This window comes from Streptomyces sp. SX-6 (assembly GCF_059089585.1).
On sequence record NZ_JBTHHU010000008.1, the window covers coordinates 219,865 to 306,516 of the forward strand.

Here is an 86,652-nt window from a genome sequence, read left to right on the forward strand (position 1 = left end):
GCCCGCACGGCTCTCGGTGACCTCCTCGACGCGGCGCGCCAACTGCTCGGCGCGGCTGGGCCCGAGCCGGTACATCGCGGCCTGGACGTCCGCCCGGGCGAGGACCTTGGTGAGCCAGGCGGCCAGGCAAAGGCCGCACAGCCCGATGACGGTGACATACGTGCCCTGTACGGCATAGCGGGCGAACTTCAGCCGGTCCTCCGGCGGCACCATCCACATCCAGATGTAGACGGTGGCCGCCACCACCGACAGCACCCACAGCATCAGCACCAGCGCCCCGCCCAGCGTGATCAGCGGCCCGAGCACCAGGTTGTACATCACCTGCCGCCAAGAGGACGGCGCGCGCAGCCAGTTCCGCGCCCGTTCCCCGCGCGAGGAGCCCTCCACCCTCACCGGCTCCGGTATCTCCACCCCGAGCCGGACACGGAAACGCGCCCGCTGCATCGCCGTGAACGCGGGCGTCATCGCGATCAGCGCCACCACCGGGGCGATCAGCGCCACCAGAACCGCGAGCGTCTCCGACGGCTCACCCGGCACCGGCAGCCACGGCAGGGCCAGGACGACCATCGCCACGAAGTGCACCAGGGCGCCGGTGAGGTGGAAGGCGAACGACCGGCCGACGTTCTTGAAGGGGCGCAGCACCAGGGGCCGCACAAAGCTGGGGATGTGCATGGCCACACCGTAAATGCGCAGCTCACGCCGGACCATGCCACTGTCGCCCGGCTTGGGGGTGCAACCAGCACCACCCCAGGTCGGACAGCAGCGCTACTGATTACGGCGCGCCGTGACGGGACCCTGGAAGTGCCGAGATCACCCCGCAAGGAGCCCCCCGATGACCGTCCTCGAACTCCCGCGCCGCACCGAGCCGGTGGGCCACGCCGAGGACACGGACGCCCTGGCCGAGGTGATCGCCCTGCGGGACGAGGCACCCGCGCCGTACCCCCGTCGCCGTCACCGGCTGCTGGGCCACGGCCTGGCCGCGTGCGGACTCGCGCTGCTCCCCTGGCTGTTCGTGCTCGCGACGAGCCTCCCGGCCGAGACGACCGCCTCGAAGTGGTCCACGGCCTGGGTCGGCCTGGACGCCCTGGAGGCGCTCGCCCTCATCACCACGGGCATCCTGGCCGCCCGCCACGACGCCCGCCACACCCTGACCGCCGCCGTGACGGCGACGCTGCTGGTGCTGGACGCCTGGTTCGACGTGATGACCGCGGCCCCGGGAGCGGACCGGGTCTCGGCCATCGTGATGGCCGCGGCCGTGGAACTGCCGCTCGCCGCGCTGTGCGCGGTGGTGGCGGCACGGGGCGGGCGGACGCGGGGGTGCCGTCGCTGAAACGCCCGAGGGCCCCGGCCCCGCCGAAGCGGGAAACCGGGGCCCTCGGCCACGCGATTCAGGGTCAGCAGCCCAGCAGGCGCGCACCCAGGTAGGCCTCGATCTGGTCGAGCGAGACCCGCTCCTGCTTCATGGTGTCGCGCTCGCGCACGGTCACCGCGTTGTCGTCGAGGGTGTCGAAGTCGACGGTGACGCAGAACGGGGTGCCGATCTCGTCCTGGCGGCGGTAGCGGCGGCCGATGGCGCCCGCGTCGTCGAAGTCGATGTTCCAGTTCTTGCGCAGGTCCGCCGCGAGGCCCTTGGCCTTCGGGGAGAGCTGCGGGTTGCGGGACAGCGGCAGCACCGCGACCTTGACCGGCGCGAGGCGCGGGTCGAGGCGCATGACGGTGCGCTTCTCCATGACGCCCTTGGCGTTGGGGGCCTCGTCCTCGTTGTACGCGTCGAGCATGAAGGCGAGCATGGCGCGGTTGAGGCCGGCCGCCGGCTCGATGACGTACGGGAACCAGCGCTCGCCAGCTTCCTGGTCGAAGAACGACAGGTCCTGGCCGGACGCCTTGGAGTGCGCCTTGAGGTCGTAGTCGGTGCGGTTGGCCACGCCCTCCAGCTCCGAGTACTCGGTGCCGCCGAAGTTGAAGCGGTACTCGATGTCGACGGTGCGCTTGGAGTAGTGGGAGAGCTTCTCAGCGGCGTGCTCGTACCACCGCATGTTCTCCTCGCGCATGCCGAGGCCGGTGTACCAGTTCCAGCGCTGCTCCATCCAGTACTCGTGCCACTGCTCGTCCTCGCCCGGCTTGACGAAGAACTCCATCTCCATCTGCTCGAACTCACGCGTGCGGAAGATGAAGTTGCCCGGCGTGATCTCGTTGCGGAAGGACTTGCCGGTCTGGGCGATGCCGAACGGCGGCTTGCGGCGCGAGGTCTGCTGGACCTGGGCGAAGTTGGTGAAGATGCCCTGCGCGGTCTCGGGGCGCAGGTAGGACACCGAGCCGGTGTCCTGGGTCGGGCCGAGGTGGGTGGAGAGCAGGCCGGAGAACTGCTTGGGCTCGGTGAAGCCGCCCTTGTTGCCGCAGTGCGGGCAGTTGAGGTCGGTGAGGCCGTTCTCGGGGAGCTTGCCGTGCTTGGCCTCGTACGCCTCCTCCAGGTGGTCCGCGCGGAAGCGCTTGTGGCAGGAGGTGCACTCGGTCAGCGGGTCGGTGAAGGTGGCGACGTGGCCGGACGCCTCCCAGACCTCACGGGCCAGGATCACCGACGAGTCGAGGCCGACCACGTCGTCGCGCGAGGTGACCATGGAGCGCCACCACTGGCGCTTGATGTTCTCCTTGAGCTCCACACCGAGCGGTCCGTAGTCCCAGGCGGCACGCTGTCCGCCGTAGATCTCGGAGCAGGGGTAGACGAAGCCACGGCGCTTGCTCAGGCTGACGATGGTGTCGATCTTGTCGGCGGCCACGATGCTCTCTTCATTGCGACGATGAACAGCGAATGCTTCAGGTTACCGGCGCGGACACCCCCACCTCCAAATCGGTTCCGGCCGGAACATGACCATCCCCTTGACCCGATCGCTGTTGACAATCATTTCCATTTTTGTTGAAAATGGGATTCATGAACGACAGCCGCTCCCGCGTCCCCCGAATATCCGCGCGAATCACCGCCCCCGCCGTTGCCGCGACCGCCGCCCTCGCCCTGGTCACGCTCTCCGCGTGCTCCTCCGACAAGCAGGACGCGTTCGGCAAGGACGGCAAGCTGCACGTGACGGCGTCGTTCTATCCGATGGAGTTCCTGGCGCAGCAGATCGGCGGCGACCACGTCTCCGTCAAGGGCCTGACCAAGCCCGGCCAGGAGCCGCACGACCTGGAGCTCAAGCCCCGGCAGATCACCGAGCTGGGCAAGTCCGGCGCGATCGTCTACCTCAAGGGCCTCCAGCCCGCCGTGGACGAGGCCGTCAAGCAGTCCGGCGTGGACCACATCGCCGACGCGGCCGCCCTCACCGGCCTGGAGGACCACGGCACCGAGGTCGACGGCAAGAACCACACCACCGGGGACAACCACTCCCACTCGGAGCACGACGCGGGCGCCGACCCGCACATCTGGCTTGATCCCGTCCGCTTCGCGCAGGTCGCCAAGGGTGTGGGCAAGACCCTCGCCGAGGCCGACCCCGAGCACAAGGCGGACTACGCGAAGAACACCGATACGCTGGTCAAGAAGCTCGACGAACTCAACAAGAAGTACGAGTCGGGTCTGAAGAACCGCGCGTCGGACACCTTCATCACCACCCACGCCGCCTTCGGCTACCTCGCCGAGCGCTACGGCCTCACCGAGGAGGCCATCAGCGGCGTCGACCCCGAGTCCGAGCCCAGCGCCGCCCGGATCAAGAACCTGCACCAGCTGGCCGAGGACCACCACGTGGGCACGGTCTTCTTCGAGACCATCGCCAGCCCCGCCGCGGCGAAGACCCTCGCGGGCGACCTGCACCTGAAGACCGACGTCCTCGACCCGCTCGAGGGCATCACGGACAAGTCCCGCGGCAACGACTACTTCCAGGTGATGGAGTCCAACCTCACCGCCCTGCAGAAGGCGCTCGGCACCAAGTGACCGCCACAGTGACCGCCACCCAGGAGGCACCCATGGAGCAGCCCGTCATAGCCATGCGGGGTGCCACGGCCTCGCTCGGCTCCCGGCCCGTGCTGCGCGGCATCGACCTGTCCGTACGGCGCGGCGAGGTCGTCGCGCTGCTCGGCGCAAACGGCTCGGGCAAGTCCACGGCCGTACGGGCCATCGTCGGCCAGGTCCCGCTGACCGCCGGCGAGCTGGAGCTGTTCGGCACCCCCCGGCGCCGGTTCCGCGACTGGTCGCGCGTGGGGTACGTACCGCAGCGCACCACCGCCGCGGGCGGGGTGCCGGCGACGGTGCGGGAGGTGGTCTCCGCCGGGCGGCTGGCGCGTACGCGGCTGGGCCCGGTGCGCAAGGCCGACAAGGAGGCCGTGGTCAAGGCCCTGGAGCTGGTCGGCATGGCCGACCGCCTCAAGGACTCCGTGGGCGCCCTCTCCGGCGGCCAGCACCAGCGCGTGCTCATCGCCCGCGCGCTGGCCGTGGAACCCGAACTGCTGATCATGGACGAGCCGATGGCCGGCGTGGACCTCGCCAGCCAGGAAGTGCTCGCGAACGCCCTGCGCGCCGAGGTCGCCCGGGGCGCCACCGTGCTGCTCGTCCTGCACGAACTGGGGCCGCTGGAGCCCCTCATCGACCGCGCGGTCGTCCTGCGCGACGGCTGCGTCGTCCACGACGGGCCGCCGCCCGAGGCCGTGGGGCAGCACGCCCTGCCCGGCCACGACCATGTACACCCGCACGCCGACCCGGCTGCGCAACCGACCCGGACAGGGCTGCTGAGCTGATGGACATCCTCGACGCCGCATTCATGCAGCGGGCACTGCTCGCCGCTTTCCTCGTCGGCATCACCGCCCCGGCGATCGGCATCTACCTGGTCCAGCGCCACCAGGCGCTGATGGGCGACGGCATCGGGCACGTCGCCCTCACCGGCGTGGGCCTGGGCTTCCTCCTCAACACCAGCCCGGTGTGGGTGGCCGCGGCGGTCTGCGTCGTCGGCGCGGTGGTGATGGAGCTGATCCGCTCGTACGGCAAGGCACGCGGGGACATCGCCCTCGCGATGCTCTTCTACGGCGGCATGGCCGGCGGCGTGATGCTGATCAACCTCTCGTCGAGCGGCTCCAACGCCAACCTGGTCACCTACCTCTTCGGCTCGCTGACCACGGTCTCGCAGCAGGACATCGTCGCGATCTGCGTGCTGGCCGCCTTCGTGATCGTGACCACGCTCGGCCTGCGCAGGCAGCTGTTCGCCATCTGCCAGGACGAGGAGTTCGCGCGCGTCACCGGGCTCCCGGTGCGGCTGCTGAACCTGCTGGTCGCGATCACCGCCGCGGTGACCGTCACCGTCGCCATGCGCGTGGTCGGCCTGCTGCTCGTCAGCGCCCTCATGGTGATCCCGGTCGCCGCCTCGCAGCAGATCTCCCGCAGCTTCGCCACCACCCTGGCGCTGTCGGTGACCATCGGTGTCCTGGTGACCCTGTCCGGCACCGCCACCTCCTACTACGTGGACGTCCCGCCGGGCGCGACCATCGTGCTGCTGGCGATCGGCCTCTTCGTCGTACTGACCGCGCTCGCCACTCCGCTCGCGAGAAAACGGGCCCGGAAGGCCGTCGACGAGGAGGTCTGCACGGTGGCCGACGACGTACGGGTGTGACCTGGCGCGGTACCGGGCCTGGCACAATTGGCCCGGTACCAGTGCGTTGGGTGTTCAGCCGAGCTTGAGGAGGCAACTGTGGCGACCGCCGGTCCCCCGGTACGCGGCCGATCCACCAAGCAGCGGGCCGCTGTGGCGGCCGCTCTCGACGAGGTGGACGAGTTCCGCAGCGCGCAGGAGCTCCACGACATGCTCAGGCACCGCGGCGACTCCGTCGGCCTGACCACCGTCTACCGCACCCTGCAGTCCCTCGCCGACGCCGGCGAGGTCGACGTGCTGCGCACCAGCGAGGGTGAGGCGGTCTACCGCCGCTGCTCCAGCGGGCACCACCACCACCTGGTGTGCCGGATGTGCGGCAAGGCGGTCGAGGTCGAGGGCCCGGCCGTGGAGACCTGGGCCGACGCGATCGCCCAGGAGCACGGCTTCGTGGACATCGCCCACACCGTCGAGATCTTCGGCACCTGCGGGGACTGCGCGGCCAAGAACTGACCCCCTTGACATACGAGAACTGCCCCGGGCCTGGCGCCCGGGGCAGTTCTCGTATCAGACGCGGGGCAGCGCCGTGCTCACGCCTGCGCCGCCGGCTCCTCGTTCGGGATCGCCCCGCCGAAGCGGCGGTCGCGCTGCGCGTACTCCAGGCAGGCCCGCCACAGGTCGCGGCGGTCGAAGTCCGGCCACAGCACGTCCTGGTAGACCATCTCGGCGTAAGCGCTCTGCCAGATCAGGTAGTTGGAGGTGCGCTGCTCGCCGGACGGGCGCAGGAACAGGTCCACGTCCGGCATGTCCGGGTAGTAGAGGTACTTCGCGAAGGTCTTCTCGTTGACCTTCGACGGGTCGAGCCGGCCTTCCGCGACATCGCGGGCGATGGCCGCCGCCGCGTCCGCGATCTCCGCACGGCCGCCGTAGTTGACGCAGAAGTACAGCGTCATGGCGTCGTTGTCCTTGGTCTGCTCCTGGGCGACCTGGAGCTCCTGGACGACGGACTTCCACATCTTGGGCATCCGGCCCACCCAGCGGATGCGGATGCCGAGCTCGTCCATCTCGTCCCGGCGGCGGCGGATGACGTCGCGGTTGAAGTTCATCAGGAAGCGCACCTCTTCCGGGGAGCGCCGCCAGTTCTCGGTCGAGAAGGCGTACAGGGAGAGGTTCTTCACCCCCATCTCCAGGCAGCCCTTGAGGACGTCCAGGACGACACCCTCGCCGACCTTGTGGCCCTCGGTGCGCGGCAGGCCGCGCTGCTTGGCCCAGCGGCCGTTGCCGTCCATGACGACCGCCACATGGTTCGGGACCAGCTCGCCGGGGATCTTCGGCGGCCGCGCTCCGGACGGGTGCGGGTCGGGGGTGCGGTACTCGCGTCGGGAACGGCCCAGAATCCCGCGTCGTGCCATGGGTGCCACTTCTCCTAGTGATCTCTCTAGTTCTCGACTAGTTCTCGACGTAGCGGAGGGAGCGCAGCCCCCGCTCCAGGTGCCAGTGCAGATACGCGGCGACCAGGCCGCTGCCCTCCCTGGCGTGCCGTGCCTCGCACGCGTCCGCCGTCGCCCAGTCCCCGGTCAGCAGCGCGCCGAGGAGCCCGATCGACTCCGAGGAGGGTACGACGCTTCCGGGCACCCGGCACTCCCCGCACACCACGCCGCCCGCGGCGGTCGAGAAGAACCGGTTCGGCCCGGGCATGCCGCAGCGTGCGCACGCGTCGAAGCTGGGCGCGTAGCCGTTGACGGCCAGCGAGCGCAGCAGGAACGCGTCCAGGATCAGGTGCGGGGCGTGCTCCCCCGCGGCGAGCGTCCGCAGGCCGCCGACGAGCAGCAGGTACTGCTGCACGGCCGGTTCGCCCTCGTGGTCGGTGAACCGCTCGGCGGTCTCGAGCATGGCGGTGCCCGCGGTGTAGCGGGCGTAGTCGGTGACGATGCCGCCGCCGTACGCGGCGATGGTCTCCGTCTGCGTGCACAGCGGCAGACCGCGGCCGACGAGCTCGCTGCCGCGCGCGAAGAACTGCACGTCGACGTGCGAGAACGGCTCGAGCCGCGCCCCGAACTTCGACTTGGTCCGCCGTACCCCGCGCGCCACGGCCCGCACCCGCCCGTGCCCACGGGTGAGCAGAGTGATGATGCGGTCCGCTTCACCCAGCTTCTGGGTACGCAGCACGATGCCGTCGTCGCGGAACAGACTCATGGGGGTCATTGTCCCGCACGGGACGGGGTCCCCTCCCCCGCCCTGCCCCTACGACGGCGTGCGCGCCGCCGCCAGCAACCGCTCCGTGTCCTCCGGGCAGATCAGCAGCGCCCGCCCCACCGTGGCCAGCACCTCCCGCTCCGCCGGCCGGTACGGCCCGTCCGCGAGCGCGATCCGCGCCCCCTGCAGCAGGATCGATTCACGTCCCGCCGCCACGAGATGCGGGGCCAGCGGTTCCAGTGCCTCGTGCAGCTCGATCGCCAGCGCCGTCCCGCAGGGGTCGAACCCGTCCCGCACCGGCCCTGTCGGTGAGGCGTACGCCCCGGGCAGCCGCCCCGTGTCCGCGGCGAGCGCCTCGATCAGCGTGACGAGCTGCTCCTCGCTGCAGTCCGCGAAGCCCGCCGCCCGCACCGCGCCGACCGCGGCCCTGCGCACCGTGCGCGCCTCGGTGCCGCCCGCGGCGAGCACCGCGAGCGCCACGGTGTGCACCGCGTCCCGCAGCATCGCGGAGAAACGGGTGGTGGTGGGGTGGTCGAGGGCGTCCATGGCGTACCGCGTACGGCAGGCCGTGCACTCGACGACCGGCCCGGCCTGCCCGCGCGGCAGCAGCGGCACTCCGAAGGCGACGAGACGGCGGCGGCCCGTACGGCGGTGGTAATTGCGGTCGCCGCCGCAGCCGGGGCAGAAGAACTCACCGTCGCCGACGGTACGCCATACGGTGCGTACGCCCAGCACACATCGGTCGGGGCGTTGTCGGCCTTGCGCGTGCATCACCGGGCACCTCCATAACGCCACGGCCTGGTCGCCGCGTTGACGTGATGTTAGCCACATCGTTGATGTGGCGTCAGTACCCCGCGCACGGAGTGGGGCGGGGCTCGGTCCGGACACGCCACCGGCCCCACCGGATACGGTGGTTTCGGCGGCGTGCCATTGACAGCAGACCCACAACTGCCCTGAAAAACAAGGGCGTCAGTCCCGATAGGCCCGATTCACCGCGGACACGACGGCCTTCAGCGAGGCGCGCGTCGTGTTGGGGTCGATACCGATGCCCCACAGCACCTTGCCGTCGATCACACACTCGATGTACGAGGCGGCCTGGGCGCTGGCGCCCTCGCTCATCGTGTGCTCGGTGTAGTCGAGCAGCCGGGCGTCGACGCCGACCGCGGCCAGCGCGTCGAAGAACGCGGAGATCGGACCGTTGCCGACACCCTGCAGGACGATCTCGGCACCGTCCATGACCGCCTCGACGGTGAGCGCGTCGGTACCCTGCCCGGCCGTCGTCGTCTGGGCCGAGCGGAGCGCGATCCGCCCCCAGGGACGGTCGTCGACGGGCAGGTACTCGTCGCGGAAGATCGCCCAGATCTCCTGCGGCGTGACCTCGCCGCCCTCCGCGTCCGTCCGGGTCTGGATGATGCGGGAGAACTCGATCTGCATGCGGCGCGGCAGCTCGAGCTTGTGGTCGTTCTTCAGGACGTACGCGATGCCGCCCTTGCCGGACTGGGAGTTGACGCGGATGACGGCCTCGTAGGACCGTCCGACGTCCTTCGGGTCGATCGGCAGGTACGGCACCGCCCACTCGATGTCGTCCACGCTCTTCCCGGCCGCGGCCGCGTCGGCCTCCATGACCTCGAAGCCCTTCTTGATGGCGTCCTGGTGGGAGCCGGAGAAGGCGGTGTAGACCAGGTCGCCCGCGTAGGGGTGGCGCGGGTGGACCTCCATCTGGTTGCAGTACTCGGCGGTACGCCGGACCTCGTCGATCTGCGAGAAGTCGATCTGCGGGTCGACGCCTTGCGAGAACAGGTTCATGCCCAGCGTCACCAGGTCGACATTGCCCGTGCGCTCGCCCTGCCCGAACAGACAGCCCTCGATCCGGTCCGCCCCGGCCATGATCGCCAGCTCGGCGGCAGCCACGGCCGTGCCGCGGTCGTTGTGCGGGTGGACGGACAGACAGATGTGCTCGCGCCGGGACAGGTGACGCGACATCCACTCGAACCGGTCGGCGTGCGTGGAAGGCGCCGACCGCTCGACGGTCGCGGGCAGGTTGAGGATGATCTCGCGGCCGGGTTCCGGCTGCCAGACGTCCATGACGCCCTCGCAGACCTCGAGGGCGAAGTCCAGCTCGGTGTCGGTGAAGATCTCCGGGCTGTACTGATAGCCGAACACCGTCTCGTTGCCGAGGATCTTGTCCGCGTACTCCATCACCAGCCGGGTGCCGTCCACCGCGATCTGCTTCACCTGCTCCCGCGAGCCGCGGAAGACCACCCGCCGGAAGACCGGCGCCGTCGCGTTGTACAGATGCACCGTCGCCCGGTGCGCCCCGCGCAGGGACTCCACCGTCCGCTCGATCAGTTCCTCGCGCGCCTGGGTCAGCACGGAGATCGTCACATCCTCGGGGACCGCCCCCTCTTCGATGATCGACCGCACGAAGTCGTAGTCCGTCGCACCCGACGACGGAAAACCGACCTCGATCTCCTTGTAGCCCATGCGCACCAGCAGATCGAACATCTCCCGCTTACGGGCCGGGGACATCGGATCGATCAGCGCCTGGTTACCGTCCCGCAGATCGGTCGACAGCCAACGCGGCGCGGCGGTGAGGCGCTGCTCCGGCCACGTACGGTCCGGCAGGTCCACGGCCTCGTACGGGCGGTACTTGTGCACCGGCATCCCGGACGAGCGCTGGGTGACGGTGGCGGCGGTGACCGGAGTGGGGCGGCCGACGGAATCGGAAATCTCGGGCATCTGCGCAGGGCTCCTCGGGGGTCCGCTGGGGAGGCCGACGAGGGTGCGCTCGGGGGGCAGCACCGGACTCCGCGGGGAGGGGGTCGGCCTACGACTACAGACCCTCGCCGCGGCAGCTAAGAAGAAGCAGCCCGAAACGCATGATGCGCAGCACCGTAACCGACACCCGTGCACTCGCGCCGCCCCGTATCAGCATGCGGGATGCGGAACCTTCGCCACCCAAATGGAGATCAACCACTCGATTTCATTAATCACCGCACAAAGGAGTGACAGTTTCGCTACCCAGTGCCACATTGCTGGCCATGAACGCATCGGCTGAACCGGTATTCCGCACGATCATCCCCCCGCACATCCTCGAAGCGCTCGCGCTGGCCGAGGACCCCGCGGTGTACGAACCCGCGCGCCGCACCCTCGAGCACGATGCCCTCCACCGCGCCCGGCGCCACATCACCACCCTCGCCGGGCAGGCTACGACCACCGCCGCCGCCTCCGACCATCCGAACCGCACCATCTACGACGCCGGGCACCAGCAGGACCTGCCCGGCCACGAGATCCACGCCGAGGGCGCCGGCCCCGGCAAGGACGCCACGGCCAACCGCGCCTACGCCGCCCTCGGTGCCACTTTCGACTTCTACCTCAAGGTCTACGGACGCCACTCCATCGACGGCGTCGGCCTGCCGCTCAACGCCAGCGTCCATTTCGGCCAGGACTATGACAACGCCTTCTGGAACGGCGAGCAGATGGTGTTCGGCGACGGGGACGGCAACATCTTCCTCGACTTCACCAACTGCATCGACGTCATCGGCCACGAACTGACCCACGGGGTCACCCAGTACACGGCCAACCTCGACTACTACGGCCAGTCCGGCGCCCTCAACGAGTCGATTTCGGATGTCTTCGGCTCACTGATCAAGCAGTACTCCCTCGGCCAGACCACCGAACAGGCCGACTGGCTGATCGGTGCGGGCCTGCTGGGCCCCACGATCCACGGCACGGCCCTGCGCTCCATGAAGGCCCCCGGCACGGCCTACGACGACCCCCAGCTGGGCAAGGACCCCCAGCCCGCCACCATGGACGACTACGTGAACACCCCCCGCGACAACGGCGGTGTCCACATCAACTCCGGCATCCCCAACCATGCCTTCTATCTCGTCGCCGCCGCCCTCGGCGGCCATGCGTGGGAACGCGCGGGCAAGATCTGGTACGCGACCCTGACCGGCGGCGAGCTGGCCTCCGACGCCGACTTCGCCACGTTCGCGCGGCTGACCGCAGCCACGGCCCGGAGCCTGTTCGGCGACGGCGACGAGACCCAGGCGGTGCTCAAGGCCTGGTCCCAGGTGGGGGTCCCCACCTCGTAACCCGGCCCGTACCGGGCAACAATGGCGGCATGCGGATCGTCATCACTCGTACCGGCGGCTTCGCCGGCATCGAGCGTCGGGCCGAGCTGGACACGTCCGGCCGGCCCGACGCCAAACACCTCGAGGCCCTGGCCCACCGTGCCCTGGCCCCGGGCCGCGACTCCCCCGTCCGGGGTGTCCCCGACGGCTTCCACTACGAGATCACGGTCGACAACCGCAAGGTCACCCTTGCGGACCCGCATCTCACCGAAGACCAGCGGGAGTTGATCCGGGCGGTGCTGCGCGAAGGGGCGTAGGACGCCATTGCGACTTAAAGTGCCCATATGGGTACAGAGCGCCAGAGCCGCTGGTCCAGGTTCCGGGCCTCGCCGTTTCTGCCCGCCACCGTCCTCGTCGTCATCATCGCCGCCGCGGCCGGGCTCTTCGCCGGTTCCTACACCTACGCGATGGCCAATCCGACCCCGCATCGCATCCCCACCGCCGTCGTCGGCGTCCCCGCGTCGCAGGTCAAGCGCGTGGAGTTCGTCCGGGGGATGGAAAAGGCCCTGGACACCTCGCTCGAACTGCGCCACTACGGCACTTACGGAGCGGCCCGGGAGGCGGTGGCGGAGCAGAAGGTCTTCGCCATCCTCAGACCGCTTCCCGATGGTGCCGCCCTGGACGTGTCGGGGGCCTCCGGCGCCACCGTCGCCCAGCTGCTGGCCGAGACCGCCCCGCGCGTGGGCCAGTCGGTCGGCGCGCCGGTCACCGTACGTGACATCAACCCCCTGCAGAAGGCCGACCCACGCGGTCTGGCGATCTTCTACATCTCTCTCGCCGCCGTGATCGTCGGCTTCGTCGGCGCCGTACAGCTGAACGTCAACGCCCGTGACCTCAACCCGGCGGAACGGATCGCTTTCACCGTTGCCTACGCGCTGCTGGGCGGCTTCGCCATCGTCGCCATCGTCGACTGGGGGCTGGGCGCACTGCGGCTGCCGTTCCCCGAGTCCTGGTTCATCCTGGCGCTGACGATGTTCACCACGGGCATGGTCTTCAGCATGTTCAGCACCCTCTTCGGCCGGTGGGCGATGCTGCCGACCTGGGGGCTGATGGTGCTGCTCGGCAACCCCTCCTCCGGCGGGGCCGTCTCCTGGCCCCTGCTGCCCTCGCCGCTGGGCGTGATCGGCAAGTGGCTGCCGCCGGGAGCCTCGGTCAACGCCCAGCACACCGCCGTGTACTTCCACGGATATCAGCACGTCTTCCCGTTCGCCGTGCTGGCGGTGTGGGCGGCGGTATCGACCACGGTCTTCTGGGTCTGGCGCCACCGCCACCCGGGCGGCCGTGAGGTCCTGCGCTGATCACCGACTTGAGGCCTCCTACTTACCGGCGGCCTCCGCGAGGGTGTGAGCGACAAGTGCGTTGGCGTGACCGTGCCCCACACCGTGTTCGGCCTTGAGCCAGCCGACCAGCTCCATGTGCTTGGTCAGGGACGAACCACGGATGAGGTCCTTCCACTCGGCTATCGGCCGACCGTACTTCTTCTCGATCGACGGGAAGTAACTGGCGGGGCCCTTCACGGTTTCAGTCATGCCCGCAGTCTGGCACCCACCACTGACAACGCGGCCGCTACGGGCAACGCCGGAAGGCCAGGACCGCGTTGTGCCCGCCGAAACCGAATGCGGTGCTCACCGCGAGGTCGACGCACTGCTCACGTGCGGCCTTGGACACCACGTCCAGGTCGATGTCCGGATCGAGCGCCTCGAGGTTGGCCGTCGGCGGAACCAGCTGCCGCTGGAGCGTCAGCACGGTGAGCCCCGCCTCAACGGCCCCGCTCGCTCCCAGGCAGTGGCCCAGCGCACCCTTGGCCGAGGTCACGCTGGGCCCGTGCGGAAAGACCCGGGCGAGCAGGAGCCCCTCGACGGCGTCGTTGACCCTCGTCGCGGTGCCGTGCGCGTTGACGTGATCCACCTCCGAGGCCGTCGCGCCGGCCTCACCGAGCGCCGCGCGCAACGCGGCCTCGCCGCCGAGGTGTTCGGGGTGCGGAGCAGTGGCGCGGTACGCGTCGTTGGTGGACCCGCAGCCGGCCAGGACCGCACGCGGTACGGCACCACGCCGCCGCGCGTCGTCCGCACGCTCCAGGACCAGTACGCCCGCACCCTCACCCAGCACGAAGCCGTCGCGGCCGGCGTCGAACGGCCGGGAGGCGGCGGCCGGGTCGTCACGGCGCACCGACAGCGTGCCGAGGTTGTGGAAGGCCGCGGCCAGCAGCGGAGTGACGGCCGCATCGGCACCACCGACGACCGCCACATCACAGGAACCGGACGCCAGCAGATCCCGGCCCAGCGCAACGGCGTTGGCCCCCGTGGCACAGGCCGCGGACAGCCCCAGGCTCACCCCTCGTGCCTGGAGGGCCATGGACACCTCGGCGGCGGGCATGTTGGGGAGCGTCTTCGTCACCAGTGCGGGGGCGACGGCCTCGGGGCCGTCCCGAAGCAGATTGCGGTGCTCGTCCTCGCACGCCTGCTGACCGCCGAAGGCGGTGCCGATGACGACGGCCACCCTGGCACCGTCCCAGGATCCGGGGTCGAGCCCCGCATCACGGACCCCCTCCTGCGCCGCGGCCACGGCCAACTGCGAGCAGCGGTCCGTGCGCCACAAGGCACGACGCCCGAGATACGGCTCGGGCCGGAAGTCAGGCACACGGCAGGAGAAGTCCACCGGCAGACCGGCAAGCCCCGGGTCGGTCGAGGCGGTCAACGCCCCCTCCGACACGCCCCGCCACGTGGCCTCCACGCCGACGCCGGCCGGCGTGACCATGCCGATCCCGGTCACCATGACCTCGGCACGGGTCACTGCAATGCCCCGGCGGACCACCGCTGCGCGAGCTTCGCCTCCACCACGGCCACCAGTTGCGCGAGCGTGTGCCGCTGGGTCACCTCGTCCTCTCCGATCCTGATCCCCAGCTCCCGGTCCAGGGTGTACAGCAGCTCGACCACGGCCAGCGAATCCAGGTCCAGGGACACCAGGGCCGCCTCGGGCTTCAACTCCCCCGGTTCCACCTGGAACTTGCCGGTCAAGACGGCTTCCACCGTCTCACGCGCAGAAGTCATACCGTCCCTCCAGTTGTGCTGTAGTCACCGGTCTTCGCCACGCCGTGGAGCACCTCCCGCACACGGTCGACGAAGCCGGCGACGGCGGCGCAGGCCACTCCGGTACCGGGATGGCGTGCGGTCAGCCACACGCCCTCCCGGGTGCGGTGGACCCAGAGGTTGACCTTGCTCCCGCGGGTCTTCATCCGGGCCAGGGTCAGGGCGTTCCACTCCGCCCACCGCTGTGTCCCCGGAATGACCCGCATGTCGATGTACGAGACGAACGGGAACACCTCCGGCATCCGCCGCTCGAACTCCTCCGTCTTCCCGAGCAGTTCCGCAATCCTCGCAATCGGCTCACGCCCGATGCGCATTGCCGCTCTCGCGGCACCGTGCGCAGTCCGTACCGCCTCCCGGAACGTTTCCGCCGTGCTGAGGTCAATCTCGACTGGGCCCACTCCGACGTACCACCCCATCGAGTGCAGCCACTCGGGCCGCGTGCGGGTCTGCGCGGGCATCACCGTCCGGTAGACCGGATCCCCCGTGATCTGGCGAGTGACCATCGCCAGGGCCACGAGCAGACCGGCGAGGAACCCGCCTCCCGCCTCGTGGCAGACGCCCTCGACCGCCTCCGCGCCGAACGCGTCCAGCAGTTGCACGTCCAGCTTGGCGTGCGGCAGCAGCTCACCGTCCGCAACACCGAGGTCAAGCGGAAACCGCAGCAGCCGCTCGCCGCCCGCCTCGATGAACCGCCCCCAGCACTCAACGGCCGGATGATCGACACCCATCCGCTCGGCGGCGGCGCGCTCCTCGGCGCCGAAGGTCACGTAGCTGCCGACGTGGTCGTGTGTGACCGGCCGCCCCGCGGCGACGGCCGCGTACAGCTCCTGCCACTCCCCGACGGCCGTCATGGCCGAGAAGCCGTCGGTGTGCGCGTGGTCCATCGCGACGACGACCGTGGTGGAATGCGGACGCTCCACGGTCTCCACCACGTAACTGGGCCAGCGGTACACACTCGTTGCGTCGTCGAGACGCCCCTCGAGGTAGCTGCTGAGGCCCTCGCCATCCACGAGGTCCCCGAGTACCGCGTCGTTCACGGACACCGCGTCGGGACCGATGGTGATGCGCTCCGATCCCGCGTCCGTCCCACGGAAGCCGCTGCGCAACGTCTCATGCCGTACGGCCCACACCCGCAGCGTCTCGCGGAACGCCTCGGCGTCCAAAGGCTCCGGGATATCGAACGCGAACCCCATCCACATCGGGATTCCGGCGCCCTGTGCAGCAGTCTTCGAGGCAAACCTCAGGTGCCATTCCTGGTTGTACGACACCTGTCCGCCGCTTCCGGCCGACTGCGCCGCCTCCCGGAAGGGCGCTGCGTCCAGCGTCCACTCCCTGAGCCTTCCGGGGCGGACGTGGTACTCGGATAGCGTTGTCAGCAGCATCGCCACCTACCTTGCCCGATCATGTCCCGGTTTGCGACGCCCTGTTCAATCTTGTACACGAACTGGTGATCCGGGCCCTGGAGCGATGACGCCGCCATCGTCACCGTCGGGAGATGCGGGGCCGGTCCCTGACCACGGCGCGGAGTGCTTCGACGCGGTGGTGGACGTAGGTGTCGATGAGTTCGGGGTCGGCGGGCTGCCGTTCGCCGCGGCAGGGGCGGCAGAGACCGCCGGGGAGGGCCTGGGCTGGGCCGGGGTCGCCGCAGTTGGTGCATTCCATGAGGCGGGATGTGGGCGCTTCCACCGCTTCGGGCGGCATTTTGTCGTTGAGGCGTCGGCGAATGAACGCGCCAGGGCAGTGGATGGACTCGGCGGGCAGCCCGGTGGTGAGGATGCGGGCGAACTCCTGCGGGGTGACGCCCCGTTGGAACCATTGCGCGGCGAGCGGCTCGAGAGCTTCACACTCGGCTGCGGAGAGCGCGACGCGGGGGCTGGTTCGGCCGAGCGCGGCGAGGGCGGTGTACGCGACCGAGCGGCCGGGCTGTGGCTGCTGCTCCTCCTGCTGCGGGACGTCTCCCGCGAGGACGGCCGCCCACCAGTCGTTGTCGCGGGCGGTCCGGCTGAAGTAGCTGCGGGTGACCCACTGGGTGCCGGTGGTCTCGCGGACGCGGCGGAGGTGCCCGGCCTCGGAGAGGTTGTTGAGGGCGGTGCGGATGGCCTGCTGCCCATAAGCGGCGATCTCCTTGGCGAGCGTCTTGGCGTCCATGGCGGCGCCGTCGGGGAGCCGGTCGATGTGCGCGGCGATGGCGGCCTCGCGGGCGGGCAGGTGTGCGAAGTCGCGCGCGGTACGCGGGGCTTGATCTGGTACGGAGCGCTTGCCGTAACCGGGCGCGGCCATAGGGGGAGCAGCGATAAGGTGAGCGACAGCCATGAGATCGTCCTTGGATCTTGATGGTCAGGCCCTCGGTTGGTGGTAGCACACCGGTCGGGGGCCGTTTGCTTGTGCCGCACGCTACATGGCGATGGCGGGCGCCGACGCCGCATTCGCGAAATGTCATCCGTCCGTGTGCACACGGGAGTTGGGCGGATGGGTGGGTTCAAACCCAACAAACCATTCCTTGGAAACAGGGCTCGAATCCCGACCCCCGAAACCCGAAGCACGGGCGCCGGGCGGCACGGGTCCACGAACGCCCAGGTGTGGCCGCCAGGAGGCGAGTTGACGCCCCGACCCGAGCTTCGGGCCAATGCCAACGCGTCTATGCGAGAACGTGACTGACAGCCCGGTCGCTCTTGCCGCGCAGCGTTGCTCTCCGTAGCGTTCTGACATCGCTACGGGAGGGGATCGCGTGAAGCTGACCATGATTGCCGGAGGCTCGGGCAACGGCGACTGCGACGCCGGAGACTGTCCTACCGTCTTCACCACCGATCGGGGCACCATCGCTGTCCAGGGCTACGACGTGGACCATGAGACGCCCACCGGCGAGTCAGTGGTGGAAATCCCGGAGAAAGTACTGAAGGAGGCCGTACGTGCTCTTGGATGGTGATGACTGGGCCGCCTGCTTCCGCGACTTCAAGCGGTCGGCTTGGCGGCTGGAGATGCAGCCGACGTACACCATGCCCGCAGAGGCCGAAAGCTTCGCCCGGTTCCTGCGCGGTGAACCGAAGCCCGTCGGCCACAACGCGAAGTGGCACGAGACCATCCGGGCGGCGCTCAAGGGCGGGAAGACGATCGGCCGGGTGCGAGTCGTGAGGCAGCCGCTCACGGACTACCAACGGTACGGGTTCGCATGGGGCGTTCCCGGCAATGTTGCAGCCGGGGAGAACATTCGCGTCTTGGACCTCACGGACCGAGACGTCGACCTCCCCATCCAGGACTTCTGGATGTTCGACGAAACCACCGTCGTTCACCTCAACTACCGGCCGGACGGGACACAGATCAACCGCGAACTGATCGATTCCCCGGACATCGGTAAGTACCTCACCTGGCGCGACCGGGCCATCGAGAATTCTGTTCCATTTAGTGGCTATCGAGCCTGAGAACCAAGCGCGAGAGCGCAAGGACTTGGCGGAGGCCCTACGGGACCTCCGCCGAGCCGCTGGATTGAGCGGTGAACGTTTGGCCGTTCGCTGCAACATGAGCCAAACGAAGATCAGTCGAATCGAAACCGGACGGGCTCTGCCGACGGTAATCGATGTCGAGCGCATTCTGGCAGCTCTGGAAGTTCCCGAGACGGCCGCCGCTGAGCTCCTTGCCCTGACCCGCAGGGCGAACGTTGATTACGCATCCTGGCGCACCTACGCCCGAGTTGGGCTCTACCGAAAACAAGCCGAGCTGCATGCACTGGAATCCTCATCGCGAGTGATGCGGTATTTTCTCCCTGCCATCCCAACCGGGCTCCTGCACGTCCGCCAGTACGCGGAACAGACGCTCTCCAAGACTGTGGGCAGCGACCCCTCCCGCGACGTCGGACGTGCTGTGCAAGCACGCATAGACCGCCAAGCGGTCCTCGACGACGAGGATCGCAGCTTCACCTTCCTGCTCACCGAACAGGCCGTCAGGTGGCGTCGGGCATCCACCGAGGCCATGGCGGCACAGTGCGCACACATGGCGGACGTGTCATTGAAACCAAACGTAGAGCTCGCGGTCATTCCCCAGGCTGACCCAATTCCTGCCTCACCACTGAACGTCTTCGTCATCTACGATGACCGACTGGTGACGGTCGAACTGTTTTCCGGCGAAGTGATCTTGCGTGATCCGCGGGACATCTCACACCACCTGAATCTTTTTGACCTGTTCCTGGAGCATTCTCTGCGAGGGGCTGAAGCAACAGCCTTCCTCCGGGGCATCGCCGGGGAATTTATGCGTCTGCGTGACTAACGATTCCCGAGAGTGCCTGGCCGTAGGACCATGGGCCCATGACACCGGACACCGAAACCGCCGCACAACAAGCCGATGCCTTCATGGCAGGCAAGCGGAAGTCTGACGACTCCGCATTCATGCTCGAGCGCGTGCTGGCAGACATGGGCATCAGGGTCGGCGACCGGGATTCCTGGCCTCAACTCACCGGCCGCGCCTCCCTCTCCGGCGAACCCTCCGTATTCCTGGGGACGGTCCCCCTGCCCACCGTGCGCAAGCTGATCGACACCCTGATCTACGCGCAGTCCGCAAAGCGCGAGCAGGAGCAGCGCGCCCTCGGCTACAGAGACTGATCGGCGTCCCGGGACGCAGTGGTCACACGGCGGGCCGGGACCCACCGCAGCAGAGAGCTGACACGCCCTGCCGACCCGGAACTCACCCGACGCGTTGAGCGCGGCCCTGCGCGGGGCTTCATCATCCCGTCCGACGAAGGCTGACACCTAAGATCGGCCCGCTCGTGCGCTGCACTCATGGCGTACTGGCAAGCTTTTCACCGGGAGACGACAGCTGGAGTACCAAGACATCGCGCAGGCGCACGCCAGGCCGTTCTCCGACTACGTGAAGAAGTTCGGCCTTTGAGGCTGTTCGGCACACCGACGGGCTCCGGCCAGACCGGTGTCCGTCGGTTCATCACAGGCCGCAGTACACCTTCTTCGCGAACTTGCCCTTGATGTCCCGGCATCGACTGACGGCCCACCCACCATCAGCGATCGACGGCATAGAGCTCGTCGAGGCCAATGAGCAGCACGCCGCCGTCAGCTGCGGCACCCGCGCGCAGAGCGTCGCTGAAGCCGGCAGCGCTGAAGCAGGCGAGCGCGCACCGGCTGGTATCCATGCCGCGCCCGGCGAGAACTTCACGGGCCCGAATGAGTCGATCCAGGTGGCTCTGGCCCATGACCGTGCCCCACTTGGCCTCGCCGAGCATGTATACCGCCGGCTTGCTGCCGCCCGATCCTGGCTCCACAACGGCGACGTCGATCTGGGTCTGCCGCCGTGCCACCGGGTCCGTCACCACGCCACTGCCGACCTGTCCCAAAGACGAGCCGAGCAGGGATCTACCGGGCCCGAGCACGTACTCACGGCACACCGTCTCAAAGTGCGACCCGGCCACCTGGGCCGCGAAGCGCTCCCCGGACTGGGCCCACACCTCGGCCGCCTGGCCGCTCTCCAGGCGCGCCCAGGCGGGGCGCATCACGGCTTCATAGAAGTTGATCAGCGGTTCGGTGATGCGGTACTGCGACTTCCCCGCCCGGAACACGTCCGCTTCCCGCACCAACAGGTGGCTGTCCTCAAGCACGTTGAGCGGATGCGAGATGTCCACGGACTTACGGCCGATATAGCCCGCGATGCCGCCCCGGGTGCTGTTGCCCTGAGCCACTGCGGCCAGCACCGAGTGATACAGCGCGGTGTCCCGGACGTCCGCCTCTTCCGCGAGCAGATACCGCGCCTCCCGAAAGAGCGGACTGAAGGGAGAGAGGACCGTACGGCAGATCCAGTCGTCGAACTCCCCCAAGTCGGCGGGGACATCGTCCGCCAGAAACTGACGCCGGTACGCGGGCGTACCGCCGACCACGGCGTGGAGCCGCGCCGCGAGGGCCGGGCTGTGAGCGACTCCCCAGAATTCGGCGGCCGGCCGGTAGCCGAAGGGCCGCAGGACCATTTCCAGCTGGGCTCGCCCCCGCAACGGTGCGGTACTCGCCAGCAGACCGCCCATGACGGACATCGCCGATCCGCACAGAAGCAGCCGCATCCGGCTCTCCTCGACCTGGAAGCGGTCGATCTCCCGCTGGATGAGCGACGGGAGTTCAGGTGCGGCCTTCGCCAGGTACGGGAACTCGTCGATGACGACGAGCAGAGGTTCTCCCCGGCCCCGGCCTTTGGAAGCGGCGAGCCCGAACACATACGAGATCGCGTCATCCCAGCCGGCAAAGGAAAACGGTGCCGGGGAGCCGGCGTGCTCGGCCACGGCCGCACCGAACTGACGCAACGACTCCGCCTCGGTCGCCGCGGTGGCTCCGAAGTAGAAGCCTCCTCGTTGTTCCACAAGTGCGCGCAGCAGATACGTCTTGCCCATGCGTCGCCTGCCGCTGACGATCCCGAGCATGGCATGCGGCAGAGGCCGGTCGACGAAGGCCATGAGGCCGTCCCACTCCGCACCACGATCGAAGACGTGGGACGGCTTGCCCGGATCCGCACTGTGCCGCACTTGCCACTCCTTAGGAGTACACTCCTTAGGAGTACACTCCTAAGGAGTGTACTCCTAACCAACGGGAAGTGCCGCCGGTTCATCACAGGCTGCCGATCCAGGTTTCGCGGGACGGTCACGCCTCGGCGGTGGCGAGGGAGGTGTTCCGGGTGAGGCACAGTGCGAGGGCGGCCAGCGCGGCCGAGAGTGTCATGCCCAGGAACATGGGGACGGCCGTGTGCTCGCCGCCGAGGCCGACCAGCGGGGCGGCCACGGCGCTCAGGACGCTCTGCGTGGTGCCCAGGACGGCGGAGCCTGTGCCCGCCGCGTGTGTCACGCGTTCCAGGGCCAGCGCGGTCGCGTTGATGGCCACCAGGCAGATGCCGACGAAGACCAGGTAGAGCAGGACCAGGCTCAGGAGCAGGGTCAGTAGTCCGGCCAGGGTGACGACGAGCAGCACCGCGGAGGCGGCGAACATGACGCCCAGACCCGTGTGCACCATCGCCCTGGGAGTGAAGCGGCCGACGAGCTTGGTGATGACCATGCTCGCCAGAGTGCTGACCACACCGACCGAGGCGAAGGCGGCGGACGTCTCCCCCACGCTCAGGTCCAGAACGTTCTGGAAGAGGAAAGACGCCCCGCCGAGGTAGCTGAAGAGCACGCCGAAGGACAAGCCGAAGCAGAGCGTGTAGCCCAAGTAGGTCCGGTTGCCCAGCACTTCGCTCATCCCGCGCGCCGTGGCGGCCAGGCCGCCGGTCTGACGCCGATCGCGGGGCAGGCTCTCCGGTACGGCGAAAACGGCACCCAGCAACGCCAGCAGCGAGGCAGCGGTCAGCACCCAGAACACGGCGCGCCAGTCGGCATTTTCGATCACGACACCGCCCGCGACGGGGGCGATCACCGGGGCGATACCCATGAGGGTCATCAGGATGCCGAACAGCCGCGCCGCCGCCTCCCCCTTGGCCACGTCGGATATGACGGCCCTGCCGATCACGACCCCGGCGGCACCACTGAAGCCCTGGAGGAACCGCAGGACGATCAACCACCCGAGCGAGGGCGCGAGCGCGCACAGCGCGGTGGTCACCACGCAGACGATCCCGCCGGCCAGCAAGGGCAGCCGTCGGCCGAACCGGTCGGAGAGCGGGCCCAGGATCAGCTGGCCCAGGCCCATACCGATCAAGAACGCGGTCAGCGTGAGCTGGATGCCCGAGGCGTCGGTGTGCAGGTCGGCCGTCATCTGCGGAAATCCCGGCAGATACATGTCCGTTGCCAGTGGGGTCACGAACGCGAGCAGCACCAAAGCCACTGTCAATGCGGGCATAGAAAAACTCCAAGCGGATAAGAGAATGCCGGGCTATTCATTGGTAGGCGCCCGAGTCCGCTCTCCGCGCCGGGCAAAAGACCGGAACTGTGCACTCCGCTGGTCTTAGGCCACACCCCATCGACGTCCGCTCTGCCGTCGCCACGGCCGAAGCAGGCCGTGACAGGAGCAGCCCTATCCGCACATCCTGACGAAGCCCCCACCGAGAGTGCTACTCGGTAGCACTCCATGGCACGACGGTCTACCGTGGACGCATGACGGCCCACCCCGAGATCACCCAACGTGACCTGCGCACCAGGTCCAAAGAGATCATGGACGCCGTCCAGGGCGGGCAGTCCTTCACCGTCACCCGGGACGGCCATCACATCGGTGAGCTGATCCCACTGCGGCGGCGTCGCCGCTTCGTGCCACGTGGCGAGTTCGTGGCCATGTCCCGCACCGCTCCGGACATCTCGTTGGACGCTTTCCGCACCGACCAGAGCGCCACTGCCGACCAGGAACTCGACGACCCATATGCCCGTTGAGCACGAGCAGGGGCTGCTCGACACCAACATCATGATCCTGCGTCGGTGGATCGACCCCGAAGAGCTTCCCGCCGAGGTGGCGATCAGTGCCATCACTTTGGCAGAGCTCTCCGCCGGCCCACACGAAGTGCGCGGCAACGCCGAGCAGGACGACTACGACGAGCATATGGAGCGCGCCCGGCGCACAGATGTACTCCAGCGTGCCGAGAACGAGTTCGACCCCATTCCTTTTACCGCTGAGGCAGCCCGCATCTACGGCAGGGTCTGCGCCGCCGTGATCAGCAGTGGCCGTAAACCCCGGCGCCGCGTGGCCGACTTGATGATCGCAGCGATTGCCATCGCCGAGCGCCTACCCCTGTTCACGACCAATCCGGACGACTTCAGGGGACTGGATGGTCTCCTCACCGTCGTGCCGGTCACCCGCCCGGCAGTGCTCCACGACCGGTGAACGCCAACCAAAAACGGGCGCCCGCGCCCCCGGTTCCACCGCACCGTGTACTGTTACAAAAGCCGCACAACCGCTCTTAAATACCTCTTAGGACGTTTCTCCACGCTGTAGTCATGGCTACAGCACACGACACCCTTTCCGTGGTCGTCGGAGCGGGCGGTACCGGCGGGCACATCTACCCGGGGCTGGCGGTTGCCGACGCGCTGCGCAGGGCCGTACCGGATGCGGTCATCAGCTTCATCGGAACCGAACGCGGCCTGGAAGGGCGGCTGATACCGGAAGCCGGCTATCGGCTGCACACGGTCGACATGATCCCGTTCGATCCGTCGCTCGGCGCCCGGCGCTTCCTCCTGCCCGCCGATCTGCTGCGCTCGGGAGCGCAGGCGCGGCGGGTGATCGAGGAGCAGCGCGCGCAGGTCGTCATCGGCATGGGCGGGTACCCGAGCGCGCCCGCCGTACTGGGCGCGCGTCTCGCGGGGCGGCCGGCGCTCGTCCACGAGTCCAACGCCGTGCCCGGCCGGGCGAACCGCTTCGCCACCGCGCTCACCCCGCACGTGGCACTCGCCTTCGACCGCACCCGTGAGCACCTCTCCGCACGGGCCGCCGCACGCGCGCAGACCGTGGGGATGCCGCTGGTCAACACCGTGGCGGGCCTCGACCGGTCGGCCCGCCACGCACTGCGCGGGCCCGCACGGCGCATCCTCCAACTGCCGGAGCGCGCACGGGTGGTGCTGTTCAACGGCGGCAGCCTCGGGGCCGTACGCCTCACGGAGGCGGCCGTCGGCCTGGCGCGGCGCTGGCGCGACCGCCCGGACGTCCACCTCGTGATCAAGGCCGGTCCGGCCGCGCTCGACGAGGTACGGGCCCGGCTGGCCGCGGAGGGCTGTGCCCGCACCACCACGGCCGTCGGCTACCTGGACCGCATGGACCTGGCCTACGCCGCCGCGGACCTCATGGTGTGCCGCGCGGGCTCGGCCACGGTCGCGGAGCTGGCGGCGCTCGGGATGCCGGCCGTGCTGGTCCCGTACCCCCACGCCCCGCACGACCACCAGACCCACAACGCCCGGGTGCTCAGCGACGCGGGCGCCGGGCTGCTGCTGCCGGACGCGGAGACGGACGGCGACCGGCTGGCGGAGCTGATCGGCCCGTTGCTGGCCGACCCGGCCCGGCTGGCCGCGATGAGCGCGGCGGCCCACCCCGGTACGCACGCGGCGGCGGCCGACCTGATGGCCGCCTGGGCGCTGCACCTGGCCGGGCGTACGCCCACGAAACCCCTTTCCCTTCTGGCCCCTTGATGTTGATGAGGACACCGCGCATGAACGACAACACGACGGCAGAACACGCCTGTTGGCGGGACCGGACCGTACTGGTCACCGGGGCCGAGGGGTTCATCGGGTCGACGCTCGTCGACCTGCTGGTGGAGCGCGGGGCACGGGTGCGCGTGCTCGCGCACTACAAGCCGTACGCCGAACGCGGCTACCTGGGCCGCCACTTCGGGCCGGACTCGCCGGTGGAGATCCTGGCCGGGGACGTACGGGACGCGGGCCGGGTGATGGACGCGGTCGCCGGGTGCGACACCGTGTTCCACCTGGCGGCGCTGATCGGCATCCCGTACAGCTATGTGTCGCCGGAGGCGTACGTACAGACCAATGTGGCCGGTACGGAGAACGTGGCCGCGGCCTGCCGCCGTCATGGCGTGCGCCGCATGCTGCACACCTCGACCAGCGAGGTCTACGGGACGGCCCTGACCGCCCCGATCACCGAGGACCACCCACTGCAGCCGCAGTCCCCGTACTCCGCGTCGAAGATCGGCGCGGACATGCTGGCGCTGTCCTACGCTCACTCCTTCGACCTCCCGGTCACGGTCGTACGCCCCTTCAACACGTACGGCCCGCGCCAGTCCGCACGGGCGGTGATCCCCACGATCCTGGCCCAACTGCACTCCGGTGCCCGGGAGATCAAGCTGGGCTCGACCTCCCCCACCCGTGACTTCACCTACGTCACCGACACCGCCGAGGGCTTCCTGGCCCTCGCCGACTGCGACCGGGCGATCGGCCATGCCGTCAACCTCGGCACCGGCCGCGAGATCTCCATCGGCGATCTGGCCGGCGCACTGATCCGGGCCTCGGGCCGGGAGGCGGAGGTCGTCACGGACGCGGCGCGGATGCGTCCGGCGGGCAGCGAGGTCGAGCGGCTGCTGTCGGACAACTCCCGGGCCCGCGAGTGGGCCGGCTGGCACCCGCGCGTCGGCCTCGAGGAGGGGCTGGCCCGCACCTCGGACTGGGTCAGGGACAACCTGCACCTCTTCGCCCCCGACCGCTACCAGGTATGAGACAGGACAGGAACAGCAGAACGATGAAGCACAGCCGCATACTCCTCGTGGCCTGCATAGCCGTGCTGGGCCTGGTCGCCTGGCCGGTGCTGAGCTACTTCGACGTCTTCTCCGACAAGGGGGATCCGATCAGCTTCGGCCAGGACAACGCCGGGGGCGGCGGGCCCACCGGATCCGGAACGCTGATGCCGACCGGCCCGAAGGCCGACTTCAAGATCGCCAACACCGTGCAGGACGGCACCAAGATCGGTGTCGTCACGCTGGACGGCAAGAAGTCCGGCTTCAAGGGCAAGGTATGGGTCTGGGCCCCGAAGCAGTACGACGACCCCAAGTACGCCAAATCCGGCTTCCCGGTGCTGATCGCGCTGCCCGGCGGCAACGGCTATCCGGTCAACTACTGGATGGGTACGGACCTGAAGCTGCAGTCCTCGATCGCACAGTGGTCGAAGGAGGGCAAGAGCCTGCCCTTCATCGTGGCGATGCCGGTGCTGAACCCCGACGACAAGAACTACTACGACGGCAGCGACATCCCTGGTCAGCCGAAGATGGGCACCTGGCTGACGGAGGACGTCCCGGACCTGATCAAGGCCAACTTCCGCACCCTGAAGCAGCGTGACGGCTGGGCCTTCATGGGCTCCTCCTCCGGCGCGTTCTCCGGCCTCAAGTCCGTGCTCCAGAAGCCGGACCGCTTCAAGGCCGTCATCGCCTCCGGCCCGGACATCGTCCCGGACTCCCCGCTGTGGTCCGGCCACGCGAAGGAACAGGCCGAGAACAACCCCAAGGTGCTGGCGAAGCAGCTGATCGACGCCAAGGGCCCGGACGTCTACCTCGCCTTCCAGGTCGGCACGAAGGAAAAGACGTCGATGAAGAACACGAAGGAGTTCCTCGCCGAGTACGGCAACAAGGGACCGGTGCACACCATGCTCCGCGAGATCCCGGACGGCGAGCACAACGCCAAGACCTACGTACCCAGCATGGGCATGGGCCCCATCCAGTGGATCAGCGAGCACATGACGGGGCCGACGCCGTCCTGACCAGCGCTTACGGCGTGGTGCCGCCGGTGTCAGGGGAGACACCGGCGGCAGACACCCGGACCGGGCTGTGCTACGGTTTCGGAGTTGCAGTTGTGGTACCCATGAACCTATGTGCGCCTGACGGGAATGCTCTCTCCCCTCGGCGCATTATTTGTTTTCCGGCATCTCCGGATGGGGCCTCTGCCTACAGAAGGAGAAGCGTCATGGCACAGGGAACCGTGAAGTGGTTCAACTCGGAAAAGGGCTTCGGCTTCATCGAGCAGGACGGCGGCGGCCCCGACGTCTTCGCCCACTACTCGAACATCGCCACCCAGGGCTTCCGTGAGCTCCAGGAGGGCCAGCGGGTCTCCTTCGACGTCACGCAGGGCCAGAAGGGCCCGCAGGCGGAGAACATCGTCCCCGCCTGATCACCGGACACGTTTCCGCTGACCGGGGTCCGCACCGTCAAGGTGCGGACCCCGGTTTGTGCTGTTTCCAGGAAGGCAAAAACCCCATGCCCCGCAGGCCCCAGAACAGGCCCCAGAAGCCGAACCGGCGCGCCTCGTCGCCCTCGCCGTCCGCGTCGTCGCCGAGGGAATTCCGGCTGCCGGAAAACACGACACCCGCACTTCCCGCCGTCGAGGACTTCGCCGGTCTGGACATGCCCGCGGGACTGCTGAAGACCCTCACCGCGCAAGGTGTGACCACCCCTTTCCCCATCCAGGCCGCCACGCTGCCCAACTCGCTCGCAGGCCGTGACCTGCTGGGACGGGGACGCACCGGCTCCGGCAAGACCCTCGCGTTCGGGCTGGCGCTCCTGGCCCGCACGGCCGGGATGCGTGCGGAGCCCAAGGCTCCCCTCGCCCTCGTGCTGGTGCCCACCCGTGAGCTCGCCCAGCAGGTGACGGACGCGCTGTCCCCCTACGCGACGGCGGTGAACCTCCGGATCGCCACCGTGGTCGGCGGGCTGTCCATCACCAAGCAGGCCGCCACGCTCCGGCGCGGCGCCGAGGTGGTCGTGGCGAGCCCGGGCAGGCTCAACGACCTCGTCGAACGCGGGGACTGCGTGCTCGGCAACGTACGCATCACGGTGCTGGACGAAGCCGACCAGATGACCGACATGGGCTTCCTGCCGCAGATCACCAAGCTGATCCAGCAGGTACGGCCCGACGGGCAGCGTCTGCTCTTCTCGGCCACCCTGGACCACAACATCGACCGCCTGGTGCAGCGGTTCCTGACCGACCCCGTGGTGCATTCCGTGGACCCGTCCGCGGGAGCGGTGACCACCATGGAGCACCACGTGCTCCACGTCCTGGACGAGACCGACAAGAAGGCCGTCACCACGCGGATCGCGGCCCGTGACGGCCGGGTCATCCTCTTCCTCGACACCAAGAAGTCCGCCGACCGGCTCACCAAGCAGCTTCTGGCCGTCGGCGTCCGCGCGGCGGCACTGCACGGGGGCCGCTCCCAGCCGCAGCGGAACCGCACCCTGGAGCAGTTCAAGAACGGCCAGGTCACCGCGCTGGTGGCGACGAACGTCGCGGCCCGGGGCATACACATCGACGACCTCGACCTCGTCGTCAACGTCGATCCCCCCGCCGACCACAAGGACTACCTCCACCGGGGCGGCCGCACAGCCCGCGCCGGCGGCTCCGGCAGCGTGGTCACGCTGGTCCTGCCCGCCCAGAAGCGGGACATGACCCGGCTCATGTCGCACGCGGGCATCCGGCCCCGGACGGCCAGCATCAAGTCGAGCGACGCGCAGCTGGCCACCATCACCGGCGCCCGCGAGCCCTCCGGTGTGCCCGTCACCATCGAGGTCCCCGAGCCCGCGACGGCGTCCCGCCCGGACCGCAAGGCCGGCGCCAAGCCCGGCAAGCAGTCCGGCCGCCGACGCCGGAGCGGCGGCGGGACCGGAGCGGCGGCAGGTGCCGCCACCGGGACCGGTGGCCGGGGCTCGGACCGCCGGACCACGGCCGGGGCGACGACGGCCGGCGCCGGCGGCACCTCCGCAACCGGCAGGCGCGGTTCCTCCCGCCGGGCGGGGTCCAGTGGAGCTGCAGGCAGCTCCGCCGGCCGCGGATCCGGCCGCCGGACGACGGCCGGCGGGGCCACGGGCGGCGCTGCCGGGACCGGTGGCCGCGGCTCCGACCGCCGAGGCGGCCGCCGCCCCTCTGCCTCCTAGGCCGCATCGGGCAGTCCGGACGCACCCGCGTCCGGACTGCCCGATTTAGGGTGTACGGGTGCAGCCGATCGAATACCGCTCCGCGTCCCGCCTGTGGCACTGGTGTGCCGTGATCGGCGTCATCGCCTCGGTGATCGTCCCGGCGTACGTCATCACGACCGGCATCGGCTGGGCGGAATTCGACCAGCGCTTCCTCGGGGCACCGCGCCACAGCGAGGAGAGCCGGGCGCTCATCGGACTCGCCGTGTGTGCGACCGTCTCCCCCATCGCGTACTACTACACCGCCGGACGCACCCGCGTCTGCGCCGACGGCATCCGGACCCGGACCCCGCTGTGGTGGCGGTTCATCGCCTGGTCCGACATCAAGAGCGTCTACGTCGACGACTCACGCCACACGTACGGCAACAGGGGCACCCCCGTGTACCGGATCAGGCTGGACCTGGTGAACGGCAGGACCCTCTGCCTGCCCGCGCCCATGAGCACCGAGTACGACTCCGCCCTGGAAGCGGCCAAGGCCGAGATCATCCGCAGCAGGAATGCGGCAACCGCGACGGCCGCCTAGAACCCCAGCTTCCGCAGCTGCTTCGGGTCGCGCTGCCAGTCCTTCGCGACCTTCACGTGCAGGTCCAGGTAGACCGGCGTGCCCAGCAGGGCCTCGATGTGCTTGCGGGACTTCATGCCGACCTCCTTCAGGCGGGCGCCCTTCGGGCCGATGATGATGCCCTTCTGGCTCGGCCGCTCGATGTAGACGTTGGCGTGGATGTCGAGCAGCGGGCGGTCCTTGGGGCGGTCCTCGCGGGGGAGCATTTCCTCGACCACGACCGCGATGGAGTGCGGGAGTTCGTCCCGGACGCCCTCGAGCGCGGCCTCGCGGATCAGCTCGGCGACCATGACCTGCTCGGGCTCGTCGGTGAGGTCGCCCTCGGGGTAGAGCGGGGGGCTCTCGGGGAGCAGCGGGGCGATCAGGTCGGCCAGCAGGGAGACCTGCTTGTCGCCCTGCGCGGAGACGGGGACGATCTCGGCCCACTCGATGCCGAGATCGTCGCCGAGCTTCTGGATGGCGATGAGCTGCTCGGCGAGGGCCTTGGAGTCGACCAGGTCCGTCTTGGTGACGATGGCGATCTTGGGGGTCTTCTTGATCCCCGCGAGCTCGCTCGCGATGAAGCGGTCGCCGGGGCCGAGCTTCTGGTCGGCCGGCAGGCAGAAGCCGATCACGTCGACCTCGGCCCAGGTGGTGCGGACCACGTCGTTGAGCCGCTCGCCGAGGAGCGTGCGCGGCTTGTGCAGGCCGGGGGTGTCGACCAGCACGAGCTGGGCGTCGGGGCGGTGCACGATGCCGCGGACGGTGTGGCGGGTGGTCTGCGGGCGGTTGGAGGTGATGGCGACCTTCGTCCCCACCAGTGCGTTGGTCAGGGTCGACTTGCCCGCGTTGGGGCGGCCGACGAAGCACGCGAAGCCCGCGCGGTGGGGCGTCTGGGAGGGGGATGAGGCCTTGTCCATATCCCACATTCTCCCTGATCGCCCCGCCGGTACGGACCAGCGGGGCGGAACGAAGATCAACCGGCCGGGCGCGGTGTGCCGTCCGGGCCCGCGAGGACGACCGGAACGGCCGGGCCGCCCAGGTCCCGTACGGCCGCGCGGTCGACCTCCGGGACGGTGTCCGCCTCGGTCACGACCGCGGCCGCCTCCAGCGACTTCGCGCCGCTGGCCACGGCCATGGCGACGGCGGTCTGCAGGGCACTGAGCCGCAGCGAGTCGAGGCCGACGGTGCCGGCGACGTACGTACGCCCCGTCTCGTCGCGCACGGCCGCGCCCTCGGGCACGGCGTTGCGGGCCCGGGTGCTGCGGGCCAGGGTGATCAGCTTGCGGTCTTCGGGGCTCAGGGCGGCGATGTCCGTCATGGGCCGAGGATATGAACGCGTACCGTCAGCCCGCCACCCGGTACATGCCGTCCCGCCGGCCCTCCGGCGAGACCAGACGCTCCAGCTTCGCCCCGGTGTCCGTGCCGGGCACGGGGTTGTGCATGACGATCGCGAGGTCCGGCCGGGCCGGTACGCGCAGGTGGGTGGTCTCCATGTGCAGCATGCCGACCATCGGGTGCTCGAACTCCTTGGTCAGCTGGCCGGGCGGCATCACGTCGTTGTAGGCCCACAGCACCCTGAACTCCTCGCTCGCCGCGGACACTTCGGCGACGATCTCGGCGAACCCCTCGTCGTCCGGACGCTCCGACCAGGCGGCACGGTACTGGGCGACGACCTTGCAGGCGTTGTCCTTCCAGTTCTTCATGCGCGAGCGGTAGACCGGGTCGGCGAAGAAGTCGAGCAGGCAGTTCCGGCGCAGGTCCGGGCCGAACCCCAGGACGATCCGGGCCGCCTCGTTGTAGGCGACGGTGTTCCAGTAGGGGTCCATGATGTGGGCGGGGTAGGGCATCCAGGCGTCGATCAGCCGGTGGAGGCCCTCGCACAGGTACTCCGGGTCGAGGGCGGAGTCCGGCTGCGGCGGGTTCAGCCCGGCCAGGACGTACAGGTGGCGGCGCTCGGCACCGCCCAGCCGCAGGACGCGCGCCACGGCGTCGAGGACCTGCGGGGAGACGGTGATGCCGCGCCCCTGCTCGAGCCACTGGTACCAGCTGGCGCCGACACCGGCGAGCACGGCGACCTCCTCGCGGCGCAGCCCGGGCGTACGGCGGCGGGCACCGCCGTCGGGCAGGCCCGCCTCGGCGGGGGACACCCGGGCCCGGCGGCTCATCAGGAAATCGCGGAGTTCCGGGCGGCGGCGCGCGGCGGGTATTGCGGTGGTGGTCAACGGGCTCCCCCTGCCTGGTGTTGTCGCCACCACCATAAGCGCCCTCTCCCCACGGGTATTCCGGAAATACGAGGGTGATCGGCATGGCGATCGACACCTCCCCCTCGACCACCTCCGCGCCCTCGGCGGCGGAACCGGCGCGCATGACCGCGCGCGCGAAACTGGTCCTTCTCGTGCTGTGCGCGGCCCAGTTCATCGTTGCCCTCGACTTCTCGATCCTCAACGTGGCCCTGCCCGTGCTCGGCGACGACCTCGGCATGGGCCAGGCCGACCTGCAATGGGCGGTCACCGCCTTCGCGTTGCCGTCCGGCGGCTTCCTGCTGCTGTCCGGCCGGATCTCCGACCTCTACGGGCGGCGCAGGCTGTTCCTCATCGGGCTCGCCCTGTTCACAGCGTCCTCGCTGCTCGCCACGCTCGCCTTGGACCCCGCGTCCTTCCTGGCCGGGCGAGCGCTGCAGGGCCTGGGCGCGGCCGTCATCGTGCCGACCGGTATGTCGCTGCTGACCACGACATTCGCCGAAGGGCCCGCACGCGAGCGGGCGTTGGGACTCAGCGGCACGATGCTCTCCCTCGGCTACACCATCGGCATGGTGCTCGGCGGCGTGATGACCGACTCGCTCGGCTGGCGCTCCACGATGGGACTGCTGACGGTGGCGGGTGTGGTCGTCCTGGCTGTTGCGCCCGGTCTGCTGACCGAGTCCCGGCTGCCGGAGCGGCCCCGTATCGACGTCCCGGGTGCGGTGACGGTCACCGGTGGTCTGCTCGCGCTGATCTACGCGCTGTCGACCGCCGCGCAGAACGGATTCGGCGGTGCGGATGTCATCGTCACGCTGATCGCCGGTGCGGTGCTGCTCGTCGCGTTCGTGTACGTCGAGTCGCGGGCCGCCCAGCCGCTGGTGTCCCTGCCGATGCTGCGCAGGCGGACGGTGGCCTGGGGGAACCTGAGCGGGGTGATCACCTTCTCGATGATGAGCGCGGTCATCTTCCTGCTCACGCTCTACCTGCAGGAGGTGCTGAAGCTCTCGGCCTTCCGGACGGGCCTGATCTTCGGTGTCCAGGGCGCGTTCTCCGCGGTCGCCGGAATCGTGGCCCCCAAGGTCATCGCCCGGTTCGGGGCGCGCAACACGCTGGTCGCGGGGCTGCTGTTGCAGGCGGTGTGCACGGCCGCGCTGCTGGGGCTGGGGGCGACGTCGGGGGCCTGGCTGGCGATGGCCGCGGTGACCGTCGCGTCCGTCGGCCACCTGTGGGCGATCGTCTCGTACGGGGTCACCGCCACGTCGGGTCTGCCGGACGGTGAACAGGGGCTGGCCACGGGGCTCGTGACCAGCTCCCAGCAGATCGGTCTCACCGTTGGCATCCCGCTGCTGAGCGCGGTGTCCTCGGCGAGGGTCACGTCCCTCCGGGACGGCGGGGCGGGGTTTGCCGAGGCGACGCTGGGCGGGGTGCGTCTGGGGCTCGGGGTGGATGCGGTAGTTGTCGCCGTGGTGGCGGTGCTGGCCGCGGTGGGACTACGCAAGCGGCGCGCATGACCCCTCCGCCGAGCCGAGCCTGGCTACCTTCTCGGCCGTGCCGCTGCCCGGTACGGGGTTGTGCACCACGATCGTCAGATCCGGCCGGGAGGGGATGCGCAGCGGGCTACTCTCGAACAGGAGCCGGCCGACGAGCGGATGCTCCAGCTCGTTGACGAGCTGCCCCTCGGGGCGGATGTCACCGGCCTCCCACAGCCGGCCGAACTCCTCGCTCGCCGCGGACAGTTCGCGCACCAGCTCCGCGAGCTCCGCCGCCCGCGAGGTGTCCGGCTGCTCGGTGCAGGAGGCGCGGAACTGGGCGACGATACGACGGGCATTCTCCTCCCGCGCCGCGGAGGGCGCCGGCGTCCGGAACGCGGGGTCGGTGAAGCAGTGCCGCAGCCAGTTGTGCGGCCGTCCCGGACGGAGGTCCAGGACGAGGGCCGCCGACGCGTTGTGGGCGACGGTGTTCCAGTACGCGTCCATGATGTGCGCGGGGTGCGGCAGCCACGCGTCGATCAGGCGCTGCAACCCCGGGCAGAGGCTGTCCGACGCCTCTCCGGACTCCGGGAGCGGCGGGTTCAGCCCGGCCAGGACGTACAGGTGGCGCCGCTCGACGGCGGTCAGCCGGAGCACCCGGGCCACGCCGTCCAGCACCTGCGGGGAGACGGTGATCTCCCGCCCCTGCTCCAGCCACTGGTACCAGGTGGTGCCCACCCCGGCGAGGACCGCCACCTCCTCCCGGCGCAGTCCCGGCGTCCGCCGCGGCCCGCCGCCCTCCGGCAGCCCCGCCTGCGCGGGGCTCACCGCGGCCCGACGGCTCATCAGGAAACGACGCAGTTCATGGCGGCGGTGCGACGGTGGCGTGCGCTGCGGCGCCGGCGTTCGCGCGGTCACGGTTCTCCTGACTGGTAGTGCGAGTATCCCCATCAACACGCTCTCCCCACGGGTATTCCGGGGGCCGGAGGGTGGACCCCATGCCTGTCGATGCCCTGCCTCGTCCCGCCCCGCCCCGTCCGGCCCTGTCCGGCCGCGCCCGGCTGACCCTGCTGGTCCTGTGCGCCGCCCAGTTCGTCGTCACACTCGACTTCTCGATCCTCAACGTGGCCCTGCCCGCGCTGGGTTCCGACCTCGGCATGGGCCGGGCGGACCTCCAGTGGGCGGTCACCGCCTTCGCCCTGCCCGCCGGCGGACTCCTGCTGCTGTGCGGACGGCTCGCCGACCGGTACGGGCGGCGCCGGCTCTTCCTCCTCGGCCTAGGCGTCTTCACGGCGGCCTCGGTACTGGTCACGCTCGCCCCGGACGCCCCGTCCTTCCTCGCCGGGCGCGCCCTGCAGGGAGTGGGCGCGGCACTGATCGTGCCGACCGGCATGGCCCTGCTCACCACCTCCTTCCCCGAAGGGCCGCTGCGCGAGCGGGCGTTGGGCATCAGCGGCACGATCCTCTCCCTCGGCTACACCATCGGCATGGTGCTCGGCGGCGTGATGACCGACTCGCTCGGCTGGCGCTCCACGATGGGGCTGCTCGCGGTCGCGGGCCTCGGGGTGCTCGTGCTCGCCCCCGGCCTGCTGCCCGCACCGCTTCCGGGCTCCGGCCGCACACGGCTGGACGTGCCCGGTGCCGCCGCCGTCACCGGCGGCCTGCTGTCCCTGATCTACGCGCTGTCCACGGCGGCCCAGCACGGCTTCGGCGGCGCGGACGTCATCACCGCGCTGGTCGCCGGTGTGCTGCTGCTGGCCGCGTTCGCGGTCGTGGAGGCCCGGGTCGCCGATCCCCTGGTGCCGCTGCCGATGCTGCGGCGGCGGACGGTGGCGTGGGGGAACCTCGGCGGGCTGGCCACGGTCTCGACGATGACCGCGCTGATCTTCCTGCTCACCCTGTACCTCCAGAACGTGCTGGGCCTGTCGGCCTTCCGCACCGGGCTGCTCTTCGGTGTGCAGGGGCTCTTCGCGGCGCTGGGCGGCGTGACGGCGTCCCGGGTCATCGCCCGCTTCGGTCCGCGCCGCGTCCTGACCTGCTCCCTCCTGCTCCAGGGCGCGGCCACCGCGCCGCTGGTGTGGCTGGGCACCGGGCCGGGTGCCGCGTGGGCGGCGCTGGCGGGGGCGTCGGTGGCGGTCGTGGGCAACCTGTGGGCGGTGGTGGCGTACGGGGTGACGGCGACGTCCGGCGTGCCGGATGCGGCGCAGGGCCTGGCAACCGGTCTGGTGACGAGTGCACAGCAGCTGGGGACGACGGTGGGGATTCCGGTGCTGAGTGCGGTGGGGGCGCGGTGGGGCTTCACGTCGGCGGTGGGAGTGGATGCGGTGGCCCTCGCGGGGGCGGGGGTGGGGGTGGCGCTGGGCTTGCGGGGTGCGGATGCGGGTGCCCGCAGGCCCGGTTGAGCCAGCCCCGGTCCCGCCCTTTCACCGTTTCCTCCGGGGCTCCGCCCCGGACCCCGAAACCGCGCTGCGCGCGGTTGTCCTCAATCGCCGGACGGGCTGACTTGTAGCCCGTCCGGCGATTGAGGACGAGCGGCGAAGCCGCGACAGCGGGGTCTGGGGCGCAGCCCCAGGAGACGGCGAGAGGGTGGGACCGGGGCCCTACTCCGCACCCCGCCGCACCGGCTCCACCAGCACCGTCACGATGCGGTTGCGGCGCCCCGCCGACGCCTCCGCGGTCAACCGCAAGGCCGCCAGCAACGGATCCATCGCACTCCGCTCCTCGAGCGGGACATCCGCCACCGCACCCGCGATCGGGACGCGGCCCAGCGACTTCGCGAGGAGACCGCCGACCGTCTCCACGTCCTCGTCGTCCAGCTCCAGCCCGTACAGCTCCCCGAGATCGCCGATGTCGAGCCGGGCGGTGACCCGATAGCGGCTGTCGCCGAGCTCCTCCACGGGCGGCAGCTCACGGTCGTACTCGTCGGTGATCTCACCGACGATCTCCTCGAGGATGTCCTCGATCGTGACGATGCCGGCCGTGCCGCCGTACTCGTCGATCACGACCGCGCAGTGATTGCGCTGCTGCTGCATCTCGCGCAGCAGATCGCCCGCGTTCTTCGTGTCGGGCACGAACACCGCGGGCCGCATGGCCGTGGAGACCAGTTCGGACTCCGCCTCCCGGCTGATGTGCGTCTTGCGGGCGAGGTCCTTGAGGTAGACGATGCCGACGATGTCGTCCTCGTTCTCGCCGGTCACCGGGATCCGGGAGAAGCCCGAACGCAGGGCCAGCGTGAGCGCCTGGCGGATGGTCTTGCCGCGCTCTATGACGATCAGGTCGGTGCGCGGCACCATCACTTCACGCACAAGCGTGTCGCCGAGCTCGAAGACGGAGTGCACCATGCGGCGCTCCTCGTCCTCGATCAGGGACTCCTTCTCCGCCAGGTCGACCATGGCCCGCAGCTCCGCCTCGGAGGCGAACGGGCCCATGCGGAACCCCTTGCCCGGGGTGAGGGCGTTGCCGATGAGGATCAGCAGCCTCGGCACCGGACCCATGATCCGGGCGAGCGGCAACAGCACATACGCCGCCGCGGTCGCGGTGCCCACGGGATGCTGGATGCCGATGGTGCGCGGGGAGACGCCGACGGCCACGTACGAGACGAGGACCATCACCGCGACGGCGACGGCCAGCGCCTCCCACGTGGCCTCGAACGACCGCAGGCACACATAGGTGACCATGACCCCGGCCGCCATCTCGCACGCGATGCGCACCAGCAGCGTCACATTGAGATAGCGGGTCGGGTCGGCCGCGACGGCCATCAGCTTGGCGGCACCCCGCCGCCCGGACCGCAGCGACTCCTCCGCGGCGAACCGCGTCGTCCGGGCCAGGCCGGCCTCCGCGCAGGCGGCGAGCCAGGCTATGACGAGCAGCAGGACCGCGACGGCGATCAGTTGACCGGTCATGTGATCGTGGGAGCCGGGGAGGGCCCTCCGATTCCGCGCTCGGCGCGCCAGCCGTCGACGATGGCGGCCTGGAGGCCGAACATCTCGGCCTTCTCGTCGGGTTCCTCGTGGTCGTAGCCGAGGAGGTGCAGGACCCCGTGCACGGTGAGGAGCTGGAGCTCCTCGTCCATCGAGTGCTGGGTCGGCGCGTCCTCGCCCTGCTTCTTCGCGACCTCCGGGCACAGGACGATGTCGCCGAGCAGGCCCTGCGGCGCCTCGTCCTCGTCCTTGGCCGGCGGACGGAGTTCGTCCATCGGGAAGGACATCACATCGGTGGGCCCGGGCAGGTCCATCCACTGGATGTGCAGCTGCTCCATGGCCTCGGCGTCGACGACGATGACCGAGAGCTCGGAGAGCGGGTGAATGCGCATCCGGGTCAGCGCGTAGCGGGCGACATCGAGGATCGCCTGCTCGTCGACCTCCGTCCCGGATTCGTTGTTGACGTCGATCGCCATGGTGCTGAAGTGCTCCTGCTTTTCAAGAATTACCGCCCGTTGCGGCTGTCGTACTTCTCGTACGCGTCCACGATACGGCCGACCAGCTTGTGCCGGACCACGTCGTTGCTGGTGAGGCGGGAGAAGTGGACGTCGTCGACGCCCTCGAGGATCTCCTGGACCTGGCGCAGGCCGCTCTTGGTGCCGCCGCCCGGCAGGTCGATCTGGGTGATGTCGCCCGTGATCACGATCTTGGAGTCGAAGCCCAGCCTGGTGAGGAACATCTTCATCTGCTCGGGGCTGGTGTTCTGTGCCTCGTCGAGGATGATGAACGCGTCGTTGAGCGTCCGGCCGCGCATGTACGCCAGCGGCGCGACCTCGATCGTCCCCGCGGCCATCAGGCGCGGAATCGAATCCGGGTCGAGCATGTCGTGCAGCGCGTCGTAGAGCGGGCGCAGATACGGGTCGATCTTCTCGTAGAGCGTGCCCGGCAGGAAGCCCAGCCGCTCGCCGGCCTCGACGGCCGGCCGGGTCAGGATGATCCGGTTGACCTGCTTGGACTGCAGGGCCTGGACGGCCTTGGCCATGGCGAGATAGGTCTTGCCCGTACCGGCGGGGCCGATACCGAAGACGACCGTGTGCTTGTCGATCGCGTCCACATAGCGCTTCTGGTTGAGCGTCTTGGGACGGATGGTGCGGCCGCGGCTGGAGAGAATGTTCTGGGTCAGCACCTCGGCAGGTGTCTCGCCCTGGGCCTCTTCGTTGCGCAGCATGGCGATCGAGCGTTCCACCGCGTCCTCCGTCATCGGCGCACCGGTCCGGAGCACCAGCATCATCTCGTCGAACAGGCGCTGAACGAGGGCGACTTCGTGCCGCTCCCCCGTCGCGCTGACCTCGTTTCCGCGGACATGGATGTCCGTGGCCGGGAATGCCTTTTCGATCACGCGCAGGAGCTTGTCCCCGGAGCCCAGGATGGTCACCATCGGGTGCTTGGCCGGGACGGTGAACCGGGCTTGTGCCTGCGGTCGTGTGGGTGTCGAAGTCATGGGCCGGCGCTGTGGCCTGCTCATCCCTCTTTCTGTGTCCGGGTTCCTTGGAATACCAAGGGTACGACGGCATACGCGCGGGGCCGAGGGGTTTTGCAGGGCCCCGCAGGAGGCCTCAGCAACCGCGGAAACCGAGCGTCGGCACCGCCCGGCGCAGCGGCCACGGGCGTACGGCCGCGGGCAGGACGCCGTCGAGGAAGGCGTAGCGGCGCAGGGCGTCGCGGGCCTGGTCGTCGTAGGAGCGCAGGTGCTGCCACCAGGCGGCGACCTCCACCCAGCCCGGCGCGGAGAGCGAGCCGCCGAACTCCTGGACGGACAGCGCCGAGGTCAGGCAGGCGAAGGCGAGCCGGTCCTCGAGCGGCCAGCCGGCGAGGGTGCCGGTCACGAAGCCGGCCACGAACACGTCCCCGGCGCCGGTGGGGTCGAGTGCCTCGACGGCGATCGCCGGGACCTCGGCCGTCTCGCCGGTGCGCCCGTCGGCCGCGTACGCGCCGCGCTCGCCCAGGGTGACGACGGCGAGCGGCACCTTGTCCGCCAGGGCGCGGGCGGCGGCGCGCGGGCAGTCGGTGCGGGTGTAGCGCATGGCCTCCTCGGCGTTGGGCAGGAAGGCCTCGCAGTGCTCGAGGTCGGTGAGGTCGGCCGGGTCCCAGCGGCCGGAGTCGTCCCAGCCCACGTCCGCGAAGACCCGCGCGCCGCGCCGGGCCGCGTTGCCGATCCACTCCACGCGTTTGCCGGGCTCCAGCAGGGCGACCGCGGCGCGGGACGGCACCGGGCGCTCGGGCGCGGGCGGCACCGGCGCCGGGGCCTCGTGCCCGTGGGAGACCATGGTCCGTTCGCCCTCGTACGCCATGGACACGGTCACCGGCGAGTGCCAGCCGGGCACGGTGCGCGACGGGCCGAGGTCGATGCCCTCGCCGCGCGAGAGCGCTTCCCAGCAGTACTCGCCGTACATGTCGTCTCCGAAGGCCGCGGCGAGCGAGGTGCGCAGGCCCAGCCGGGCGAGCGCGGTGGCCATGTTGGCGATGCCGCCCGGGCTCGAACCCATGCCCCGCGCCCAGGACTCGGTGCCGCGCACGGGGGCCGAGTCGAGGCCGGTGAAGATGATGTCCAGGAACACGGTTCCGGTGAGATAGACGTCGGTTTCCGGATCGCCCTCGGCGCGGACCCCGGCGAGCGGATCGAAGGACGAAGACGGTGCGGCCATGCGTACTCGCTGCTCCTTTTGCCGGGGGCGGTTCCGGACAGTGTGCCCGATGCTGCGGTACGTTCCGGCCATGAGGCTGACGATTCTCGGCGGTGGCGGTTTCCGGGTGCCGTTGGTGCACCGTGCTCTCCTCGACGACGCACGGCGTGATGCACCCGGCCGTGTCACCGAACTGGTGCTGTACGACACGGACTCGATGCGCATGCACGTGATCAAGTCCGTACTGGCCGCGCAGGCGAAAGGGGTCCCGGGCGCACCGGACCTGCGCCTCGCCGACAACCTCGACGAGGCGCTGCGCGGCACTGACTTCGTCTTCTCCGCGATCCGCGTGGGCGGCACGGCAGGCCGTGCAAGAGACGAGCGAATCGCCCTGGCGGAAGGGGTGTTGGGGCAGGAGACCGTCGGTGCGGGTGGTGTGCTGTACGGGCTGCGGACGATCCCCGTGGCGCTGGACATCGCCCGGCGGGTGGCCGAACTCGCCCCGGATGCATGGGTCATCAACTTCACCAACCCCGCCGGGATGGTGACGGAGGCGATGTCGTCCGTCCTCGGCGACCGGGTGATCGGGATCTGCGACTCGCCCGTCGGTCTGGTGCGGCGTGCCGCGCGGGCCGCGGGCGTCGACCTGTCGCTGACCGACTACGACTATGTGGGGCTCAACCACCTCGGCTGGCTTCGGTCGTTGAGCGTCGGCGGGCGCGAGCTCCTGCCGGGCCTGCTGGGCAACGGCGAGGCTCTGGCGTCCATCGAGGAGGGCAAGCTCTTCGGCGCGCACTGGCTGCGGGCGCTGGGTGCCCTGCCCAATGAGTATCTGCACTACTACTACTTCCGCAGGGAGACGCTGCGCGCGGTGCAGGAAGCGGCGCAGACGCGCGGCGAGTTCCTCGACCGCCAGCAGGGTGACTTCTTCTCGGAGGCCGCGGCCTCGCCCGAGCGGGCGTACGAGCTGTGGGAGCGCACCCGGCTGGGGCGTGAGGAGACCTACATGGCGGAGAGCCGTGCGGCGAGCGGCGGCTGGCAGCGCGACTCGTGCGACCTCGAGGGCGGCGGCTACGACAGGGTGGCCCTCGCGCTGATGCGGGCGGTGGCCGGGGACGAGCGCACCCGGCTGATCCTCAACGTCCGCAACGGCGGCACCGTGCCGGAGCTGGACCCGACCGCGGTGATCGAAACGGTCTGCGAGGTGAGCGCCAAGGGTGCCCAGCCGCTGCCGTGCGCCCCGGTGAGAGACGATCAGCTGGGGCTGATGCTCCAGCTCAAGGCGGTGGAACGGGCCTCGATCGACGCGGTCGTGGGCACGGACCGGGCCGCCGCGCTGCGGGCGCTGGCCCTGCATCCGCTGGTGGACTCCCCGGCCGTCGCGGCCCGGATCCTGGCCAGATCGGAGGGCTGACCGGAGGACCGTGACCAGGGAAACAATGACGAAACGTTGACCTGGGGCAGCGCGAAGCCCTAGCTTCGCGCTGCCCCTTCCTTGTTTCTCAGGAGTCACACGTGTCACTGTCCAAGCGTTCCCGGATCGCCGCCGTCACCGCAGCCCTCGCCGTCGGCGCGGGCCTCTACGGGGCCGGTGCGGCCACCGCCGACCACTCGGTGCCCCGCACGGACAAGGAGATCCCGAACCTCTCCCTCGTCCAGGAGAAGATCAAGGCGTACTACGGCGACACGGTGGACAAGAAGGGCCGGCACTGGGCGTCCCCGAAGAGCAACTACGCCAAGCAGCTCGCGGACATCGAGAAGAAGGCCAAGGGCTACCTGGACCAGACCGTCAAGAACTCCAAGGGCAAGAAGGGCAAGCCCGCCCTCGTCCTGGACGTCGACGACACCACGCTGCTGACCTACAACTACGAGCTCCAGCAGGGCTTCCGCTTCACGCCCGAGTCGCAGGACGCGTACCTGAAGTCGACCGACATGGCGGCCGTCTTCGGCATGCCGCAGCTCGTCAACTACGCGCAGTCCAAGGGCATCACGGTCTTCTACGTCACCGGCCGTGACGAGCACCAGCGCGCCTGGAGCGTCCGCAACCTCAAGAACGTCGGCTACAAGCCGGCCGCCGACCCGAAGCACTTCTTCCTGAAGAACAAGAAGAACCCGGCGGCCTACCTGCCGTGCGGCGCGAAGTGCACGACCATCGAGTACAAGTCGGGCACCCGCAAGCACATCGAGTCCCAGGGCTACCGCATCGTCGCCAACTTCGGCGACCAGTACAGCGACCTGCAGGGCGGCTACGCCGAGCGCACGTTCAAGCTGCCGAACCCGATGTACTACCTGCCGTAAGCCTCTTCGGCACGGGAATCCGCATCAGGTCCCGGGCGACGGTGAGCTCGCCGTCGTAGCCCGCCGCCCGGGCCTGGCGCTCGAAGACCGACGGGTCGTCGTAGCGCTGCGAGAAGTGCGTGAGCACCAGGTGCCGCACCCCCGTCTCGGCGGCCACGCGGGCCGCCTGGCCGGCGGTGAGGTGGCCGTGTTCGGTGGCCAGCGCCTCGTCCTCGTCGGTGAAGGTGGACTCGATCACCAACAGGTCGCAGCCCTCGGCCAGTTCGTACACCCCGTCGCAGAGCCGGGTGTCCATGACGAACGCGAAGCGCTGCCCGCGCCGCACCTCGCTCACCTGGTCCAGGGTGACGTCGCCCAGCGACCCCTCGCGCACCAGCCGGCCCACGTCGGGGCCCGCGATGCCGTGCGCGGCCAGCCGCTCGGGCAGCATGCGCCGCCCGTCCGGCTCGACCAGGCGGTAGCCGTACGACTCCACCGGATGCTTCAGACGGCGCGCGTGGAGCGCGTACGCCGGGGTCTCGGCCAGCACCTTGCGCGCGCCCGACACCGGCTCCTGCGCCATCCGTACCGTCTCGCGGTAGGCGGTGGCGTACCGCAGCCGGTCGAAGAAGCGCTGCCCGCTCGCCGGGTAGTGCGCGGTGACGGGGTGCGGCACCCGGTCCAGGTTGATGCGCTGGATCACCCCGGCGAGGCCGAGCGAGTGGTCGCCGTGGAAGTGGGTGACGCAGATCCGGTTGAGATCGTGCGCCGCCACCCCGGCGCGCAGCATCTGCCGCTGCGTACCCTCGCCGGGGTCGAAGAGCAGGCCCTCGCCGTCCCAGAGCAGGACGTAGCCGTTGTGGTTGCGGTGTCGCGTGGGCACCTGGCTGGCGGTGCCGAGGACGACGAGTTCCCTGACGGACATGACTAGCCGGGCGGCCAGTTGAGGCCGCGTCCGCCCAGGACGTGCAGGTGTGCGTGGAAGACCGTCTGCCCGGCGCCGGAGCCGGTGTTGAAGACGACCCGGTAGCCCTTGTCGTCCACCTTCTCGTCGGCCGCGACCTTGCCCGCCTCACGCATTATGTCGGCGATCACCTGCGGCTCGGCGGCGGCGAGCGAGGCGGCGTCCGGGTAGTGCACCTTGGGGATCACCAGGACGTGCGTCGGCGCCTGGGGGTTGATGTCGCGGAACGCGACGATCGTGTCGGTCTCGTGGACGACGGTCGCCGGCACCTCCCTGGCGACGATCTTGCAGAACAGGCAGTCTGCCTGTGGCTCACCCGCCACGTCGAACTCCTCCCACATCAATCGGCTCGCTACGGACCGGATGTTACCGGCCCACAGGATTTACACGATTCCCCGCCTGAGTTTCACGTTCCCCCCTTACCCTCTCCCGCAGAGAGACCCATGGGGGGACGATGACGCCGTTACCCGGCACCAGGACACTCGAGGCCCCGGCACCACCCCGCTCACCGCACCGCAGAAGCCGCGGAAGAACCCGTTCCCCGCTCCTGCGCATGGCGGCCTTCGGCCTCATCGGACTCACCGGCTTCCTGCCCAACCTCCTCGGCCTCGAGCTCCTGACCGCCGCGGGCCTGCACTACCTCCCCGCCGAGATCGTCTCCAACCAGTTCGGCGTGCTGTGGAACTTCGTCCTGATCGAGGTCCTGCTCTTCCGCGACCGCCGCGGCCACCGCCACTGGGCGGACCGGGTCGTCCGCTTCACGCTCCTGGCCAACGCCGATCTGCTGCTGCGGATCCCGCTCATCGCCCTCTTCGTCACCGCCCTCCACCTGGGCGCGCTGACCGCCACGGCACTCGCGCTCGTCACCACCTTCGTGCTCCGCTTCGCCGCCACGGAGGCCCTGGTCTACCTGCCGCGCAAGCGCACCGGCCGCCACCGGTACGGTGGCTGATCCGTGACTGACGTCAACTCCCGTGCGTTAAGCCGCTGAAGGCGGCGAGAGACGGGGTGCACATGCGCTGGAAGACCTATGGCGAGCGAGAGATCTACACCAATCCCTGGGTGAACCTCTGCCTCGTCGACGTCGAGCAACCGGACGGCGCCCGTCTGGAACACCACGTCGTACGTCTCCGCCACCTCGCGGTCGGCGCCGTCCTCAACCGGCGCCGCGAGATCCTGATGATGTGGCGCCACCGCTTCATCACCGACTCCTGGGCCTGGGAACTGCCCATGGGCCTGATCGAACCGGGCGAGAGCCCCGAGGACACCGCCGCCCGCGAGGTCGAGGAGGAGACGGGCTGGCGCCCCGGCCCGATGAAACCCCTCATCTACGCCGAGCCCGCGAACGGCATCACGGACTCCCAGCACTACGTCTTCCGCGCCGACAGCGCCACCCACATCGGCCCACCGACGGAGCAGAACGAGTCCGACCGCATCGAGTGGGTACCACTGGACCGCGTACGGGGCATGATCGACCGGCGGGAGATCGTCAGCAGCGGGTCACTGGTGGGGCTGCTCTACGTCCTGATGGACGAGGCGGTTCACTGACCGTACTGGTTCACGATCTCGGCGAGCCGGTGCAGCTGCGCAGCGAGTTGCACCCGCTCGTCGGCGGTGAAGGCCGCGAGACCGAGGGCCTGCCGTTCGCGCTTCTCGCTACGGAACCGGTCCAGCAACAGCGCCCCCTCGTCGGTGAGCGCGACAAGAACGCGGCGCTCGTCCTCGGCTGACCGGCGCCGGGTCACTATGCCCCTCGCCTCGAGCTGCTTGAGCATCCGGGTGGCCGTGGGCACGCTGACCGCGGCGGCGGCGGCCAGCCCGCCGACCGGCAACGCGGCCTCCCCGGCGAGCGGTTCGATCATGGCCAGCTGCGCCAGAATGTCCAGCAAGCTAACTACTAGAAGGCTAGCGATCATGCCCACTCCCACCCGCATCGACGTACACGAACACGTCGTCCCGCCCGAGTACGGCCGCCTCCTGGCCGAGCGGAACATGGACGCGGGCGGCTGGCCCATCCCGCCCTGGGACAAGGCCGGTGCCATCGCGATGATGGACACCCAGTCCATCGCCACCGGCGTCGTCTCGGTCAGCTCCCCCGGCACCCACTTCGGCGACGACGCCAAGGCCCGCACCCTGAGCCGGCAGGTCAACGAGTACGTCGCCGAACTGGTCAAGGACCGCCCCGACCGCTTCGGGCAGTTCGCGAGCATCCCGCTGCCGGATGTGGACGGTGCCGTGGCCGAGGCCGCGTACGCCCTGGACGAGCTGCGCGCCGACGGCGTGGTCCTGATGGCCAACGCCCACGGCCGCTACCTCGGCGACCCGGACTTCGCTCCCCTGTGGGCCGAACTCGACGCCCGCTCCGCGGTGGTCTTCATCCACCCCACGGAGCTCCGACTCCCGCTGATCCCCGGCATTCCCGCCCCGGTGGTCGACTTCACCTTCGACACCACCCGCACCGCCGTCCACATGGCACTCGCAGGCGTCATGTCCCGCCATACCCGGATGAAGGTGATCCTCTCCCACGCGGGCGGCTTCCTGCCGTACATCGCCCACCGCGTGGCGATCGCGGCGAGCATGCAGCACCCGGAGCAGCACACCTCCGACAGCATCCTGGCCGACCTCAAGCGCTTCTACTTCGACACGGCACTGTCCGGCAGCCCCACCGCCCTGCCCTCCCTGCTGGCCTTCGCCGAGGAGGGCCACGTCCTCTACGGCAGCGACTGGCCGTTCGCGCCGATCCCCCAAGGCGCGTACTTCAACCAGCACTTGGACACGTACGAAGCCTGGGAGCCTGGCCAACTGGATGCCGTCAACCGAGGCAACGCGGAAGCCCTCTTCCCGCGCCTTGCGGGTTAGCCAATAAATGGCATCGCCCCTGCCCGCGAACGAAATTACCCTTGGCTCCATGAGCATCGTCGAGCAGATCCATGACGTCCCCGTCCTGATGTGTGCCCCCGACGGCAACCTCATCGGCAGCGAACGCGACGCCCTGGATCTCATCGGCGATGCGGGATACCAGGAAGCCCAGTGGGTCGTCATCCCTGCCGAACGGCTCGACGAGGCATTCTTCCAGCTGCGCACCCGCGTCGCGGGCGAGTTCATCCAGAAGTTCATGAACTACCGCATGAGGCTTGCGGTGATCGGTGACATCTCCCGTCACACGGAGGCCAGTTCAGCGCTGCGGGATTTCGTCCGCGAGTGCAATCGCGGGCAGCAGACGTGGTTCCTGACCGGGCTCGCGGAGCTGCGGGAACGCCTGGGGAGCGCTCGCTCCGTCTAGTCTCTCGGCCATGACGAACCGCGACCACGCCGTAGTGACCACGACGACCGACGCCGAGGGCAAGGCCCACGCCCTGGCCAACGCCGTCGTCAACGAGAAGCTCGCCGCGTGTGCTCAGGTCTACCCCATCGCTTCCGTGTACCGCTGGGAGGGGAAGGTCGAGCAGGCACAGGAATGGCGCATCGACTTCAAGACGCGCGGCGAACTGGTGGACGAGCTCGCCGAGTTCATCGGCGTCCACCACGACTACGACGAGCCCGAGGTCATCGCGGTACCGGTCGTGGGCGGGGCGTCGGGCTACCTGAGCTGGGTGACGGCGGAAACCCAGGGCTGATCGCCGCTAGGGCCTGTCCGATGGGTCAGTGCGGGTCCTGCGACGTCTGGCGCGGTGCATCGCAAGGCGGAGCATTACCCGCGTACTGGGCGTACTCGGGTGATGCGACAACGCGGCGAGGTGCCGTGCCAGGCGTCGCAGGACCCGTGCTGACCCATCGGACAGGCCCTAGGCCCAGCGGCCCGTGCGGCCCAGCAGCAGGGCCGCGGCGGCGGTGCCCGCCGTGGACGTACGCAGCACGCTCGGGCCCAGGCGGTACGGCTTGGCGCCGGCCTCCGAGAAGGCGGCCAACTCCTCCGGGGACACGCCGCCTTCGGGGCCGACGACCAGGACGATGTCGCCCGTGGCGGGCAGCTGTGCCGTGGCGAGGGGCTCGCTGCCCTCCTCGTGCAGGACGGCCGCGAAGGCGGCGTTCGCGAGCAGGTCGGCCACCTGGCGGGTCGTCAGAAGGCCCGTCACCTCCGGGAAGCGCAGGCGGCGCGACTGCTTGCCCGCCTCGCGGGCCGTCGCGCGCCACTTGCCCAGCGACTTGACGCCGCGGTCGCCCTTCCACTGGGTGATGCAACGCCCGGCCGCCCAAGGGACGATGGCGTCAACGCCCGTCTCCGTCATGGTCTCGACGGCGAGTTCGCCGCGGTCGCCCTTCGGCAGGGCCTGGACCACGGTGATGCGGGGCTGCGGATCCGGCTCGGAGCGGACCGAGGTGACCGCGACCTCGAGGTGGTCCTTGCCCTCGACCGCGGCCACGGTGCCGTACGCGCCCGTGCCGTGGCCGTCCGTCAGGACGATCTCCTCGCCGGCGCGCAGCCGGCGGACGGACACGGCGTGCCGTCCCTCGGGGCCGTCGAGGGAGAAGACGGTGCCGGGGAAGACACCCGTGAGGGCGTCCTCTTCGACCAGAAAGACCGGCGCTGTCATGACTGCTTGCTCCCTCGCGTGTCGTGCATGTGGTGCGCGTCCTGCAACAACGCGCCGGCCGCCTCGAGTTCGGCGACCAGTACCTCGACCAGCCCGGCCGCCGGAAGATCCCGCGCCAGGCTGTGGCCCTGCCCCGCCCACAGGTTGACGCCCTGCGGATCGCCCGCCGCGGCGGCGGCCTTGCGCAGCGTCGAGGTCAGGTAGTGGACCTGGGGATACGCGGCCGGGGCGTACGGGCCGTGCTCCCGGATGAAACGGTTCACCAGCCCGCGGGCGGGACGGCCGGAGAAGGCCCGGGTCAGCTCGGTGCGGGTGAACAGCGGATCGGTCAGGGCCTGCTTGTGCAGGGCGCTCGCACCGGACTCCGGGCAGACCAGGAAGGCCGTGCCGAGCTGTGCGGCGCAGGCGCCCGCGGCGAGGACGGCCGCTATCTGGCCGCCGCGCATCAGACCGCCCGCGGCGATGACCGGGACGCGGACGGTCTCGCGGACCTCGGTGAGCAGCGTCAGCAGGCCGGAGCCCGTGTGGTCCGTACGCGGGTCGTCGCGGTGCGTGCCCTGGTGGCCGCCCGCCTCGATGCCCTGGACGCAGACCGCGTCGGCGCCCGCGTCCTGCGCGGCCTGTGCCTCGGCGGCGGAGGTCACGGTCACCACGGTCAGCGTGCCCACGGCGGCGAGGGAGGAGGTGACGGCGGGCGTGGGGCACCCGAAGGTGAAGGAGACGACCGGGACGGGGTCGTCGAGGAGGATGGCGAGCTTGGCCTCGTACGCGTCGTCGGCGCACTGGTCCCAGTCCCCGAGCGGGGTCTCGTACCACGTGGCCTCGCCCGCGAGTTGCTCGGCGTAGGCCTCGACGGCGGTCGGATCGGCGAGGGGTGGCTGCGGCATGAAGAGGTTGACGCCGAAGGGCCGGGAAGTCGCGGCGCGGAGCTGCTTGATCTCCTCGTACATCGCCGCCGGCGTCTTGTACCCGGCGGCGAGGAAGCCGAGCCCTCCGGCCTCGGAGACGGCTGCGGCGAGAGCGGGGCCCGAGCCGCCGCCGGCCATGGGAGCCTGCACGATCGGATGCCGGAACAGGCCGGTCAGCGCGGCCGACTGCCGGTTGTCAGAAGCCATGACCACATCGTGGCACGGGTGACGCCCGGTACCGAATCGGGCGGAGCCCGGCAGGACTCCGCCCGTGACGGCTCGTGGGGGCTAACGCCCGTTGAACGCGTCCTTCAGACGCGAGAACAGACCCTGCTGCCCCGGCTTGAACTCGCCCGTCGGGCGCTCCTCGCCGCGGATCTTGGCCAGCTGGCGCAGCAGTTCCTCCTGCTGCGGGTCGAGCTTGGACGGGGTCATCACCTCGACGTGCACGATGAGATCACCGCGGCCGCCGCCGCGCAGGTGCGTGACACCGCGCTGGTGCAGCGGGATCGACTGGCCGGACTGCGTGCCGGGCCGGATGTCGATCTCCTCGGTGCCGTCGAGGGTCTCCAGCGGCACCTTGGTGCCCAGCGCGGCTGCTGTCATCGGGAGGGTGACCGTGCAGTGCAGGTCGTCGCCGCGGCGCTGGAAGACCGGGTGCTTCGTCTCGTGGATCTCCACATAGAGGTCACCGGCCGAGCCGCCGCCGGGGCCGACCTCGCCCTCGCCCGCGAGCTGGATGCGGTTGCCGTTGTCCACACCTGCGGGGATCTTGACGGTGAGGGTGCGGCGGGAGCGGACGCGGCCGTCGCCCGCGCACTCCGGGCACGGGGTGGGCACGACCGTGCCGAAGCCCTGGCACTGCGGGCACGGCCGGGAGGTCATGACCTGGCCGAGGAAGGACCGGGTGACCTGCGAGACCTCGCCGCGGCCGCGGCACATGTCACAGGTCTGCGCGGAGGTGCCGGGGGCCGCGCCCTCGCCGCTGCACGTGGTGCAGACGACGGCGGTGTCGACCTGGATCTCCCTGGTCGTGCCGAACGTGGCCTCGTTCAGGTCGACTTCGATCCGGATCATGGCGTCCTGGCCGCGGCGCGTGCGCGAGCGGGGCCCGCGCTGCGACGCCTGGCCGAAGAAGGCGTCCATGATGTCGGAGAAGTTGCCGAAGCCCGCGCCGCCGAAGCCGCCGGCACCCGCACCGCCCGAGGAGGACAGGGGGTCGCCGCCGAGGTCGTAGACCTGCTTCTTCTGCGGGTCGGAGAGCACCTCGTAAGCGGCGTTGATCTCCTTGAACCGCTCCTGCGTCTTCGGGTCCGGGTTCACATCCGGGTGCAGCTCGCGCGCGAGACGGCGGAAGGCCTTCTTGATCTCGTCCTGCGAGGCATCGCGCCGAACGCCCAGGACCGCGTAGTAGTCCGTGGCCACTTACGACTCCGCCAGGATCTGTCCGACGTAACGTGCCACTGCGCGTACCGCTCCCATCGTTCCGGGGTAATCCATGCGGGTCGGTCCGACCACGCCGAGTTTGGCGACGGCTTCGTCGCCCGAACCGTAGCCGACTGCGACGACGGATGTGGAGTTGAGTCCCTCGTGGGCGTTCTCATGGCCGATGCGCACCGTCATGCGCGAATCCTTGGCCTCGCCGAGCAACTTGAGCAGGACGACCTGCTCTTCCAACGCCTCCAGCACCGGCCGGATCGTCAGCGGGAAGTCATGTCCGAAGCGGGTGAGATTGGCGGTCCCGCCGATCACCAGCCGCTCCTCCGTCTCCTCGACCAGGGTCTCCAGCAGGATGGACAGAACCGTAGAAACGGTTCCGCGATCCTCCTGCTCGAAGGCCTCGGGGAGATCCTGCACCAGGCGGGGCACATCGGTGAACCGCCGCCCCACGACCCGGCTGTTGAGCCGGGCCCGCAGATCCGCGAGCGTCGTCTCGCCGACCGGCGCCGGGCAGTCCACCATGCGCTGCTCGACGCGACCCGTATCGGTGATCAGCACAAGCATCACCCGCGCCGGGGCCAGCGACAGCAGCTCCACGTGGCGCACGGTCGACCGGCTCAACGACGGATACTGCACCACCGCGACCTGCCGGGTCAGCTGCGCGAGCAGCCGGACCGTACGGGTCACGACGTCGTCGAGATCGACGGCTCCGTCGAGGAAGTTCTGGATCGCGCGCCGCTCGGCCGACGACAGGGGCTTGACGCCCGCGAGCCTGTCGACGAACAGGCGGTAGCCCTTGTCGGTCGGGATGCGTCCCGCGCTCGTGTGGGGCTGCGCGATGAAGCCCTCGTCCTCCAGGACGGCCATGTCGTTGCGCACGGTCGCCGGGGAGACGCCGAGCTGATGGCGCTCGGTGAGGGCCTTGGAGCCGACGGGCTCCTCGGTGCCGACGTAGTCCTGGACGATGGCGCGCAACACCTCGAGCCTGCGTTCGCTCAGCATCGCGCACCTCCCGTCCGACATCCGGCCGTTTCTGCTTCCACGGTCTCGCCGGGGCCGTTTCCTTGGCACTCAATGGTCACGAGTGCCAGACCCCTCCCGTCAGTGTACGGCCGGGCCCCACGACCACGGCAAGGGCCGTCCCAGGCAATGTCCGGCCCGGACGGGCAACCGTACCGTGCCACGGCTAGCTTCTTGCCATGGAGAACCCGGGGAACAGCGGAGCGGCACAGGAGCGGCAGCACGCGGGGGCGCGCTGGGAACGGCTCGCGCCGGGCGTCGTGCGCCGCAGGCTGCCGGGCTGGGACGCGACGGTCGGCGCGATCGCCGGAGCGGACGGGGTGCTGGTCGTGGACACCGGCTCCTCGCTGCGCGAGGGGGCGGAGATCCACCGCGAGGTCGAGGAGATGTTCGGGCTTCCCGTGACGCACATCGCACTCACCCACGCGCATTTCGACCATGTGCTGGGCACCGCGGCCTTTCCCGGGGCGGCACGGGTGTACGGGGCCGTGGGGCTCGCCGGGCTCCTGGATCGCGGACGCACGGAGCTGCGGAGGGACGCGGTGGAGTACGGCATGCCGGCGGAGGACGCCGCCGAGGCCGTCAACGCGCTCGTGCTTCCCGGGCACGCGGTCTCCGGCGATGTGGTGGTGGACCTGGGCGGCGGGCGGCGGGTGCTGCTCGCCAATGCGGGGCCCGGCCACACGGCGTACGACCTGGCCGTGTTCGTCGCCGGCCCGGGCGGGGTGCCGGAGGTCGTGTTCTGCGGTGACCTCGTCGAGGAGTCCGGCGAACCGCAGGCTGGCGACGACGCCCACCCCCGCACCTGGCCCGCGGCCCTGGACCGGCTGGTCGCGCTCGGCGGGGAGGACGCGGTGTACGTACCGGGGCACGGGGCCGTGGTGGATGTCCGGTTTGTCCGTGAGCAACGCAACGCTCTGGCACGGCGCTTCGGCGTGTCGTAACCGGTCGCGGCCGGATTTCCCTATCGTCTCCGGGTGCGCAGCAGCAGACAGTACGGCCCTGATCTCACCCCGCCGTGGAAGCGGAGCACTCCGGTTCCGGAGGTCCCCGCCGAGGCCGACCTCGTGGTGGAGGAGGTCACAACGGGCTTCTGCGGGGCGGTGATCCGCTGCGAGAAGACCGCGCAGGGGTTGACGGTCACGCTCGAGGACCGGTTCGGGAAGTGCCGCGTCTTTCCGATGGAGCCGCGTGGGTTCCTGCTGGAGGGGCGCGTTGTGACGCTCGTACGTCCTCAGGTCCAGGCTCCGCGCGGCCCGCAGCGGACCGCCTCGGGGTCGATCGCCGTGCCGGGTGCGCGGGCGCGTGTGGCGCGGGCCGGGCGGATCTACGTCGAGGGGCGGCACGACGCGGAGCTCGTGGAGCGGGTGTGGGGTGACGACCTGCGGATCGAGGGCGTGGTCGTGGAGTACCTCGAGGGCATCGACGATCTCCCCGCGATCGTGCGGTCGTTCGACCCCGGGCCGGACGCGCGGCTGGGCGTGCTGGTCGACCATCTGGTGCCGGGCTCGAAGGAGTCGCGCATCGCGGCGGAGGTCACGGGCCAGCATGTGCTGGTGGTGGGGCATCCGTACGTGGATGTGTGGGAGGCCGTCAAGCCGTCGTCGCTGGGCATCGCGGCGTGGCCGCGGGTGCCGCGGGGGCAGGACTGGAAGACGGGGGTGTGCCGGGCGCTCGGGTGGCCGGAGAACACGGGGGCCGCTTGGCAGCGGATTCTGGGGGCGGTGTCCTCGTACAAGGACCTTGAGCCGGAACTGCTGGGCAGGGTGGAGGAGTTGATCGACCACGTGACGGTGGGGGCTGGGGGGTAGGGGGTTCTGCCCCGGTCCCGCCCTTTCACCGTTTCCTCCGGGGGCGTAGCCCCCGGCCCCCGGGCCCGCGCTCCGCGCGGTTGTTCCGGGGGCTACGCCCCCTGGACCCCCGCAACGCGGCTCCGCCGCGTTGGTCCTCAAACGCCGGACGGGCTGGAAGGCGCCGGGCCACGCTGGTCTTTCGCGCTTGCGCTGAAATCCAGCGCGGGCGCGAAAATCAAGCCCGTCCGGCGATTGAGGACGAGCGGCGAAGCCGCGACAAGCGGGGTCTGGGGCGCAGCCCCAGGAGACGGCGAGAGGGCGGGACCGGGGCTCAGTCCACCAGGTCGCGGACGACCGCGTCCGCGAGCAGCCGACCCCGCAGGGTCAGGACCGCGCGGCCCGCCGCATACGGGCCGGGGTCCAGGAGGCCGTCCGCCAGGGCTCGCTCCGCCGCCGCCAGGCCATCCGGCTTGAGAAGCGAGAGGGGGCAGCCCTCGGAAAGCCGCAGCTCCAGCAGGATCCGCTCCACACGGCGGTCCTCCTCCGGCAGGATCTCGCGACCCGCTCCCGGGGAGCGGCCCTCCGACAGGGCCTGGGCGTAGGCGCCCGGGTGCTTGACGTTCCACCACCGGACGCCGCCGACGTGGCTGTGCGCGCCGGGGCCGGCGCCCCACCAGTCGGCGCCGCGCCAGTAGAGCTCGTTGTGGCGGCAGCGGGCGGCCGGTGCGGTGGCCCAGTTGGAGACCTCGTACCAGTGGAAGCCGGCTGCGGACAGCTTGTCCTCGGCGATCAGGTAGCGGTCGGCGTGGACGTCGTCGTCCGTCATCGGCACCTCGCCGCGCCGGATGCGGCGGGCGAGCTGGGTGCCCTCCTCGACGATGAGCGCGTACGCGGACACGTGGTCCGGGCCGGCGGCGACGGCCGCGTCCAGCGAGGCGCGCCAGTCGTCGTCGCTCTCGCCCGGGGTGCCGTAGATCAGGTCGAGGTTGACGTGGTCGAAGCCCGCCGCACGGGCCTCGGCCACGCACGCCTCCGGGCGGCCGGGCGTGTGCGTACGGTCGAGGATCTTCAGCACGTGCGGGCGGGCGCTCTGCATGCCGAAGGAGATCCGGTTGAAGCCCGCCTCGCGGAGTTCGGCCAGGTAGCGCGGGTCGACGGACTCCGGGTTGGCCTCCGTGGTCACCTCGGCGCCGGGGGCCAGGGAGAACTCGTCGCGGATCGCGGCGAGCATGCGGCCGAGATCGGCGGCGGGCAGCAGGGTCGGGGTGCCGCCGCCGATGAAGACGGTCTCCACGGGGCGCGGGTCGTCGCCGAGCACCTTGCGCGCGAGGCGGATCTCCTCGGCGAGGGTGTCGGCGTAGTTGTCCCGGGAGGCCAGGGCCCCGCCGGAGCCGCGCAGCTCGCTCGCGGTGTAGGTGTTGAAATCGCAGTACCCGCAGCGCGTGGCGCAGTACGGAACGTGCAGGTAGAACCCGAGCGGCCGCTGCCCGGCACCCTCGAGGGCACGACGGGGCAGCGCCCCGTCCTCGGGCATGGGCTCACCATCGGGCAGTACGGAAGGCATGTGCCCATTGTCCGGCATACCGCCGGGTGGGTGGTCAGGCCTCGCGTGCGCCCTCGTACATCTCCTCGATCAGGTTCTTGTACGTACGCTCCACGACCGGCCGCTTGAGCTTGAGGCTGGGGGTCAGCTCGCCGTGCTCGACGTCGAGGTCGCGCGGCAGCAGACGGAACTTCTTGATCGTCTGCCAGCGCTGGAGGCCGTCGTTGAGCTGCCGTACGTAGCCCTCGATGAGCTCCTCGGTCCGCCGGTCGGCGACCACCTCGGCGTAGGGCTTGCCGGCGAGGCCGTGGTCGGCGGCCCATTTGAGGATGGCGGGCTCGTCCAGGGCGATGAGGGCGGTGCAGTAATTGCGGTCGGCGCCGTGCACCAGGATGTTGGAGACGAAGGGACACACGGCCTTGAAGCGGCCCTCGGCCTCCGCCGGGGAGATGTACTTGCCGCCGGAGGTCTTGATCAGGTCCTTCTTGCGGTCGGTGATGCGGAGGAAGCCGTCGGCGGACAGCTCGCCGATGTCGCCGGTGTGGAACCAGCCGTCGGGCTCGAGGACCTCCGCGGTGCGCTCGGGCTGGCCGTGGTAGCCCACCATCACGCCGGGGCCGCGCAGCAGGATCTCCCCGTCGTCCGCGATGCGGACCTCCGTGCCGGGCAGGGGCTTGCCGACGGTGCCGGTGCGGTAGGCCTCGCCGGGGTTGACGAAGCTGGCGGCGCTGGTCTCGGTGAGGCCGTAGCCCTCCAGGATGTGGATCCCGGCGCCGGAGAAGAAGTAGCCGATCTCGGGGGCGAGCGAGGACGCGCCGGAGACGCACGCGCGCAGCTGCCCGCCGAAGGCGTCGCGGATCTTGGAGTAGACGAGTGCGTCGGCGACCCGGTGGCGGGCGGCGAGCCCGAAGGGGACGGAACGGCTGCCCGTGTGGCGGAAGTTGTCCTGTGCGACCTTGGCGTACTCGCGGGCCACCTCGGCGGCCCACCGGAAGATCTTGTACTTGGCGCCGCCGGCCTCGCGGGCCTTCGTCGCGACGCCGTTGTAGACCTTCTCGAAGATCCGGGGCACGGCGGCCATATAGGTGGGCCGGACGACCGGCAGATTCTCGATGATCTTGTCCTGCCGGCCGTCCACGGCGGTGACGTGGCCGACGCTGATGTGCCCGGCGGTCAGCACCTTCCCGAAGACGTGCGCGAGCGGCAGCCACAGGTACTGCACGTCGTCGGCGCGCACGAGCTCGGTGGCCTGGATGGCGCGGGCCATGTACGCCCAGGCGTCGTGCGGGAGCCGTACGCCCTTGGGGCGCCCGGTGGTGCCGGAGGTGTAGATGAGGGTGGCGAGTTGGTCGGCGCGCAGGTCGCGTACGCGGTCGCGCACCACGTCCGGGGTCCGCTCCAGCAGCTCGGCGCCGCGCCGTTCCAGCTCGTCCAGGGAGAGCACCCAGCCCTCGGGGTCGCCCTCGGCGGGCAGCGCGTCCTTGGCGTCGATCACGACGACGTGGGCGAGCGCGGGCAGTTCCCCCCGGTGGGCGCGGGCCTTGTCCAGCTGCGCGGCGTTCTCGGCGATGAGGACCCTGCTGCCGGAGTCGGAGAGGATGAAGGCCGTCTCGTCACCGTTGGTGCTGGGGTAGACCGGTGTGGTGGCCGCGCCGGAGCACATCACGCCGAGGTCGGCGAGGATCCACTCCAGGCGGGTGGCGGAGGCGAGGGCGACCCGGTCCTCGGGGTCTATACCGAGGGTGATGAGACCGGCGGCGATGGCGAACACCCGCCGGGCGGCATCGCCCCAGGTGAGCGAGGCCCAGTCGTCGGGACCCTCGCCGGAGGCCGGGGGCACGGGATGGCGGTAGGCCTCCGCGTCCGGTGTGGCTTCCACCCGCTCGAGGAAGAGCGTCGCCACGGAGGGCGGCCGGTTCTCGATCAAGTTCTGTGTCTCGGTCACGGCAACCTCCGGGGCCCAAGCTTCTTTGCTGGTGACTCGCGAGTAACCTGTCAAACAGTGATCAGAGTAGAGCGGATGGGCCCGGCCGCGTAAGGGTGCCCGGCAATGAGAAAAGGTGCCCGCCCCATTCCGGGAACGGACACCTTCTCACGGACACCTTCTCGGTGGCACCGGTTACTTCTTGCCCTTCTCGCCGCCGCTGTCGTCGGTGGACAGCACCGCGATGAAGGCCTCCTGCGGCACCTCCACGTTGCCGACCATCTTCATCCGCTTCTTGCCTTCCTTCTGCTTCTCCAGCAGCTTCCGCTTACGGGAGATGTCACCGCCGTAGCACTTGGCGAGGACGTCCTTGCGGATGGCGCGGACGGTCTCACGGGCGATGACCCGGGCGCCGATGGCGGCCTGGATGGGCACCTCGAAGTTCTGCCGCGGGATGAGCTCGCGCAGCTTGGCGACGAGCCGGACGCCGTACGCGTACGCCTTGTCCTTGTGCGTGATCGCGGAGAAGGCGTCGACCTTGTCGCCGTGCAGCAGGATGTCGACCTTGACGAGGTCGGAGGTCTGCTCGCCGGTGGGCTCGTAGTCGAGCGAGGCGTAGCCGCGGGTCTTGGACTTCAGCTGGTCGAAGAAGTCGAAGACGACCTCGGCGAGGGGGAGCGTGTAGCGGATCTCGACGCGGTCCTCGGAGAGGTAGTCCATGCCCAGGAGCACGCCGCGGCGGTTCTGGCAGAGCTCCATGATCGAGCCGATGAACTCGCTGGGCGCCAGGATGGTGGCCCGGACGACCGGCTCGTACACCTCGGCGATCTTGCCGGTGGGGAACTCGCTGGGGTTGGTGACCTCGTGCTCGACGCCGTCCTCCATGATCACGCGGTAGACCACGTTCGGGGCGGTGGCGATCAGGTCGAGGCCGAACTCGCGCTCGAGGCGCTCGCGGATGACCTCGAGGTGGAGCAGGCCCAGGAAGCCGACGCGGAAGCCGAAGCCGAGGGCGGCCGAGGTCTCCGGCTCGTAGACCAGCGCGGCGTCGTTGAGCTGGAGCTTGTCCAGGGCCTCGCGGAGCTCCGGGTAGTCCGAGCCGTCCAGCGGGTAGAGGCCGGAGAACACCATCGGCTTGGGGTCCTTGTAACCGCCGAGCGCCTCGGTGGCACCGCCGTGGTACTGGGTGATGGTGTCGCCGACCTTGGACTGGCGGACGTCCTTCACACCCGTGATCAGGTAGCCCACCTCACCGACGGACAGGCCGTCGGCCGGGAGCATCTCGGGCGAGTTGGTGCCGATCTCCAGCAGCTCGTGGGCGGCGCCGGTGGACATCATCCGGATCCGCTCGCGCTTGCGGAGCGTGCCGTCGACGACCTTGACGTACGTCACGACGCCCCGATAGGCGTCGTAGACCGAGTCGAAGATCATCGCGCGGGCGGGGGCGTCCTTGACGCCGACCGGGGCCGGGACGTCGCGGACGACGCGGTCGAGCAGCTCGGGGACGCCGACGCCGGTCTTGGCGGAGACCCGCAGGACGTCCTCCGGCTCGCAGCCGACCAGGTTCGCCAGCTCGGCGGCGAACTTCTCCGGCTGGGCGGCGGGCAGGTCGATCTTGTTGAGGACCGGGATGATCGTGAGGTCGTTCTCCATCGCCAGGTAGAGGTTGGCGAGGGTCTGGGCCTCGATGCCCTGGGCCGCGTCCACCAGGAGGACGCAGGCCTCGCACGCGGCGAGGGAGCGGGAGACCTCGTAGGTGAAGTCGACGTGACCCGGGGTGTCGATCATGTTGAGGATGTGAGTCGTACCGGACTCGTCATCCGTGGGGGCCCAGGGCAGGCGGACCGCCTGGGACTTGATCGTGATGCCGCGCTCGCGCTCGATGTCCATCCGGTCGAGGTACTGCGCGCGCATCTGCCGCTGGTCGACCACGCCGGTCAGCTGAAGCATCCGGTCGGCGAGCGTCGACTTGCCATGGTCGATGTGCGCGATGATGCAGAAGTTACGGATCAGAGCCGGGTCGGTACGGCTCGGCTCGGGCACGTTGGTAGGGGTCGCGGGCACGCAGGATCCATTCGGTGACTTCGGCGTCTTCACGCCAGTCTCGGCGGGAGTCGGGTATACGACCCCACCATCGTCCCATGCGCGGCGGGTACGGTCCGGTTTGGGAGGCCGGAGCGCCTGCTGGTAGCCTGGTCCACTGTGCTTCGTGACCCTCTACTCGCGGAGCGCACTCTCGAAATCCAACGAACCTGAAAAGGCTCTTTCGTGGCGAACATCAAGTCCCAGATCAAGCGGAACAAGACCAACGAGAAGGCGCGCCTGCGCAACAAGGCCGTCAAGTCCGGGGTCAAGACCTTCGTCCGCGCCGCTCGCGAGGCCATCGCCTCCGGTGACGTCGCGAAGGCCACCGCCGCCGTTGCCGTGGCCGGCAAGAAGCTCGACAAGGCCGCCAGCAAGGGTGTCCTGCACAAGAACGCTGCTGCCAACAAGAAGTCGGCGCTTGCCAAGCAGGTCGCCGGCCTCAAGGGCTGAAGCTCTCCCGGGCGTGAGCCCCGGACCCCGCCGGTACGGGTCAGCGGACCCTCTCAACCGCTCCGGACCGGCCCTTGCCGCACGCGGACGTTCGCCACGTAGGTGCGGCACTGAGCCGAAAGGCTCGTCGAATACATAGAAGGCCCCGGGCCTGCCCTTTCCCCAAGGGCGGCCCGGGGCCTTTGTGTGTCCGGGGCCTTTGTGCGCCCCTGGGGCCTAGCGGCCGCTGCGGGCCGCGCGGGCGATGGTGACGACCGCCTTCTCCAGGGCGTACTCCGGGTCGTCTCCCCCGCCCTTGACGCCGGCGTCGGCCTCGGCGACGGCGCGCAGGGCCACGGCGACTCCGTCCGCGGACCAGCCGCGCATCTGCTGGCGCACCCGGTCGATCTTCCAGGGCGGCATGCCGAGGTCACGGGCCAGGTCGCCGGGGCGGGCGCCGCGCGGGGCGGAGGCGAGCTTGCCGATGGAGCGGACGCCCTGGGCGAGCGCGCTGGTGATCAGCACCGGTGCGACGCCGGTGGCCAGCGCCCAGCGCAGGGCCTCCAGGGCCTCCGCGGCGCGGCCTTCCACCGCCCGGTCCGCGACGGTGAAGCTGGATGCCTCGGCGCGGCCCGTGTAGTAGCGGGCGACGACGGCCTCGTCGATGACGCCCTCGATGTCGGCGACGAGCTGGGCGCAGGCGCTGGCCAGCTCGCGCAGGTCGCTGCCGATGGCGTCCACCAGTGCCTGGCACGCCTCCGGGGTCGCGGAGCGGCCCGTCGCGCGGAACTCCGCGCGCACGAACGCGAGCCGGTCGGCGGGCTTGGTCATCTTGGCGCAGGCGACCTCCCGGGCGCCGGCCTTGCGGGCCGCGTCCAGCAGGCCCTTGCCCTTGGCGCCGCCCGCGTGGAGCAGGACGAGGGTGATCTCCTCGGCCGGGGCGCCGAGGTAGGCCTTGACGTCCTTGATCGTGTCGGCGGACAGGTCCTGGGCGTTGCGCACGACCACGACCTTGCGCTCCGAGAAGAGGGACGGGCTGGTCAGCTCGGCGAGGGTGCCGGGCTGGAGGGCATCGGGCATGAGGTCGCGGACGTCCGTGTCGGCGTCGGCCGCGCGGGCTGCCGCCACCACCTCCTGGACGGCGCGGTCGAGGAGGAGATCCTCCTGTCCCACGGCGAGTGTCACGGAGGCGAGCGGGTCGCCGGATGCGGCTTTGGGTGCGGTGTTCCTGGCCATCGTGTCCAGCATCCCACGCGGTGGTGACACCCCCCTTCGCGGCCGTCGGAGCATGCCTCACAATGAGCGGGTGAGCAGCGCTTTCCTTCCCTCCGACTCCATACGGCACCTGCTGGTGCTCCCCGACCGCGAGACCGCCGAGGAGGTGGCCGAAGAAGCAGGGCAGCGTTTTTCTCTGGACGAAGACCCCCAGGTCGTGCGCGAGGCACTCGCCGGTGAGGACGACGCCGAGGACGCCCAGTGGCTGGTGGTCGTGGAGGACCCGGACGGCGAGCTGAACGTGAAGGCCCTGCGCGAGCTGGCCGAGGAGTACGACGGCTGGCTCGAGGTGGAGTGACCCCGGGCGGAGCCGTCCGCGGCGGTGCCGCCTGATGGCTCGTCATGGGGTCGTGGCCGCCCGTGACGGCGGTGGCCGACCCGGTCACCGCGACCGGCCCGTCGGTGTCGGTGCGCAGTACCGCGGCGCCCTGAGCGCGGAGCGCGGCGATCGTGCGCGGTGCCGGGTGCCCGTAGGTGTTGTGGGCACCCACCGAGATCACGGCGAGCCGGGGCCGGATCCGGTGCAGCAACTCGGGGTCCTGATAGGCCGAACCGTGGTGGGCGACCTTGAGGACGTCCACCGGCGGCAGAACGGGGCGGGCCCGCAAGAGCTCCTGCTGGGCGGGTGGTTCGAGGTCACCGAGCAGAAGCAGGCCGAGTCCGGCGGCATGGACCAGCAGGGCGACGCTGGCGTCGTTGGGGCCGCTCTCCGCGATGGTCGAGGTGCCCGGGGCCGGGGGCCACAGCACCTCCCAGGACAAGTCCCCGAGATGCCGCCGCTCCCCCGGCTCCGCGGTGACGACCGGGACGTGCGCCCGCCCGGCCTCGCGGCGCACGAAGGCGGCCTGGGCCTGCGGCTGTGCGAACGAGGTCGTCTCGATCGCGCCGACCGAGCGGCCGCGCAGCACGCCGGGCAGTCCGTCGACGTGGTCGGCGTGAAAGTGACTGAGCAGCAGGAGCGGGACGCGTTCCACGCCCAGCGCCCGTAGACAGCTGTCGACGGCACGCGGCTCGGGGCCCGCGTCCACGACAAGGGCCGCGCCCTCCCCCGCCGAGAGAACCAAGGCGTCGCCTTGCCCGACGTCACATGCGACCAGTCGCCAGCCGGGCGGTGGCCAGCCGGTGACGACGCGGGTGAGCGGTGCCGGGCGGACGATCGCCAGCAACAGGAGCAAGGCGCACACCCCGCATGCCCACGGTCGGCGGAGCACGCGGCGGGCCGCGGGCACGACCGCCACGGTGACCGCCGCCAGCAGCAGTCCGCCCGGCCAGCCGCCCGGCCAGGCCAGCTCGGCACCGGGCAGCGCCGCGCCCGTACGGGCCACGGCGGCCGTCCAGACGGCGGGCCAGCCGGCGAGCCACGCGAAGAACGTGGCGACGGGCATCGCGAACGGCGCGACGGCGAGGGCGGCGAGGCCGAGGACGGTCGCGGGGGCGACCGCGAGCTCGGCGAGGAGATTGCACGGGACGGCCACCAGGCTGAACCGCGCCGACAGCACGACGATGACGGGTGCGCACACCGCCTGGGCGGCTGCCGCCGCGGCGAGGGCCTCCGCCGCCCGGGGCGGCACGCCGCGCCGCTGCAGGGCCTCGCCCCAGCCGGGGGCGAGTGTGAGCAGGGCCCCCGTGGCCAGCACGGAGAGCAGGAACCCGAAGCTGCGGGCGAGCCATGGATCCCACAGCACCAGCAGGAGAACGGCGGCGGCGAGGGCCGGGAGCAGGCTGCGCCGGCGGCCCGTGGCGATGGCCAGCAGGGTGATCAGTCCGCAGGCCGCCGCGCGCAGCACGCTCGGGTCCGGGCGGCACACCACCACGAACGCGAGGACGAGCGCGCCGCCCAGAACAGCCGTGAGGCGTAAGGGAATTCCGATCCGGGCGGCCAGCCCCCGGCGTTCGGCGCGGGCGGCCAGGTGGGGCGGGCCGATGAGGACGGTCAGGACGATGGTGAGGTTGCTCCCGGACACGGCCAGCAGGTGTGTCAGGTCCGTGATGTGGAAGGCCTCGTCGAGGTCGGGCGGGATGCGGGACGTGTCCCCGACGACCAGGCCGGGGAGCAGCGCCCGGGCGTCCGGGGAGAGCCCGTCGGTGGCGGCGCGCAGGCCCTCGCGGAGCCGGGCCGCCGCCGTCTGGAGGGCGTCAGGCGCTGCGGTGACGCGGGGCGGACCCGGGTCGTCGACGTGGATCACGGCGGCGATGCGGTCACCGTCCCGGGTGGATGGGGCCAGCCGCCCGGTGACCTTCAGGCGGGTGGACGGCAGCAGGTCCAGCCAGTTCTGGTGGGCGATCAGGAGGATGGGCGTACGGATGGCGGTGGTGGTGTTGTCGTCGGGGGTGGTGACCCGGGTTGCCTCCGCCTCGACGATGGCCGAGGGGGCGGCACGGGTTGCCCCGCCTGTTCCGCCCGGGTGGGGGCGGGTGGCTCGTGGGTCGTCGGTGACTGTCACCTCGAGGGTGGCGTATGCGGAGCGGCGGGCCAGCTCCGGCACGGGGCCCCTGCGGGCGTCGGCCGCCCACAGGCCGCCTACGGCCGCGCCCGCGGCGCCGCACAGCAGGACGGCGGCCATGGCGCCGGCCGTGACAACGGCCGTGCCTCCGGCCGTGACGCCGCCGTCGGCCGACGGTGCGGGGCGGCGGAGCCGGTGAGCGGCGAGTGCCAGTGTGCCGGCGGTCAACAGGGCTGCTGTGCAGGCCGCGGTGACGACTGCCGGGTCCGCGGTCAGCGCGGAGGCCGCACCTGCCCAGGCCGCGAGTGCGGGTGCCACCAGGCGGAGGTCGGCGGTGCGGTCGCGGTGTGCGGCCGGTTCCGAGGAGTGGGCGGGCGCGTTGTGCCTCATGGCTGGACCAGGCCGCGGAGCTCGCCGAAACGGCGGGCGCCGATGCCGTGGACCTGGCGGAGCTCGTCCACGGAGCGGAAGCCGCCGTGCTCGGTGCGGTAGTCGATGATGTGCTGGGCGAGGGTCGGGCCGACGCCGGGGAGGGCGTCGAGTTGTTGCGCGGTCGCGGAGTTGAGGCTGACCGGGCCTGCCAGGGCGGGCTTTCCGGCGCTGCCGGGTGGGGAGTTGGCGGGGGCCGAGTTGCCCGAGGGTGGTTGGTTGTTGGGTGCCGGTGCGCCTACGACGATCTGTTCGCCGTCCATGAGCACGCGCGCCCGGTTGAGGCTCGTCATGTCGACGCCGGGCCGGGCTCCTCCTGCCCCGTCCAGTGCGTCGGCGACCCTTGAGCCGGAGGGCAGGCGTTGCACGCCGGGGTGCCAGACCTTGCCGGTCACGTCTACTACTACGGTTCCGTTGCCGCCTGTTGGGGCGGGGGTGGTTGTGCTGTTCTTGCGGCTGCCGCGGGTGTGGGCCATCGGTGCGATGGCTGGGTCCGGTGGTGGCTGGGCTGCCGTCATCTCGCGGTCGGGGGCGCGCACGCTTTCCGGGCTGCCCACCCAGAAGTGGTACGCCGCGAAGGCGCCGAGCACGGCGATGAGGATGGCGAGTGCGGCGAGGGTTCGCGGCTCCAGGCCGCATCGGAGTCGGAACCATGTCGGGAGTCGCTCGCCGAGGGCGTCTCGCCAACGGGTGTCGGGACGCTGGAGGTTGGGCGGGTCGGGGGATGGGGTGGTGGCGCGTGGTTGTGGAAGCTCCTGGATGAGGTGGGTGGCGCGGCCGTGGAGGGTGGTCACGCTTTGCGTGCTGGTCGTCATGGAGCGTGACGATAGGGCTCCGGGGCGGATTCTGCTGAGGTGGCCCAAATTCCGTGGATTACTTGGGGGTTGTGGATAAGTTGGTCGCGCGGGTGGGTGGTTGCGGTGGGGGATGTCGCCCCTGCCCCGCCCTTTCACCGTTTCCTCCGGGGCTCCGCCCCGGACCCCGAAACCGCGCTTCGCGCGGTTGTCCGGGGGCAAGCCCCCGGGCCCCCGAACCGCGCTTCGCGCGGTGTCCTCAAGCGCCGGACGGGCTGGAATGTCGCGCCCGCGCTGAAAATCCAGCCCGGCCCGGCACTATCCAGCCCGTCCGGCGCTTGAGGACGAGCGGCGAAGCCGCGACAAGCAGGGTCTGGGGCGAAGCCCCAGGACCGGGGTCCGGGGGCTTCGCCCCGGGAAACGGAGAAAGGGCGGGACCGGGGCACAGGCACACCCCCCAACACCCCCGCGACGGACCGCAATCAACCATTCGGCTGACCGGCCGGCTCAGCCCCGGTCCCGGGAGACCGGCCGATGCGCGGGCCCGCGCGCCACTGCGACGGTGGACGCCATGGAAACCCGCACGCCAAACCACACGACCGCATTCCATCGCATGACACTCCTCGTCAGCAGCTACGCGGCCCTCAGCCTGCTCACCCTCGTGGTCGCGTACCTCCTCCGCCACCACCACACCCTGGTGACCGAAACGGTCTGGGCCCGGGGCGAGATCGTCGCGGGCGCCTCCCTTCTGATGCTCACCTTCACCGTCCGCGCCTCCCACGGCCACCGCCGGGCGTATCTGCGGCTGCGGATCAGCTCGGGCGTCATGGTGGCGGTCATCGCGGTCCTCGTCTCCCTCCCCGGCTTCCTGCCGATGTGGATGAGGATCGAGCAGGGGATGTGCGGCCTGCTCCTGCTCTGCGTCGTCGTGATAGCGAACGGCAGGCAGCTGCGCTCACTGTTCGCCGACCGCAGCTAGATTGGCAGGAAGCCGTAAAGGGGGCAGGGATGAACGGCAAGTCACCGGCGCACATCGTGCCGTACGTCCTGCTGGCGCTCCTGACCGTCGTCACGGTGGCCGGCAAACACTCCGCGAGCCGCTCCCTGCTCATCGACCTCGGCCTGTGCGCGCTGGCAGCGGCATGGATGCTGTGCGTCCACACGCTGCGCCCCGCATGGCGCGAACGCGAGCCGGTGATGGCCGTGTTCTTCACCGTACTGATCGCGATCACGGCGGTCCTGGTGCTCAGGGACCCGTGGTTCGGACTCTTCACGCCCGCGGGATACATCTACGCGTTCCGCGTGCTGCGCTGGCCCTGGCGGCTCGCCGGGGTGACCGCGGTGGCGGTGGTGGCGGGCACGGCACAGGCGTACGGCGTGGACAAGGACTCGCCCCTGGGCCTGGCCGTGTACGCCGCCGTCGTGACCGCGAACGTGATCCCCATGTGCGGCTTCGCCTGGGTCGCCCGGCGCGGTGCCCTGCGGAACGACGAGCGCGAGCAGGCGCTGAGCGAGCTCCGGGCATCCCTCGCGGAAAACGCGGCCCTGCACGCGCAGTTGCTGGCACGGGCGAGGGAGGACGGCGTCCGCGACGAACGGCAGCGGATGGCGCGGGAGATCCACGACACCCTGGCGCAAGGGCTCACCGGCATCATCACCCAGCTCCAGGCGGCCGAGCACGCCGACGACGACCCGGCGGGCCGGTCCCGCCACATCGCCGCGGCGACCGCCCTGGCCCGCGAGAGCCTGACCGAGGCCCGGCGTTCGGTGCACGCGCTGCGCCCCGAGCCGCTGCAATCGGCGCGCCTCGGCGAGGCGTTGGCGGGTGTGGCCGAGCGCTGGTCGACGCTGTACGGCATCCCGGTCCACGTCACCACGACCGGCACGGCACGGCCGTTGCGGCCGGAGGCGGAGGTCGCGTTGCTCAGGTGCGCCCAGGAGGCGCTGGCCAACGTGGCCAAGCACGCGCGGGCGGGCAGGGCGGGGGTGACGCTGTCGTACCTGGAACACGAGGTCGCCCTGGACGTACGCGACGACGGCGAAGGCTTCACCCCATCCCACTCGCAAGGCGACGGTTTCGGCCTGGTCGCGATGCGGCAGCGGATCGAGGCCCTGTCGGGAACGCTCCAGATCGAGTCCGAGCCGGGGACCGGCACGGGCATCTCGGCCCGCGTCCCCGCCGAACGCACGGAGGTGTGCGCATGAGCGACGCCACGGTCACCCTGCTGGTCGTCGACGACCACCCCGTGGTCCGGGACGGCCTGAGCAGCATGTTCGCGCGCGAGCCGGAGTTCGAGGTGCTCGGCGAGGCCGCCGACGGCGCCGAAGCGGTCCGCCTCGCGGAGGCCCTGCGGCCGGACGTGATCCTGATGGACCTGCGCATGCCCGGTACGGACGGGGTGACCGCCATCCGGGACCTGGCCGCACGCGGCAGCGACGCCCGCGTGCTGGTCCTGACCACGTACGACACCGACAGCCACGTCCTCCCCGCCATCGAGGCCGGCGCCACGGGCTACCTGCTCAAGGACGCTCCCCGCGACGAACTCCTGCGCGCGGTACGGGCGGCGGCCCGGGGCGAGGCCGTGCTCGCCCCGTCGGTGGCGGCGCTGCTGATGAACCGGGTCCGCACCCCCGCCCCGGGGCCGCTCAGCCAACGGGAGCTCGAAGTGCTCCAGTTGGTGGCGGACGGAGCCACCAACCGCGAGGCTGCGGCCAGGCTGTTCATCACCGAGGCCACGATCAAGTCCCACCTGCTGAACATCTACGCCAAGCTCGGCGTCGGCGACCGCGCCGCAGCCGTCACCCAGGCATTCCACCGCGGCCTCCTCGTCCCGCAACCGCGCGAACAGCGCTGAGCGCGCCAGGCGGCCGCCGCTAGCTGATCAGCAGCCGGGGATGGATCCTCGGCCCCACGACCGTCACCGTGGCGACGATGGCGGCGGCGACCACCAGCTGGGCGTTGGGCACGTAGGGGTCGAGGAGGAACTGGGCCAGCAGCGCGGCGCAGATGAGGGCCAGCTTGGCGCAGATCAGCCGGGGTGCCGACAGGTCCGAGTGGGCCGAGGGGACGCCCCGGGCGCGGGCCCGGCGTTCGAGGCGGATCTGGAGCGGGACGGTCAGCAGGACGAGCAGGAGCCGGGCGACGAGGGCCCAGTTGTGGTGCGGGGCGCCCGGGTCCAGCAGGTGGCCGAAGAAGAAGTCGGCCACGAAGGCCGCCGAGACGATGAGCACCCGGGCGGTGATCAGCCGGGCGAGCGCCGGGCCGGGGTGCACGGCCGCGTGGTACGCGGCGGTGAGGCGGCGGTTGGCCGGCAGGAGCACCGGCGGGAGGATCAGCAGGAGGAAGGCGGTGCGCAGGGCGTGGGCCCAGGCGGGCTCGTTGCTCTCTCCCGCCCAGACGATGGCGAGCACCACACCGGCCAGGGCGTATCCCCTGCGGACGGTCCGCGAGGCACTCATGGTGACGAGGCTAGGCGGACCGTGATCGCTACGCGAACGGAGCCCCGTCCCGTTTGTGTGGATATGCTATGGAATGTGATCCAGCTGGCACGGGCGTGGATCCGTCGATGGCCCTCCGTTCTGCTGTCGCCGGTGCTCCTGACCGTGGTGATCGCCGCCCTGGCGTACACCACGCCCCGGCGCATGGCCTTCAGCCGCCTCCTGCCCGCGGCGCCCGCGCTCGCCGCCGCCATGTGGCCCGTACTGCCCACCGTCATGCTGGGGACGGTCTGCTTCCTCCTCATGGTCGGCCTCGGCATCGTGTTCCCCGGTCTGGGGATCTGGTGGACGTCGGCGGGGATCGTCGCGGTCACCGTGGCGGCCGCGTACGGCAGCCACGTCCGGCTCCAGCGGGAACGGACGCTCTTCCAGGTGCGGCTCGTGGCCGACGCGGCGCAGACGGTGGTCCTGAGCCCGATGCCGCGCCGCTACGGGGGCATCGAGATCGAGTCGCTGTACCTCGCCGCCGCGGCGGAGGCCCGCATCGGCGGCGACTTCTACGAGGTGGCCGACACGCGGTACGGGGTACGGCTGCTCATCGGCGACGTACGGGGCAAGGGGCTGCCGGCGGTGGGGATGGCCGCGGCGACGGTCAACGCCTTCCGGGAGGCGGCCTACGACGAGGCCGACCTGGGCGACATCGCGCGCCGCCTGGAGGCCAGCAGCACCCGCTACACCTCCTCGTTTCCCCCCGAGGACCTGATGGAGCGCTTCACCACGGCCGTCATCGCCGAGATCCCGCACGACGACGGCCGGATCAGGGTCCTCAACTGCGGGCATCCGCCGCCGCTGCTCCTGAACCGCGGGGAACTGCGTGTCCTGGCGCCCACCTCCCCCTCGCCGCTCCTCAACCTCGCGTCGCTGATCGGCGACAACTACAGCGTCGACACCTTCGGCTTCGCCCCGGGCGACCACCTGCTGCTCTACACCGACGGCGTGACCGAGGCCCGCAACCGCGACGGCGAGTTCTTCCCCCTGACGGACTGGATGCGGCGGCAGAGCCCGGCGCGGCCCGGCGAGCTGCTCGCCGGGCTGCACCGTGACCTGCTCCGCTTCAGCAGCGGAGGCCTCGACGACGACATCGCCGCCCTCGCCGTACGCCTGCGCGACCGCCGGTCCTGACAGCCATTGCCATCTTTTGGCCGGCATGCGTCCGCCCACGACGCGCGGGACGCTGGTCATGTATCCCGGAACCGGCACCTGAAGGAGGTTCCGCCATGGGTTCCATACGCGTGGCCCAAGTCCCCTCCCCCGGCGGGAAGTTCGAGGTCGTCGAGCGCGAGGCGCCGCAGCCCGGGCCGGGCCATGTCCGGATCGCCGTGCAGGCGTGCGGGGTGTGCCACACGGACGCGCTGCTGGTGAACAACGCCTTCCCCGTCGAGTTCCCGCTGGTCACCGGCCACGAGGTGGCCGGGCGCATCGACGCACTCGGCGAGGGCGTCACCGAGTGGCGGATCGGCGAGCAGGTGGAGGTGGGCTGGTTCGGCGGCCAGTGCGGCCACTGCCGGCCCTGCCGCGAGGGCGACTTCATCCACTGCACCACGCTCCAGGTGCCCGGCATCGCCTACCCCGGCGGCTACGCCGAGGCCATGGTCGCCCCCGCCGGCGCACCGGCCCGGATTCCCGGCGGGCTGTCGGCCACCGACGCCGCGCCGCTCGGCTGCGGCGGGGTGACCACGTTCAACGCCCTGCGGCGCAGCAGTGCCCGCCCGGGCGACCTCGTCGCCGTCCTCGGCATCGGCGGGCTGGGCCACCTCGGGGTGCAGTACGCCGCCGCGATGGGGTTCGAGACCGTCGCCATCGCCCGTGGTCCGGACAAGGGGGAGCTGGCCCGCCGCCTCGGCGCCCGGCACTACATCGACAGCACCGCGGCCGACGTGGCCGAGGCCCTCCAGGCGCTGGGCGGCGCCAAGGCCGTACTGGCCACCGCCGCCGACTCGGGCGCGATGAGCGCCACCGTGGACGGCCTGGCCCACCACGGCGAGCTGATCGTGGTCGGAGTCGCGCCCGAGCCGCTGAACATCAGCCCCGTCCAGCTGATCAGTGCGAGCAAGGGCGTGCACGGACACCCCTCCGGCACCGCGCAGGACGTCGAGGACACCATGGCGTTCTCCGCCCTCACCGGCGTCCGGCCGATGACCGAGGTCGTGCCGCTGGACGACGTCAACCAGGCCTACGAGCGCATGCTCAGCGGCGCCGCCCGCTTCCGCATGGTCCTCACGACCGGCCGGTGACCGCCTGCTCCGGTTCCGGTTCCGGCTCCGGTTCCGGCTCCAGGGACCGCCAGATCCGGTCGGGCAGGACCCGTGTGGCCAGGGCGAGGTCCTGGTCGTACGTGGTGGACAGCCAGCGGTAGACGGTCGCGTCGACCGGCCCCACGAGCAGCACCTCGATCACGGGGCCGGGCAGCGGGGCGATCTCGCCCGCCTCGATCCGCGCGCCGAGCCAGGCCAGCACCGGCGCCAGCTTGGCCTCCTTGGCCTTGCGGATGCGCTCGGCGTGCACCGAGAGGTAGCCGGCGTGGGCGGAGCCGTGCAGGAAGAGCGCGACGTCCCGGTGTTCCCCGCAGAACTTCAGGTAGGCACGTACGTACGCACGGATGCCGGTACGGGCGGTACGGGAGCGGAGCACGGGGGCGTTGACCGCGTCGAGCAGCTGCCCGATGCACCGGATGTACAGCTCGGCGGCCAGGCCGTCGAAGCTGCCGAAGTGGTGGTAGAGGCTGCCGAGGCTGACGCCGCTGGCCGAGGTGACCGCGTTGACCGTGAACCCCGACGGCCCCGTCTCCGCGTACACCTCCAGCGCGGCGGTCAGGAGACGGTCGACGGTGGCCTCGCCGCGCTGCTGCTTAGGAGACACGGGACGCCTCCGTCCCGGCCCGGGTGCTGATGCTGTCCGCCATGAGGACAGCCTAGTCGCACGGGAAGCAGAATTCTGTTCTAGAAAAGCATTCCATGGGAAAGCCAACTGCCGACCGGGACCGAGCCGTTCACCGGCCTTGATCCTTTTGGTCCGTACCAGACGACCCCGTACCGGACGACACAGCCCTCAGGGTCGCCAGGCGCCGGCGGTACTCCTCCTCGTCGATCTCGCCGCGGGCGTACCGCTCGGCGAGGATGTGCTCGCCGCCCGCGGTGGGGGACGCCGGGCCCTGGCGCCAGGGCGGACGAGGGCCGCCGGGGCGGGCGAACGTACGGATGAGCAGGATCGCGACGGCGATGACCAGCACCCAGAACAGGATCGCGCCGGCCGTCATCGCCAGTCCCCAGCCGACTCCGTGATGGCCGTACCAGGACATCGCGGTTCACCTCCCAGCCCGAGCGGGCACTCCCTCCCTCCATGGTCCCTCCGCGCGGCAGGCGCACATAAGGCGCACGCTGGAGGAGCGGGGATGTGAATGGCGAGCCCTTCCGGAATACCCCCCAGGGGTATAACGTTGTCGCCATCGGGAGACACCTCCCCCCGGTATCCCCGCCGGGCCGCGCCGCTCCTCTGATAAGGACGCCGCGCGATCCGGCCCTGCCCAGGAGACGCGATGACCAGCTTGGCCACGGAGCAGACGGAGAAAGCAGCGGCACCCTCCGCCGAAGTCGAACTCTCCATCGGCGGCATGACCTGCGCCTCGTGCGCCGCGCGCATCGAGAAGAAGCTCAACCGCATGGACGGCGTCAGCGCGACCGTGAACTTCGCCACCGAGAAGGCGAAGGTCTCCTACGGCACGGGGGTCGGGGTCGCCGACCTCATCGCCACCGTCGAGAAGACCGGCTACACCGCCCAGGAGCCGGCCGCGCCCGTGGCGGAGACCGCCGGGACCGCGCCGGAGGAGCCCGGCGAGGCCGGGGCGCTCCGGCAGCGGCTGCTGGTGTCGCTGGTCCTCACTGTGCCGGTGGTGCTGATGGCGATGGTCCCGGCGTTCCAGTTCGACAACTGGCAATGGCTGTCCCTGACGCTGGCCGCACCGGTCGTGGTGTGGGGCGCGCTCCCCTTCCACCGGGCCGCCTGGACCAACGCCCGGCACGGCGCCGCCACCATGGACACCCTCGTGTCGATGGGCACGCTCGCCGCGCTCGGCTGGTCGCTGTGGGCCCTGTTCCTCGGGGACGCGGGCATGCCGGGCATGCGCCACGGCTTCGACCTCTCCGTCTCCCGCTCGGGCGGCTCCTCCTCCATCTACCTGGAGGCCGCGGCCGGGGTCACCACCTTCATCCTCGCCGGGCGCTACCTGGAGGCACGCTCCAAGCGCAAGGCGGGCGCCGCCCTGCGCGCACTGCTCGAGCTGGGCGCCAAGGACGTGGCCGTCCTGCGCGACGGACGCGAAATACGCATCCCCACCGCGGACTTGGCGGTCGGCGACCGCTTCGTCGTACGCCCCGGCGAGAAGATCGCCACGGACGGCACCGTCGTCGAGGGCAGCTCGGCCGTGGACGCCTCGATGCTCACCGGCGAGTCCGTGCCCGTCGACGTCACCGTGGGCGCCACCGTCGCGGGTGCCACCGTGAACACCTCCGGCCGCCTGGTCGTCGAGGCCACCCGGGTCGGCTCCGACACCCAACTCGCCCGCATGGCCAGGCTGGTGGAGGACGCGCAGAACGGCAAGGCCGCCGTCCAGCGCCTGGCCGACCGGATCTCCGGCGTCTTCGTCCCCGTCGTCGTGCTGATAGCCCTCGGCACCCTGCTCACCTGGCTCGCGGTCACCGGCGACGCCACCGCCGCCTTCACCGCCGCCGTCGCCGTGCTGATCATCGCCTGCCCCTGCGCCCTGGGCCTCGCCACCCCCACCGCCCTGATGGTCGGCACCGGCCGCGGCGCCCAGCTCGGCATCCTCATCAAGGGCCCCGAGGTCCTGGAGTCCACCCGCCGCGTCGACACCGTCGTCCTCGACAAGACCGGCACCGTCACCACCGGCACGATGGGCCTGCACGAGGTCATCACCGCCCCCGGCGTCAGCGAGAGCGAACTGCTCCGCCTGGCCGGCGCGTTGGAGCACTCCTCCGAGCACCCCATCGCCCGCGCCATCGCCGACGGCGCCACGGAGCGGACCGGCACGCTGCCCGTGCCCGAGAGCTTCGAGAACATCGCGGGCCTCGGCGTCCAGGGCGTCGTGGACGGACACGCGGTGCTGGTCGGCCGGGAGAAGCTCCTCGCCATGGGGGCACCCCCTGGACCGGAGCTTGTCGGAGGTCCTTGGGGGAGGGCCATCGAGCTGCCGGCCGAACTCGCGTCCGCCAAGGCGACCGCCGAGTCCGAGGGACGTACGGCCGTGGCCGTCGCCTGGGACGGCGAGGCGCGCGGCATCCTCACCGTCGCCGACGCGATCAAGGACACCAGCGCCGCGGCCGTCGCCGAACTGCGCCGCCTGGGCCTGACGCCCGTCCTGCTCACCGGCGACAACCGGATCGTCGCCGAGACCGTCGCCCGCGAGGTGGGCATCGACGAGGTGATCGCCGAGGTCCTGCCGCAGGACAAGGTCGCCGTGGTCAAGCGCCTCCAGGCCGAGGGCCGTACGGTCGCCATGGTCGGCGACGGCGTCAACGACGCCGCCGCCCTCGCCACCGCCGACCTCGGCCTCGCGATGGGCACCGGCACCGACGCGGCCATCGAGGCGGGCGACCTCACGCTCGTCCGCGGCGACCTCCGCGTGGCCGCCGACGCGATCCGGCTCTCCCGCCGCACCCTCGGCACCATCAAGGGCAACCTCTTCTGGGCCTTCGGCTACAACGTCGCCGCCCTGCCGCTCGCGGCCTTCGGTCTGCTCAACCCGATGATCGCGGGCGCGGCGATGGCCTTCTCCTCGGTCTTCGTCGTCACCAACAGCCTCCGGCTGCGCAGCTTCAACTGAACGATCGCGGAAAGGCCCCGACTTCACCGTCGGGGCCTTTCCGCCGTATTACGCGCCGTATTACGCCACCTTCGGCGCGGCCCGCATCCCGATGTAGCAGCACGCGGTGCCGTCGGAGAGGGTGGAGAACACCACCGGCATCCAGTCCTCGCTGAACGACGGTCCGGCGCCCGACGCGGCGAACACCGTCTCCGTCACCGGCGCGAGGTCCATCTCGAGCGGCGGCGAGAAGTCCTTCATGCCGCCGGTGAACTCGTACACCAGGTGCGGCTTGCCGTCCCGTTCGGCGACGGTGATGAGGACGCCCTCGCGCCGGTACGTGCCGACGAGCGGCGCGAGATCCACCGCGGGCGGCTGTGCCGCCGGAGCGAAGGGCTCGGGCATCCGCACCCCGGCCAGCTCGGCGAGCAGCTCGCGGAACAGGGCCGCGTAGACCTGGCGCGCTCCCCCGCCGTTGGTCAGCATCGCGACGGCCACGCCCGCCTCCGGCACCACGCGCAGGTAGGCGTACTGCCCGATCGAGGCGCCGTCGTGGCCGTAGCCCGGGATGCCGTCCCAGTCGTACAGCGTCCAGCCCAGGCCCCAACCGTCCGCGCTGACGGTCCACTTGTCGGGGACGTCCACCACGCGCCGCTGCATCAGGGCGACGGTCTCCGCGGCCAGCACCCGGGTGCCGTCCGGCGCCGTACCGCCGTCGAGGTGCATCCGGGCCAGGCGGACCACGTCCGCCGCGGTGGCGCAGACCCGGCCGTACGGGCCCGCCGAACGCGGCATGAGGTCCCACGCCGGCGCGGGCTCCGGGTCCTGGCCCGGCTCGCCGAGGTGGCCCATCGCCGCCCGGAAGCGCAGCACTTCCTCGGGCAGGGTCATCGTGTGCGTGAGCCCGAGCGGGGCGAGGAGCCGCTCCTTCAGCGCCTCGTCCCAGGTCATGCCGGTGAGCACCTCGATGATGCGGCCGAGCACGTTGTAGCCGATGCCGCTGTAGGAGACCGCCGTGCCGGGCCGGCAGTCCAGCGCCACGTCCCGCGCGGCCTCGACATAGCGGGCCAGGCAGTCGTCGCCGCGCCCGGTGTCGAGCGTGAAGTCGCACGTCAATCCGCTCGTGTGGCTGAGCAGTTGGCGGACCGTGATGACCTTGGCGGCCTCCTCGTCCGCGAGGGAGAACTCCGGCAGCACCTCGGTGACCGGCGCGTCCAGGTCCAGCGCGCCGGACTCGGCCAGCTGCATCACCAGCGTGGCCGTGTAGACCTTCGCGATCGAGCCGAGCTGGAACACCGAGTCCGCGGTCGCCTCCACTCCGGTCCCCCGGTGCAGCACCCCGCTCGCGAGCTCGTGGATCTCACCGTCGGCGAGCACCGCCAGGGTCGCGCCCGGGACGTGGTGCGCGGCGCACAGCTCGTCGAGACGGGCCTGCCAGCGGGGGTTGAGGACCATGGCGTTCTCCCAGGTGTGTCGGACATCCGCACTCCGAACGGCGTGCGCTTCGCCGCACACTGTACGGACTTCCGCACGCCGTTCGCAAGGGCGTACGCCGTTCGGAACGACGGCTATCCTGGGGTGCCCCGAGAGGGGTGCCCCGAGAGAGGAAGCCCATGCCCGTCGACAAGAAGCAGCCGATCCCGTCGGTGTGGACCCGCCCGCAGCGGCCGCGGCGGGAGCAGCCGGCCCTGAGCCGGGAGCAGATCGTCGCCGCCGCGCTCGAACTGCTCGACGCCGAGGGCACCGAGGCGCTGAGCATGCGCAAGCTCGGCGCCCGCCTCAACGCCGGGGCCACCTCGATGTACACGCACGTGGCCAACAAGGACGAGCTGATCGAACTGGTCGTGGACGAGATCTACGGCGAGATCGAGGTCCCGCACGCCGCGCGGCGGGACGACTGGCGCACGGCCGCCGCCGACTGCGCGCGCAGCATGCGGGCGACGATCCTGCGGCACCCCTGGGTGGGCTCGGTGCTCGGCGAGATGCTCGTGACCCAGCTCGGGCCGAACATGATGCGGCTCTCCGAGGGCCTGCTCGCCACGTTCGAGGCGGCGGGCCTGCCCGCCGGCGAGGCGGACTTCGCCGCGTCCGCGCTCGGCGCGTACGTCATCGGCATGAGCACCAGCGAGGCCGCCTGGCTGGCCGCGCTCGCCCGCAGCGGCCGCACCGAGCGGGAGTGGGTGGAGCAGCTGTGGCCCGCCGCCGAGGAGGCCGCCCAGGAGCACCCCCAACTCAGCGGCCAGTACGCCGCGTTGCAGGGCAAGGACCCGCGCGAGGCCCGCGACGAGAAGTTCGACTACGGGCTCCAGCGGGTCCTCGACGGCCTGGCGGCCCGGACCACCCCCTAGACGCCTAGGCCGACTTCAAGTGCATCCGCAGCCGGATCGCGTGGATCACCTCGATCAGCCCCATGGCGATCAGCATGATGCCCGCCACCATCGTGAGCACCGCGATCGACCGGAACGGTGCGTCGATCAGCACGATGCCGGCGATGACGTTGACGATGCCGAGGAAGACCTGCCAGCCCCGGGCCGGCATGACCTTGGCGGACAGGGCCACGGCCGTCAGCATCACGCCGCGCATCAGCCAGGCGAAGCCGATCCACAGCGCGAGCAGCAGGATCGACTGGGCGGGTCCCCGGAAGCACAACAGGCCGAGCAGGACGCAGAGTCCGCCGGTGACGAACCACAGCACGCGCATGTGCCCGGGGACGTGCGCCCCGAAGGCCCCCGCCAGCTGGAACGCCCCGATCGCCAGCAGGTAGATCCCGAAGACGACGCCGACCACGGTCAGCGTGCGCCCCGGCCATGCCAGCACGATCACGCCCAGGGCGATCGACGCCACCCCGGCGGCCAGCATCACCTGCCAGCCCGCGTTGGCCAGGAAGGACAGGCGGCTGTAGATCTCACCGCGCTGGTCGTTGGAAGTGGAAGTCATGGCGGTTGCCTCCCCCACGGAAGCACATCGCGGGAATCGGACCACACCCCCTCCGGCCAGGCTCGCACACATTCCGGACCCGCGACACCGGAGCCGGTGGCCGAAAACAGACACCCCGCCCGGCGGGGTGTCCCTGCGCACACAGGCCACTGACCCGACGACGTCGACAGTCGTCCGTCCCCTGCCGGAACGCATCGGCACTGGCCGCACCGTGCGGCACAGCTGAACCACCGGTATCGCACAATTCCCTTGCGCATGGCCTGAATTCAGCATCCCGACAGACGCCCGGACCCTCCACCTGACCGCGGCCACATTCTTCCCGGACATCACCACGATGCAGCTGAAGACCGGCTTCGCCGTCGGGGCGGGCATCGGCCTCCTCGGCGGGGGCCTCGTCGCCGTGCGGTCGCACCGGGCGGCCCGGACGGCCGCCGCGGAGGCGGACGCCCGGCGCCGCGCGGCGGAACGGGCCGGGGAACTCGCACCGACGCCGCTGGGCAAGGCCGAGCGCAAGGCCCTCCTGGAGGCCGAGCGCATGGTCTGGCGCACCCCCGGACTCTCCGCCCTGGAGAAGCCGAAGTTCTCCCCGCTGCGCACGGCGGGGCTGATCACCCTGCGCGGTTATCTGGTGGTGGCCGTCGTCCTGGTGATCGTCAAAATCGCCCAACTGGCGGCGGGCGGCTGACGGTTCGGGCCCCGGCCGTAACTCCGGCCGGGGCCCTGCCAGTTGCCGCAATTGCTACTGACGTACCTGCACATCATCCGGACGGGCAGTCCTGGCGCGGATTCCGCCCTCCCGCGAACACAAGGCGCAAGGATGCGCTCCGTAGCAGCAGGAACTGAACTAGGAGCACACCGATGTCCCAGCAATGGACGCGCCGCATCGCCGCTGTCACCGCTTCGGCAGCACTGCTGTCGGGAGCCGCAGCCCTCACCGCGAGCGAGGCGTTCGCCGCCCCGGCCCACCCTCACCCCCACGGGTCCCAGGCCAACCACCATCACCACATGACCGACGGCGACCAGGGCAAGCACAAGGGCCAGGACTGCAAGGAGGACAAGAAGGAGGGCAAGGAAGGCAAGAAGGACGACAACGACAACAAGGGCGATCACGGCCGCCACCTCCACCTCGGCTGGGAGAAGGGCGTCGACAAGCAGCACGACCGCTTCGACGCCAAGAACCACGTCTGGCTGCGCTGGGACGCCGACTCCCGGAGCTACGCGCAGTGGGACGAGCACACGCACTGCTGGAAGCGGCAGCACCAGGGCAACTGGCAGCACTGGGACGCCAAGCACTGCGCCTGGAAGTAACCCCGGAAGCAGCCCCGGAAGCACGTCACGTCACTGCTCCTCGCCGACCGGCACCACCTCGGGCACGAGGGACGGGGCCCCGGCGAGGAGCGCCACCCCGGCCACCAGCCCGCCCGCGACGACGAACGCGCCCCGGGGCGAGGTCTCGACGAGCAGCGGGAGCAGCAGTATCCCGGTCATGGCCCCCACCCGGGCCGCCGTGTGCTCGACGGCCATCAGCCGCAGCCGCTCCGCCGCCGGGAACCGGCCCAGGCGGGCCCGCAGCGTCACCGTCGCCAGCGGGGCGGCCAGCCCGGTCGCCAGCGACATCAGCTCCAGCTCCGAGACCCGCCCCGCGAGGCCCATGCAGGCCGTCGCCACCCCGTCCACCACCCACGCCCCGCAGCACACGGCCAGCCAGCCTCCGGGCCGCCAGGTGCCCGCGACGGGGTTGCCGATCAGCGCCCCGACCCCGACGGCGATCGTCACCAGTCCGTAGACCCCCGCCCCCGCGCCGAACCGGGTGGCGAGCAGCACGGGCATGCCCACCGACGTCGCGGCCGAGCAGAACGGCACGATGCCGTGCACACCGAGCGCCAGCCCGATCCGGGGGTGCGCCCGCAGCAGCGGCCAGGCCCGTACCAACGCCCGTTCCGCACCGGCCCGTTCACGGGATTCCGCCGCGGTGTACCGCCGCGCGAGCCAGGCGAGCGCGAGCGCGGACACGGCGAAGGCGGCCCCGTCGAACGCGAAGAGCTGCACCTCGGAGAACATCAGCAGCAGCATTCCGGCGCAGGCCTTGCCGGTGATGTGGGCGATGCGCCCGGTCAGGTCGAACAGCCCGGTCACCGGCTGCACGCGCGCGGGCGGGACGAGACCGGGGACCAGGGCCTCGAGGTTCGGGTCGAAGAGCGCCCCCAGCACGCCGAGCGCCAGGGCGCCGGCCAGCAGGACGGAGGCACCCCGGCCGTCGGGCTCCCACAGGAACGGCAGGGCGCAGGTCACGGCCGCCCGCGCCGCGTCCACGCGCGCCAGCGCGCCGTACGACGAGAAGCGCGCGGCCACGCGCCGCCCGGCGGTGCCGAGGACGGCGTACGGCAGCGACTCGAGGACGGACACCAGTCCCATGAGCGAGGCCGAACCCGTGCTCGCGTACACGCTCCACATCACCGCGACCGCATAGAGCCGGTCGCCGAGGACGGAGAGACCCCGTGCCAGCCACAGCACCAGCACCGGTCTCTCCCGCAACAGCCGCACGTACTCCATGCGCCCTCCCGGCCGAACCGCGGAGGCTCACCCTAGGCGGACGTAAGGCACCGAACAGCAACTTGGCCCGCATACCACCCGATCAGCCGCGTTCCGCCAGGAACTCCTCGAATCCGACGCGTCCTTGGCACGGAGCCGCCGGGGCCAGCAGTCCCCCGTCCCGCAGGGCACGGCCGAGGCGGCCCGGCAGCCGGAGCCCCAGCACGGGCCGGTGCCGGCCCTCGGCGTCGAGGTACGCCCGGGTCAGCTCGTCGACCGTCCGGACCTGCGGACCTCCCATGTCGGCCACCCGCCCGAGGGGTTCGCCCCCGGCGAGTTCGGTCAGACGGGCGGCGACCTCCTCGACGGCGACGGGCTGAAGGGGCGTACGCGAGAGCGCGAACCCGACCGGGGCCTTGGTGAGCGTGCGCACGACCCGGACGACGAGGTCGTGGAACTGGGTGGCCCGCAGCAGGGTGTACGGCACCCCGGACTCCTCGATCACCGCTTCCGCGCCCAGCTTGGCCCGGTAGTAGGGCATCGGCACCCGGTCGATCCCCACGATCGAGATGAAGACCAGGTGCGGCGTGCCCGCACAGCGGGCCGCCTCGACGAGCGTGCCCGCGGCGGTGACGTCCTCGCGCGGCCTGCGGGGGTTGCTCGCGCAGTGGATCACCACAGCACCGTCCGCCAGCGCCCGGTCCAGTCCCTCACCGCCGACAAGGTCCCCCGTCACCCATCCCACCCCGGCCGGCGCGGCCTCAGGACGGGGACGGCGGCTCAGCAGCCGCACGTCACGGCCCTCGTCGAGCAGCCGCCGGACAACGGCCCGGCCGAGGGTGCCTGTTCCGCCGGTGACCAGAATCGGTTCCATCACAGAGTCCCTTCTCGCGCGATCACACCTCTGTGACAGGACAGCCGCCGCCCATGTGACATGCACCGGCAGAGGACGAAACGGGCCGCGAGGAAGGCCTGATCCCGCGCCATGGCTGCGCTCGGAGCCACCGGCCCGGTAGGCTTTCCGTGTGATCTTCAAGCGCATCGGAAACAGTCGGCCGTACCCCGACCACGGCCGGGAAAGCACCCGCCAGTGGGCGGACGTCGCCCCTCGCCCGGTACGTCTTGACCAGCTGGTGACCACCAAGCAGCAGCTCGACCTCGAAACGCTGCTCGCGGAGGACTCGACCTTCTACGGCGACCTCTTCGCCCACGTCGTGAAGTGGCAGGGCGACCTGTACCTCGAGGACGGTCTGCACCGCGCCGTGCGCGCCGCGCTCCAGCAGCGCCAGGTGCTGCACGCACGCGTGCTCGAACTCGACTGAGCCGCCCGGCGCGCGCCCCGGCGCATGAATTGGCCCTTTCGGGTTGGGGCGCCCGCACGCCATTGATCATCTAGTAGGCAGCGGCTTCCGCCCGCACTACGCTGCGCCCATGAGCATGCTCACCCCTCCTGGCATGGGCGGAAAGTATCGCATCACGGGACGGCGCTTCCCTCATATGCGCCGCTCGAGGAACCCCCGCAGGATCGTGCTCGCCGTGACCGCAGTGGTCGTCGTCCTGGGGCTGGGCGGCTGGGGAACGGTCCAGCTCGTCGACGTCTTCTCCGGCGGTGGCGGCTCGCCCCAGGCGGCGGCGCAGCGTCCGGGCGACTGCGACAAGTCCAAGCGGGGCGATCACGCGGATGCCGGCTCGGCCAAGCACCCGGCCAAGCGAACCGTCCCGCGCGAGGATCTCCCCGGCCCCGGTGACATCACCGTCAACGTCTACAACGCCACCCCGCGCGCCCGTCTCGCCCAGACCACGGCGGACGAACTGAAGCAGCGCGGCTTCAAGATCGGCAAGGTCGGCAACGCACCGGCCGAGTACGACAAGAAAGTCACCGGCACCGCACTGGTGCTGGGCTCCCCCGACTCCGCCGACGGGGCGGCGAAGGTGCTGGGCGATCAGTTCGGCGGCGGGACGGAGGTCAGGAGCGACGTCCGCAAGGGCGACGACATCGACCTGATCATCGGGACGGGCTTCAAGGAGCTCACCCCGCAGCGGGGCGGTGCCTCACCGTCCGCCACGCCCTCGGCGACACCGTCGCCCTCCGCCACTGCCTCCGGCTCGAAGTGTTGACGGCCGGTCAGCCCGCCGTGCCGTACATCCGGTCGCCCGCGTCGCCGAGACCCGGGACGATGTAGCCGTTCTCGTTGAGCCGCTCGTCCACGGAGGCGGTGACCACGGTCACCGGCGCGCCCGCGAGCTCGCGCTCCATGACCTCGACGCCCTCGGGGGCGGCCAGCAGGCAGATCGCGGTGACGTCGTCCGCGCCGCGCGTGATCAGCTCGTTGATCGCCGCGACGAGGGTGCCGCCGGTGGCGAGCATCGGGTCCAGCACGTACACCTGACGGCCCGAGAGGTCGTCGGGCATCCGGGTCGCGTAGGTCTCCGCCTTGAGGGTCTCCTCGTTGCGGATCATGCCCAGGAAGCCGACCTCGGCCGTGGGCAGCAGCCGGACCATGCCGTCGAGCATGCCGAGACCGGCGCGCAGGATCGGCACCACGAGCGGGCGCGGGTGGGAGAGCTTGACACCGGTGGTCGCGGTCACGGGCGACTCGATGTCGACCTGCTCGGTGCGCACGTCGCGCGTCGCCTCGTAGGCGAGCAGGGTGACCAGCTCGTCGGAGAGACGCCGGAAGGTCGGGGAGTCCGTGCGCTTGTCGCGCAGGGTGGTGAGCTTGTGGGCCACGAGGGGGTGGTCGACGACGTGCATCCGCATGACATCGACATTAACCGAGTTTTCGGGCACCGGCTCCCGTCCGTGCGGTGGCATCAAACCACCGCTTAGGGGGAAAGTGGGCACGTACGCCCGGTCTGCCCCTCCGGGCGAGACATCGGCGCGAGGTGGTGCTGCCCATGGCCGACCGCAAACGACGAGACCCCGGGGACCGGGCCGACGGCACGACGGACCCCGCCCAGGCGAAGTCCGCCGAACCCGAGGCTCCGGAGACCGACGCGGAGCGCAGGCACCGGAGGGCACAGTTCCTCCGCGAGCTGAACGAGGCCCGCGAGCTGCGCGACAGGGTGCAGCCGCGCCGGGCCAGGGCCGCCCGTATGCGCCAGCAGATGCGGATGCGTACGTTCCGCTGGTGACGCGACGGCCGCCATCCGGGTTGGCGTGAGCCTCATCTCCCCGGACCGGCACACGACGCAGCGCGGAAGACCTCTCGCGACGGCGAGGTTTCTGCCACGATTCCGAGTGGGCGGGGCGCTGCCCCGTCCGACCCGGCACCGCCTATGACCAGTGGGAGAGTCACGGTGTACTTCGCCGCACTGCTCGCGCGCACCGAAGACGGGTGGCAAGCGAGCGACACAGACCTCGACAACGTGGAAACCCCGTCCGACCTCGCCGACCTGGCCCGCGAGGCCGCTGTCGACGACGACACGGTCCTGGTGCTCATCGAGCAGGAGGACTCCTGGTTCGGCATCATCCGGGTGGACGGCGAGGAGGACCCCCGCGTCTTCATCTCGGACGCCACCGCCGCCGCCCGCAGCTCCTACGGTGCCCTGCTCGTCGACGAGCTGCTCGGCCGGGACAAGGCCCAGGACGACGACCTCGACTCCCTCGACCTCGACGGCACCGAGGACGGCGAGCCCGAGACCGAGGAGCGCGACGACGAGCCGGAGGCCGAGGAGGCCGCGCCGAGCGGCCCGCTGGGCGACTCCCGTCTCCTCGACGACGTCGGGGTGGGCGAGAAACAGCTGCTCGCACTCGAGGGGGACGCCCTGGGCGAGATCGCCGACGCGCTCGGCTGCACCGACGTCCTGGAGGCCGTCCGCTGAACCCTCCCGGCGGGCTCGCTCACACTGGTGCCATGAACGAAGCCGTCGACGACCACGATCCCGTGCGTGCCCCGTGGCACGCCCCGATGCGGGCGGCCCTCGAGGAGGCCGTCCGCGCCCCGGACACCGGCGATGTGCCGGTCGGAGCCGTCGTGCTGGCCCCCGACGGCTCCGTCATCGGCCGCGGCCGCAACGAGCGCGAGGCGGCCGGTGACCCGACCGGCCACGCGGAGGTGGTGGCGATCCGCGAGGCCGCACGGGCCGTGGGCGAATGGCGGCTCTCCGGCTGCACGTTGGTCGTGACGCTGGAGCCGTGCACGATGTGCGCGGGCGCCATCGTCCTGTCCCGCCTCGAGCGGGTCGTCTACGGCGCGGTGGACGAGAAGGCGGGCGCGGTCGGCTCGTTGTGGGACGTCGTACGTGACCGACGTCTCAACCACCGGCCCGAAGTGATCTCCGGGGTCCTCGCCGACGAGTGTTCCGCGCTCCTCACGCGCTTCTTCCGCACCCGCTGACCCCCGGGGCCCCGGGTCCCGGCCCGGAACCCGTTTAGGAGCACGGCCCGGCGTCCGCTAGGATTCCTCTCGGTAGCGTGTCCGAGCGGCCGAAGGAGCACGCCTCGAAAGCGTGTGAGGGGGCAACTCCTCCGTGGGTTCAAATCCCACCGCTACCGCCAGCAAGCCGCCCCTGACCTGCGGAAACGTGGTCGGGGGCGGCTTTTTTCATGCCGCCATGCACGTCATGCAGGATGGGCGGCGTGCAGCTCTCGATCCTCGGCCAGGTGACGGCATCCGCCGCCGGGCGGCCCCTCCCCCTCGGCGGTTCCCGCGTCCGCGCCCTGCTCGGGCTCCTCGCCCTCGAGCCCGGCCGGACCGTGCCGGCCGAGCGGCTGGTCGACGCCCTGTGGGGCGACGAGCCGCCGGCGAAGCCCCGCAACGCCCTGGCGACGCTCGCCAAACGGCTGCGGGCGGCGCTCGGCGATCCGGAGCTGGTGCGGGGCGGGACCGTCGGCTACGCGCTCGCGGTGGAGCCCGGTGCCGTCGACGCGGTGCGGTTCGCCGGGCTCGCCGAACAGGGCGGCACCGCCCTGGCCTCGGGCGACCACGAGGGCGCCGCGGCGGTGCTCGAGGAGGCGCTCGCCCTGTGGCGGGGCCCGGTCGCACTGGCGGACGTGGCCGACGCCGCCCCGTACGCGGGCCCGGCGGCGGCCCGGCTGACCGAACTCCGGCTGCGGGCGGTGGAACAGCTCGCCGCCGCGCACCTCGCCGCGGGGCACTACCCGCAGGTCCTCGACGTGCTCGCCGCGGACCGCGAGGCGCACCCGCTGCGCGAGGGCCTCGCGGCGCTGGCCGTACGGGCGTTGGCCGGGGCCGGCCGGCAGTCCGACGCGCTCGACGCGTACGAGCGCACCCGGCGTCTGCTCGCCGACGAGCTCGGCGTCGACCCCTCGCCCGAACTCGCCGCCGCCCAGCTGGCCGTGCTGCGCGGCGAACTCCCGCAGCCCGTAAGGGCCGAGCGGAAGCAGGTCAACACCGTCCGTCGGCCGCTCACCGGCTTCGTCGGGCGGGAGGGCGAACTCGTACGGCTGCGCGAGCTGTTGGCGGGCTCCCGGCTGGTGTGCCTGGTCGGGCCGGGCGGGGCGGGCAAGACCCGGCTCGCCGTGGAGTGCGCCGCCGGTGTCCGGGCGATGGACGTCCGGATGGTCGAACTGGCCGCGGTCACCGACCCGGCGCAGGTGCCGTACGCGGTCCTGGCCACGCTCGACGTCCGCGACACCGTGCTGCAGCGCGAGGACGGCGACGCCTCGGATCCCCTGGACCGGCTGGTCCAGGCGTTCTCCGGGCGGCGGTCGCTGCTGGTCGTCGACAACTGCGAGCAGGTCGTCGAGGCCGTCGCGGAGCTCGTGGACCAGCTCCTCGCCCGCTGTCCGGAGCTGCGCGTGCTGGCCACCAGCCGTGAGCCGCTGGGCATCGCCGGTGAGCAGCTGTGCCCCGTGCCGCCGCTCGAACCGGCCGGCGCCGTGGAGCTGTTCGCCCAGCGCGCGGCCGGCGTCCGGCCCGGCTTCACGGTGGACGCGGACAACGCCGACGCCGTCACCGCGATCTGCACCCGGCTCGACGGCATGCCGCTGGCCATCGAACTCGCCGCCGCCAGAGCCCGGGTGCTCACACCCCGGCAGATAGCCGACCGGCTGGACGACCGGTTCCGGCTGCTCACCGGCGGCAGCCGGACGGCCCTGCCCCGCCAGCAGACCCTGCGGGCCGTGGTCGCCTGGAGCTGGGACCTGATGACCGGGGAGGAGGCCGAAGCCGCCCGCAGATTCTCGGTGTTCGCCGGATCGGCGGGCATCGAGGACGCCGAGCGGGTGTGCGGCGAGGACAGCCTCGACGTCCTTCTGTCACTCACCGGCAAGTCGATCCTGGAGACCCGGGACGACGGCCGGCTGCGGATGCTCGAGACGATCCGCGTGTACGCCGCCGAACGCCTCGCGGAGGCGGGCGAGGAGCGGGAGTGGCGGCTGCGGCACGCCCGGCACTTCACCGGGCTGGCCGAGGAGGCCGAGCCCGCCCTGCGCACCCGTGCACAGCTGGAGTGGATCGACCGCCTCGTCACCGAGCACGACAACTGCGCCGCCGCCCTGCGCAGCACGATCGAACTGGGCGATGCCGTACTCGCGTTGCGTCTGTGCGCGGCGCTGGGCTGGCTGTGGTGGCTGCGCGGCCAGCGCGACGACGCCGCGCAGTGGGCGGGGCGGGTGCTCGAACTCGCCGGGCCCGCGGCGCCCGACGGGGCGGTACGGGCGTACGCCGCCTGCCGGATCGCCTCCCGGCTCGGGGACTTCGCGCACCCCGCGGACTTCACCGCCGCTGTCGCCGGGTCGCCGGAGTGGGCGGTCACCTTCGCCGACGAGTTCGACGCCCTCGCGGACCGGGCCGCGGAGGAAGGGCCCGTCCACCCGCTGCTGCTGATCTCCGGTGCCTCCGTCGCCGCCCTCGCGGGCCGGCGGGACCGGGCCCTCGAACTCCTCGACGGCCACGCCCGGTCCGCCGACCCGTGGCTCGCCGCCACCGCCCGGCTCGTGCGGGGCGGCCTGCGCATGCACGAGCGGCAGCCGGAGCCCGCCGTCCCCGACCTGGAGGCCGCCGCCGATGCCTTCCGGCGGCTCGGCGAGCGCTGGGGCCTGAGCCAGGCACTCCAACTCCTCATCCGCCACCGGGCACTTCGGGGTGGCGGGCTGGCCACGGCCGGTACGCTCATGACCGAGGCGGACGCCCTGATCACCGACTGGCTCGGCGCCGACGAGATCGTCGCCACGCTGCTGCGGCACGCGTATCTGCGGCTGCGCGAGGAGGATCTCGACGGCGCGGCGGGCGACGTGGAGCGCGCCGCCGCCGCGACGGCCACCGCGGGCCACGCGGTCCAGGTGCGGCTCGCCCGGGCGGCGGTCGATGCGCGCCGCGGCGACTTCGCGGCGGCGCTGCCGGCGTTCGAGCGGGGGCTGGCCGAGTTGGAGGCGAGCGGTGCGGAGCCCGTGTCCACGGTCTTCTTCCGCGTCAACCACGGCCGGGCGCTCGGCGCTCACGGCTCGCACCGGGCGGCGGTGGCGTGTTTCCGTGAAGCGCTGCGGGCGCTCGGGCCCGTGCCGTACAGCCCCCTGCGGATCATGGCCCTCCTGGGGTTCGCCGCCACGGCCGTCGCGGCCGGTGCGTACGAACCGGCCGCCGTCGTCTTCGGCGGCTGCGCCGCGCTCTTCGGCGTCGGCCAGGGCGGCCCGGACAGCGTCCGCGCGAGGGAGCGGGCGCGGGAGGGGCTGGGGGATGCGGGGTTCGCGGTGGCGGTGGCGCGGGGTGAGGAGTTGGGGTTGGGGGAGCTGCTCGCGTTCGTGGACGGGGTGGAGCTGTAGCCCCTGCCCCGCCCTTTCACCGTTTCCTCCGGGGGGCAAGCCCCCGGGCCCCCGAAAACACGCCTCGCTCGGTTTTTCTCCAACGCCAGACAG

At 71.0% G+C, this 86,652-nt stretch carries 88 protein-coding genes, 1 tRNA gene and 2 pseudogenes (1 of these 91 only partly in view); 49 read left to right on the forward strand and 42 right to left on the reverse strand.

Going from position 1 to position 86,652, the window contains the following annotated elements; genetic code table 11:
* Positions 1-672, reverse strand: partial view of a sensor histidine kinase gene (locus ACV530_RS12875; RefSeq protein WP_494332516.1) — the 5' portion only. It extends 597 nt beyond the left edge of the window; only the first 672 of its 1,269 coding nucleotides appear in the window; it begins with the start codon at positions 670-672; the stop codon falls past the left edge of the window.
* A gap of 160 nt (positions 673-832) precedes the next feature.
* Between ACV530_RS12875 and ACV530_RS12880 the strand changes: the two genes are divergently transcribed.
* Entirely contained in the window at positions 833-1,330 is a 498-nt protein-coding gene (locus ACV530_RS12880) for a hypothetical protein (protein ID WP_494332517.1), read from the forward strand.
* 64 nt (positions 1,331-1,394) lie between these two features.
* Here the strand turns inward: ACV530_RS12880 and ACV530_RS12885 are convergent, their stop codons facing one another.
* Positions 1,395-2,777 (reverse strand): glycine--tRNA ligase, encoded by a 1,383-nt coding sequence (locus ACV530_RS12885; protein WP_494332518.1) that lies wholly within the window; start codon positions 2,775-2,777, stop codon positions 1,395-1,397.
* A 152-nt stretch (positions 2,778-2,929) separates the two neighbouring features.
* Here ACV530_RS12885 and ACV530_RS12890 point away from each other — a divergent pair, with 152 nt between their 5' ends.
* From ACV530_RS12890 to ACV530_RS12905, 4 genes are all read left to right on the forward strand, one after another.
* Positions 2,930-3,919: a metal ABC transporter substrate-binding protein gene (locus ACV530_RS12890; RefSeq protein WP_494332519.1), complete on the forward strand. Its 990-nt coding sequence runs from the start codon at positions 2,930-2,932 to the stop codon at positions 3,917-3,919.
* Positions 3,920-3,951: 32 nt separating this feature from the next.
* On the forward strand, positions 3,952-4,719 hold the full coding sequence (locus tag ACV530_RS12895; protein ID WP_494332615.1) for a metal ABC transporter ATP-binding protein: 768 nt from the start codon (positions 3,952-3,954) through the stop codon (positions 4,717-4,719).
* On the forward strand, positions 4,719-5,585 hold the full coding sequence (locus ACV530_RS12900) for a metal ABC transporter permease (protein ID WP_494332520.1): 867 nt from the start codon (positions 4,719-4,721) through the stop codon (positions 5,583-5,585). The genes ACV530_RS12895 and ACV530_RS12900 overlap by 1 nt, the downstream gene beginning before the upstream one ends.
* Before the next feature lie 78 nt (positions 5,586-5,663).
* Complete coding sequence (locus ACV530_RS12905; protein WP_494332521.1) at positions 5,664-6,074, forward strand: Fur family transcriptional regulator; 411 nt, start codon at positions 5,664-5,666, stop codon at positions 6,072-6,074.
* Between the two features lie 77 nt (positions 6,075-6,151).
* Here the strand turns inward: ACV530_RS12905 and ACV530_RS12910 are convergent, their stop codons facing one another.
* The 4 genes from ACV530_RS12910 to leuA all read right to left on the reverse strand — a co-directional run bounded on the left by ACV530_RS12910 (position 6,152) and on the right by leuA (position 10,496).
* Positions 6,152-6,973 (reverse strand): isoprenyl transferase, encoded by an 822-nt coding sequence (locus ACV530_RS12910; RefSeq protein WP_494332522.1) that lies wholly within the window; start codon positions 6,971-6,973, stop codon positions 6,152-6,154.
* A 37-nt stretch (positions 6,974-7,010) separates the two neighbouring features.
* Entirely contained in the window at positions 7,011-7,757 is a 747-nt protein-coding gene (gene recO, locus ACV530_RS12915; RefSeq protein WP_494332523.1) for a DNA repair protein RecO, read from the reverse strand.
* A 48-nt stretch (positions 7,758-7,805) separates the two neighbouring features.
* Positions 7,806-8,528 carry a tellurite resistance TerB family protein gene (locus ACV530_RS12920; RefSeq protein ID WP_494332616.1) on the reverse strand — a complete coding sequence of 241 codons (723 nt, stop codon included), beginning with the start codon at positions 8,526-8,528 and terminating at the stop codon, positions 7,806-7,808.
* Between the two features lie 198 nt (positions 8,529-8,726).
* Positions 8,727-10,496, reverse strand: a complete 1,770-nt coding sequence (gene leuA / locus ACV530_RS12925; RefSeq protein ID WP_494332524.1) for a 2-isopropylmalate synthase — start codon at positions 10,494-10,496, stop codon at positions 8,727-8,729.
* A 302-nt stretch (positions 10,497-10,798) separates the two neighbouring features.
* Between leuA and ACV530_RS12930 the strand changes: the two genes are divergently transcribed.
* The 3 genes from ACV530_RS12930 to ACV530_RS12940 are packed head-to-tail and all read left to right on the forward strand — an operon-like array spanning position 10,799 to position 13,191.
* Positions 10,799-11,854 carry a M4 family metallopeptidase gene (locus ACV530_RS12930; protein ID WP_494332525.1) on the forward strand — a complete coding sequence of 352 codons (1,056 nt, stop codon included), beginning with the start codon at positions 10,799-10,801 and terminating at the stop codon, positions 11,852-11,854.
* Between the two features lie 29 nt (positions 11,855-11,883).
* On the forward strand, positions 11,884-12,150 hold the full coding sequence (locus ACV530_RS12935; RefSeq protein ID WP_494332526.1) for a protealysin inhibitor emfourin: 267 nt from the start codon (positions 11,884-11,886) through the stop codon (positions 12,148-12,150).
* A 27-nt stretch (positions 12,151-12,177) separates the two neighbouring features.
* Entirely contained in the window at positions 12,178-13,191 is a 1,014-nt protein-coding gene (locus ACV530_RS12940; protein ID WP_494332527.1) for an ABC transporter permease, read from the forward strand.
* Between the two features lie 18 nt (positions 13,192-13,209).
* Here the strand turns inward: ACV530_RS12940 and ACV530_RS12945 are convergent, their stop codons facing one another.
* The 5 genes from ACV530_RS12945 to ACV530_RS12965 all read right to left on the reverse strand — a co-directional run bounded on the left by ACV530_RS12945 (position 13,210) and on the right by ACV530_RS12965 (position 17,295).
* Positions 13,210-13,422 carry a DUF4287 domain-containing protein gene (locus ACV530_RS12945; RefSeq protein ID WP_494332528.1) on the reverse strand — a complete coding sequence of 71 codons (213 nt, stop codon included), beginning with the start codon at positions 13,420-13,422 and terminating at the stop codon, positions 13,210-13,212.
* Between the two features lie 37 nt (positions 13,423-13,459).
* A complete protein-coding gene (locus ACV530_RS12950; RefSeq protein WP_494332529.1) occupies positions 13,460-14,686 on the reverse strand; it encodes a beta-ketoacyl-[acyl-carrier-protein] synthase family protein in 1,227 nt (408 codons plus the stop codon).
* Positions 14,683-14,943: an acyl carrier protein gene (locus tag ACV530_RS12955; protein WP_494332530.1), complete on the reverse strand. Its 261-nt coding sequence runs from the start codon at positions 14,941-14,943 to the stop codon at positions 14,683-14,685. Before ACV530_RS12955 ends, ACV530_RS12950 begins: the two co-directional genes overlap by 4 nt.
* Entirely contained in the window at positions 14,940-16,364 is a 1,425-nt protein-coding gene (locus ACV530_RS12960; RefSeq protein WP_494332531.1) for a condensation domain-containing protein, read from the reverse strand. Before ACV530_RS12960 ends, ACV530_RS12955 begins: the two co-directional genes overlap by 4 nt.
* A 100-nt stretch (positions 16,365-16,464) precedes the next feature.
* Positions 16,465-17,295, reverse strand: a complete 831-nt coding sequence (locus tag ACV530_RS12965) for a hypothetical protein (protein WP_494332532.1) — start codon at positions 17,293-17,295, stop codon at positions 16,465-16,467.
* A 415-nt stretch (positions 17,296-17,710) separates the two neighbouring features.
* On the opposite strand from ACV530_RS12965, the gene ACV530_RS12970 reads away from it, so the two are divergent.
* The 4 genes from ACV530_RS12970 to ACV530_RS12985 are packed head-to-tail and all read left to right on the forward strand — an operon-like array spanning position 17,711 to position 19,574.
* Positions 17,711-17,908 carry a hypothetical protein gene (locus ACV530_RS12970; protein WP_494332533.1) on the forward strand — a complete coding sequence of 66 codons (198 nt, stop codon included), beginning with the start codon at positions 17,711-17,713 and terminating at the stop codon, positions 17,906-17,908.
* Positions 17,892-18,401: a DUF6879 family protein gene (locus ACV530_RS12975; protein WP_494332534.1), complete on the forward strand. Its 510-nt coding sequence runs from the start codon at positions 17,892-17,894 to the stop codon at positions 18,399-18,401. Before ACV530_RS12970 ends, ACV530_RS12975 begins: the two co-directional genes overlap by 17 nt.
* On the forward strand, positions 18,385-19,242 hold the full coding sequence (locus ACV530_RS12980; RefSeq protein WP_494332535.1) for a helix-turn-helix domain-containing protein: 858 nt from the start codon (positions 18,385-18,387) through the stop codon (positions 19,240-19,242). Before ACV530_RS12975 ends, ACV530_RS12980 begins: the two co-directional genes overlap by 17 nt.
* Before the next feature lie 38 nt (positions 19,243-19,280).
* Entirely contained in the window at positions 19,281-19,574 is a 294-nt protein-coding gene (locus ACV530_RS12985) for a hypothetical protein (protein ID WP_494332536.1), read from the forward strand.
* A 410-nt stretch (positions 19,575-19,984) separates the two neighbouring features.
* Here the strand turns inward: ACV530_RS12985 and ACV530_RS12990 are convergent, their stop codons facing one another.
* Complete coding sequence (locus tag ACV530_RS12990) at positions 19,985-21,418, reverse strand: AAA family ATPase (RefSeq protein WP_494332537.1); 1,434 nt, start codon at positions 21,416-21,418, stop codon at positions 19,985-19,987.
* Between the two features lie 184 nt (positions 21,419-21,602).
* A complete protein-coding gene (locus ACV530_RS12995; RefSeq protein ID WP_494332538.1) occupies positions 21,603-22,787 on the reverse strand; it encodes a multidrug effflux MFS transporter in 1,185 nt (394 codons plus the stop codon).
* 254 nt (positions 22,788-23,041) lie between these two features.
* On the opposite strand from ACV530_RS12995, the gene ACV530_RS13000 reads away from it, so the two are divergent.
* The 8 genes from ACV530_RS13000 to ACV530_RS13035 all read left to right on the forward strand — a co-directional run bounded on the left by ACV530_RS13000 (position 23,042) and on the right by ACV530_RS13035 (position 29,851).
* Positions 23,042-23,311: a type II toxin-antitoxin system Phd/YefM family antitoxin gene (locus ACV530_RS13000; protein WP_494332539.1), complete on the forward strand. Its 270-nt coding sequence runs from the start codon at positions 23,042-23,044 to the stop codon at positions 23,309-23,311.
* Positions 23,301-23,759 (forward strand): type II toxin-antitoxin system VapC family toxin, encoded by a 459-nt coding sequence (locus ACV530_RS13005; protein WP_494332540.1) that lies wholly within the window; start codon positions 23,301-23,303, stop codon positions 23,757-23,759. Before ACV530_RS13000 ends, ACV530_RS13005 begins: the two co-directional genes overlap by 11 nt.
* A gap of 113 nt (positions 23,760-23,872) precedes the next feature.
* Positions 23,873-25,054 (forward strand): UDP-N-acetylglucosamine--N-acetylmuramyl-(pentapeptide) pyrophosphoryl-undecaprenol N-acetylglucosamine transferase, encoded by a 1,182-nt coding sequence (locus ACV530_RS13010; protein ID WP_494332541.1) that lies wholly within the window; start codon positions 23,873-23,875, stop codon positions 25,052-25,054.
* A gap of 20 nt (positions 25,055-25,074) precedes the next feature.
* Positions 25,075-26,091, forward strand: coding sequence for an SDR family NAD(P)-dependent oxidoreductase (locus ACV530_RS13015; RefSeq protein ID WP_494332542.1), 1,017 nt, complete (start codon positions 25,075-25,077; stop codon positions 26,089-26,091).
* A gap of 23 nt (positions 26,092-26,114) precedes the next feature.
* Positions 26,115-27,125 carry an alpha/beta hydrolase gene (locus tag ACV530_RS13020; protein WP_494332543.1) on the forward strand — a complete coding sequence of 337 codons (1,011 nt, stop codon included), beginning with the start codon at positions 26,115-26,117 and terminating at the stop codon, positions 27,123-27,125.
* A 203-nt stretch (positions 27,126-27,328) separates the two neighbouring features.
* Entirely contained in the window at positions 27,329-27,532 is a 204-nt protein-coding gene (locus ACV530_RS13025) for a cold-shock protein (RefSeq protein WP_007502648.1), read from the forward strand.
* Positions 27,533-27,618: 86 nt separating this feature from the next.
* Positions 27,619-29,289, forward strand: coding sequence for a DEAD/DEAH box helicase (locus tag ACV530_RS13030; protein ID WP_494332544.1), 1,671 nt, complete (start codon positions 27,619-27,621; stop codon positions 29,287-29,289).
* A gap of 58 nt (positions 29,290-29,347) precedes the next feature.
* Positions 29,348-29,851, forward strand: a complete 504-nt coding sequence (locus ACV530_RS13035) for a PH domain-containing protein (RefSeq protein WP_494332545.1) — start codon at positions 29,348-29,350, stop codon at positions 29,849-29,851.
* On the opposite strand, the gene era is transcribed toward ACV530_RS13035, so the two are convergent.
* Genes era through ACV530_RS13050 form a run of 3 tightly spaced genes read right to left on the reverse strand, consistent with a single transcriptional unit; the run spans position 29,848 to position 32,130 of the window.
* The gene (gene era / locus ACV530_RS13040; protein ID WP_494332546.1) at positions 29,848-30,789 is read right to left on the reverse strand and encodes a GTPase Era; all 942 of its coding nucleotides are present in this window, start codon (positions 30,787-30,789) and stop codon (positions 29,848-29,850) included. The genes ACV530_RS13035 and era overlap by 4 nt on opposite strands.
* Before the next feature lie 56 nt (positions 30,790-30,845).
* Positions 30,846-31,190, reverse strand: coding sequence for a cytidine deaminase-like protein (locus tag ACV530_RS13045; RefSeq protein WP_494332547.1), 345 nt, complete (start codon positions 31,188-31,190; stop codon positions 30,846-30,848).
* 25 nt (positions 31,191-31,215) lie between these two features.
* Positions 31,216-32,130 (reverse strand): helix-turn-helix transcriptional regulator, encoded by a 915-nt coding sequence (locus tag ACV530_RS13050; protein ID WP_494332548.1) that lies wholly within the window; start codon positions 32,128-32,130, stop codon positions 31,216-31,218.
* A gap of 47 nt (positions 32,131-32,177) precedes the next feature.
* Here ACV530_RS13050 and ACV530_RS13055 point away from each other — a divergent pair, with 47 nt between their 5' ends.
* Positions 32,178-33,623 carry an MFS transporter gene (locus tag ACV530_RS13055; RefSeq protein ID WP_494332549.1) on the forward strand — a complete coding sequence of 482 codons (1,446 nt, stop codon included), beginning with the start codon at positions 32,178-32,180 and terminating at the stop codon, positions 33,621-33,623.
* Here the strand turns inward: ACV530_RS13055 and ACV530_RS13060 are convergent.
* Positions 33,603-34,427, reverse strand: a complete 825-nt coding sequence (locus ACV530_RS13060; protein ID WP_494332617.1) for a helix-turn-helix transcriptional regulator — start codon at positions 34,425-34,427, stop codon at positions 33,603-33,605. The two genes, ACV530_RS13055 and ACV530_RS13060, sit on opposite strands and share 21 nt — an antisense overlap.
* Before the next feature lie 152 nt (positions 34,428-34,579).
* Between ACV530_RS13060 and ACV530_RS13065 the strand changes: the two genes are divergently transcribed.
* Positions 34,580-35,983, forward strand: coding sequence for an MFS transporter (locus tag ACV530_RS13065; protein ID WP_494332550.1), 1,404 nt, complete (start codon positions 34,580-34,582; stop codon positions 35,981-35,983).
* 198 nt (positions 35,984-36,181) lie between these two features.
* On the opposite strand, the gene ACV530_RS13070 is transcribed toward ACV530_RS13065, so the two are convergent.
* The 4 genes from ACV530_RS13070 to ACV530_RS13085 form a co-directional block, all read right to left on the reverse strand.
* The gene (locus ACV530_RS13070) at positions 36,182-37,483 is read right to left on the reverse strand and encodes a hemolysin family protein (protein WP_494332551.1); all 1,302 of its coding nucleotides are present in this window, start codon (positions 37,481-37,483) and stop codon (positions 36,182-36,184) included.
* On the reverse strand, positions 37,480-37,977 hold the full coding sequence (ybeY, locus tag ACV530_RS13075; protein WP_494332552.1) for an rRNA maturation RNase YbeY: 498 nt from the start codon (positions 37,975-37,977) through the stop codon (positions 37,480-37,482). Before ybeY ends, ACV530_RS13070 begins: the two co-directional genes overlap by 4 nt.
* A gap of 29 nt (positions 37,978-38,006) precedes the next feature.
* Positions 38,007-39,002: a PhoH family protein gene (locus tag ACV530_RS13080; RefSeq protein ID WP_494332553.1), complete on the reverse strand. Its 996-nt coding sequence runs from the start codon at positions 39,000-39,002 to the stop codon at positions 38,007-38,009.
* 115 nt (positions 39,003-39,117) lie between these two features.
* Positions 39,118-40,206: a carbohydrate kinase family protein gene (locus ACV530_RS13085; protein ID WP_494332554.1), complete on the reverse strand. Its 1,089-nt coding sequence runs from the start codon at positions 40,204-40,206 to the stop codon at positions 39,118-39,120.
* A 70-nt stretch (positions 40,207-40,276) separates the two neighbouring features.
* Here ACV530_RS13085 and ACV530_RS13090 point away from each other — a divergent pair, with 70 nt between their 5' ends.
* A complete protein-coding gene (locus tag ACV530_RS13090; protein WP_494332555.1) occupies positions 40,277-41,599 on the forward strand; it encodes a family 4 glycosyl hydrolase in 1,323 nt (440 codons plus the stop codon).
* 101 nt (positions 41,600-41,700) lie between these two features.
* The gene (locus ACV530_RS13095) at positions 41,701-42,483 is read left to right on the forward strand and encodes an HAD family acid phosphatase (RefSeq protein WP_494332556.1); all 783 of its coding nucleotides are present in this window, start codon (positions 41,701-41,703) and stop codon (positions 42,481-42,483) included.
* Here ACV530_RS13095 and ACV530_RS13100 read toward each other — a convergent pair.
* The gene (locus ACV530_RS13100; protein ID WP_494332557.1) at positions 42,449-43,387 is read right to left on the reverse strand and encodes a ribonuclease Z; all 939 of its coding nucleotides are present in this window, start codon (positions 43,385-43,387) and stop codon (positions 42,449-42,451) included. The two genes, ACV530_RS13095 and ACV530_RS13100, sit on opposite strands and share 35 nt — an antisense overlap.
* A 2-nt stretch (positions 43,388-43,389) precedes the next feature.
* Positions 43,390-43,749: a histidine triad nucleotide-binding protein gene (locus ACV530_RS13105; RefSeq protein ID WP_494332558.1), complete on the reverse strand. Its 360-nt coding sequence runs from the start codon at positions 43,747-43,749 to the stop codon at positions 43,390-43,392.
* A 206-nt stretch (positions 43,750-43,955) separates the two neighbouring features.
* On the opposite strand from ACV530_RS13105, the pseudogene ACV530_RS13110 reads away from it, so the two are divergent.
* Positions 43,956-44,378, forward strand: a pseudogene (locus ACV530_RS13110) (GtrA family protein); the annotation flags it as partial.
* A 62-nt stretch (positions 44,379-44,440) separates the two neighbouring features.
* Positions 44,441-44,974 (forward strand): NUDIX hydrolase, encoded by a 534-nt coding sequence (locus ACV530_RS13115; RefSeq protein ID WP_494332559.1) that lies wholly within the window; start codon positions 44,441-44,443, stop codon positions 44,972-44,974.
* Here the strand turns inward: ACV530_RS13115 and ACV530_RS13120 are convergent.
* Positions 44,968-45,315 carry a MarR family winged helix-turn-helix transcriptional regulator gene (locus ACV530_RS13120; protein WP_494332560.1) on the reverse strand — a complete coding sequence of 116 codons (348 nt, stop codon included), beginning with the start codon at positions 45,313-45,315 and terminating at the stop codon, positions 44,968-44,970. The genes ACV530_RS13115 and ACV530_RS13120 overlap by 7 nt on opposite strands.
* Positions 45,316-45,340: 25 nt before the next feature.
* Between ACV530_RS13120 and ACV530_RS13125 the strand changes: the two genes are divergently transcribed.
* From ACV530_RS13125 to cutA, 3 genes are read left to right on the forward strand one after another with little or no spacing between them, the layout of a single operon-like run.
* Positions 45,341-46,285 carry an amidohydrolase family protein gene (locus ACV530_RS13125; protein ID WP_494332561.1) on the forward strand — a complete coding sequence of 315 codons (945 nt, stop codon included), beginning with the start codon at positions 45,341-45,343 and terminating at the stop codon, positions 46,283-46,285.
* A gap of 49 nt (positions 46,286-46,334) precedes the next feature.
* Complete coding sequence (locus ACV530_RS13130; protein ID WP_494332562.1) at positions 46,335-46,709, forward strand: DUF4180 domain-containing protein; 375 nt, start codon at positions 46,335-46,337, stop codon at positions 46,707-46,709.
* Between the two features lie 10 nt (positions 46,710-46,719).
* Positions 46,720-47,043, forward strand: coding sequence for a divalent-cation tolerance protein CutA (gene cutA / locus ACV530_RS13135; protein WP_494332563.1), 324 nt, complete (start codon positions 46,720-46,722; stop codon positions 47,041-47,043).
* 168 nt (positions 47,044-47,211) lie between these two features.
* Here the strand turns inward: cutA and ACV530_RS13140 are convergent, their stop codons facing one another.
* From ACV530_RS13140 to hrcA, 4 genes are all read right to left on the reverse strand, one after another.
* Positions 47,212-47,961, reverse strand: a complete 750-nt coding sequence (locus ACV530_RS13140; protein WP_494332564.1) for a 16S rRNA (uracil(1498)-N(3))-methyltransferase — start codon at positions 47,959-47,961, stop codon at positions 47,212-47,214.
* Entirely contained in the window at positions 47,958-49,076 is a 1,119-nt protein-coding gene (locus ACV530_RS13145; protein WP_494332565.1) for a nitronate monooxygenase, read from the reverse strand. The genes ACV530_RS13140 and ACV530_RS13145 overlap by 4 nt, the downstream gene beginning before the upstream one ends.
* An 81-nt stretch (positions 49,077-49,157) precedes the next feature.
* Positions 49,158-50,294, reverse strand: coding sequence for a molecular chaperone DnaJ (gene dnaJ, locus ACV530_RS13150; RefSeq protein WP_494332566.1), 1,137 nt, complete (start codon positions 50,292-50,294; stop codon positions 49,158-49,160).
* Positions 50,295-51,311: a heat-inducible transcriptional repressor HrcA gene (gene hrcA, locus ACV530_RS13155; protein WP_494332567.1), complete on the reverse strand. Its 1,017-nt coding sequence runs from the start codon at positions 51,309-51,311 to the stop codon at positions 50,295-50,297.
* A 197-nt stretch (positions 51,312-51,508) separates the two neighbouring features.
* Between hrcA and ACV530_RS13160 the strand changes: the two genes are divergently transcribed.
* Together ACV530_RS13160 and ACV530_RS13165 are read left to right on the forward strand one after the other, a co-directional pair.
* Positions 51,509-52,273: an MBL fold metallo-hydrolase gene (locus ACV530_RS13160; protein WP_494332568.1), complete on the forward strand. Its 765-nt coding sequence runs from the start codon at positions 51,509-51,511 to the stop codon at positions 52,271-52,273.
* Positions 52,274-52,306: 33 nt separating this feature from the next.
* Positions 52,307-53,140 (forward strand): DUF3097 domain-containing protein, encoded by an 834-nt coding sequence (locus tag ACV530_RS13165; protein ID WP_494332569.1) that lies wholly within the window; start codon positions 52,307-52,309, stop codon positions 53,138-53,140.
* A 313-nt stretch (positions 53,141-53,453) separates the two neighbouring features.
* Here the strand turns inward: ACV530_RS13165 and hemW are convergent, their stop codons facing one another.
* The 3 genes from hemW to lepA form a co-directional block, all read right to left on the reverse strand.
* The gene (gene hemW / locus ACV530_RS13170) at positions 53,454-54,686 is read right to left on the reverse strand and encodes a radical SAM family heme chaperone HemW (RefSeq protein ID WP_494332570.1); all 1,233 of its coding nucleotides are present in this window, start codon (positions 54,684-54,686) and stop codon (positions 53,454-53,456) included.
* Between the two features lie 34 nt (positions 54,687-54,720).
* On the reverse strand, positions 54,721-56,610 hold the full coding sequence (locus ACV530_RS13175) for an AMP-dependent synthetase/ligase (protein ID WP_494332571.1): 1,890 nt from the start codon (positions 56,608-56,610) through the stop codon (positions 54,721-54,723).
* Between the two features lie 174 nt (positions 56,611-56,784).
* Complete coding sequence (gene lepA / locus ACV530_RS13180) at positions 56,785-58,653, reverse strand: translation elongation factor 4 (protein ID WP_494332572.1); 1,869 nt, start codon at positions 58,651-58,653, stop codon at positions 56,785-56,787.
* A gap of 204 nt (positions 58,654-58,857) precedes the next feature.
* Between lepA and rpsT the strand changes: the two genes are divergently transcribed.
* The gene (gene rpsT, locus ACV530_RS13185; protein WP_494332573.1) at positions 58,858-59,124 is read left to right on the forward strand and encodes a 30S ribosomal protein S20; all 267 of its coding nucleotides are present in this window, start codon (positions 58,858-58,860) and stop codon (positions 59,122-59,124) included.
* Between the two features lie 216 nt (positions 59,125-59,340).
* On the opposite strand, the gene holA is transcribed toward rpsT, so the two are convergent.
* A complete protein-coding gene (gene holA / locus ACV530_RS13190; protein WP_494332574.1) occupies positions 59,341-60,339 on the reverse strand; it encodes a DNA polymerase III subunit delta in 999 nt (332 codons plus the stop codon).
* Positions 60,340-60,391: 52 nt separating this feature from the next.
* On the opposite strand from holA, the gene ACV530_RS13195 reads away from it, so the two are divergent.
* Positions 60,392-60,676 (forward strand): hypothetical protein, encoded by a 285-nt coding sequence (locus tag ACV530_RS13195; protein ID WP_494332618.1) that lies wholly within the window; start codon positions 60,392-60,394, stop codon positions 60,674-60,676.
* 49 nt (positions 60,677-60,725) lie between these two features.
* On the opposite strand, the pseudogene ACV530_RS13200 reads toward ACV530_RS13195, so the two are convergent.
* Both ACV530_RS13200 and ACV530_RS13205 read right to left on the reverse strand, forming a co-directional pair.
* Positions 60,726-63,212 (reverse strand): annotated as a pseudogene (locus ACV530_RS13200) (ComEC/Rec2 family competence protein); the annotation flags it as partial.
* On the reverse strand, positions 63,209-64,066 hold the full coding sequence (locus ACV530_RS13205; RefSeq protein WP_494332575.1) for a ComEA family DNA-binding protein: 858 nt from the start codon (positions 64,064-64,066) through the stop codon (positions 63,209-63,211). The gene ACV530_RS13205 and the pseudogene ACV530_RS13200, both read right to left, overlap by 4 nt.
* Before the next feature lie 592 nt (positions 64,067-64,658).
* Here ACV530_RS13205 and ACV530_RS13210 point away from each other — a divergent pair.
* From ACV530_RS13210 to ACV530_RS13220, 3 genes are read left to right on the forward strand one after another with little or no spacing between them, the layout of a single operon-like run.
* Entirely contained in the window at positions 64,659-65,024 is a 366-nt protein-coding gene (locus tag ACV530_RS13210; protein ID WP_494332576.1) for a hypothetical protein, read from the forward strand.
* A gap of 29 nt (positions 65,025-65,053) precedes the next feature.
* Positions 65,054-66,250 (forward strand): sensor histidine kinase, encoded by a 1,197-nt coding sequence (locus tag ACV530_RS13215; RefSeq protein ID WP_494332577.1) that lies wholly within the window; start codon positions 65,054-65,056, stop codon positions 66,248-66,250.
* The gene (locus tag ACV530_RS13220; RefSeq protein ID WP_494332578.1) at positions 66,247-66,900 is read left to right on the forward strand and encodes a response regulator; all 654 of its coding nucleotides are present in this window, start codon (positions 66,247-66,249) and stop codon (positions 66,898-66,900) included. Before ACV530_RS13215 ends, ACV530_RS13220 begins: the two co-directional genes overlap by 4 nt.
* A 19-nt stretch (positions 66,901-66,919) precedes the next feature.
* On the opposite strand, the gene ACV530_RS13225 is transcribed toward ACV530_RS13220, so the two are convergent.
* The gene (locus tag ACV530_RS13225) at positions 66,920-67,504 is read right to left on the reverse strand and encodes a hypothetical protein (protein ID WP_494332579.1); all 585 of its coding nucleotides are present in this window, start codon (positions 67,502-67,504) and stop codon (positions 66,920-66,922) included.
* 183 nt (positions 67,505-67,687) lie between these two features.
* On the opposite strand from ACV530_RS13225, the gene ACV530_RS13230 reads away from it, so the two are divergent.
* Positions 67,688-68,665, forward strand: coding sequence for a PP2C family protein-serine/threonine phosphatase (locus tag ACV530_RS13230; protein WP_494332619.1), 978 nt, complete (start codon positions 67,688-67,690; stop codon positions 68,663-68,665).
* 95 nt (positions 68,666-68,760) lie between these two features.
* Positions 68,761-69,777 carry an alcohol dehydrogenase gene (locus ACV530_RS13235; protein WP_494332580.1) on the forward strand — a complete coding sequence of 339 codons (1,017 nt, stop codon included), beginning with the start codon at positions 68,761-68,763 and terminating at the stop codon, positions 69,775-69,777.
* Here the strand turns inward: ACV530_RS13235 and ACV530_RS13240 are convergent.
* Both ACV530_RS13240 and ACV530_RS13245 read right to left on the reverse strand, forming a co-directional pair.
* Complete coding sequence (locus ACV530_RS13240) at positions 69,761-70,402, reverse strand: TetR/AcrR family transcriptional regulator (RefSeq protein WP_494332581.1); 642 nt, start codon at positions 70,400-70,402, stop codon at positions 69,761-69,763. The genes ACV530_RS13235 and ACV530_RS13240 overlap by 17 nt on opposite strands.
* Positions 70,403-70,532: 130 nt before the next feature.
* The gene (locus ACV530_RS13245) at positions 70,533-70,841 is read right to left on the reverse strand and encodes an SHOCT domain-containing protein (protein ID WP_494332582.1); all 309 of its coding nucleotides are present in this window, start codon (positions 70,839-70,841) and stop codon (positions 70,533-70,535) included.
* Positions 70,842-71,078: 237 nt separating this feature from the next.
* Here ACV530_RS13245 and ACV530_RS13250 point away from each other — a divergent pair, with 237 nt between their 5' ends.
* Positions 71,079-73,382 (forward strand): heavy metal translocating P-type ATPase, encoded by a 2,304-nt coding sequence (locus ACV530_RS13250; RefSeq protein ID WP_494332583.1) that lies wholly within the window; start codon positions 71,079-71,081, stop codon positions 73,380-73,382.
* Positions 73,383-73,442: 60 nt separating this feature from the next.
* Here the strand turns inward: ACV530_RS13250 and ACV530_RS13255 are convergent, their stop codons facing one another.
* Positions 73,443-74,816, reverse strand: a complete 1,374-nt coding sequence (locus tag ACV530_RS13255; protein ID WP_494332584.1) for a serine hydrolase domain-containing protein — start codon at positions 74,814-74,816, stop codon at positions 73,443-73,445.
* A gap of 158 nt (positions 74,817-74,974) precedes the next feature.
* Here ACV530_RS13255 and ACV530_RS13260 point away from each other — a divergent pair, with 158 nt between their 5' ends.
* Positions 74,975-75,709: a TetR/AcrR family transcriptional regulator gene (locus ACV530_RS13260; protein ID WP_494332585.1), complete on the forward strand. Its 735-nt coding sequence runs from the start codon at positions 74,975-74,977 to the stop codon at positions 75,707-75,709.
* 4 nt (positions 75,710-75,713) lie between these two features.
* Here the strand turns inward: ACV530_RS13260 and ACV530_RS13265 are convergent, their stop codons facing one another.
* Entirely contained in the window at positions 75,714-76,298 is a 585-nt protein-coding gene (locus ACV530_RS13265) for an HdeD family acid-resistance protein (protein ID WP_494332586.1), read from the reverse strand.
* A 334-nt stretch (positions 76,299-76,632) separates the two neighbouring features.
* Here ACV530_RS13265 and ACV530_RS13270 point away from each other — a divergent pair, with 334 nt between their 5' ends.
* Complete coding sequence (locus ACV530_RS13270; protein ID WP_494332587.1) at positions 76,633-76,983, forward strand: hypothetical protein; 351 nt, start codon at positions 76,633-76,635, stop codon at positions 76,981-76,983.
* A 173-nt stretch (positions 76,984-77,156) separates the two neighbouring features.
* Positions 77,157-77,606 (forward strand): hypothetical protein, encoded by a 450-nt coding sequence (locus ACV530_RS13275; RefSeq protein ID WP_494332588.1) that lies wholly within the window; start codon positions 77,157-77,159, stop codon positions 77,604-77,606.
* A 30-nt stretch (positions 77,607-77,636) separates the two neighbouring features.
* On the opposite strand, the gene ACV530_RS13280 is transcribed toward ACV530_RS13275, so the two are convergent.
* Positions 77,637-78,851 (reverse strand): MFS transporter, encoded by a 1,215-nt coding sequence (locus ACV530_RS13280; protein ID WP_494332589.1) that lies wholly within the window; start codon positions 78,849-78,851, stop codon positions 77,637-77,639.
* An 82-nt stretch (positions 78,852-78,933) separates the two neighbouring features.
* Positions 78,934-79,704 (reverse strand): SDR family oxidoreductase, encoded by a 771-nt coding sequence (locus ACV530_RS13285; RefSeq protein ID WP_494332590.1) that lies wholly within the window; start codon positions 79,702-79,704, stop codon positions 78,934-78,936.
* 151 nt (positions 79,705-79,855) lie between these two features.
* On the opposite strand from ACV530_RS13285, the gene ACV530_RS13290 reads away from it, so the two are divergent.
* Both ACV530_RS13290 and ACV530_RS13295 read left to right on the forward strand, forming a co-directional pair.
* Positions 79,856-80,152, forward strand: a complete 297-nt coding sequence (locus ACV530_RS13290; RefSeq protein ID WP_494332591.1) for a type II toxin-antitoxin system VapB family antitoxin — start codon at positions 79,856-79,858, stop codon at positions 80,150-80,152.
* A 109-nt stretch (positions 80,153-80,261) separates the two neighbouring features.
* Positions 80,262-80,948 (forward strand): LytR C-terminal domain-containing protein, encoded by a 687-nt coding sequence (locus tag ACV530_RS13295; protein WP_494332592.1) that lies wholly within the window; start codon positions 80,262-80,264, stop codon positions 80,946-80,948.
* A 7-nt stretch (positions 80,949-80,955) separates the two neighbouring features.
* Here the strand turns inward: ACV530_RS13295 and upp are convergent, their stop codons facing one another.
* Complete coding sequence (gene upp / locus ACV530_RS13300; RefSeq protein WP_494332593.1) at positions 80,956-81,591, reverse strand: uracil phosphoribosyltransferase; 636 nt, start codon at positions 81,589-81,591, stop codon at positions 80,956-80,958.
* A 137-nt stretch (positions 81,592-81,728) separates the two neighbouring features.
* Here upp and ACV530_RS13305 point away from each other — a divergent pair, with 137 nt between their 5' ends.
* The 5 genes from ACV530_RS13305 to ACV530_RS13325 all read left to right on the forward strand — a co-directional run bounded on the left by ACV530_RS13305 (position 81,729) and on the right by ACV530_RS13325 (position 86,559).
* Positions 81,729-81,965, forward strand: a complete 237-nt coding sequence (locus tag ACV530_RS13305) for a hypothetical protein (protein WP_494332594.1) — start codon at positions 81,729-81,731, stop codon at positions 81,963-81,965.
* A 144-nt stretch (positions 81,966-82,109) separates the two neighbouring features.
* A complete protein-coding gene (locus ACV530_RS13310) occupies positions 82,110-82,655 on the forward strand; it encodes a tRNA adenosine deaminase-associated protein (protein ID WP_494332595.1) in 546 nt (181 codons plus the stop codon).
* A gap of 32 nt (positions 82,656-82,687) precedes the next feature.
* A complete protein-coding gene (gene tadA, locus ACV530_RS13315) occupies positions 82,688-83,170 on the forward strand; it encodes a tRNA adenosine(34) deaminase TadA (RefSeq protein ID WP_494332596.1) in 483 nt (160 codons plus the stop codon).
* Positions 83,171-83,241: 71 nt separating this feature from the next.
* Positions 83,242-83,331, forward strand: a tRNA-Ser gene (locus tag ACV530_RS13320).
* Positions 83,332-83,412: 81 nt separating this feature from the next.
* On the forward strand, positions 83,413-86,559 hold the full coding sequence (locus ACV530_RS13325) for an AfsR/SARP family transcriptional regulator (protein WP_494332597.1): 3,147 nt from the start codon (positions 83,413-83,415) through the stop codon (positions 86,557-86,559).
* The last annotated feature ends 93 nt before the right edge of the window (positions 86,560-86,652 follow it).

Bases quoted from the DNA above. Each gene is read 5' to 3' on its own strand.
- ACV530_RS12880 (WP_494332517.1), top strand. From the start codon at position 833: ATGACCGTCCTCGAACTCCCGCGCCGCACCGAGCCGGTGGGCCACGCC.
- ACV530_RS12890 (WP_494332519.1), top strand. From the start codon at position 2,930: ATGAACGACAGCCGCTCCCGCGTCCCCCGAATATCCGCGCGAATCACC.
- ACV530_RS12895 (WP_494332615.1), top strand. From the start codon at position 3,952: ATGGAGCAGCCCGTCATAGCCATGCGGGGTGCCACGGCCTCGCTCGGC.
- ACV530_RS12900 (WP_494332520.1), top strand. From the start codon at position 4,719: ATGGACATCCTCGACGCCGCATTCATGCAGCGGGCACTGCTCGCCGCT.
- ACV530_RS12910 (WP_494332522.1), bottom strand. From the start codon at position 6,973: ATGGCACGACGCGGGATTCTGGGCCGTTCCCGACGCGAGTACCGCACC.
- recO (WP_494332523.1), bottom strand. From the start codon at position 7,757: ATGAGTCTGTTCCGCGACGACGGCATCGTGCTGCGTACCCAGAAGCTG.
- ACV530_RS12920 (WP_494332616.1), bottom strand. From the start codon at position 8,528: ATGCACGCGCAAGGCCGACAACGCCCCGACCGATGTGTGCTGGGCGTA.
- leuA (WP_494332524.1), bottom strand. From the start codon at position 10,496: ATGCCCGAGATTTCCGATTCCGTCGGCCGCCCCACTCCGGTCACCGCC.
- ACV530_RS12930 (WP_494332525.1), top strand. From the start codon at position 10,799: ATGAACGCATCGGCTGAACCGGTATTCCGCACGATCATCCCCCCGCAC.
- ACV530_RS12935 (WP_494332526.1), top strand. From the start codon at position 11,884: ATGCGGATCGTCATCACTCGTACCGGCGGCTTCGCCGGCATCGAGCGT.
- ACV530_RS12940 (WP_494332527.1), top strand. From the start codon at position 12,178: ATGGGTACAGAGCGCCAGAGCCGCTGGTCCAGGTTCCGGGCCTCGCCG.
- ACV530_RS12945 (WP_494332528.1), bottom strand. From the start codon at position 13,422: ATGACTGAAACCGTGAAGGGCCCCGCCAGTTACTTCCCGTCGATCGAG.
- ACV530_RS12955 (WP_494332530.1), bottom strand. From the start codon at position 14,943: ATGACTTCTGCGCGTGAGACGGTGGAAGCCGTCTTGACCGGCAAGTTC.
- ACV530_RS12960 (WP_494332531.1), bottom strand. From the start codon at position 16,364: ATGCTGCTGACAACGCTATCCGAGTACCACGTCCGCCCCGGAAGGCTC.
- ACV530_RS12965 (WP_494332532.1), bottom strand. From the start codon at position 17,295: ATGGCTGTCGCTCACCTTATCGCTGCTCCCCCTATGGCCGCGCCCGGT.
- ACV530_RS12985 (WP_494332536.1), top strand. From the start codon at position 19,281: ATGACACCGGACACCGAAACCGCCGCACAACAAGCCGATGCCTTCATG.
- ACV530_RS12990 (WP_494332537.1), bottom strand. From the start codon at position 21,418: ATGGCCTTCGTCGACCGGCCTCTGCCGCATGCCATGCTCGGGATCGTC.
- ACV530_RS12995 (WP_494332538.1), bottom strand. From the start codon at position 22,787: ATGCCCGCATTGACAGTGGCTTTGGTGCTGCTCGCGTTCGTGACCCCA.
- ACV530_RS13000 (WP_494332539.1), top strand. From the start codon at position 23,042: ATGACGGCCCACCCCGAGATCACCCAACGTGACCTGCGCACCAGGTCC.
- ACV530_RS13005 (WP_494332540.1), top strand. From the start codon at position 23,301: ATGCCCGTTGAGCACGAGCAGGGGCTGCTCGACACCAACATCATGATC.
- ACV530_RS13010 (WP_494332541.1), top strand. From the start codon at position 23,873: ATGGCTACAGCACACGACACCCTTTCCGTGGTCGTCGGAGCGGGCGGT.
- ACV530_RS13015 (WP_494332542.1), top strand. From the start codon at position 25,075: ATGAACGACAACACGACGGCAGAACACGCCTGTTGGCGGGACCGGACC.
- ACV530_RS13020 (WP_494332543.1), top strand. From the start codon at position 26,115: ATGAAGCACAGCCGCATACTCCTCGTGGCCTGCATAGCCGTGCTGGGC.
- ACV530_RS13025 (WP_007502648.1), top strand. From the start codon at position 27,329: ATGGCACAGGGAACCGTGAAGTGGTTCAACTCGGAAAAGGGCTTCGGC.
- ACV530_RS13030 (WP_494332544.1), top strand. From the start codon at position 27,619: ATGCCCCGCAGGCCCCAGAACAGGCCCCAGAAGCCGAACCGGCGCGCC.
- era (WP_494332546.1), bottom strand. From the start codon at position 30,789: ATGGACAAGGCCTCATCCCCCTCCCAGACGCCCCACCGCGCGGGCTTC.
- ACV530_RS13045 (WP_494332547.1), bottom strand. From the start codon at position 31,190: ATGACGGACATCGCCGCCCTGAGCCCCGAAGACCGCAAGCTGATCACC.
- ACV530_RS13050 (WP_494332548.1), bottom strand. From the start codon at position 32,130: ATGGTGGTGGCGACAACACCAGGCAGGGGGAGCCCGTTGACCACCACC.
- ACV530_RS13055 (WP_494332549.1), top strand. From the start codon at position 32,178: ATGGCGATCGACACCTCCCCCTCGACCACCTCCGCGCCCTCGGCGGCG.
- ACV530_RS13060 (WP_494332617.1), bottom strand. From the start codon at position 34,427: ATGAGCCGTCGGGCCGCGGTGAGCCCCGCGCAGGCGGGGCTGCCGGAG.
- ACV530_RS13065 (WP_494332550.1), top strand. From the start codon at position 34,580: ATGCCTGTCGATGCCCTGCCTCGTCCCGCCCCGCCCCGTCCGGCCCTG.
- ACV530_RS13070 (WP_494332551.1), bottom strand. From the start codon at position 37,483: ATGACCGGTCAACTGATCGCCGTCGCGGTCCTGCTGCTCGTCATAGCC.
- ybeY (WP_494332552.1), bottom strand. From the start codon at position 37,977: ATGGCGATCGACGTCAACAACGAATCCGGGACGGAGGTCGACGAGCAG.
- ACV530_RS13080 (WP_494332553.1), bottom strand. From the start codon at position 39,002: ATGACTTCGACACCCACACGACCGCAGGCACAAGCCCGGTTCACCGTC.
- ACV530_RS13085 (WP_494332554.1), bottom strand. From the start codon at position 40,206: ATGGCCGCACCGTCTTCGTCCTTCGATCCGCTCGCCGGGGTCCGCGCC.
- ACV530_RS13090 (WP_494332555.1), top strand. From the start codon at position 40,277: ATGAGGCTGACGATTCTCGGCGGTGGCGGTTTCCGGGTGCCGTTGGTG.
- ACV530_RS13100 (WP_494332557.1), bottom strand. From the start codon at position 43,387: ATGTCCGTCAGGGAACTCGTCGTCCTCGGCACCGCCAGCCAGGTGCCC.
- ACV530_RS13115 (WP_494332559.1), top strand. From the start codon at position 44,441: ATGCGCTGGAAGACCTATGGCGAGCGAGAGATCTACACCAATCCCTGG.
- ACV530_RS13125 (WP_494332561.1), top strand. From the start codon at position 45,341: ATGCCCACTCCCACCCGCATCGACGTACACGAACACGTCGTCCCGCCC.
- ACV530_RS13130 (WP_494332562.1), top strand. From the start codon at position 46,335: ATGAGCATCGTCGAGCAGATCCATGACGTCCCCGTCCTGATGTGTGCC.
- cutA (WP_494332563.1), top strand. From the start codon at position 46,720: ATGACGAACCGCGACCACGCCGTAGTGACCACGACGACCGACGCCGAG.
- ACV530_RS13140 (WP_494332564.1), bottom strand. From the start codon at position 47,961: ATGACAGCGCCGGTCTTTCTGGTCGAAGAGGACGCCCTCACGGGTGTC.
- ACV530_RS13145 (WP_494332565.1), bottom strand. From the start codon at position 49,076: ATGGCTTCTGACAACCGGCAGTCGGCCGCGCTGACCGGCCTGTTCCGG.
- hrcA (WP_494332567.1), bottom strand. From the start codon at position 51,311: ATGCTGAGCGAACGCAGGCTCGAGGTGTTGCGCGCCATCGTCCAGGAC.
- ACV530_RS13160 (WP_494332568.1), top strand. From the start codon at position 51,509: ATGGAGAACCCGGGGAACAGCGGAGCGGCACAGGAGCGGCAGCACGCG.
- hemW (WP_494332570.1), bottom strand. From the start codon at position 54,686: ATGCCTTCCGTACTGCCCGATGGTGAGCCCATGCCCGAGGACGGGGCG.
- holA (WP_494332574.1), bottom strand. From the start codon at position 60,339: ATGGCCAGGAACACCGCACCCAAAGCCGCATCCGGCGACCCGCTCGCC.
- ACV530_RS13195 (WP_494332618.1), top strand. From the start codon at position 60,392: ATGCCTCACAATGAGCGGGTGAGCAGCGCTTTCCTTCCCTCCGACTCC.
- ACV530_RS13205 (WP_494332575.1), bottom strand. From the start codon at position 64,066: ATGACGACCAGCACGCAAAGCGTGACCACCCTCCACGGCCGCGCCACC.
- ACV530_RS13210 (WP_494332576.1), top strand. From the start codon at position 64,659: ATGACACTCCTCGTCAGCAGCTACGCGGCCCTCAGCCTGCTCACCCTC.
- ACV530_RS13215 (WP_494332577.1), top strand. From the start codon at position 65,054: ATGAACGGCAAGTCACCGGCGCACATCGTGCCGTACGTCCTGCTGGCG.
- ACV530_RS13220 (WP_494332578.1), top strand. From the start codon at position 66,247: ATGAGCGACGCCACGGTCACCCTGCTGGTCGTCGACGACCACCCCGTG.
- ACV530_RS13225 (WP_494332579.1), bottom strand. From the start codon at position 67,504: ATGAGTGCCTCGCGGACCGTCCGCAGGGGATACGCCCTGGCCGGTGTG.
- ACV530_RS13230 (WP_494332619.1), top strand. From the start codon at position 67,688: ATGGCCTTCAGCCGCCTCCTGCCCGCGGCGCCCGCGCTCGCCGCCGCC.
- ACV530_RS13235 (WP_494332580.1), top strand. From the start codon at position 68,761: ATGGGTTCCATACGCGTGGCCCAAGTCCCCTCCCCCGGCGGGAAGTTC.
- ACV530_RS13245 (WP_494332582.1), bottom strand. From the start codon at position 70,841: ATGTCCTGGTACGGCCATCACGGAGTCGGCTGGGGACTGGCGATGACG.
- ACV530_RS13250 (WP_494332583.1), top strand. From the start codon at position 71,079: ATGACCAGCTTGGCCACGGAGCAGACGGAGAAAGCAGCGGCACCCTCC.
- ACV530_RS13255 (WP_494332584.1), bottom strand. From the start codon at position 74,816: ATGGTCCTCAACCCCCGCTGGCAGGCCCGTCTCGACGAGCTGTGCGCC.
- ACV530_RS13260 (WP_494332585.1), top strand. From the start codon at position 74,975: ATGCCCGTCGACAAGAAGCAGCCGATCCCGTCGGTGTGGACCCGCCCG.
- ACV530_RS13265 (WP_494332586.1), bottom strand. From the start codon at position 76,298: ATGACTTCCACTTCCAACGACCAGCGCGGTGAGATCTACAGCCGCCTG.
- ACV530_RS13270 (WP_494332587.1), top strand. From the start codon at position 76,633: ATGCAGCTGAAGACCGGCTTCGCCGTCGGGGCGGGCATCGGCCTCCTC.
- ACV530_RS13275 (WP_494332588.1), top strand. From the start codon at position 77,157: ATGTCCCAGCAATGGACGCGCCGCATCGCCGCTGTCACCGCTTCGGCA.
- ACV530_RS13280 (WP_494332589.1), bottom strand. From the start codon at position 78,851: ATGGAGTACGTGCGGCTGTTGCGGGAGAGACCGGTGCTGGTGCTGTGG.
- ACV530_RS13285 (WP_494332590.1), bottom strand. From the start codon at position 79,704: ATGGAACCGATTCTGGTCACCGGCGGAACAGGCACCCTCGGCCGGGCC.
- ACV530_RS13295 (WP_494332592.1), top strand. From the start codon at position 80,262: ATGAGCATGCTCACCCCTCCTGGCATGGGCGGAAAGTATCGCATCACG.
- upp (WP_494332593.1), bottom strand. From the start codon at position 81,591: ATGCGGATGCACGTCGTCGACCACCCCCTCGTGGCCCACAAGCTCACC.
- ACV530_RS13305 (WP_494332594.1), top strand. From the start codon at position 81,729: ATGGCCGACCGCAAACGACGAGACCCCGGGGACCGGGCCGACGGCACG.
- ACV530_RS13310 (WP_494332595.1), top strand. From the start codon at position 82,110: ATGACCAGTGGGAGAGTCACGGTGTACTTCGCCGCACTGCTCGCGCGC.
- tadA (WP_494332596.1), top strand. From the start codon at position 82,688: ATGAACGAAGCCGTCGACGACCACGATCCCGTGCGTGCCCCGTGGCAC.